Origin of the sequence: Gordonia sp. CNJ-863, from assembly GCF_001942325.1 — a bacterium.
In the GTDB taxonomy this organism is placed as follows: domain Bacteria; phylum Actinomycetota; class Actinomycetes; order Mycobacteriales; family Mycobacteriaceae; genus Gordonia; species Gordonia alkanivorans.
On record NZ_MKKG01000094.1, the window covers coordinates 1 to 115,343 of the forward strand.

Consider the following 115,343-nt stretch of genomic DNA (forward strand, 5'->3'; position numbering starts at 1 on the left):
ATCTCGGCCATCTGTCGTTCGGCGGCGACCTTTACGTCGTGGTCGACGGCGTGTGGGATCTGGTCGAGGACGTCGAGTACTGCCCGGACGTGGGAGGTGCTGACCTTGCCGTCGGCCAATGCCTCTGCCAGAGCGGGGCGTTCGGGTTCGAGTGGTTCGCCGGTCGGGCTGAGGTGGGTGGCGGTCGCGTGGCGTTGTTTGGTGCGGCGCATGGGGTCGGCCACGCGTAGGCGGTGGGTCATGAACTGGGTGATGCTGCGGTGGCCGGTCTTGTGGGGTAGGTCGCGGTCGGCGATCTCGATGATCTGTCGGTCGCCGGCGAAAGTGAGTCGGGCGATGGCCTGTTCGGTTCCGGCGGCGACGTCGATGAGTTCGGCATCGGAGCACTGCGCCAGATCGACGGCCTGGAGTTCGGCGGTGATCCGATGCAGTTCCTGCACGAGTTCGGAGGGGCGGGTCGACGGCCCGACGTCGGTCTGCGAGATTTCGGTCAAGACGGTCACCCCCGATGCCGTGTTTGAATGTATGTTCGACTGTACTCGCAATCCCATTGCCGCGCAACGACTATCGAAACCCGCACGATCGCGGGAATTGTCGGTGGCGTCTGGTAATGGGCGGCGAGATGACCACCGAGCCGGACCGTCCGGCTCGCGAGGGCTCCGGCGCATCGTGACGCCAGGCGGCGCGACTGGGCTTCCGAATCACACTGAGTCAAACTGGCGGAGGAGGGGATCTCGGCGAACCTGATCCACCTGTACCCGGCAGATCAGGAGGCGCCACTCAACTCGGGGGAGATCGACGCGGCGGCGCTGCCGGGCGTCATCCCGTCGGTCGCGTTGCAGACGTTCGAAGGCAAGGGCTTCCATCTGGTCGATTCGGTCTACCGGGATCGTCCGAACCTCGCCGGCACGAGTGTGACCGTCAGCAGCGAGGACTTCCTCACCAAGAACCCCGGGTTCGCACCTACGTGGCAGAAGCTTCACGCCGACGCCGTCAGGTACGCCAAGGCCCACTGGGAGGAGTACCTGCGGTTCGAACTCGGCAACTCGAAGGCTCCCGAGGCGGCGGTCCGTGCCGCGGCGAACCCCGACGGTTACTCCGAGGAACCGTTCCCGGCACAGGCCATCGAACTGCTCACCGGCACGAAGGCGTTCCTCGTCGAGCAGGGCAGCATCAAGGCGGACTTCGACCTCGACACCTGGTTCCAACTCCCCTCGGGGGACAAGAACCCCTGACGCGAGGCCTGGCCACAACGTTGGCGACCCGGGTACCGCCCGGGTCGCCGACGTGCGCCGTAGCGGCGTGGCGCCCGACACACCACACGCCGGTGATCACCCGCACCAGAAACCCGCTGGCCACCGACCCGTATCCTGGATGGGTAATTTCCCGCACCGACCAGGAGAGATCATGCTCGCCCGAACTGACCTGCGCGGTAGCACTCCGACGCTCGCCGAATTGCGTCGTGCGCTGCCCCGCGGGGGTACCGACGTCAATGCCGTACTCGACACGGTGACGCCGGTGGTGCATGCGGTGGCCGAGACCGGCACGCCCGCGGCCCTGGAGTTCGGTGAGAAGTTCGACGGTGTCCGCCCGACTTCGGTGCGTGTGCCTGCTCAGGTCATCGCCGACGCGCTGGCCGGTCTGGATGCACAGGTCGCCGACGCGCTGCGCGAGTCCATCACCCGTGCGCGCAAGGTCCACTCCGATCAGCGCCGGGAGACCACCCGCACCCAGGTCGTCGACGGCGGCGTCGTCAGCGAGAAGTGGATTCCGGTCCGCCGCGTGGGCCTCTATGTCCCCGGCGGCAACGCGGTCTACCCGTCGTCGGTGATCATGAACGTCGTCCCGGCCCAGGAGGCCGGCGTCGGTTCGCTGGTCGTCGCGTCGCCCCCGCAGAAGGACTTCGGCGGCTGGCCGCACCCGACCATCCTCGCGGCCTGTGCGCTCCTCGGCGTCGACGAGGTGTGGGCCGTCGGTGGCGCACAGGGCGTCGCGCTGCTCGCGTACGGCGGAACCGACACCGACGCCGCCGACGAGCCGGGCGCAGTCCTCGACCCCGTCGACCTGATCACCGGACCGGGCAACATCTACGTCACCGCCGCCAAGCGTCTGTGCCGCAGCGTGGTCGGCATCGACTCCGAGGCAGGTCCCACCGAGATCGCGATCCTCGCCGACGACTCGGCCGACGCAGGCATCATCGCCTCCGACCTCATCAGCCAGGCCGAGCACGACGTCCTCGCCGCCTCGGTGCTCGTCACCGCCAGCGCCGAACTCGCCGACGCCGTCGATGTCGCCCTCGAGCAGCAGGTCGCCGCAACCAAGCACCGCGAGCGCGTCACCACCGCGCTGTCGGGGGAGCAGTCGGGCATCGTTCTGGTCGACGACGTCGAAGCCGGCCTCGCCGTCGTGGACGCCTATGCCGCCGAACACCTCGAGATCCAGACGCGCGACGCCGCCGCGGTCGCCGACCGTGTCCACAACGCCGGCGCGATCTTCGTCGGTCCGTACGCGCCGGTCAGCCTCGGCGACTACTGTGCGGGCTCCAATCACGTTCTGCCGACCTCGGGTTCGGCGCGCTTCGCGTCGGGCCTGTCGGTGCAGACCTTCCTCAAGGGCGTCCACGTCATCGACTACGACGAGGCCGCCCTGCGTGAGGTCGCCGACAAGGTCGTCACCCTCGCCGACGCCGAGGACCTGCCCGGCCACGGCGACGCGGTGAAGCAGCGTTTCGCCGGAAGCGTGCGCCCATGACGGCATCGGACGCGACTGTGACGACGGAGGCGGGGCGCTCGGTCCCCGGATCGCAGATCAGCGTCGACGATCTGCCGCTGCGGGAGAACCTGCGCGGCAAATCCGCTTATGGCGCACCGCAACTCAAGGTGCCGGTGATCCTCAACACCAACGAGAACCCGCACCCGCCGTCACCGGCGCTGATCGACGACGTCGCCGAGTCGGCACGTGAGGCCGCCGCGGAACTGCATCGCTACCCGGATCGGGACGCGGTCGCGTTGCGCACCGACCTCGCCGCATACCTGACCCGCGCGACCGGTGTGCAGCTCGGTGTCGAAAACCTGTGGGCCGCAAACGGTTCCAACGAGATCCTGCAGCAGTTGCTGCAGGCGTTCGGTGGTCCCGGGCGCTCCGCGCTCGGCTTCGTGCCGTCGTACTCGATGCACCCGATCATCTCCGACGGCACCGACACCACCTGGCTGGTCGCGGCACGGTCGCCCGACTTCGGTCTCGACATCGACTACGCCGTCGCCGAGGTGACCAACCGCGAACCCGACGTGGTCTTCGTGACCTCGCCGAACAACCCCACCGGTGGCTCGCTCCCGCTCGCCGATCTACGACGCATCATCGAGGCCGCGCCCGGCATCGTGATCGTCGACGAGGCATATGCCGAGTTCTCCGCCGCGCCGAGCGCGACCGAGCTCATCGACGAGTTCCCGACCAAGGTCGTCGTCAGCCGCACCATGTCCAAGGCCTTCGCCTTCGCCGGCGGACGCCTCGGCTACCTGGCCGCCGCCCCGGCCGTCGTCGACGCCATCCAGCTCGTCCGCCTGCCGTACCACCTCTCGGTGCTGACGCAGGCCGCCGCGCGCGCCGCACTGCGGCACAGCGACGACACCCTCGCCGGTGTCGCGGCGATCATCGCCGAACGCGAACGCGTGGTGACGGCGCTCACCGGCTTCGGTTACCGCGTCGTCGACTCGGACTCGAACTTCGTCCTGTTCGGCGGCTTCCGGGATGCTCCGGCGTCGTGGCAGCGTTACCTCGACGCCGGTGTCCTCATCCGGGACGTCGGGATCACCGGCCACCTGCGGGTGACCATCGGACTCCCGCACGAGAACGACGCATTCCTCGACGTCAGCCGCACGCTCGCCACAACAGATCTGGAGAACTCTCAGTGAGCATCCCCGCGCCTCGCATCGCGAAGGTCGAACGGACCACCAAGGAATCCTCGATCTCGGTCGAACTCAACCTCGACGGGACCGGCATCACCGACATCTCCACGGGCATCGCGTTCTACGACCACATGCTGACGGCGTTCGGTCAGCACGGCAGCTTCGACCTCACGGTCAAGGCCGAGGGCGACATCGAGGTCGAGGGTCACCACACCATCGAGGACACCGCCATCGTGCTCGGCCAGGCGCTCGGTCAGGCACTCGGGGACAAGCGGGGCATCCGCCGCTTCGGCGACGCCTGGATCCCGATGGACGAGACCCTCGCGCAGGCCGTCGTCGACGTCTCCGGGCGTCCGTACTGCGTGCACACCGGTGAACCGGAACACCTGCTCACCGCGGTGATCGGCGGCTACCCGGGTGTGCCGTACTCCACGATCATCAACCGGCACGTCTTCGAGTCGATCGCGCTCAACGCCCGCATCGCCCTGCACGTGCGGGTGCTCTACGGCCGCGACCAGCACCACATCACCGAGGCCGAGTTCAAGGCCGTGGCGCGTGCCCTGCGCACGGCCACCGAATACGACGCCCGGGTCAGCGGCGTTCCGTCGACGAAGGGAGCCCTGTGAGCGCTACCGACGTCACGATCCTCGACTACGGTTCGGGCAACCTGCGCTCGGCGCAGCGTGCACTCGAACGCACCGGCGCCCAGGTGACGGTGACCTCCGACTTCAACACCGCGCTGCAGGCGACCGGCCTGGTCGTTCCGGGTGTGGGTGCGTTCGCCGCGTGCATGGAAGGCCTGCGCGCGGTGAAGGGCGACCGGATCATCGGCCGCCGCCTCGCCGGTGGACGCCCGGTTCTGGGCATCTGCGTCGGCATGCAGATCCTCTTCGAACGCGGCGTGGAGTTCGGGGTCGAGGCCGACGGCTGCGGTGAGTGGCCCGGCAGCGTCACCCAGCTGCCCGCGCCGGTCCTGCCGCACATGGGCTGGAACACCGTGGAGGCCCCCGAGGGATCGGTGCTGTTCGACGGCCTCGACGCCGACACCCGGTTCTACTTCGTGCACTCCTACGCCGCACAGACCTGGGAGATGGACAACGTCGGTTCGCCGCTGCACGCTCCGAAGCTGACCTGGGCCGAGCACGGTGGACGCTTCCTGGCCGCGGTCGAGAACGGACCGCTCTCGGCCACGCAGTTCCACCCGGAGAAATCCGGGGACGCCGGCGCCCAACTCCTGGAGAACTGGGTGAAGGGCCTCTCATGACCGACGGCACGCCGGCCGGCGAAGCGGACGGGAGCACGCCCGACACCCCGTCTGCGGGCAGCGGTTTCTCGATCGCCAAGCTCGCGTTCTACGCTCTCGGCGCCGGTGTGCTGGTCCTGGCGGCGTGCATACCGCTCATCCTCCTGCTGGCGAACTGGTCACCGCTCGCAGGTCTGGTCGCCGCACTGGCCGCAGTGGTCGCGATGATCGCGGCCATCGGTACCGTGGCAAACCGCATGGTCAACCGCGCGCGGGCGGAGCTGATCGCCGCCCGCGACGGACACCCGCCCGCCTGACCCGCTCGACACACAACAGCCCGACCCGAGAACAGACAGGAACACTCCACCCATGGGTAGCACCCTCGAACTCCTTCCCGCCGTCGACGTTGCCGACGGGCAGGCGGTCCGCCTCGTCCAGGGCGCGGCCGGCACCGAGACCTCCTACGGCTCGCCGCGCGATGCGGCGCTGGCGTGGCAGAACGACGGTGCGGAGTGGATCCATCTCGTCGACCTCGATGCGGCCTTCGGTCGCGGCGACAACCGTGAGCTCCTCGCCGGGGTCGTCGGCGAACTCGACGTGAAGGTCGAGCTGTCGGGCGGCATCCGCGACGACGACTCCCTCGCCGCCGCACTGGCGACCGGCTGCACCCGCGTCAACCTGGGCACCGCGGCCCTGGAGAACCCGGAATGGTGCGCCCGCGCGATCGCCGAACACGGTGACCGCATCGCCGTCGGCCTCGACGTCATCCGCGACGGCGACTCCTACCGGCTCCGCGGCCGCGGCTGGGTCACCGACGGCGGCGACCTGTGGGAGGTCCTCGAGCGTCTCAACCGCGACGGATGCTCGCGCTACGTGGTGACCGACGTGTCCAAGGACGGCACCCTCGAGGGCCCGAACCTCGAGCTGCTCGCCGAGGTCGCCGCGGCCACCGATGCCCCGATCGTCGCCTCCGGCGGTGTGTCGGCCATCGACGACCTCGTCGCGATCGCCGGCCTCGTCGACCAGGGTGTCGAGGGCGCGATCGTCGGCAAGGCCCTCTACGCCGGCCGCTTCACCCTGCCCGAGGCACTCACGGCCGTCGCCGGGGTCTGATGAGCGCGACCCAGAGCTCGCTCGACCTCCCGCGGTTGCTCGACACCGCGGGGTCGGTGCTCGACGCAGCCGTCGAGACCTTCGTCGAAGGTCTGGGTGCGCCGAGCGCCGTGCACAAGGGCGGGACGGACTTCGCCACCCAGGTCGACCTCGACCTGGAACGGCGGATCTCCGCCGAGCTCGAGGACCGGACGCAGATTCCGGTCCACGGTGAGGAATTCGGCGGCGCCGATCCGGTCGACGGCCCGGTGTGGGTGCTCGATCCGGTCGACGGGACCTTCAACTACTCGGCAGGCATGCCGCTCACCGGCATCCTGCTCGGGCTCGTCGTCGACGGCGAGGCGACCCTCGGCCTGACGTGGCTGCCGCTGCTGGACCGCAAGTACGCTGCTCACGCCGACGGTCCGCTGCTGATCAACGGCGAGGCCGCCGAGCCCCTGCCGGACACGCCGCTGGAGGAGGCCGCGGTCGCCTTCGGGCCGTTCAACGCGGCCGGGCGCGGTCGCTATGCGGGGGATCGACGCGCAGATCTGTTGCGCGCGTTGAGTTCCCGCGTCGCCCGTATCCGGATGACGGGGAGCACGGGCGTCGACATGGCGTTCACCGCCTCGGGCGTCTTCGGCGGGGCCGTCGCCTTCGGGCGGCACCCGTGGGACAACGCGGCGGGCGCCGCGCTGGTCCGGGCGGCCGGTGGGGTCGCCTCCGACATCGCGGGCGAGCGCTGGACGGTCGCCTCCCCGTCACTGGTCGCGGGCACGCCGACCGTGCACGCGGGTCTGATGGCAGTGATCGAGCAAACGGTCGGGGAGTGGTCGGAATGAGCACCCCGGCAACCGATGAGACAGGCACGAGAGCATCCCATGAAGAACGAGCACACGAAGGAGACACGACGATGACGCTGGCGACGCGGGTCATCCCGTGCCTCGACGTCGACGACGGCCGGGTCGTGAAGGGCGTCAACTTCGAGAATCTCCGCGACGCCGGGGATCCCGTCGAGCTGGCCGAGCGCTATGACCGGGAAGGCGCCGACGAGCTGACCTTCCTCGACGTCACCGCGTCGAGCTCGGGACGCTCCACGATGATCGACGTCGTCAAGCGGACCGCCGACCAGGTGTTCATCCCGCTGACCGTCGGCGGCGGCATCCGAACCGTCGAGGACGTCGACATGATGCTGCGCGCGGGCGCGGACAAGGTCAGCGTCAACACCGCCGCGATCGCACGCCCCGAGGTCCTCGGCGAGATGAGCCGACGTTTCGGCTCGCAGTGCATCGTCCTGTCGGTCGACGCGCGGACCGTGCCGGAGGGTTCGGAGCCGACGCCGTCCGGCTGGGAGGTCACCACCACGGCGGCCGCCAGGGAACCGGCATCGACGCGGTCGAGTGGGCTCGGCGCGGTCAGGACCTCGGTGTCGGTGAGATCCTGCTCAACTCGATGGACGCCGACGGCACCAAGAAGGGCTTCGACCTGCGCATGCTCAGGGCGGTGCGCGCGGCCGTACGGGTCCCGGTCATCGCCAGCGGCGGTGCAGGCAAGGTCGAGGACTTCGCGCCCGCCGTCCAGGCCGGCGCGGACGCAGTGCTGGCCGCCTCGGTCTTCCACTTCGGCGAACTCACCATCCACGAGGTGAAGGCCGCCATGGCCGACGCCGGGATCACCGTCCGATGACACAGGCAGGAGAACGCTGATGGCCCTCGATCCGGAGCTCGCCTCGCGTCTCAAACGCAACGCCGACGGACTGTTCAGTGCGGTCGCGCAGGAACGCTCCACCGGCGACGTCCTGATGGTCGCGTGGATGGACGACGCCGCTCTCGAACGGACCCTCGCCACGCGCAAGGCGACCTACTACTCGCGGTCACGCCAGGAGTACTGGGTCAAGGGCGAGACGAGCGGTCACACCCAGTACGTGCACGACGCGCGCCTCGACTGCGACGGCGACACGGTGTTGCTCGTCGTCGACCAGGTCGGCGCGGCCTGCCACACCGGGAACCACAGCTGTTTCGACACCGAGTCGCTGTCTTTCGGAGCAGACGCCCGGCCGGTCGATTCCGCACAGTAGATTTCCATCGTGATCACACCCGAAAGGCGGTGACGCTGCATGCCCCTCATCCAGATCTCGCAGACCCCCGGACTCTCCGACCGCGTCAAGCGCGAGACCATCGCGGCGGTGACCGAGGCGTACGCCAAGGCGACCGGCAAGAACCCGGATTCGGTCTGGGTCACGATCACCGAGGTGCCGCGCACTCAGTGGGGCGTCGGCGGCGAGCCCCTCGGATGAGCGGCGTGAACGCGGCGGCCGGGGCGCACACGACGTCCCTCGCGGAATTCCTCGACCTCGCCCGTGACCATCGCGTGGTGCCGGTGACACGCAAGGTGCTCGCCGATTCGGAGACACCGCTGTCGGCGTACCGCAAGCTGGCCGGCGATCGTCCCGGGACCTTCCTGCTGGAGTCGGCAGAGAACGGCCGCTCCTGGTCGCGCTGGTCCTTCATCGGGGCCGGGGCACCCTCGGCGCTGACCGTCGTCGACGGCCAGGCGCACTGGTGGGGTTCGGTGCCGGTGGGCGCTCCCGAGGGCGGCGACGCCCTCGAAGTGCTGGCCGAGTCGCTGCGCGTGCTCAAAACCGACCCGCTGCCGGGCATGCCGCCGCTGACCGGCGGCTTCGTCGGGTTCATGGCCTACGACATGGTCCGGCGCCTCGAACGTCTCCCGGAGACCACCGTCGACGACCTCGGCCTGCCGGACATGATGATGGTGCTGGCCACCGACCTCGCCGCCGTCGATCATCACGAGGGCACGATCACGCTGATCGCCAACGCGGTCAACTGGGACGGTTCCGACGAGCGCGTCGAGGAGGCCTACGCCGACGCCTGGCGCGTCTGGACCGGATGACCGAGGCGCTCGCCGCACCCGCGTCGTCGACCGTCTCGACCTTCGACCGGCCCACTCCGGACTTCACCGCACAGCGCACGCTCGAGGAGTACAGCGAGATCGTCACTAGCCTCGTCGGCGAGATCGAGGCGGGCGAGGCCTTCCAGGTCGTGCCGTCGATGCGGTTCGAGATGGACACCGAGGCCGACCCGCTCGACGTCTACCGCGTGCTCCGGGCATCGAATCCCAGCCCGTACATGTACCTGCTGCGGATGCCGGGGACCGAGGCGAACAGCGACACTGCCGCTCCCGACGCGATCGCCCGCAAACCGTTCACGATCGTCGGCAGCAGCCCGGAGGCGCTGGTCACCGTCGCCGACCGCATCGCGACCACACACCCCATCGCCGGGACGCGCTGGCGCGGCGCCACCGAAGAAGAGGATCAACTGCTCGGCAAGGGCCTTCTCGAGGACGAGAAGGAGAACGCCGAACACCTCATGCTCGTCGATCTCGGCCGCAACGATCTCGGCCGTGTATGCGTCCCCGGCACGGTGAAGGTCAGCGACTACCGGCACATCGAGCGGTACAGCCACGTCATGCACCTGGTGTCGACGGTGTCGGGAACGCTGCGCGACGACAAACACGCACTCGACGCGGTGACCGCCTGCTTCCCGGCCGGCACGCTCACCGGCGCACCCAAGGTGCGCGCGATGGAGCTCATCGACGAACACGAGAAGACACGGCGCGGCCTCTACGGCGGCATCGTCGGCTACCTCGACTTCGCCGGCAACGCCGACACCGCGATCGCCATCCGCACCGCGCTCCTCGCCCGTGGCCAGGCCTACGTGCAGGCCGGTGGCGGCGTGGTCGCCGACAGTGAGCCCGAGTACGAGTACAACGAGGCGCGCAACAAGGCAACCGCGGTGCTCAACGCCGTCGCCGCCGCGTCGACGATGAACAGGGTCGGGGAGACCCCGTCAGGAGACATCGCGTGACATCCGCGGACCAACCGGCCGAGTCGTCCCAGCCTGAGTCGTCCCAGCCCAAGCCGAAGTCCTCGCGACGGCCGCAGATGATCGCGGCGGTCCTGATGCTGGCCACCGCCGCCGCGTTCTGGGGCGCGAGCCGGCTGACGTGGGCCACCGTCTCGGCCGAGGACGGCCTCTCACCGCAGCGCGCCTTCGACGTGAAGGGATCGGACTGGAGCCCGTGGCTCACGCCGCTCGCCCTGGTCTACCTCGCCGGCATCGCCGCGGTGCTGTCGGTGCGCGGCTGGGGTCTGCGCCTCGTCGCGCTGCTCGTCGCCGCCGGTGGCGTGCTCGCCGCCTTCCCGGCGATCTCCCTGATCGCCGGTGGCGCCGACTCCGAGTACGCCGCCGACGCCGGGGACATTCCGGACCGGTACATCGTGCTCTACACCGACACCCAGTGGTTGCCCGCCGCGCTGGTCCTGCTCGGCACGGTGTGTGCGGTCGCCGCCGCGGTTGTGCTGCTTCGGGTCGCCAAGGGTGCGACGATGTCGTCCAAGTACAAGACCCCCGCGGCCCGGCGCGAGGAGCTCGAGACCGAGATCTTCGCCGACTACGAGCGGCGGAAGAGGGCGGCCGCGGCCGACTCCGCGAAAGCCGGTGACACCCCGGCCGACGCCGACGCCGACGCCGACGCCGGAACCGGCGGAAAGGACCGGCGGCCCGGCGACGACCGGGACGCCAACGAGCGCATGATGTGGGACGCGCTCGACACGGGCATCGACCCCACCGATCCGGACGAGCGCTGACCCTCCGGGCGAGCAGTGCCCCGGTCCGACGCCTCGCTGAGACGCACACGACAGGCTGAGATATGCGCAACAGTCCAGGACCGGTCCCGTTTTGTGGAGAATCGGCCAACCCGGCGACAGGTCGCCGCGACTGTCGGTCTACCCTGAGACCACACGACGAGCGGAAGGGAGCGGAGTCGCTGTGAGCATGCCCAACGTTCTCGAGTCGATCATCGAGGGAGTCAAAGCCGACGTCGCCGCACGTGAGGCGATGACCGACTTCGCTGCCGTCAAGGCCGCCTCGGCGAAGGCTCCCGCTCCCCGGGACGCCATGGTCGCACTCCGCCAGCCCGGTATCGGTGTGATCGCGGAGGTCAAGCGCGCGAGCCCGTCGAAGGGTGAGCTGGCCTCGATCGGCGACCCAGCCGAGCTTGCCAAGGCCTACGAAGACGGCGGCGCGCGCATCATCAGCGTGCTGACCGAGGAGCGACGCTTCCACGGCTCGCTCGCCGATCTCGACGCCGTTCGCGCAGCGGTCGACATCCCGGTCCTGCGCAAGGACTTCATCGTCGGTCCGTACCAGATCCACGAGGCCCGCGCCCACGGCGCCGACGTCATCCTGCTGATCGTCGCGGCCCTCGAACAGAACGTCCTCGCCTCGCTGCTCGACCGCACCGAGAGCCTCGGCATGACCGCCCTCGTGGAGGTGCACACCGAGGAAGAGGCCGACCGCGCCCTCGAGGCCGGCGCGTCGGTCGTCGGCGTGAACGCCCGCAACCTCAAGACCCTCCAGGTCGAGCGGGACACGTTCTCGCGGATCGCCCCCGGCCTGCCGACCGAGATCATCCGCATCGCGGAGTCGGGTGTTCGCGGCACTGCCGACCTGCTGGCCTATGCCGGCGCGGGCGCCGACGCCGTCCTGGTGGGTGAGGGACTCGTGACAAGTGGTGACCCCCGCGCCGCCGTGCGTGAGCTGGTCACCGCGGGTACCCACCCGTCGTGCCCGAAACCAGTTCGCTGACATACGTCTTCGGGCCGTGTTCGGTCCATGTCGTCGTCGGCCCGATCGACTGTGAGATGTAGTGACCGCCCATCCTGATTCGGCCCATCCCGACTCTTCCGCGACCGTGCTCCCGCCGGCCAGCACCGGCCTGACGACGCGTACGTCGATCGAACCCGACGAGGGTGGACACTTCGGCGTCTACGGCGGACGGCATGTGCCGGAAGCCTGATGGCGGTCATCGACGAGGTCACCACGACCTTCTTCAAGATCCGCAACGACGACGCCTTCCTGAACGAACTCGACCGTCTGCAGCGTGACTACGCCGGACGTCCGTCGCCGCTGTACGAAGCGAAGCGTCTCGCCGAGTACGCCGGGGGGGCGCGCATCTTCCTCAAGCGCGAGGATCTCAACCACACCGGCTCGCACAAGATCAACAACGTTCTCGGACAGGCGCTTCTGGCCCAGCGGATGGGCAAGAACCGCATCATCGCCGAGACCGGCGCCGGCCAGCACGGCGTGGCCACCGCCACCGCATGTGCGCTCCTGGGCCTCGAGTGCGTGATCTACATGGGTCGCGTCGACACCGACCGACAGGCGCTCAACGTCGCCCGGATGCGTCTGCTCGGCGCCGAGGTCATCGCCGTCGACAACGGTTCGGCCACGCTGAAGGATGCCATCAACGAGGCCATGCGTGACTGGGTCACCAACGCGCACAACACCTATTACTGCTTCGGCACCGCCGCCGGCCCGCACCCGTTCCCGGTGATGGTCCGTGATCTCCAGCGCGTCGTCGGTCTGGAGGCACGTGCCCAGATCCTCGACAAGGCCGGACGCCTTCCCGACGCCGTGACCGCCTGTGTGGGCGGTGGGTCCAACGCCATCGGTATCTTTCATCCGTTCATCGACGACTCCGACGTTCGTCTCGTCGGTTTCGAGGCGGCCGGTGACGGCGTCGAGACCGGCCGTCACGCAGCGACTTTCACCGGCGGGACGCCGGGTGCATTCCAGGGTGCGTACTCGTACCTGCTGCAGGACGAAGACGGGCAGACGACCGAATCCCACTCGATCTCCGCAGGTCTCGACTATCCGGGCGTGGGCCCCGAGCACGCCTACCTCAAGGACACCGGCCGGGCCGAATACCGACCGATCACCGACACCGAGGCGATGAACGCGCTCGCGCTGCTGAGCCGCCGCGAGGGGATCATTCCCGCCATCGAGTCCGCGCACGCGGTCGCCGGCGCACTCGAGCTCGGCAAGGAACTCGGCGAGGGCGCGATCATCGTCGTGAGCCTCTCCGGTCGCGGCGACAAGGACGTCGACACCGCCGCGCGCTGGTTCGGCCTCTTCGACCCGCCGCCGTCGCAGGACGAGGCAAAGGCCACCAGCGGACAGCCGGGAGAGCGGGCATGAGCGCAAACACGATCTCTTCGAAGACCGGACCCGTCTTCGCGAAGTGCCGGGAGGAGAACCGCAGCGCACTCATCGGATATCTCCCCGTGGGGTATCCGACGCTGGAGGGTTCACTGACCTCGTTCCGGACAATGGTCGACGCCGGTTGCGACATCATCGAGGTGGGCGTGCCCTACTCCGACCCGGTGATGGACGGTCCGACGATCCAGGAGGCCGCCGATCTCGCCCTCACCAACGAGGTGCGGGTGCGCGACGTGTTCACCGCGGTCGAGGCGATCAGCTCGGCCGGTGGCACCGCGGTCGTCATGAGCTACTGGAACCCGGTGCTGCAGTACGGCGTCGAGAACTTCGCGCGAGACCTCGCCGACGCGGGCGGCGCCGGGCTCATCACGCCGAACCTGATTCCCGAAGAGGGCGCCCAGTGGCACGCCGCCTCCGATCAGTATGGCCTCGACCGCATCTACCTCGTCGCGCCGTCGTCGACCAACGAGCGCATCGCGCTGACCGTCGACGCGTCCCGTGGATTCGTCTATGCGGCATCCACCATGGGCGTCACCGGAGCACGCGACGCGGTGTCGGACATGGCTCCCGAGCTGTGTGCACGCGTCCGCGAGTACTCCGACATCCCCATCGGCGTCGGACTCGGTGTCCGCAACCGTGAGCAGGCCGCCCAGATCGCGTCCTACTCCGACGGCGTCATCGTCGGCTCGGCGCTGGTGACTGCCGCCAAGGCCGGCCAGGACCGCCTGGCCTCCCTCGTCGGCGAACTCGCCGAGGGCGTGCGTTCGCGTCACGCGGCTGTCTGACCCGCTGGTCGAGTAGGGCCGAGAGGCTGCCCGAGGTCTGTATCCGGGCCACGCGGCAACCGCACCGCACGGGCACACGTGTCCGGTCGGTTAGGGTTGCATCGTGAACGCGCCGACCACGACGATGCTCGCCTACATCCCCAGTCCGCCTCAGGGTGTGTGGGATCTCGGACCGTTCCCGCTGCGCGCGTACGCCCTGTGCATCATCGCGGGGATCATCGTCGCGGTCTGGTGGGGCAATCGCCGGTGGGTCGCACGTGGGGGACAGGAAGGCGAGGTCCTCGACGTCGCGATCTGGGCCGTTCCGTTCGGTCTCCTCGGCGGGCGTCTCTATCACCTGATCACCGACTGGAAGACCTATTTCGGTGCCGACGCCCCCAAGGAGCCGCTCGACGCCCTGCGGATCTGGGACGGTGGTCTCGGAATCTGGGGCGCGGTCGCGCTCGGTGCGGTCGGTGCCTGGATCGGCGCCCGACGCCGCGGCATCCGACTGCCCGCTTTCGGCGATGCGATCGCCCCGCCGATCCTGTTGGCCCAGGCCATCGGTCGGCTCGGCAACTACTTCAACCAGGAGCTGTACGGCCGTGAGACAACACTGCCGTGGGGTCTGGAGATCTACGAGCGCGTCAACAAGGCCGGTTACGCCGACGCGGGCCTGATAGACGGCAAGTCCAACGGCGTCGTGGTCGCCGTCGTCCAGCCGACGTTCCTCTACGAACTGCTGTGGAACGTCCTGATCGTGGTCCTCCTGGTGGTCATCGACCGCAAGTTCCGCATCGGTCACGGTCGCCTGTTCGCGCTGTACATCGCCGGCTACTGCCTCGGCCGGTTCTTCATCGAGATGCTGCGCGACGACCGTGCCGCCGTCGCCAACGACATCGCCGGTATCCGCCCGAACCTCTTCACCGCGGCCCTCGTGTTCGTGTGCGCGATCGTCTACTTCGTCGTCGCACCCAAGGGTCGCGAACAGGGGCTGGAGATGTACCACCCCGAACGTGCCGCCGAACTCGAGGAACAGGGCGTCGCCGGATACGTGGACGACTGGTACGACGAGGACTTCGACGAACTCGACGCCGCCGAAGGACAGGAACCGCCGGCCGAGGTGGACACACTGGACGCGCTCGACGCCGAGGCCGACAAGGTGGAGACCACCCGTGTCGCCGCCGAACCTGCCGCAGCGGCGAAGGTCTCGGATGATGAACCCGCTGCCGAGCCGGTGGTCGACGAAACCGCGGCGGGGGAGACCGAGACCGAGGAACCCGTCACCGAGGAAGCCGAAGCAGCCACTGGCGCAGTTGAGACTGAGGCAGTGGATTCTGACGCGGGGGAGTCTGGCGCACCTGAGTCCGCAGACGCTGGGGTCGCGGAACCCGAGGTCGCTGAACCCGAGGTCGCGGAACCCGAGGCGGAGGATGACGCAACCACCGACGTAGAGGCAACAGACACCGAGGCCGTAGACGCAGCGACGGCCAATGCAGCCGAAGACGATGAGGCCGACAGCGTCGTCGAGAACGAGGACCCGGCAAGCCAGGTCGTCGAATCCGAGGACGCGGCAACCGGCGTCGCGGAATCTGAGGCACAAGCGACCGGCGTCGTCGAATCCGACCCGGAATCCTCTGCCGTCGAAACCGATGCCCCTGCAGCTGGCGACGCTGAGTCTTCGGCAGCCGACTCTGCCGACGTGCAGGCCACCGACGCCGGACAGGCCGATGCCTCGAGCAGCCTCCGCCGCCGGGTCGCCTCTCGATTCGGTCGCCGCCGCCGGCCCTGACCCTCGGCCGCCCCTGCCAGGAGGTAAACGCGAAAACCGCCTGCTGAAAACCACCCTCCAGAAGGCAACCGCTGACGATATGTAGCCGGCACGTCCACACCGGGTCGAGTCCAGGGGCGGTTCTCGGTCGCGAGGATCACAGCCTTCGAGCACACGCGTGCTCGGTGGTGTTCGGATACGATCGAACTTCATGACGCGCGATCTCCGACCGCCCGGTTCGACTCAGCCCGGTACCGATCTCGGCACGGTCACTCGCTCGCCGCGCAATACTCCTCGGGCCAGTGCTGTCCCAGTGGACACTCAGCAGCGATCCGTTCCGGATCGAGTGGAGGTAGTGATGCTGTTTTCCGCGCTCCCGGCCAAGCAGGGCCTGTACGACCCGGAGGCCGAGGTCGACTCGTGCGGCGTCGCGATGGTCACCGACATCCACGGTCGCCGATCGCATTCGATCGTCGCCGACGGGCTCCTGGCGCTGGAAAATCTCGAGCACCGCGGGGCTGCCGGAGCCGAGACCAACAGCGGTGACGGCGCAGGCATCCTGATCCAGCTGCCGGACGAATTGTTGCGTGCCACCGTCGATTTCGAACTTCCGGAGCCGGCCGCCGACGGCTCGCACACCTATGCCGCGGGTACCTGCTTCCTGCCGATGGACGAGGAACTGCGCCGGCAGGCCATCGCGCGGGTGGAGGCGCTCGCCGCCGACGAGGGCATCACGATCCTCGGCTGGCGTGACGTCCCGGTCGACCACGAGCACGCCGACATCGGTGGCACCGCCGTGGCCTGCATGCCGTACATGATGCAGCTGTTCGTCACCGTCGACCCCGAGCCGGGTGCCGAGCGCATCGGCGGCGTCGCCGTCGACCGCTTCATCTATCCGTTCCGCAAGCAGGCCGAGCGCGTCACCCCGGAGATCGAGGAGGCGGGCACCGGCCTGTACTTCCCGTCGCTGTCGAGCCGCACCATGGTCTACAAGGGCATGCTCACCACGATGCAGCTGCCGCTCTACTACGCGGACCTGCGCGACGACCGGTGCCAGAGCGCCATCGCGATCGTCCATTCGCGGTTCTCGACCAACACCTTCCCGTCGTGGCCGCTCGCGCATCCGTTCCGGTTCGTCGCCCACAACGGCGAGATCAACACGGTTCGCGGCAATCGGAACCGCATGCGCGCCCGGGAGGCGCTGCTCGACACCGACCTCATACCCGGCGACCTCAAGCGTGCCTTCCCCATCTGCACCCCCGAGGCCTCGGACTCGGCGTCGCTCGACGAGGTGCTCGAACTCCTGCATCTCGGCGGCCGGAGCGTGCCCCACGCGGTCATGATGATGGTTCCCGAGGCGTGGGAGAACGTCCCCGACATGGACCCGAAGCGGCGCGCGTTCCTGCAGTTCAACGCGTCGCTGATGGAGGCCTGGGACGGTCCGGCGTGCGTCACCTTCACCGACGGCACCGTCGTCGGCGCGGTCCTCGACCGCAACGGCCTGCGTCCCGGACGCTGGTGGCAGACCCGCGACGGCCGGATCATCCTCGCCTCGGAGGCGGGCGTTCTCGACGTCCCGGTCGACGACATCATCAGCAAGGGGCGCCTCGAGCCGGGCCGCATGTTCCTCGTCGACACCACCGCGGGCCGGATCATCCCGGACGAGGAGATCAAGGGCGAACTGATGCACGCCGAGGCGTACGACGAGTGGTTGCACGCCGGGCTCCTCGACATCGCCACGCTGCCCGAACGCCCGGTCTTCCAGCCGAACCACGACACCGTCGTACGCCGGCAGCAGTCCTTCGGATACTCCGAGGAAGACCTGCGGGTGCTGCTCACCCCGATGGCCGCCTCGGGATACGAACCACTGGGTTCGATGGGCACCGACACCCCGATCGCGGTGCTGTCGCGGCGTTCCCGCCTGCTCTACGACTACTTCGTGGAACTGTTCGCGCAGGTCACCAACCCGCCGTTGGACGCCATCCGCGAGGAGATCGTCACCTCGATGGGCCGTGTGATGGGTCCGGAGCAGAACCTGCTCGACCCCACCGCCGCGTCGTGCCGCCAGATCATGCTGCACTGGCCGGTCCTCGACAACGCCGACCTCGCCAAGCTCGTCCACATCAACGACGACGGTGATCACCCGGGCCTGTCGGCCAAGGTGCTGCGTGCGCTGTACGAGGTGGACGACGGTGGAGAAGGTCTCCGGGTCGCCCTCGAGGACCTGCGCCGGCGGGCGAGCCAGGCGATCGCCGAGGGCCACACCACCCTCGTCATCTCCGACCGTCTCACCGACAAAGACCATGCACCGATCCCGTCGCTGCTGGCCATCTCGGCCGTCCACCATCACCTGGTGCGCACCAAGGAGCGCACCCGGGTCGCGCTCGTCGTCGAATCCGGCGACGCCCGCGAGGTCCACCACATCGCGACGCTCATCGGTTTCGGTGCGGCCGCGGTCAACCCGTATCTGGCACTGGAGACGATCGAGGACCTCATCGCCGAGGGCGAGTTGACCGGTGTCACCCCGTCGAAGGCCATCCGCAACTACCTCGAGGCGCTCGGCAAGGGCGTGCTGAAGGTGATGAGCAAGATGGGCATTTCGACCATCAGCTCCTACACCGCCGCACAGGCTTTCGAGGCCGTGGGGTTGTCGTCGGAGGTGGTGCGCGAGTACTTCACCCGCACGGTGTCGCGGATCGAGGGCGTCGGTCTCGACGAACTGGCCGAGGAAGTCCGCATCAGGCATCACCGCGCGTTTCCCGAGAACCCGACCGAGCAGGTCTACCGTCGTCTCGAGGTCGGTGGCGAGTACCAGTACCGCCGGGAAGGCGAGCTGCACCTGTTCACCCCGGAGACGATCTTCCTGCTGCAGCACGCCACCAAGAGCGGGCGGTCGGAGATCTTCCAGAAGTACTCCGACGAGGTCGACCGGCTGTCCCGCAAGGGCGGCACGCTCCGCGGCCTCTTCGAGTTCGATCTCGATGCGCGCGAACCGATCCCGATCGCGGAGGTGGAACCGGTCGAGGAGATCATGAAGCGCTTCAACACCGGCGCCATGAGCTACGGCTCGATCTCCGCGGAAGCCCACGAGACCATCGCGATGGCGATGAACAAGATCGGCGGCCGGTCGAACTCGGGGGAGGGCGGCGAGGACGTCGACCGTCTCTACGACCCGGAACGACGCAGCGCGGTCAAGCAGGTCGCGTCCGGCCGTTTCGGTGTCACCAGCGACTACCTGATCAACGCCACCGATATCCAGATCAAGATGGCGCAGGGTGCGAAACCCGGTGAGGGTGGCCAGCTTCCGGCGTACAAGGTGTACCCGTGGATAGCCAAGACCCGGCATTCGACGCCCGGCGTCGCGCTGATCTCACCGCCGCCGCACCACGACATCTACTCGATCGAGGACCTCGCCCAGCTGATCCACGATCTGAAGAACGCCAACTCCCAGGCCCGTATCCACGTCAAGCTGGTCAGCGCGGTCGGCGTGGGCACGGTCGCGACCGGCGTCTCCAAGGCACATGCCGACGTCGTGCTCATCTCCGGCCACGACGGCGGTACCGGCGCCTCGCCGCTCACCTCGCTCAAGCATGCGGGCACTCCCTGGGAGATCGGCCTGGCCGACGCCCAGCAGACGCTCATGCTCAACGGTCTGCGCGACCGCATCACCGTGCAGTGCGACGGTGCGCTGCGCACCGGACGCGACGTCATCATGGCCGCCCTCCTCGGCGCCGAGGAATACGGCTTCTCCACCGCGCCGCTCATCGTGGCCGGATGCATCATGATGCGTGTGTGTCACCTCGACACCTGCCCGGTCGGCGTGGCGACCCAGAACCCGCAGCTCCGTTCCCGTTTCACCGGCCAGGTGGACCACCTGGTCAACTTCTTCCGGTTCATCGCCGAGGACGTGCGGAAGTACCTGGCGCAGCTGGGTTACCGCACCCTCGATGAGGCGATCGGTCAGTCTCAGCGACTGCACACCGATTCCGCTGTCGCACACTGGAAGTCGAAGGGTCTTGATCTGTCGCCGATCTTCCGCAAGGTCGAGGGCAAGGGGCCGAGCCGGCGGGTGCGGGAGCAGTACCACGCACTCGACCGCGCGCTCGACCAGACGCTCATCCAGCTCGCCGAAGGGGCGCTGGAGGACGCCCACCCGGTGACGCTCGAACTGCCGGTGCGCAACGTGAACCGGACCGTCGGCACGTTGCTCGGCGCCGAGGTCACCCGTCGCTTCGGCGCCGAGGGCCTGGCCGAGGACACGATCGTGGTGAAACTGGAGGGTTCGGCCGGGCAGTCGCTCGGCGCGTTCCTGCCGCCGGGCGTGACGATCCGGCTCAGCGGCGACACCAACGACTACGTCGGCAAGGGGCTGTGCGGCGGCAAGATCGTCGTCGCCCCGCATCCCGACTCGTGGTTCGTCGCCGAGGACCAGGTCATCGCAGGCAACACCATCCTCTACGGCGCGACGTCGGGCGAGGTGTACCTGCGCGGGCGCGTGGGTGAGCGCTTCTCGGTGCGGAACTCGGGTGCGACCGCGGTCGTCGAAGGAGTGGGCGACCATGCCTGCGAGTACATGACCGGCGGGCGCGTGGTGATTCTCGGACCGACCGGACGCAACCTCGCGGCAGGTATGTCGGGTGGCATCGCCTTCGTGCACGACCTCGACCGCGACAAGGTCAACATGGCGATGGTCAAACTGATGCGCCCCGACCCCGACGACCTGGCCTGGCTCAAGGACGCCATCACCAAGCACGCCGAACTCACCGGTTCGGCGATCGGTGCGTCGATCCTCGCGGACTGGCCCCGACGCTGCCTGGCGTTCACGAAGGTCATGCCGACCGATTACAAGCGTGTCCTGGACGCGGCCCGGATGGCCGAGGCCGAGGGACGCGACGTCGATTCAGCGATCATGGAGGCGGCACGTGGCTGATCCGCGCGGGTTCCTGGAGGTCCCGAAGAAAGAAGCGAAGTACCGTCCGGTCGCCGAGCGCGTCCAGGACTGGGACGACGTCTACGTGCACGCCGACGACCCGACGAAGGTTCTGGCGGAGGTCAGCACCCAGGCGCGCCGGTGTATGGACTGCGGTATCCCGTTCTGCCACTCCGGAACCGCGGGCTGCCCGCTGGGCAATCTGATCCCGGAGTGGAACGACCTGGTCCGCCGCGGCCGGTGGGATGCGGCGAGCAGCCGGTTGCACGCCACCAACAACTTCCCCGAGTTCACCGGGATGGTGTGCCCGGCGCCGTGCGAGGCCGCCTGCGTCCTGTCGATCTCCGAGCGCGAGACCGGTGGCAGCGTCACCATCAAACGCATCGAGAAGACCATCGCCTACGAGTCGTGGGCCGAAGGCGTCATCGGGCCCGAGCCGCCGGAGTCCAAGACCGGCAAGTCGGTGGGCGTGGTCGGTTCCGGTCCTGCGGGACTCGCTGCGGCGCAACAGCTCACGCGTGCGGGCCACGACGTCACCGTCTACGAGCGGGACGACCGCCTCGGCGGGCTGCTGCGTTACGGCATCCCGGAGTACAAGCTCCAGAAGTCCGACATCGATCGTCGCATCGCCCAGATGCGCGCCGAGGGAACCGAATTCGTCACCAGTTGTGACGTCGGCACCGACCTGACGGTGGAGGACCTGCGTGCCCGGCACGACGCCGTCGTCCTGGCCATCGGCGCGATGGAGGCCCGCGACAACCCGGTGCCCGGCCGCGAACTCAACGGCGTCCACCTGGCGATGGAGCACCTCGTACCCGCCAACCGGGAATGCGAGGGCGACGGCCCCTCGCCGATCACCGCGGCCGGCAAGCACGTCGTGATCATCGGCGGCGGCGACACCGGTGCGGACTGCCTGGGCACCGCCCACCGGCAGGGTGCGGCGTCGGTGGTCCAGCTCGACTACAACCCCGAACTGCCCGACGAACGCGACGACAGCCGATCACCGTGGCCCACCTGGCCACTGGTCATGCGGACCTCCAGTGCGCACGCCGAGGGCGGGGAGCGCAAGTACCAGGTGGCCGTGCAGCGTTTCCTCGGCGACGTGGAGGGCAATGTCACCACCATGGTGCTCGCCGAGGTCGAGGTGCAGCGTGACGCCGACGGCCGACGTGAGATCAGGCCGGTTGGTGACGAGTTCGAGATCCCTTGCGAACTAGCGCTTTTCGCGATCGGATTCGCCGGTGTGGAACGGGGTGAACTGCTGTCGGGTCTGGAGATCGAACCCAACAAGCGTGGGGCCATCTCATGTGGAAGTGATTGGCAGACCGACGCTCCCGGCATTTTCGTGTGTGGTGACGCCCACCGTGGCGCGTCGCTGGTGGTATGGGCGATCGCCGAGGGGCGGTCGACGGCACGGGCCGTCGATGAGTTCCTCGTCGGCGAATCCGACCTTCCGTCACCGGTTCGTCCGGCAGCGCTGCCGCTGTCGGTGCGCTGACGGGTCCGCGGTCGCCGAACGCCGCTCCGGCGACGATGACGGAGAACACGCGCGGGCTGTCCGTGTGAGGCGAAATCCGTACCGGAAAGTAGTGGGCTGTCACCAGCGACAACACCACATGACCCCTGGGTGACGACTTCGGCGGCGCGTGGAGATGCACCACCGACGGGACTAAGGTGAGGTTGTGACTCGGCGAACCAAGATTGTCTGCACCATGGGTCCGGCCACTTCCAGCGACGAGAAGCTCAAGGAACTCGTCGCCAGCGGTATGGATGTGGCCCGGATGAACTTCAGCCACGGCAAGCATGAGGACCATGCTGCCGTCTACGCGCGCGTCCGCAAGGCCTCCGATGCTGCGGAGAAGGCCGTCGGCATCCTCGCCGACCTGCAGGGACCCAAGATCCGGCTCGGCCGTTTCGACGGCTGTGACGGCGCCACCGTCTGGGAGACGGGGGAGGATGTCCGGATCACCGTCGACGATGTCGAGGGCACCCACGACCGCGTCTCGACCACCTACAAGAACCTGTCCGAGGACGCGCACCCCGGCGACCGGCTCCTGGTCGACGACGGCAAGGTCGGACTTACCGTCGCCTCGATCGACGGCAACGACGTGGTCTGCACCGTCACCGAGGGCGGTCCGGTCAGCAACAACAAGGGCCTGTCGATGCCGGGTATGAGCGTCTCGGTGCCCGCATTGTCCGAGAAGGACATCGCCGACCTCGAATTCGCACTCGACCTGGGCGTCGACCTGGTCGCGTTGTCGTTCGTGCGCAGCCCGTCCGACATCGAACTCGTCCACGAGGTCATGGACCGCGTGGGTCGCCGGGTTCCGGTCATCGCGAAGCTGGAGAAGCCGGAGGCCATCGAGAACCTCGAGGCCATCGTCCTGGCGTTCGACGCGATCATGGTCGCCCGCGGCGACCTGGGTGTCGAGCTGCCGCTCGAGGAGGTACCGCTGGTGCAGAAGCGGGCCATCCAGATGGCCCGCGAGAACGCCAAGCCGGTGATCGTCGCGACCCAGATGCTCGACTCGATGATCGAGAACTCGCGCCCCACCCGCGCCGAGGCCTCCGACGTCGCGAATGCGGTCCTCGACGGCGCGGACGCGGTCATGCTGTCCGGCGAGACGTCGGTGGGCAAGTTCCCGCTCGAGACCGTCCGCACGATGGACCGCATCTGCCGGGCCGTCGAGACCGGCCCGCGCGACGTGCCACCGCTCTCGCATGTGCCCCGCACCAAGCGCGGCGTCATCTCGTACGCGGCGCGCGACATCGGTGAGCGCCTCGAGGTCAAGGCGCTCGTGGCGTTCACCCAGTCCGGCGACACCGTCCGACGCCTCGCCCGGCTGCACTCGCGCCTGCCGCTGCTGGCCTTCACGCCGACGCAGGAGGTGCGTAGTCAGCTCGCCCTGAGCTGGGGCACGGAGACCTTCATCGTCGACCACGTCGACACCACCGATCACATGATCGACCAGGTCGACCACCAGCTGCTGCGCATCGGCCGTCTGGCCGAGGGCGACGTGGTGGTCATCGTGGCCGGCGCCCCGCCGGGCACCGTCGGCTCGACGAACATGATCCACGTCCACCGCATCGGCGAGCAGGACCACTGACGCCGGAGGCGTTGAGCAGACCACTGACGCCGGAGGCGTTGAAGGAGACCACTGACGCCGGAGGCGTTGAGCAGACCACTGACGCCGGAGGCGTTGAGCAGACCACCAGGAGTGTGAGCCCCGGTCTGTCACTAGGGTGAAGGCCATGACCGTGGAACAGGCCGGGGATCTCGGCAAGCTGCTGGCACTGCTCGACGTCGAACGTCGCGACGAGGACGTGTTCATCGGGCAGCACCCGGAGCAGGTCACCGCTCGGACCTTCGGTGGACAGCTTCTCGGGCAGGGCGTGGTGGCCGCATCCCGCAGCCTTACCCGTGGCAACCCGCCGATCCACGCTCTGCACGCCCACTTCATCCGTGGTGGCGATGTCACCAAGCCGATGGAGTACCACGTCGACCGATTCCGCGACGGCAAGTCCTTCGCCAATCGCCAGGTCACCGCCAAGCAGGACGGCGAACAGGTCTTCACGATGCTCGTGGCCTTCCAGGACAACACCGCCGGGCTCGAACACGCCGTCGAGATCCCGCAGGTGCCCTACCCGGAGGAGTTGCCGCCTCTCGGTGAGCATTTCAAGGGTTACGAGGACCGCATCGCGACCTTCGTGAACGCCTTGCATCCCGTCGACATCCGCTTCGCCAACGACCCGAGCTGGAAGGCGAAGGAGGCGGGGCGCAAGCTCACCGACAACCGGGTGTGGATGAAGGCCGACGGCGTGATGCCCGACGATCCCGTGATGCACGTCGCCGCAATGTGTTACGCCTCGGACACCACGGTTCTCGACTCGATCATCACCACGCACGGACTGTCGTGGGGCATCGACCGGCTGTTCGCCGCGACCGTCAACCACTCGATGTGGTTCCATCGCGAGTTCCGCTTCGACGACTGGCTGCTGTACGCGACGCGTTCGCCGGTGGCGACCGGTTCGCGCGGAATGGGCTCGGGACGGTTCTGGACGCGCGACGGCACGCTCGCGACCTCGGTCGTCCAGGAGGCACTGATCAAGTATTTTCCGCCGAAGAAGTGACGCACCGGAAATGACCATCGGCCAGGAGATGTGGCTGGATCCGGGCCCTCCGCTGCCGCGCCGCACGTGGCAACGCAGGACCCGGGTGCCGGTCATCGTGGGTACGACGATCGCGATGGTGCTGTTCGCGGCCGTCGCGCTCGGCGCCCTGCTGTTGGGTGTGCTGCGCACCCCGACCTTCACCGCGAAGGGCGGCGTCGTCGCCGACTGCGCGACAGAGGTTGCTGCGGCGCCCGGCGGCGGACAGATCGCCCGGGGGACACCGGTCTTCGTCTACGACGCCGCGGGCGGAGAGGTTGCGACGACCTCGCTGAGCGGGTTTCTCCGCAGCGACACGGGCTGCCAACTGACGTTCGAGGTCGACGGGGTGGAGTACACCGATGCCGGCTATGTCGTCCGCGTCGGCGAGAGCTTGTCACAACCGGTGTCGACCGCTGCCCTCCAGAAGGGTGCGGTCCTCCGGCCGTTCGGCTGAATCCTCCGGGTCTTCGCCGTTCTCCCGCCGCGACATGGGCGGCAGTTGTCCGGACAGGCGGTGAACCCCGGGTTAAACTTCGCCGGATCAATGGTGGGCCCGGACACGTTGTGTCGATTCCTTTTTCGACACCCCGCAGTCAGCCGGGCCGCGATGTCGCCGGGATTCCCGGCTGCGACATCCGAGGCGTAGGGAGTGTGCGTGGAGTACAGCATCGACTGGGGTAACGAGGTCTGGGCCAGCCTGAAGTGGCTGGCCATCGCATTCGGCATCTCCGCGGTCGCGATGCTCGTCATCGGCTTCCTGCTCGCTCGCTTCAGCCGATGGGGCCGGCCGCTGTGGCGCGTGATCGGTGGTTTCTTCACCGAGCCCGGCACCCGTCTCAAGGCCTGGGGACTGGCCGCGCTGCTCACGGTGCTCGCACTGCTCGGTGTGCGGATCACCGTGCTGTTCTCCTACTTCAGCAACGATCTGTTCACAGGTCTCCAGACCGCCGCCGAGGGACTGGGGGCCGGCGGCCCGCAGGGGGCCGAGATGCTGCAGATGGGCAAGGACGCCTTCTGGCACTCGATGGCGGTGTTCGGCATCCTCGCCACAGTCCACGTCGTGCGCACGATGATCGAGATCTACGTCGGGGCAGCCTTCGAGATCAACCTGCGCCGCTGGATGACCGGCGGCGCGGCGGCGGACTGGATGGACGGGCGTGCTTTCTATCGCAATCGTTTCGTCGACCTGAGCTCGGGCCTCATGCGCCGGAAGTGGTTCCGCCGCACGTCGGAGCCGTCGCAGAAGCCGACCGACATCCATCCCGGCGTCGACAACCCCGACCAGCGCATCCAGGCCGACATCACCAACGTCGCCTCGGTCGGGTCGTCGCTGCTCTGGGGTGGCGGTGGCTCGTCGACCAACGGTGTGCTGACCGCGGTCGCCTCGATCGCGTCGTTCTCGAAGATCCTGTGGGACCTCTCGGGCCCGGTGACGCTCCTCGGCGTCGAGATCCCGCGGATGATGATGTGGCTGGTCCTGGTGTACGTGCTCGTGACCAGCGTCGTGGCCTTCGCCATCGGCCGCCCGCTCATCCGACTCAACTTCTGGCAGGAACGTCTCACCGCGAACTTCCGCTACGCCCTCGTCCGAGTCCGCGACGGGGCCGAGAACATCGCGTTCTATCGCGGCGAACGCGTCGAGCACAACGGCCTGATGTCACGCTTCGCGGCGGTCATCAGGAACTACTGGCAGATCATCCACGTCCAGATGGCCTTCGTCGGCTGGAACTTCAGCGTCAGCCAGCTCGCGGTGGTGTTCCCGTACCTGGTTCAGATCCCACGATTCTTCGACGGGCAGATCAAACTCGGCGACATGCAGCAGACCGCATCGGCCTTCGGCGAGATGCACGACGCGTTGTCGTTCTTCCGGACCGCGTACGACGACTTCACCGGCCTGCGCGCCTCGATCATCCGTCTCGACGGGCTCGCCGATGCCGACGTGAAGTCGCGTGCCATGCCCGAGATCACGACCGTGGATCGGGACCGGGCTGTTCGTCTCGCCGATATCAGCGTCAAGACCCCGACCGGCGACGAACTGATCCGCGCGCTCAACATCTCGCTCGACCCCGGTGACGCACTCGTCGTCAAGGGCCGGTCCGGTTCGGGTAAGACCACCTTGCTTCGCGGACTCGCGGGCCTGTGGCCGTTCATCGATGGTGAGTTCTCCCGTCCACCGGACGCGCACACCTTGTTCCTGTCCCAGATGCCCTACATCCCGCTCGGTGACCTCCGTACAGCCGTCGCCTACCCGGCGCTGCCCGACGATGTCGGTGACGAGGCGATCAAACAGGCTCTGGAGCAGGTCTTCCTGCCGCACCTGACCGGCCGCCTGTACGACGAGGAGGACTGGGCCAAGGTCCTGTCGCCGGGTGAGCAGCAGCGCGTGGCGTTCGCCCGAATCCTGTTGACGAAGCCGCAGGCGGTGTTCATGGATGAGGCGACCTCGGCGGTCGACGAGGGCCTCGAGTACGCGCTGTATCAACTGGTACGCACCGAACTCCCGGACACGATCCTGGTGTCGGTCAGCCACCGCAGCACCACCGATCAGCACCACACCGAAGTGCTCGAACTGACCGGTGACGGGGCGTGGACTCTGTCGTCGATCGACTCGAGTCCTTCGCTTGACAAACGGTCTTGACCTGCAGGTTGTCGATCCGGGTCGCGTTTGCGTGAACCGATCCTTGCTGCTGCAACTACTCGCTAGTGTGATGCGCAACACAACCATCGCACTGGCGAGTAGGGGCCCAGATGACCGCAGCAGACCTGATCACCTTTCCCCATGAGACCGGCGTCGACGTGTCGACGCTCCCGGCCGCGTTCCAGCAGACCGTCACCGTCCGTCCGGACGCCGTGGCGATCCGTACCGTCGGTGGCATCCAGCAGCTCACCTGGTCGCAGTACGCGACCCGCGTGGAGGCGATCGCCGGCGGTCTCGCCGCCCTCGGCGTGGGGCGCGGGGACACGGTCGGCATCATGCTGACCAACCGGCCGGAGTTCCATCTGGTCGACACCGCGGCACTCCACCTCGGTGCGGTCCCGTTCTCGATCTACAACACCAGCGCCCCTGACCAGATCGAGTACCTGTTCGGCAACGCCGAGAACAGGATCGTGATCACCGAGCAGGTCTTCCTGCCGGTGATCACCGCCGCGAACACCGGCGTCGAACGCATTGTCGTCGTCGACGACGTGGCCGACGGCGCCATCTCACTCGACGACGTCGAACGCACGCCTCCGCCAGAGGGTTTCGACTTCGCCGCGTCGTGGCAGGCAGTCGAACCCGAGGACCTCGCGACCCTGATCTACACATCGGGCACCACTGGGCCGCCCAAGGGCGTCGAGATCACCCATCGCAACATCGTCGCGGAGATGGCGGCTCTCGCCGAGAAGCTCGACGTGGGATTCGACGACCGCTCGATCTCGTATCTGCCGGCTGCCCACATCGCCGACCGGGTGTCGTCGCATGCAGCGAACCTGATGCGCGGGATACAGATCACCACAGTGCCCGATCCGCGCGAGATCGCGACGGCTCTACCCGAAGTGCATCCGACGTTCTTCTTCGGGGTTCCGCGGGTGTGGCAGAAGATCCGCGCCGGCATCGAGGCCAAGGTCGCCGAGGAGTCCAGTCCGGTCAAGAGGGCTCTCGCCGGTTGGGCTTTCGGGGTCGGCGCATCGACCGCGCAGGCGCGTATCGACGGCAAGGGGAGCGGCCTTCTGGGCGGCGTCCAGCACGGAATCGCCGACAAGCTGGTCCTGCACAAGGTGCGTGCCGCACTCGGACTCGACGAGGTGGTCTTCGCGGGATCGGGAGCCGCGGCGATCCCGGTAGAGGTGCTGAAGTTCTTCCTGGGGCTGGGGATTCCGATCCTGGAGGTCTGGGGGATGTCGGAGACCACCGGCGTCTCGACGATGACCACCCCGGACAATCTGAAGATCGGCACCGTGGGCCCGCCGATACGAGGGATGGAGGTCAGGCTCGCCGACGACGGTGAACTGCTCGTCCGCGGCCCCGTCGTGATGCGCGGCTACCGCAACCAACCCGAGAAGACGGCCGAGACGATCGACGCCGACGGTTGGCTGTCCACCGGGGATATCGCGAAGATCGACGACGACGGCAACGTGATCATCGTCGACCGCAAGAAGGAACTCATCATCAACGAGTCCGGAAAGAACATGTCACCCACCAACATCGAGAACGCGATGAAGGCGGCGTCGTCGTTGATCGGTCAGGTCGCGGCGATCGGGGATTCGAAACCCTATGTGTCCGCACTCGTGGTCCTCGACCCGGAGGCAGTGGCGGTACGCGCCAAGAGGCTGAGCATGCCGAACGCCGACCTGGCCGAGTTGTCGACGCATCCCGAGATCGTGGAGGAGGTCTCGTCGGCGATCCGGACCGGCAACGGAAAGCTGTCCCGCGTCGAACAGGTGAAACGATTCACCATCGTCCCGGCGGCGTGGGACCCGGGCGGCGACGAGCTGACCCCGACGATGAAGTTGCGTCGCAACCCGATCGCGGCCAAGTACGCAGCCGAGATCGGCGCACTGTACGAATCGGAGCCGGGTGGGTCCGTCGTGGATCTGCGGTCATGACCGCCGACGACGACTCGGCGGGTCCCGAACTCGGTCCGGTCGACTACGTCGTCGTCGAGTGGGCGGGGACGCAGCCCACGGGTGAGGCGTTGCCCTACCTGATGGACCTGATCGACCGCGGGATCGTGCGACTCATCGACATCGTCTTCGTGTCGAAGGCGACCGACGGCACCATCGCCGAGCTCGGGATCGGAGAGCTGGGCGCCGAATTCGCGATCTTCGACGGTGCGGCGACGTCGATTCTCGACGACACCGACATCCGCGAGGCCGCCGCCGCACTGGAACCCGGTTCCAGCGCAGCGATTCTCGTGTGGGAGAACCTGTGGGCGGCGCCGTTCGCCACCGCCCTGCGCAACAACGGCGGGCGAGTGGTCGCGTCGGGCCGGATCCCGGTCGACGCGCTGCTCGAGACGCTCGACGCGATCGAGGAATGAAGGGACAGGTGTCATGCCAGGTCTGATCCGCGGGGTCGCCCGCACGGCCGTCATCTCCGGAACCGCCACGGCGGTGAGCAATCGGGTGTCCCGACGCCAGGCGAGTCGCTGGGCACAACAGGGCACCGTCACCCAGCAGGATCCGACCGCTCAGCAGTACCCGCCACCCCAGTACGCGCCGACCCCGTACCCGGAGTCGCCGCCCCCGCCACAGCCGCCCCGACCGCCGGCGCAGTCGAGCAGTACGGACACGATCACGGCTCTGAAGGAACTCGGTGCGCTGTATCAGCAGGGCATCCTCACCGAAGCCGAGTTCGCCGCGCAGAAGGCCAAGATCCTCGGGATGTGAGGGTTGGGACCGGGCACCAGGTCAGGACGGCTCGACGGTGAGCTCGTCTGCGTCGTCGAGGTTTTCGCGGGCGGCCTGGCGGGAGGTGTCCTTGAGCGCCACCCCCGACCGGCCGAGTTTGCGGGCGCCGTCGACCAGTGCGGTGGTGATCCGTGCGGCGACCTCGTAGTGCAGTCCGTCTGGCGGGTGGATGTTGGAGATGCAGTTGCGATCGGCGTCGGTGCGGCCGGGCCGGGGCAGATGGGTCAGGTAGATGCCGAGGCTGTCGGCGACCGACAGTCCCGGCCGTTCACCGATGATCACGATGAGGGTCGTCGCGCCGAGTGCCTCACCGATGTGGTCGCCGAGTGCGACGCGTGCCTGGGTGGCGATCACCGGCGGCGCGATGGTGTAGCGATCCTCGAAGGCGTCGAGGAGTGCGGCCACGAGGCCGTGAGCATGATCGACGACCGCGCGCGGCGACAAGCCGTCGGCGATGACGATGCCGATCTCGGCGCCGCACTCGGTGAGGGCGGACAGATCCTCCGGCATCCGGCCGAGATCGGGCCGGCGCAGGTACTCGCCTCGGTCGGACGCCCGGCTCGTCACGACGACCGGATCGCCGAGGTCGAGGTCGGCGAGCGACTCGGCGACGGCCTCGGCGTCGAGGGGTTCGTGAACGGCGTCCCGCGCTGCCGCGTGCGCAGCCTGGAACTCCAGCACGCGACGCGACGGCAACGAGTTCCCGGCGCGCCCCAAACCGATGCGCGCCTGAGTGGTCCGCCGCATCGCGGCCCAGACGTCGTCGCCGTCGGAGACCGGAGACCGGTCCGGGGTGCTCATCGCCCGGCCGCCAGGGGCAGGAGCGGGGAGGAGGCCGGATCGACCGGGAGGATTCGGCCGTCGGCGTCGGACATGCCGAGTCGGGCGAGCCACGCCTCGAACTCCGGCGCGGGGCGCAACCCGAGTGCCTGGCGGACGTACAGCGCGTCGTGGAACGCCAGGCTCTGGTAGCCGAGCATGACGTCGTCGGCGCCGGGCACCGCGATCACGAACGCCGCACCGGCGACACCGAGGAGCGTGAGCAGGGTGTCCATGTCGTCCTGGTCGGCCTCGGCATGGTTGGTGTAGCAGACGTCGACGCCCATCGGGAGTCCGAGGAGCTTGCCGCAGAAGTGATCTTCGAGTCCGGCGCGGATGATCTGTTTGCCGTCGTAGAGGTATTCCGGGCCGATGAACCCGACGACGGTGTTGATCAGCAACGGGTCCAGTGCGCGCGCCACCGCGTAGGCCCTCGTCTCGAGGGTCTGCTGGTCGACGGGCTTGCCCCCGGTGCCGAGGTGGGCGCCCGCCGACAATGCGGACCCCTGACCGGTCTCCAGGTACATGACGTTGTCGCCGACCGTGCCGCGTCGCAGGGACCGGCCGGCCTCGTTGGCCTCCTGCAGGATCGAGAGGTTCACCCCGAATCCCGTGTTGGCTCCTTCGGTTCCGGCGATGGACTGGAACACGAGGTCCACCGGGACGTTCTGACCGATCAGGTCGACGGTGGTGGTGACGTGGGAGAGGACGCAGGACTGCATCGGGATCTCGAACCGCTGACGGATCTCGTCGAGCATGTGCAGCAGGTCGGCGGTCGCCTGTGGTGAGTCCGACGCCGGGTTGATCCCGATCACCGCGTCGCCACAACCCATCAGCAGGCCGTCGAGCGTGGCTGCGGCGATTCCGCGCGGGTCGTCGGTCGGGTGGTTGGGCTGCAGGCGGGTGGCGATCCGGCCGGGGAGTCCGATCGTGGTGCGGAAGGCCGAGGTCACCCGGATGGCCGAGGCAACCAGGATCAGATCCTGGTTGCGCATGATCTTCGATGTCGCGGCCGCCATCTCGGGAGTGACAGCAGGGGAGATGCGGGCGATGCGTTCGGCAGCGTCGGCGCGGGTGGAGATCTCGAGCAGCCAGTCGCGGAACCCGCCGACGGTCAGGTGCGAGATCTCGTCGAAGGCCGCGCGATCGTGGGTGTCGACGATGAGCCGGGTCACCTCGTCCGACTCATACGGGACGAGGAGATCGACGAGAAATTCCGAGAGCGGGACATCGGCCAATTGCCATGCCGCAGCTGCACGTTCGGCACCCGACGTGGCGGCGCAGCCGGCCAGCTCGTCACCCGAGCGGCGGGGTGTGGCCTTCGCCATGAGTTCGACGAGGCCGTCGAACTCATAGGTCGTGCCGGAGATGGTCTGGGTGAATCTCATGGTTCCCCGAAGTCTAGGTTCGCCCGGCCCTGTGTGCATGGCGAACGAACCGCTCGGATCGGCATGGATCCGACAGTGACCCTTGACACAGCAGACGCGATGAATGTACGTTCACTCATACAAACACCACAGTTCATAAATGGACTCCCCGCGGCGCCCGAGACGCCGTTGACCACTGCAGACGCCCCGCATGGACATGCCCCGGGCGATTCCCCACACAAGGAGTGAGCAGGATGGATTACGAAGACATCGACTACACGGTCGAGGGACCCACCGCGATCATCACCATGAACCGACCGCATCGGTACAACGCCTTCCGGGCCAAGACGGTCGAGGAGATGATCAACGCCTTCCGACGTGCCTGGGCCGACAACGGAGTGCAGGCGGTCATCCTCACCGGAGCCGGCGAGAAGGCGTTCTGCACCGGCGGAGACGTGAAACAGCGTGCCGAGACCGGCGACTACGGACCGAGCGAGAGCGGCATGTTCGAGATCGGGAACCTGCACAAGACGATTCGCGACATCCCGAAGCCGGTCATCGCCGCGGTCAACGGACTCGCCATCGGCGGTGGTCACGTGCTGCACGTCCTGTGCGACCTCACCATCGCCGCAGACACCGCGCGCTTCGGTCAGTCCGGACCCAAGGTCGGCTCCTTCGACGCCGGGTTCGGCTCGGCCTTCCTCGCCCGTGTCGTGGGGGAGAAGCGGGCCCGCGAGATCTGGTATCTCTGCCGGCAGTACGACGCCGAGACCGCCGAACGGTGGGGTCTGGTCAACTGGGTCGTCCCGGCCGCGGATCTGCTCGACGAGGCGAAGAAGATCGCCGCCGAGATCGCCGAGAAGTCGCCCACCACGCTGCGTTTCCTCAAGCAGAGCTTCAACGCCGACACCGATCATCAGGCCGGGCTGTCGAATCTCGCGATGAGCGCGCTCGACCTCTTCACGCACTCCCCCGAAGGACTCGAGGGGGCCAACGCCTTCGCGGAGAAGCGCACACCGCAGTTCAACCAGTACGTCGGTGCCTGATCACCGTCCAGCGACAGCACAGAGGAAATCTCATGAGTGACAAGCACATCGCCGTCGTGACCGGAGCCGGGTCCGGCATCGGCAAGGCCATCGCGCTCGGCTTCGCGGCAGAGGGCACCACGGTGGTCGCGGCCGACCTCGACCTCGACGCCGCCAAGCGCACCGCGGAGGAGGCCGGTTCCATCATCCCGATGGCCGTCGACGTCGCCGACCGGGCGAAGGTCGACGAACTGCGGGACGCCGTGAACGCCGAGGTCGGTGTCCCCGACATTCTCGTCAACGCGGCCGGCTGGGACCGCACGGACCAGTTCCTGAACGCCACCACCGAGTTCGCCGAGAAGGTGGTGGCCATCAACTACCTCGGCCCCGTGCACATGGCCAGCGCGTTCCTGCCCGGCATGGTGGAGGCGTCGAAGGCCGACGGCTGGCAGGGTGGCCGCGTCGTCAACCTCGCCTCCGACGCCGGTCGCGTCGGATCGGCGGGCGAGACCATCTACGCCGGCGCGAAGGGCGGCGTCATCGCCCTTTCGAAGTCGCTCGCGCGGGAGATGGCCCGTTATCAGATCACCGTCAATGCGGTCTGCCCCGGACCGACCGACACCCCGCTCTTCCAAGCACAACCGGAGAAGCTGAAAGAGGCTCTGGTGAAGGCGATCCCGTTCCGGAGGCTCGCTCGCCCCGACGAGGTGGCCGCACCCGTCCTGTTCTTCGCCTCGCCCGCGGCGTCGTTCATCACCGGTCAGGTGATCAGCGTCAGCGGCGGTCTCACCATGGCCGGCTGACCGGCCACCACCCACCCCGGACCGAGAAGAGAACCGAGGGAATCGACATGACCCCCGAGACGAGTTACGTCTACGACGCGCACGCGTACCGAAGTTTCTTCGAGCACGAGTTCACCTACCTGAACGGATTCCGCCGCAACGTCGGCCGCTACGCCGGCGAGGTCGCGATGATCGACCCACTCACCGGCCGCCAGTGGACGTACGCCCAACTCGGTTCGGCGGTGGACGAACTCGCGGCCGGTCTCGCCGATCGCGGGGTGACCGACGGCGACGTGGTGGGTTACCAGTTGCTCAACGGCCCGGAGTTCGCCCAGCTCTACCTGGCGACGCAGGCAGCCGGAGCGGTCGGGTCGCCGGTGAACTTCCGGCTCGCGGCCGGGGAGACGGCTGTCATCCTCGACATCAGCCGGCCGAAGGTCTACGTCTACGACGCCTCCATCGGTGCGATGGTCGACGAGGCCGTCGCGCTCGCCGACCACACGCCGGAACTGCTCGTCGGAGTCGGCGACGGGGAACTCGTCCCCGGCTCCATCCGCTTCGACGACCTACCCGTCACCGGCGGTGCGGCGCCGACCGTCGCGCGTGGCGTCTTCGACGAGACCACCCGGCTGTACACATCAGGGACGACCGGGATGCCCAAGGCGGTGCCGATGAACTCGGCCATCGAGATCTTTTCGGCGCACGACGTGATCATGCACTTCCCTCTGTCCCCGGACGACCGGACGCTGAACATGACGCCCTGGTTCCACCGGGGCGGACTCTACTGCGCCGGGCCCAATCCGTCGTTCTACCTGGGTTCCTCGGTCGTCCCGATGCGCACGTTCGATCCGGAGCTGACGCTCGACTGGGTGGAGAAGTACCGGCTGACGTTCCTGATCGGTGCGCCGACCAACCTGGCGATGCTCGCCGGCGCACAGTCGGCGAACCCGCGCGATCTCACCAGTCTGCGCGGCATCGTCACGATGGGCGCACCGCTCGAACGTGAGGCGGCGCTGCGCTACCAAGAGGTCCTCACCCCGCGGATCTTCAACGGCTACGGCAGCACCGAGGGTTTCTGGAACACCTTCCTGCGTCCCGACGACCTGCCCGATCACGCCGGTACCGCCGGCCGCGCCTGCATCGACGACGACGTCCGCGTGGTCCGCGTCCACGACGACGGCCATCTGGCGAGCCCGGATGAGGTCGTCGCCCGCGACGGTGAAGAAGTCGGCGAGGTCATCATTCGGTCGCCCAAATGCGCGGCCGCCTACTACGACTCCCCACAGCAGGAGAGGGCGAAGTACAACGGGAGCTGGCTGCACATCGGCGACCTGGCCACCTGGGATTCGGGCGAGTTCGTCACCATCGTCGGACGCAAGGACGACATGCTCCTGTCCGGCGGCGAGAACGTCCACCCGGTCCAGGTCGAGGAGGCGCTGAACGGCCATCCGGGCGTGTCGGATTCGCTGGTGGTGGGTGTCCCCGACGAGCAGTGGGGAAGTCTCGTAGTCGCCTACATCGTACCCGCCGACGGGGATGCGCCAACGCCAGAGGATCTCGACGCGTACTGCCGCACACATCCGATGCTGTCGCGCTTCAAACGGCCACGCGCATACCGCATCGTCGAGTCCCTACCCGTGTCGGCGACCGGGAAGAAGCTGCACTACAAGGCCGCCGAATCCGCTGCACGGGAGATGACCGACGGCGCATTCGCCGCGCCGGCCACCGACCGCGTCCACGGCTGACACACCCGAACGGGAGAATCGATGTCCTCACTCACCCACGAGCTCGAACACAAGCACTTCCGTGAGACGGTCAGACGCTTTGTGGCCGAACAGATCACGCCTGCGCACGCCGACTGGGAGAACGCCGGGCAGTGGGATCGCGGCCTCTTCGTCGAGGCGGGCAAGAACGGGCTCCTCGGCTTTCCCGTACCCGAACAGTTCGGTGGTCCCGGGGTCGACGACTTCCGATACAACGCGATCCTGATCGACGAGGTGGCGCGGACCGGCGCCGCCGCCGAGGCCATCGCTTTCTCCCTGCAGAACGACGTCGTCCTGCCGTATCTCACCGAGCTGACCACCGACGAGCAGAAGGCGCGCTGGCTGCCCGGAGTGGTCGGCGGCGACACCGTGCTGGGGATCGCGATGACCGAACCCGGGGCGGGCAGCGACCTCACCGGTATCCGCACGTCCGCCGTCCGCGACGGCGACCACTACGTCGTCAACGGTGCGAAGACCTTCATCTCCAACGGTCGCAACGGCGACCTCTTCGTCGTCGCCACCCGGACGAGTTCCGAGAAGCACAAGGGGCTCACGCTTTTCGTCGTCGAGGCCGACACTCCCGGATTCGTGCGGGGTCGCAAACTCGACAAGATCGGCCTGCACGCGCAGGACACCAGCGAACTCTCCTTCGAGGACATGCGCGTCCCCGCGGCCAACCGGCTGGGCGAGGAGGGTGAGGGCTTCTATCAGCTCGTCCGCAACCTTCCGCAGGAACGGCTGTCGCTGGCCGTCGGTGCCGTCGCGGCCGCTGAGGGCACCTTCGCGCGCACCCTGGAGTACGTGCGGGAGCGCACCGCGTTCGGATCGCCGGTCTCGTCGTTCCAGAACACCCAGTTCGTCGCCGCCGAGCTCGCGACCGAACTCGACATCGCCCGCACGTTCCTCGACGACTGCATCGCCGAACACGCGGCCGGGGAGCTGACGCCCGCGCGGGCCGCGAAACTCAAATGGTGGGCCACCGAGCTGCAGGTACGCACCGCCGACCGATGCCTGCAACTGCACGGCGGCTACGGCTACATGCGCGAGTACCCGGTGTCGCGCGCGTTCGTCGACGCCCGCATCCAGACCATCTACGGCGGCACCACCGAGATCATGAAGACCATCGTCGCCAAAGACCTCGGTCTGTAGGACTTGTACAGTGAGCGAACCCTGATTCATCGCGCCGGGTCCACAGTCCGGTGGTTCGAATCGATGCTCATGAGCGGACCAGAAGGAAGTACTGCGATGGCGAAACCCGCCACGGCGAGGTCGTCGGCCGACCTGGCCGTCGAGGAGGCGGTGCGCGCGGTGCGCGTCACCACGCGCCGCCGTCATCTGCTCGACGCCGCGGTGAAGGTCATGGAGCGCACCGGCTTCCACCAGATGTCGATGCAGGCGCTCGCCGAGGAGGCGCAGGTGAGCGTCGGCCTGTTCTACAAGTACTTCGGCGGCAAGGAAGAGATCCTGCTCGCCGCGATCGTCGACATTCTCGAGGCGTTCCGCGATCAGCTCCAGCCCGCCATGGACCGTGCCGGCGACGACCCCGTCGAGCAGTTGATCGCGGGATTCCGTCAGTACGCGACCATCGTCGACGAGAACCGCGACGCCGTCGTGCTGACCTACCGGGAGAGCCGCACCCTCGACGCGGCGGGACGCGAGCGGATCAAGGAACTCGAGGTCGAGACCTCCGCCCCGATGCGTGCCGCGGTCACCGCCGGCATCGAGGCCGGGCTCATCCTCGATGTCGACGCCGACCTCGTGGTCTTCGACCTGATGATGCTGGCGCACGGATGGGCCCTCAAACATTGGCATTTCGCGCCCGGATACGACCTCGACCGGTACGTCGAGGCCCAGCTCCGCTTCGCGTTGCAGTCCCTCGTCGTCGAGGACGCCCTACCGACCTACCTCGCCCGACTGTGAGATCGCTTCCGTCCGTGCCTGTGTGGTGAGCGCTCGCGCGTAACAGCCCATCGCTCGACCCGCGGCGAGGATCGCGTCGGTGGAGCGCTGGGTGCGGGCGACGATGAACGCTCCCTCGAGTGCCGAGACCACCGCCGACATCAGTGAGCGGGCGTCCGCCACGGGGAGTCCGCGCGCCGTGAACAGCGCCGCGCCGGCGTCGATCCACGATGACATGACCTCTGCGGCGATCTCTCGGAGGTCCGGTTCGGCGTCGGCGATCTCACCTGCGACGGTCCCCACGGGGCACATGTTCAGCCAGCCGCCCTGTTCGATGGTCTCTGCTGCGGCGACGAACGCCGCCTCGATCCCGTCGGCGGGGTCGTCGTAGGGCGCCAGGAGCATGCCGACCAACTCACCGTAGGCCGTTCCGGACTGTCGGAGTGCGGCCGCCGCGATGTCGCGCTTGCCGCCCTTGAAGTGGTGGTAGATCGATCCGATGGGGGCATCGGACAACTCGACGACCTGTTTGATCCCGGTCGCGGCATACCCCTGCCGGCGCAGGAGTTCGGTCATCGCCATCACGATGCGTTCATCGGTCTTCACCCTGGCCATTCTAGAACAACTATTCTAGAATGATCATTCTAGAGGCCTGATCGGTCTCGTCCGTTCAAGGCGAGGAGCACGCGTCATGACCGAGCTCAACCAGACGACAAGCGCCGAGGAAGGCGCTCTCAAGCGCATCGAGACACCCGCCGGCACCGTCGAGTACGCGGAGGACGGAGCGGGGCCGCCGGTGGTGTTCCTGCATGGGCTGCTCATGGACCACACGGTGTGGGATGAGGTGATCCCGTTGCTGCCGAGTGGCTTTCGCTACATCCGGCCGATCCTTCCCCTCGGGTCGCACCGGGTCCCGCTCAGCGCGGATGCGGACCTGTCGATGGACGGGATGGTCGGACTGGTCGCGGACATTCTCGAGGCCCTCGACCTGCGCGACGTGACCCTCGTCCATTCCGATTGGGGCGGTTCGCTGTTCCTCACCGCTCTCGGGCGGGACGAGCGTGTCGCGAGAATGGTGATCCTCCCGTGCGAGGCCTTCGAGAACTTCCCGCCCGGATTGCCCGGCAAGATGGCCACCCTGGCGGTGCGGCTGCCCGGGGGTATCACCCTCGCGGCGCGCAAGCTACGGATCGGGTGGCTTCGGCGACTGCCGATGCTGTGGGGATGGATGATCAACAAGCCCGTCGACGACGAACGAATGCGCCGATGGACCGATCCGGTCCTGCGTGACCCTCGTATCCGGCGCGACGTCACCAAATACGCGACGACGTCCTTTGAGCCCGCCGAGCTGGTCCGGAAGACCGAGGCGCTCAAGAGTTTCGACGGCGAGGTGCTCGTGCTGTGGTCGCCCGACAACCGGGTGATGCCACCGGCGCACGGACCTCGACTCGCCGAACTCGTGCCTCGGGGCCGCTATGCCGAGATCCCCGGGGCGGCGGTGCTGTCCATGCTCGACGAACCGCAGGCCGTCGCGCGCGAGATCGGCGCGTTCCTCACCGCCGCGCCAGGCGACTAGAACGTCTCGGCCCCGGGTCAGGCGCCTTCGATCTTGAAACCGACTTTCAGGGTGACCTGGAAGTGTGCGATCTGACCGTCTTCGATGTGTCCGCGGGTCTCGGTCACCTCGAACCAGTCCAGATGGTTGACCGTCTGGGACGCGCGGGCGATGGCGTTCCGGATCGCGTCGTCGGTGCCGGTCGCGGCCGAACCGACCACTTCGATGACCCGATAAACATTGTCGGACAAGGATTCTCCCTCCATTGGCGTCGGTCCGGTCACCTCACGGGCAACCGGACCGCCTCTTGGGTGACCTCGTTTCTGTCTACCCCTAAGATGCGGGGAATGAACACCGAATCGGCAAACCGTGATCCCGGCGCGCGGTGTCCGTGTCTGTCCGGCTTTCCCTTCGGCGAATGCTGCGGACCGGTCCTCGCCGGTGAGCGCGCCGCGCCGACCGCCGAGGCGCTGATGCGGTCGCGCTTCACCGCTTTCGCCCTCGGTGATCTCAACCACCTGCGGGTCACCTGGCATCCCGACACCCGCCCGGACGACCTCGAACTCGACGACGCGATGCGCTGGTACCGCCTCGACGTCGAGTCGACGAACGGTGGATCGCCGTTCGACACCGAGGGGGAGGTCACCTTCACCGCGTACTACAAGTCCGGCTCCGAGCGGGGGTCTCTCCACGAGCGCAGCCGTTTCACCCGGTACGACGGGCGATGGGTCTACCTCGACGGGATCGTCGGCTGAAACGTGTCCGCCGGTCTCAGGCGTCCATGTAGTCCCAGAACTGAAGCCACGTGACATTGGCGAAGAGGGCGAGACAGGCGCTGTAGATCGCCAGGATCGCGATTGCGCCTGCGAGATTGCTGCGCCAACCGTCGCCGTCGACCGGATCGAGCCAGCGGCGGAACGGTTTGGCTGCCCACGGCATGAGCCACCACTGCATCAACCCGACGCTCACGACCTGACTGAGCCACAATGCGAGCCACGGCTCCGCCCCGGCGTCGTCGAGGACCGGTCCGAGGAAACGGGACAGGATCATCACCGTCGGGTACAGAACAAGCAGCACCATCATCGCCGACTTCCAGTTCGGCGTCTGACGGATGCGGCCGTGGTCGGTGCGCACCGTGGTGCCGAAGGCGGTGGTGGCCGACATCGTCTCGAAGTCGTGGGTCAGGCTCGACCGCAACACGTCGAGTGCCTCACCGCGTTCCCGCGACGATACCCAGGCCGACAGTTGCCGGTCGGTGCGGAACCTCAGTACGGACAACGCGGTGTTCGTCTCGTCGTCGACGAAGAGCGCGGTTCCCTCATAGCCGCTGAAACCGCTTGCCGCACCGGTCAGCTCGCGCTGGGCGTCGAGGAACTCCGCGGATCTGCCGGGCACGATCTCGTGTCGGAAGGCGCCGACGCCCGGTGGAGGAGCCTCCCCGTCGACGAGTTCGAGCGTCGGCGCCGACGGCAGCCAACCGAGATCGCGTCCCTTGCGCAGGATTTCCGCGCGCCGGGCGCTGTCGACCCACCGGTCACATGCCATCTCGTCGACGAAGGTCGCCGCCACCGCCGGTTCGAAATGGCCATCGGTCACCGTCGAGATGTCGGTGCCGAGGCAGCCCTCGGTGTCGGCCGCCGACGCGGCGAGCAATGCCGCCCAGTCGGCGAATCCCGCCTGCGAAGCGGGATGAAAGACGGACAGGGTGACAACCATCGCGCCGGCTACACCACCACTCGTCGGCCCTGGACGTAGACCTCGGCGACCGAGGATTCGCGAATACCCATCAGCAGCCCGAAGAGGGTCTGATCGCGGGCGAGCATGGGATCGTCGGAGCGGACCGCATTCTCCAGCGTGGCTTTCAGGCCGTCGGCCGGCTCGATGACGAGGAAGTCCGCCTCCTTGCCCTCGTCGAAGTTGCCGAAGCGACTCTCCATGTCGAGTGCGCGCGCTCCGCCGAGTGTTCCGATGAACAGCATTTCCGCCGGATGCATCGACACCCCCGCCTCGCCGGGTTCGGTGATGTGTTGCTTGAAGGCGTCGCCGAGTACGCGGGGGATGAGCCACTCGTCACCGCCCCCGAAATCGGTTCCCGCGGAGATGTTCACCCCGGACGCGACCGTGCGTTTCCACGGCATCGTCCCGGAACCGAGGAACAGCTGCGACACCGGGCAATGCGAGATCGACGTCCCGGTCTCGGCCATGCGCGCCAGTTCGGAGTCCTGGCAGTGCACGGAGTGCGCGAGGATGGTGCGCGGACCGAGCAGGCTCTTGCCGCCGACCTGTGATCCCGGCAGGAACTTCCCGTCGTAGGTGTCGAGATACGAGTCGACCTGATAGACGTTCTTGGTCGTGTCGATCTCGCCGGTTCCGGGCCGGCCGTTCTCGTTGAGATGGGTGTGCACGTAGACGCCCCGGTCGCGGTACTCGTCGTAGAGCTCGCCGAGGTTCTGCAGTGTCTGGGTGGTCACCGACAACGAGAACCTCGGGACGATCGCCACATGCAGGAGCGCGGTCCGGTAGTCGCCGGTGTCGGCGGCGTGCCACTTCTCGATCTCGTCCCTCGTCAGGCGGATCGCGTCGTCTTCAGAGGTGAGTAGCGGTTTCGCGGTGTCACCGCCGACCGTCTGGATTCCGCGCCCGGAGACGAGGCGCAGACCCGTCCTTCGGGTCTCCTCGAACAGCGCGTCCTGGGCGTGGGGAAACGCCGAACCGAATGCCATCATCGCGGTGGTGCCGGCCGCGACCCGTCGCTTGGTGAACTCGACGGCTGCGGCCTGCGCGAACTCGGGGTCGGCGAACCTCGACTCGGACGGGAAGATGCAGAGGTTCAGCCATTCCAGGAGTTGCCCGCCACCGTAGGAGTCGCCCGCGTACGTCTGCGGGAAGTGGATGTGGGTGTCGACGAAACCGGGGATCAGGTAACCGCCGGAATGCTCGTGCCGTCGAGCGGAGGCGAACTCCGCTGGTAGCCCGGACTTCTCGCCGCAGTACTTGATCATGCCGTCGGCCCCGATCGCCAGGGCGCCGTCGGGGATCTCCACGAGAGCGTCGGACGCTTCGGTGATCAAGGGGCTGCCGGCCAGATGGAAGATGTGACCGTGGTGGACATGATCGGTCATCGAAAGCTCCTCCGCTCACGAGCTGACATCACGTAATCGGGCATCACCGCACGAGAATTCCACGCTCGTCACGGTGGTGCAGAACGATATGGGCGTGGCGCGGTGGACGTCGTCGTCACAGGCTCGCAGCCAGTATGAACAGCCCTACCCGAGCGGCAGGGGCGAGATCGCGAACCGCTACCGATTCGTGTCCGTCGGGCCCTCCCACCCGACGCGCCGCGGCGTCGCGCGAAAGTCGTTCGTGTGGCTCACCGTTCAGGTGGCGGCGTGGCGGACGATCCAGTCGACGAGCGTGTTGGTCTCACGCCAGTCCTTACGGACGCGGTCGACGAGTGTCGGGGTGTGGATGACCTCGTCGAAGCCGTAGTCGCGGCCGGCGAAGAGCGACTTGTGGCGCAGGAGTTCGATGCGCGGGTGATCGGCGTCGTAGCCGCGGGGAGCGGTCTTCAGGCGGTCGCCGCCGATCTCCCATCCGGCCTTGGCGAGTTTGCGGACGATGCGCTCGAGTTCGGGTCCGTGCCGGTCGTGGTCGATGGCCTTGCGCAGCTCGGCGAGCCGTGCCGGCCCGGCCTCGTAGAAACCGGCACCGACCCGGACGCCGGGTGCGCCGATCTGGATGTAGTACCCGGTGGCCGGTGCCACCGCAACGAATGCACCCTGGTGCGTCTTGTACGGCGACTTGTCCTTGGAGAAGCGCACGTCGCGGTACGGGCGGAACAGTTTGGCGGCGCCGAACTCGTCGGCGAGTTCTTCGGTGAGCGCCGTCATCGGTTCCGCGACCGCCGTCCGATAGGTCTCTTTGTGCTGCTCCCAGAAGAACTTCGAGTTGTCGATCTCGAGGTCGTCGTAGAAGTCGAGAGCGGCTTCGGGGAATCCGTCGAAGCTCATGGCGTTCCTGTCGTCGCTGCGCCGGGCACGGTTCGGTGGCGCTGGGGCCGTTCGTCGATGTGCTCGGAGTATCCGCGCGTGGTGAACTCCTCACCGTCGATGCGCACCCGGGCCTCGTAGCCGGAGATGTGGCCCCGTCCGATCGCGAATCGTTGCGGGCAGTCGTAGGTTCCGACGACCGAGACTCCGTCGCAACCGAACTCGAAGACACGGGGGAGAAATCGCTCGCTTCCATGCGTGTTCACGGCGGGGGTGTCGTCCGTTTCGAGGATGCGGTGGTATCCCTCGTGCACCTTGTGATCGGCTGTGCCGTCGAGTGATCGGCGGATGACGTTGGTCTCGACGATGCTGCCGGCGACCCCCAGTTGGGTGAACAGGATCTGGCGCTCACCTGGCAGATCGACTACGTGATAGCTGAACCACTCCAGCGGGATCTGTCGGTGCGTGGCCCGGCGGAGCGCCACGTAGGGACTGATGGATCGCGCGTACTCGAGGTTCCCCACGCCCGAGATCTCCGTCGTCACACCGCGGTGCGTCACCTCGCCCCGGTAGCGGCCCACGTGTCCGATGTGGTGCCAGACAGGTGATTTGACGAACCAGGTGGGATTGGGTCGGCATGTCATCGTCAGCGTTGCGTCCAGGTCGCCGGCATGGATCCGGATGTCGAACTCCGGATGCGTTCCGGTGATCGAGGCCAGAGAGCCGAACTCCGCACGGTCCGGGGCGAACCGCCCCTCGCGTCGGATGGAGAGCACCTCCCGTGTGTAGGCGCTGTCCGCCCCGCTCGACGCAGAGGCGACGATGATGTCCTGCGGGTCGTCGGAGGTGGCCTCCTCGGGGAAGTCGAAGGCGCGGAGACCGGTCATACCGGCCATCACCATGAGGCTCAGATAGCGATGCGGGTCGGGCAGCGACGGCAACATGAGGCCGTAGTGGCTCCACCCGAAGCGGCCGGACAACTCGGTGTGCGGGAGGAGGTCGAGGGACGCGTCGAAGGGCTTCTGCGACGCGCGGTGTGCGGCGTCGGTGAAGTGCCGGGCCACGGCAAGGGCGGGGCGTAGGGCCGCCGGCGGCCGTGAGCGGTAGACGTGCCGAGCGTCGTCGGTCATCGCCCGGTGCCCCGCTCGAGGTCGACGCGTCCGAACCCGACGACGCCGCCGTCGGACCCCCAGTGCAGTTCGTGTACCCGAATCTTCCGCATCTCGTTGCCCCCGACCGTCGTGGCCTCGTCGCCGTCGACCCAGACCACGATATTGGTGTGCTGGCCCAGCGCCGACGACCGGTCGTAGAGCACGACGTCGCCCACGCGGGGCGTGTAGTCGCCGACCGGCTCGAAACGACCGGAGTCCTCGAAGTACTCCTGCAGGGTGAACACCCCTGGTATCCGCCAGTGCCCCGAGTGGGGGTTGGCGAACGGTGTTCCGGCCTCTCGCATGATCCAGCTGACGAAGTTCGCGCACCACGGCTCGTCGACGCCTTCGGAGTAGAAGGTGCCCGGACGCTGCGCGGCGTGCTCGGCGCGGAGCAACTCGACGATCCGGTTCTGCGTCGGCGTCAGTTGTCCGGCGTCGACCTGGGGAAACTCCGCCGTGTCCCACGGCAGCCACCGCTCGGGGACGGTGCGCCAGGCGATCACGCCGACGCCCAGAACGAGGACCAGGACAACCGCTGCGGCGACGACGAACGGCCGGCGTCGTCGACGGGGCGGACGTTCTTCGAGGTCCCCGTATTTCACGAGGTCGCTGGCCGAGTCGGGTCTCATCTCGACGAGTGTAAGGACCCCCCACATGGTGCGGTGCCGCGCCGAGCGTCGGCTGTTGGCAGAATGGCGGACTGGCGGGGGCTGCGAACCACGACCGTGAGAAGAACGGGGCGGAAGACGACATGACTGACGAACCGGGGCACGAGCCGATCCTGCGTGCCGGGGACACCTGTCGGGAGATCGCCACCGCCGACCGCGTCGCCTGCATCGTCGATGCGGCGGACTACTTCCTGCACGCCAAGTCGGCGCTGCTACAGGCTCGACGCCGAGTCATCCTGATCGGCTGGGATGTCGACACCCGCATCAGCCTGGACCCACGGTCACCGGAGGGAGAGGTCCCAGACCGTCTCGGCGAGTTCCTCAAATGGCTCGGCGCCAACCGGCCGGGCCTCGAGATCTACGTGCTGCGCTGGAGCACGGGTGCCTTCACCGGGCTGCTGCGCGGTGTGGCGCCGCCGTTCGTCCAGGACCTGCTGACCGGGCGTCGACTGCATTTCCGGATCGATGCCGCCCATCCGGTGTCGGCCGCACATCACCAGAAGATCGCCGTCATCGACGACCAGTTCGCGTTCTGCGGTGGCATCGACATGACAGTCGACCGCTGGGATACTTCGGAACATCTCTCGCACAACGACTTCCGTCGCGACCCTGACGGCGAACCGCATGGTCCGTGGCATGACGTGACGGTTGCGCTCGACGGGGATGCGGCACGTGCCGTCGCGGGTGTCGCCGTCGACCGTTGGGAAGCGGCGACCGGTGAACGTCTGGCGCCACTCGTCGACACCGACGGTCCCGACATCTGGCCCGAGGATCTCGGGGTCACGTTCACCGACTGCGAGGTCGGGGTCGCCCGCACCATCCCGCACTACAACGATCGTGACGAGGTCGACGAGATCCGCCGGCTCTACAAGGCGGCCTTCGCGGCTGCGCGGCGCACGATCTACATCGAGAGCCAGTACCTGGCGGCCCGCGAGATCGCAGACGCACTGGCCGAACGACTCGCCGAACCCGACGGCCCGGAGATCGTCGTGGTCCTTCCACGGCACGCCGACAGCCCGGTCGAACGGCTGGCCATGGACGGCGCACGGCACAAACTGCTCCGGCTGCTGTGGCGTGCCGACGTCCACGACCGGTTCCGCGCCTACTACCCGGTGACCTCGGAGGGTGACGAGATCTACGTGCACGCCAAGGTGCTCGTCGTCGACGACATCCTGCTGCGCGTCGGATCGTCCAATCTCAACAACCGGTCGCTGGGCTTCGACAGTGAATGCGACGTGGCGATCGAGGCGAGCCGCGACGACCCCGACCAAGCGGGACGACGCGACACCATCACCTCGATGCGGACGCGGCTGCTGTCGGAGCACCTCGGCGTCGATGCCGAGGAGTTCGACGACGCAGTGCGCGAGAAGGATTCGCTGATCGGCGCGATCGAGTCCCTGGCCACACCGGGCCGCACGCTCGAACTCTTCGACCGTGAGGTGATCGAGGACGAGGCGTCGATCATCGCCGAGAACGAACTCGTGGACCCGGAAGAGGCCGGGACGCCGGTGCTCGAGAGGCTGTACCGCGGGGTCATCCGGTACGGGTCGAGAATCCGGCCGCGACGTCAGGGCTCGGTGGTCGAGTAGCCGAGGACCTCGGCTCGCCGGATCTCGTCGTGACCGTGGTGAGCGGACTGATCGCCCGGATCAGTTGCGCGCCTCCCTCGGCCACCGTTCCGTGGTTGACGATCACGACGTCACCGGCACGATGCGGTGCCGGATCGGGACGCCGAAGACGTGCCGCCACGTCGTCGGTGGATTCGCGTCCGCGCGCCTGCAGTCGCCGCCGGCGCACCGCATCGCTCACCTCGACGCGCACGACCACGAGACGTTCGTACCGCTGGGCCAACTCGTCGAGCACGGACCGGGAGACGTTCACGACGACCGGCCGTCCGCTCGTCACCATGTCGTCGATTCCGACGGGGATCCCGTACCGCAGGCCGTGCGCGCCCCAGTGGACGGCGAACTCGCCACGGGCACAGGCGGAGTCGAATTCGATCTCGGTGACCGGCAGGTGATCCTCGCCCGGACCGGCCGGGCGGGTGATCACCCGACGCGGAAAGTGCGCCTCGGAATGCTCGGCGGCATAAGCCATCAGTGAATCCTTGCCGGCCCCGCTGGCGCCCACCACGGCGACGAACGCGCCCGGTCCGAGCGGTGTACTCACGTGACGCGGGTGCCCGCGCGGTACACACCTCGGACCACCGGGACATCCACACCACCTGGATGACGGTGCGTCGGAGACGAATACGACCGCACCCGCACGAGGTCGGCGCGCTTGCCGATCGCGATCTCGCCACGATCGTCGAAGCCGACCGCCCGGGCGGGGTTACCGCTGATCAGTTTGGCGCCCGCGACGAGATCGAGTGAGCCCTCGCCGGCGAGCTGGAAGACGGCCTGGAGCGGACTCGCCGGCACATAGTCCGACGACAGGATGTGCAGCAACCCGCGTTCGAGGAGATCGGCCGCCGCGACATTGCCGGACTGGCTGCCACCGCGCGCGATGTTGGGTGCACCCATCACGACCTGCAACCCGCGTCGGGTGGCACTCTCGGCCGCGGCGATCGTGGTGGGGAACTCGGAGATGTGCACTCCCAGGCCGAGTGACTCGTCGACGTGCTCTTCGGTGGCGTCGTCGTGGGCGGCAAGCGTGATTCCGCGCTCGATGGCGAGGGCCGCGATCGTCTTGCGGTTCAGGTCGGAGTACCGCTGCGACTGATCGATCCGTTCGGAGATGTAGCGGTCCAGGTCCTCCGGCGACATCTGGTGTTTGCCCCCGTAGTACTTCTTGAACTGTTCGACATCGGCGAACTGTCGCTCACCGGGCGCATGGTCCATGAGCGAGGCGAGGCGCACATGCGGGTCGTCGGCGAACTCGTTGAACGCGTCGACGCAGTCCGCGGTGGACACCTCGCAACGGAGGTGAATCGCATGGTCGGCGCGCAGCAGGCCGGCATCGACCGCCTGGGTCACCGCATCGGCGAGGCGGTGCGCGGCGGCCGCTGTGGTGTCCTCGGACTCCGATTCCGACCCGATGCGGACCGCGTCGAGGACCGTGGTGGCCCCGGCTGCGGCCATCTGGGCGTCGTGGGCCAGGACGGCGGGCAGCGGGTCCCAGAAGACTCCCGGCCGCGGGGTGAAGTGGTATTCGAGGTGGTCGGTGTGCACCTCGACCACACCCGGCATCAGGTAGTCGCCCTCGAGGTCGGCTCCGCGCGGGGCCGGCGAGGTCTGCAGGCCGATGTCGGCGATCAGGCCGTCCCGGATGAGGACACTGCCGTGCAGGATCTGGTCCTCGAGGACGATTCGGGCGTTGGAGAGCACCGTGTCGTTGCTCATCGGGTGATTCCTTCCATGGTGCTCGTGCCGGGTGAGCGAGGTGGGAGCGGGGCGCAGACTTTCATCGGGTGAACCGAGTGGAGGAGGAACGGTGCGTCGGGTGTCGCCTGGGTGAACACCGTCAACGCGTCGAGCGGGATGTCCTGGCCGAGAACGTCGCCGAACCATGACTCCAGCACGTCGGAGACCACGGACTGCCGGGCGTCGGGGATCCGGTCGGTGAGGGTGAGATGAAACCGGAACTCGTCGAGAACGTATGGGTAGCCCCAGTAGTCGAGCAGGTCCCGCTGACGTTCGGTGAGGGCGTCCGGATTCCGGCGTGCGCGGTCGTGGTCGGTCAGCGGCGCGCGGAACGCGTCGAGTTCGGTGACGACGGCATCGGCCACCGAACGCAGCGGCGTGTCATCGGCACCGGGCACCAACGCGAAGAACGAGCCGAGCCGGCCCAGCCGCAGACGCGGGACCGATGCGGCCGGTGTGCGAGCCGCGAGATGGTCCACAGCCCTGACCAGTTCGTCCAGCGACCGCCCGGGGGCGAGATGGAAGGGCGGCTTCAGCGTTCCGTGGAATCCATAGGAACGGGCGGCGACGGTGATCGCGTCCACTTCGTCGCGGGTCCATCCCGCAGGTGTCCGACGGGGTACGTCGCGACCGTCGACCGCCCGACCCAACCACTCCTCGGCATGTCCTCGAAGCCGGGTCGCATGCGCGCCCGCCGGCGATGAGGTCGGCCCGAATCCCGGTGCGGCGTACACGGCCGCCCGCCACACGGTCATGCCACGGCTCCGTTGTGTTCCTGTGTTGTGGGCCGCGGGGTGAACGACGCGACGTCGATCAGTCGGTCGGCCACCGCGGTTCGCACATACGAGTCATGGAAGATGCCGAGCATTCCGGTTCCGCGCGAGCACTTCTCGCGGATGAGATCGATCACGACGTCGCGGTTGTGCGCATCCAGCGAGGCGGTCGGCTCGTCGAGCAGGAGCAGCGGCAGGTCGGGCAGGAACCCGCGAGCGATGTTGACCCGTTGCTGCTCACCACCGGAGAACGTGGCCGGTGGCAGTCCCCAGAGTCGTTCGGGGATGCTGAGTCGGGTCAGCAGGTCGGCGGCCCGCTCCTCGGCGACGTCGGCGTCGGCACCGCGTTCGAGCAGTGGCTCGGCGACGACCTGCAGGGCCGGGACCCGCGGGACACAGCGCAGGAACTGACTCACATAACCGACCTGGTTGCGTCGCGCCGCCAGTATCCGACGGGGGTCGGTGGCCGCGAGGTCGACGGTTCCGTCATTGCCGCTCAGCAAGATCCGGCCACGGTCGACACCGTAGTTGCCGTACACCATCTTCAGGATGGAGCTCTTGCCCGCCCCCGAAGTGCCGTCGAGGACGACACATTCGCCGCGGTGGACCCGGAACCCGAGGCCGGACAGGACCGGTAGCTCGACGCCGTCCTGCAGGTGCATCACGAAGGTCTTGTCGACGCCCACCACATCGAGAAGAGGCGAGTCGGTGCTGTGTTCGGTGGAGGTGGTCACGGTCATCCTTGCAGGATCGATGAGACGAGGAGTTGGGTGTAGGCGGCTTGCGGATCGTCGAGAACGCGGTCGGTGAGACCGGATTCGACGACGCGCCCGCCCTTCATGACGACCGTGCGGTGCGACAGCAATCGCGCCACCGCCAGGTCGTGCGTGACGATCACGACGGCCAGCCCGAGGTCGGCGACCAGTCTGCGCACCAGATCGAGCAGTCGGGCCTGCACGGAGACGTCGAGCCCGCTGGTCGGTTCGTCCATGAAGACCAGGCGCGGTGCAACGACCAGGTTCCGGGCGATCTGGAGGCGCTGACGCATACCGCCGGAGAAGTTCACCGGCGCATCGTCGATGCGGTCGACCGGGATCTCCACGCGCTCGAGCCATTCCGCCGCGGTCTGTCGGATCTGTCCGTAGTGGCGATTCCCGGTGGCCATGAGCGGTTCGCCGATGTTGCCACCCGCGCTGACATGCATACGCAGGCCGTCCGCGGGATTCTGGTGGACGAAACCCCATTCGGTGCGCCACAGGTGACGCACCGCGCTCTCGCTGAGCGAGGCCAGGTCGACCACCTGCCCGTCGGCGAGCCGATAGTGGATCTCGCCCTCGGACAGGGACAGTCGCTGCGACAGCGTGCCGAGGAGCGTCGACTTGCCGGATCCCGACTCGCCGACCACGGCGAGGACCTCGCCGGGCCACAGGTCGAAATCGACGTCGCGGCAACCGTACCGGTGGCCGTACCGATGGCCGGCGCCGCGGACGCTCAACAGGGGTGCTTCGTCGGTCATGCTCCGACCTCCTCGTCGGTTCGGATGGCGTTGCGTTCGCAGTGATCGGTGTCCGAGCACACGAACATCGCGGTGCCGGAGTCGTCGGTGATGACCTCGTCGAGGTACACGCCGACGGAACCGCAGATGGCGCAGGGGCGATCGAAGCGCTGCGGTTCGAACGGGTGGTCGTCGAAGCCGAGGCTCTCCACCCGGGTGAACGGCGGGATCGCGTAGATGCGCTTCTCCCGGCCGGCGCCGAAGAGCTGCAAGGCCGGGTTCATGTGCATCTTCGGATTGTCGAAGCTCGGAATGGGCGATGGCGCCATCAGATAGCGTCCGTTGACCATCACCGGGTAGTCGTACGTGGTGGCGATGTGCCCCAGGGATGCGATGTCCTCGTACAGTTTCACGTACATCAGCCCGTAGTCCTCGAGCGCATGCAGTCGGCTGGTCTCGGTCTCGCGGGGCTCGAGGAATCGCAACGGCTCGGGGATCGGCACCTGGTAGACGATGATCTGTCCCGCGGTCAGCGGCGTCTCGGGAATCCGGTGGCGGGTCTGGATCACCGTGGCCTCTTCGGTCACCGTCGTGGTGGCCACGCCGGACACCTCGGCGAAGAAAGCTCGGATGGACACCGCGTTGGTGGTGTCGTCGGCGCCCTGATCGATCACCTTCAGCACGTCGTCACCGCCGAGGACCGCCGCGGTGACCTGAACGCCGCCGGTACCCCAGCCGCGGGGCATGGGCACCTCACGCGAGGCGAACGGAACCTGAAATCCGGGTATGGCAACGGCTTTGAGCAGCGACCGGCGGATCATCCGCTTGGTCTGCTCGTCGAGATAGCCGATGTTGTAAGCGATCGGGTTGTGACCGGGGTTGTTGTGATCGGCGTTGTGGTGCTCGGTGAGGTTGTGGTCGAGGGAATTGTGGGCGATGGGGGTGACGGTCATGATGCCTCCGTGTCGGGTTCGGCGGTGCCGAACCCGGTGGTGGGTGCGCTACTGGGGGTGCTGGTGGGATCGTCGGCGACACCGGCCGCGCGACGGCGGAAGTCCGCGTGGAGCTGCCGGACAAGTACGAGTTCGGCCTGGAAGTCGACGTAGTGGGGCAGTTTCAGGTGTTCGACGAACCCGGTCGCGGCCACATTGTCGGCGTGGCTGATGACGAACTCCTCGTCCTGGGCGGGGGCGACGACCCGTTCGGCGAACTCGTCGGTCCGCAGCGCGCGATCGACGAGGGACATCGACATGGCTTTGCGTTCGCCTCGTCCGAATGTCAGTCCATAACCGCGGGTGAATTGTGCCGGTGTGTCGGAGTTCCCGGTGAACTGGTTGATCATCTGGCATTCGGTGACCTCGATGCGACCCATCGGAATCGCGAATCCGAGTTCCGGGGCGACGTATTCGACCTCCACCTCGCCGACGCGGATCTCACCGGCGAACGGGTGAGTTCGCCCGTAGCCGCGCTGTGTGGAGTAGCCCAGGGACAGGAGGAAACCCTCGTCACCGCGCGCCAGGGCCTGGAGGCGGCCGGCGCGGGACATCGGGAACGTGGTGGGGTCGCGAGTGATGTCCGTCGGCTCGGGGTCCGCGGGATTCGGTTCGGCCGGTTCGATGAGGTCGCCGCCGGCGAGAAGATCGGTGACCCGCGGCATGTGCACGTCCCCGGCGAGGTCCGCCGGCTCCGGGCCGTCGGTGTCGCGTTCGGTGAACAGGCGGTGGGTGTAGTCGAAGGTCGCTCCGAGTTGCTGCCCGCCGGGCAGGTCCTTGTAGGTCGCCGACACCCGGCGCTGCGGGGGCAGCGCGCCCGTGTCGACCGGCTCGGAGTATCCGAAACGCGGCAGCGTCGTGCGGTACGACCGGACCAGGGTGATGGCCTCGAGAACGTCGCCCTGAGCCTGGGCGATCGCCCGCCCGGCGAGCTCGGGATCGTAGAGCGATCCCTCGCTCATCACCCGCGCCACCAGGACGCCGAGCTGCCCGGCGATCTGGGTGGCGGTGACGACCGGTGACCCGGTGTCACCGCGACCTTCCTTGGCGAGCAGGGCATGGGCGTTGGCGATGGCGCGTTCGCCGCCCTTCACGGCTACGTACATCAGATCTCCTGGGGATCGAGGCGAGTGGTGCGAGGGAGCCCGACGAGGTGGTCGTCGGCGACGAGCACGAGGTCGACGCCCCGCGGGAACACTGCGGTGTTGCGATGCCACATCTGGGCGAAGTCGCGCCAGGCGCCGGGTAACTCGACGGCCTGCGTGGTCTCGATCCCGGGGCCGCGGCCGACGAATCGGGCTGTCCGATCCTCGACGGGTGAGGCGAGGAGCACGGTTGCCGACTGATGGGGTGCTTCGTCGGTCCCGACGGCCAGGGTGTCCAGGGGCGGCAGTGATGCGACGTCGGCGGCGATGACGAAGTGGGCCGATGTGGGGTCGTCGACCACGCGGACGCCGGTGTGGAACGTGAGCCAGGCGCGGACGGCCGGCGTCGCCGACAGCTCGGGTGCGAGCCACGCGGTGCAGTCGACATCAAGGAGGGTCAATGCGACTGCGCCCAGTCCGGGTCCGAGTGGTTGTGGTGCCGCGGGTGCGCCGGCGACGGCGCAGCGTCGACCGGGATTGGAAAGAGCCTCGAGAACGGCCCGGAACGTTGCCTGCGCTGCACGCGTCGGATCGTCGAAACCCGGTGCGGGAACTAGGGTGTCGTTTGTTTCGGTAGGGACGGTGGTGGTCATTCGTGCTCCCTGGAGACGTTGAAGAAGTCCACGAGTGTGCTGCGGGCTTCGGCGCGGCGTGCGGTGTCGAGGTCGTCGGCTGCCTTCCGCATCGGTTCGACGACCTCGGCGAGTACGCGCGCTCGCTCGGTGTCGTCGCACAGGAGGGCGTCGAAACATGCTGCGGCGTGGGCATGGTCGCGATTCGTCCCCAGGATGTAGGCCGAGCCCACCGCATCGGCGGACAGCGGTGCACCGTGGAGGCGTACCGTCGCGCGGGTGACGGTGGCCTCACCGACGTTGAATCGGTCGCCGACCGAGTCGATCCGGGCGCGGAGCATCACCAGTCCGGTCTCCGGGCTGCGGATCTCCTGGACGGCGGGCTTGGGTTCCCACTGGTGCCATGCGCCTCGACGGCCTCGGCGGGTGAGGATGCGAGCGTGCGCATCCAGTTCTGTCGCGCGGTGACGGCTGGGTCTGCGGCGTCCGCGGCGTTGCGATCTGTCGTCGCAGTCATCGGTCCTCCGGGGTGTGTGAAAGCGGTGGGAATGCGGGTCTGATCTCAGATCTCAAGTTGTCTAGGTAAGTAGACAACTTGATCGTGAACGGTCCGGGTCACCAATTCGGTGACGACGAATGACCAGGTGGTCGCGGGATGGTGAACAATTCGTGAACGGGCAAGCGCCGCTGCGAACGCGGTACATTCGGCATCATCATGGTCATGCACAGCAGGTCTCCCAGTGGGTTCTCGACGTGGCGTTTCATCGCAGATGAACTTCGCGGCGAGATCGTCGACGGTGGTCTGGCGCCGGGCACTCGTCTCCCGTCGGAGTCGCAACTCGCCCGACGATTCGGCGTCAATCGCAACACCGTGCGTCAGGCTGTCGCGGCGCTGGCGGCGGACGACCTGGTCGTCGCGCGGCGAGGCAGCGGAACCTTCGTCGCCGACCACGAGGTGCTCGTGCACCGCATCGGTGTGCGCACCAGGCTCAGTGACAGCCTCGGTGAGCGTGCCAAGAGTGCGACCGCACGCCTGCTCGGGTCCGAGATCGTGCCCGCCCCCGAGTCGGTGGCGAAGCGGTTGCATCTCGGGGACCGCCACGCGCTGCGCATGGAGATCGTGCGCGGCGTGGATGGTCGGCCGATCTCGTTGAGTACCAATTGGTTCGATGCCGAACGGGTTCCGGGACTGGCCGAGGGTTTCGTGGTCGAACAATCCCTCACCCGGGCACTGCGCGAGCAGGGGATCGACGACTACGTCCGTGGCTCGACGATGATCGCGGCCCGTCATGCAACCGCGAGTGAGCTCACCGATCTCGAATTACTCGAGGGTGCAGTGGTTCTGGCGGTCGAGGGCTTCGACGTCCTACCGGATGGCACCCCTCTGCAACTGGCCGTCACCCGGTTCCCGGCCGATCGGGTGGAGCTCGACGTCGATCCCGGGCGGTGAGTCGGGCGTCCCGAGATCTGCCCGATCACCGGAACACTCGTCGTAGCCAGGCGGCCACGCCCTCGACAGTGAGGACGGTGACGACCATCATCACCACCAGGGTGGTCACCTGCCCGTGCATGGTCGACAACGTCGACGCATTCATCAGGTAGAAACCGATGCCGCTGCCGCCGACGATGCCGAGGATGGTCGCGGCTCGGATGTTCGAGTCGACGAGGTACATCGTGTTGCCGATCAGCGACGGCAACGCCTGTGGCCACGTGGCCGCCAGGTAACGCTGTCCGCGTGCGGCGCCGGTGGCCGTCAGGGCGCGTTCCGGTCCGGGCGGGACCTCCTCGAACGAGTCGGCGATGAGCTTGCCGAGAAGCCCGATCCCGCCGACGGCGAGAGCGATCACGCCGGCCTGGTTGCCGAGCCCGGTGATCATGATCAGGAGGATCGCGAGGACGAGTTCGGGGATACCGCGAAACACCACGAGGAGCACGCGGAACGAGTTGCGGACAGGCGGATTGGGCACCACGTTGCGTGCGGCGAGCGAACCGATCACCAGCGAGACGGCCAACGAGAGCAGTGCGGCGGCGAAGGCGACCTGAACCGTCACGAGTAGTGCCTCGAAGAAGTCGCCCATCGTGTACGGCCCGGTGCTCGGCGGCCAGAAGCTCTGGATCGACGGCCACATGTACGACCAGTTGACGTCGGCGAAGTCGACGTCGGCCAGCCAGTAGCTGGAGATCACGAGGGCAACGGCTCCGACGGCCCACGCCGTGTTGCGGATGCGGCGGGCGGTCCACGGCTGTCGGGTCATCGAGTCCACGGTGACGGCGATGGGCTGCTGGTTGCCGGTCCGTCCGCCGCGCGGACGGCCACGAGTGACGAACCGAACTGCGCGATCTCCAAACCAACGCCCGCGCGGCTCGACGCCGAGCAGGTTCCGGCGGATGGTCGACGAGATGATCTCCACCACCAAGCACAGGACGAAGATGACTCCGGCGATACCGATTCCGCGACCGTATCCCTGCGGGAACTGCTCGAACGCCACCTTCATCGCGTATCCGAGGCCGCCTACACCCGCGTAGCCGAGGATCGCCGAGCCGCGCAGGTTGATGTCGAAGCGGTGCAGGACGGTGGCGATCCAGGACGGCAGCACCTGGGGGACCACGCCGGACCAGAACTCCTGTGCGCGACTGCCACCCGCGGCCCGGATGGCCAGACGAGGGCCGTCGTCGATCTGTTCGATGGCGTCGGCGAACAGCTTGGAGATCATGCCGATCGAATGGATGCCTATCGCGATGATGCCGGGCAGGGGGCTCCCGAGGACGAATGCGAGCGAGAACGCGAGGGCGAGCACGACATCGGGAAGCGAACGGGTGATGACGCCGATCGCCCGGCCGACCCAGCGCAAGGTGGCGGACGGGGTGGTGTTCGATGCGGACACCCAGGCCACCGGAACCGAGATGGCAGCTGCCACAACGGTGCCGAGGATGACGATGCCGAGGGTGAGACCGATCAGATACATCAGCTCGCCGAACGGGGGCAAGCTGATCGGGTCCATGTTCGAGAACACCTTCTGGGCGTTGTCGAGGCTCGAGACGATGTTGGCCCAGGAGAAGTCGAGTGTGGTCAGCGAATAGACTCCGAACGCGAGCAGGCCGAGAACGACGACGGTGCCGGCGGTCCGCCCCGGTCGGCGTGGTGGTTTCGGCGCCGCCTGTTCCGGTGGGAACGGCGCGGCCTCGAGGGTGGTCACCACATTCCGCTCCGGGCCAGCAGATCGTGCTCACCGGTTTCGGCGGCGACCTGCCGGTAGATCGCCATCGCGCCCTCGCGGGAGAGTTCGGCGGTCGGGGTGTCCAGGACGACCTCACCGGCACGCAGTCCGACCACCCGATCGCCCCAGTCGAGAGCGAGCTCGACCTGGTGAAGACTGCAGACGACGGTCAGGCCGCGGTCCGCGGCGATCTCGCGAATGAGCGCCATGACCTGTGCGCTGGACTCGGGGTCGAGGCTCGCGACCGGTTCGTCGGCCAGCAGAATCTCGGGATCCTGCATGAGGGCGCGGGCAATGGCGACCCGCTGCTGCTGGCCGCCGGAGAGCTGGTCGGCACGTTCATAAGCCTTGTGCAGCAGCCCGACTCGGTCGAGGTGGCCCAGTGCGGTCACGCGCAGCGACTTGGGGTACGCCCACAGTCCGAGACGCGGACCACGAAGCCGGGACAGTGCCCCGGTGAGCACATTCTCCAGAACGGTGAGCGGGCCGACCAGTTCGAACTGCTGGAATATCATGCCGATCCGTCCGCGCAATGCGCGAAGTTCCTTCGGAGAGCTCCCGGTGAGGGTGCGGCCGAGTACCGAGATGCTCCCCGCGGTGGGGGTCTCGAGGCCGTCGAGGTGCCGCAGCAGGGTCGACTTCCCGGACCCCGAGAGGCCGAGCAACACGACGATCTCGCCCTGTGCGACAGAGAGATCGACGTTGTGCAAGGCCCGGTTCGTGCCGAAGTCCTTGCAGACCTCGGTCACCTCGATCAGCGGTGCGAAGGCAGTCGTGACCGCGCTGGGTGAGATCGCCGTGTTGGTCATGGTTGTGGTCCTCTGTGGAGTCGGGGGTCGGGAGCCAGGATCAGGAGGCGCAGTTCGCGGCCGCGATGTTCTGGCAGAGGTCGCTGATCGGTGCGAAGTACGACGGATCAACCGCGAGTACGCCGAAGTAGCTGGAGGTGAAGCCATCCGTCAGGGGCACCCCGGACTTCTTGATGTTCTCCACCGAAGCGCCACGTAGCGCATCGGTGACCTTGGTCTTCGCCTCGGCGGGAAGCGCCGACGAGACGGTGAACGGGCCGCCCGGCACGTACTCCCGGTTGATGACCTTGACCTGGCCCTTCTCGACCGCCTCGGCGGCCACCGTGTCCTCGGCGAACCCCAGGTCGCACTGCTTGGATGCCACCGCCTGGGCCGACTTGTCATGGCTGCCCGCGAAGATCGGGGTGAAGTCGTCGAACTTCGGTCGGCCGCTGGCGTCGACGCCCGTCGACGTCACATCGAGACCAGCAGCGGACAGCGCCTTGAGGCCGAACAGGAAGCCGGAGGTCGAGTTGGGGTCGATGAAGCAGACCGATTTGCCCCTGGCCTCGGAGAGCGAGGTGATGGTCGAATCGGCGGGGACGATGGCCTCGGAGAAGTATCCTGCATCCTCGGCGTCCGGAGAGGTCAGGCTCGCGGCCACCGGTTCGATCTCGGCCCCCTTGGCGGTGGCCATCACGTACTGCAGACCGCCCATCGTGCCGATGTCGGCCTTCCCGGCGGTCAGTGCGGCGATCAGTGCGGTGTAGTCGCTGGTGGGGTAGTACTCGACCTCGTATCCGGTGGTCTTCGCGAGGTATTCCTGCAGCGGCTTCCAGTTCGCGTCGGACCCGGCCTTGTCGGGAACCGCGGCGAAGACGAGGGTTTCGGGGGATTTGGCCCAGCCGCTGGATTCCGCACCGGCTGAGGAGCAACCGGACAGTGCGGCGGCGGACAATGCTCCGGCGACGGCGACAGACAGCAGGGTCTTGATGCTGGGGGCGCGCATGATGATGCCTTTCGAGGCGTGGGGGTGGGCTACGGCCATGGGAGGGGGCTGCAGCCGTGGGGACGGGCTACGGGCGTGCCCGGGGACCGGTCGTATCGATCAGGTATCGCCGACTCCGGGCACGGTCATCAGGGTTCGTTCGTTGGGTGAACAGATGTCGGCGCCGGCCTGTCTTCTGGATGAAGGCGGTCGGAACATGTCTAGTTTTATAGACAGGTTGTGTGGTGTGGCCCGGCGTGCACAGCACAGCCGAGCGTTCGGTGCCCCTTACGGGGGCAGGCGCGGTCAGCGTCGGGAGCGTGCCGCCTCGATGGCGGGAGAGATGATCTCGGCGAGATCTGCCGCGACGTCGCGGTCACCTTCGGGAGGCATCGCGACGTAGCTCAGTGCCATTCGGGTGATCGCGCGGGCGACGCGCTCGACGTCGGGGTCCGGCATCGACAGCCACGTCGACTCGCGGAATGCCTGCGCCAGTCGGTCGCTCGCGGTGGCGATGATCGGCGCCACGTCGGTCGTGATGAGCTTCATCAGATCGGGTTTGGCCTCGCCGGACAGCAGCGACGCGATCAGGGGATCGGTGGCCACGCCGGCGAAATACTCCGTGAACGCGGTTCGCAGCGCGCCGGTGACATCGTCGACGTGGTCGGCGAGCGAATCGGCGACATGACCCGCGAAACGGTTCGCCAACCGGACCGCATATCCCTGGGCCAGTCCGTATCTCGACCCGAACTCGTTGTACACGGTCTGCCGGCTGACACCGGTGGCGGCGGCGACATCCGACATGCGCACCGCCGACCAGTCCCGCTCCGTCAGCAGGTCGTGCAGCCCGTCGAGCAACGAGTCGCGAAGCGGCGACTTGCCGTCCTGCGTGTAATTGCGCGTCATCATCCTGCCGCGCCGACCGGCTCCAGCGCGTTCTCGATCATGTCCACCAGTTTGCCGCGCTCGGTGGCGGTCAGCCAATGCCCGGCCGCCATCGGCTCGCCGGTCCGCGGATGGCGCTGTGACCGCCGCGCCAGACGCTACCGAGACAATGTACGTTGTCTATACAAAAGGTTCGGTTTGTAAAGTAACCTTCTGCAAAGAAGATCCCTCGCGCGTTTCTGTCGGGGGAGGGCGCGAGGGATCTTCTTTGGGGAACTCCGGGGCGGCGGGGGAAAGGGCCGCGTCCGGAATCGAGGGGAGCTACCCCTCTGTCATGGGGTGTTGATCCAGTCCAGGATCGACTGTGCGGTGGCGGGATCGCCGTTGCTGATGCCGATTGCCGCACCGATGGCAGCGCCGACTCCGGCGCCCCAGATGCAACCGACGATGACCAGGCAGCCGATGATCAGGCCGGCGAGCGCGCCGATCGCAGTGGCCACGTTCCCGCCGTGGTTCCAACCGTTGTTGATGTGCCAGATCATCTGCTGATAAGCGCGATCCCTCTTCGCCGACGCGGGACGGACGCCCGCAGCGATCGCCGCGCGCGCCTCCGGCGTGAGGATCGGTGTGAAGGTCGCCTGAGTGCGATCGGTGCTGACCTGCGTGCGCAGCGGCACCACCGCCCTGTCGAGGGGAAGGGTCAGGGCGACGCGCTCGAGGATTCGTCCGCTCGGGTCGACGACCCGTAGCTCGTTGCCGGTGGACACGAAGGTGGCGTTGCGCAGGGTGGACGTGATGGAGGTGCCGTCCGCGGATCCGATCGTCAGGTGCGACGGCGCCGCGGGGGCGGGCGCTCCGTGGGCGGTGCCGAGTGAGATCGTCAGCGTGGCGATGGCGAACGCGGTGATGCTGAGTAGGCGGAAACGCTTCATCGGTCGCTCTCCACTTCGTCTGCGTGAGGTCGGCGCCGTCGCCGCGGTGGCCACACTCGGCCGCCGTGCGACGTCCGAACGCTTTGCCGGGTTCGAGCGGTGTGATTGTCGCACCGTCGCGAGTGCGCATGTGTCGTGTCCGATTTCATTGGTATGAACGGATGACGCCAGTCTTGGGCCATGTCGGTGCGGAAGATGCGCGGAGGAACGGTCTGTGGACTCGTCCCCGCGGTCGCCCGAGATCGGTCGACATGCGGTTCGGATGGCCGATGAGCCGTAGCATGGACAAGTGGGTTTCGCCGTCCCGCCCGAGGCGTACGGACGCTTCATGGGCCGTTACGCCGATCCGCTCGCCGAGGTCTTCACGACCTTCGCGGGGGTCGGTGCTGACGCGGATGTCCTCGATGTCGGGTGTGGACCCGGCGCGCTCACCGCTCACGTGCTGACTCTGGGTGCTGCCGTCACCGCGATCGATCCATCCCCACCCTTCGTCGACGCAGTCCGCGAACGATTCCCGGACGTCGACGTGCGCCGCGGTACGGCCGAGGAATTGGCTTATGACACAGGCGAATTCACCCATGCGCTCGCGCAACTGGTTGTCCACTTCATGAGGGACCCGGTTCGTGGACTCACGCAGATGGCGCGTGTGACCCGTCTGGGCGGGACCGTCGCGGCCTGTGTGTGGGACGGACCGACCGGAGCGCTCGCTCCGTTCTGGGATGCGGTACACGTCCTCGACCCCGAGGCACAGGATGAGGCGCTGCTCTCCGGCGCGCACCGCGGTCATCTCACGGAGCTCTTCGCCACGGCCGGACTGCGGAACGTCGTCGAGGACCCTCTCACCGTCGACGTCGTGCATCCGCGTTTCGAGGAATGGTGGGAGCCCTACACTTTCGGCATCGGTCCCGCGGGCGAGTATGTGAAAACGCTCGACGCCACCGCCCGGAGTGAGCTCGAGACGGTGGCGCGAAAGCGTCTGGGCGACGGGCGGTTCATCGTCTCCGCCACTGCCTGGGCCGCGCGCGGGACGGTGTGAGCGCCGGGCGGGTCAGTCGTCGGTCTGCGGACGCATACCCGCCAACAGAATGGACACCAGGCGCGGCACGAGGTTCGGTGTCGCCGCCTGGACGGCGTCGGGCTGTGGGCGCGTGATCAGGCCGATCCCGACGATCAGCTCGAGTGCGTCGAGGTCGTCGCGGACCAGTCCGGCGTTCTTGGCCGAGCCGAGCAGTTCTTCGACGCGGGCCAGGGTCTGGGCCTGCGTGGTTCGGACCGCCGCGGTCACGTACTCGGCCAACGCTGCCGACAGGGCGCCGAGATCCAATCCGACGAGCCGATTCACGAACGTCATCCACGCCGCGTCGGGTGCGGTGGTGATGTCGGCGAGCCCGTCGTCCGCGGCACGCCCGATGTCGTCCAGGATCGCGAGCGCCACCTCGTCTGCGAGCGCATGGCGTGACTCGAAGTTCCGGTACAGCGTGGCGATACCCACCCCCGCACCCTCGGCAACGGTCTCGAGGGCGACACCGCCGCCCTGTGCCGCGAACAGTCGACGGGCCTCCTTGACGATCGCCTGACGACGCCGCGCTGCATCCGCTCGCATGTGTCCACGTCCTTCCGACCCGGTGACCCGTCCATCACATCCGACTTGACACGGCCAGTCTAAGCGGAGGAATATCATCCACTATAAACCGGAGGATAAGAATCCGGTTTGACTGGAAGGACGCGCGATGACACCCGCGACGATGGGAACCCCGGCGGTCGAGGTCAAGGAGGCTTCGGGGAAGAAGATGCCGCCGCCCGTGGTGATGCTGGCGGGCCTGACCGCCGGCTTGGGCGCCATCCTCATCCTGCTGCTGATGGTGTTCATCCTGCCGTCGCTCAAGAGTGGGGCACACGATCTGAGGGTCGGCGTGGTCGGTGCCCCGGCCGCGGCCGGCCTACTCGAGCAGAGCCTGGCCACCGCGGCTCCCGACGCCTACGAGCCCCAGCGCTACGACTCAGAGGCCGCGCTGCGGGACGCGATCGAGAACCGCGAGGTCGTCGGCGGATTCGTGGTCGACGAGGCCGGTGTCCACGCCCTGGTAGCCAGCGCGGGCTCGGCGTCGATCAGCGGAAACCTCACCGGTACCGCGCAGGCGCTCGGGCAAGCGACGGGGGAGAAGGTGACGGTCGAGGACGTCGTCCCGCTGCCGGAGGGTGACCCGACCGGCATCGGCATCGGCGGTCTCGCGTTCCCGCTCGTGTTCGGCGGCATCGTCCCGGTCGTCGCGTTCCGGAAGATCTTCCCGCGCAGCAGCGGCTGGTACCTGACCGGTCTGGTCACCTTCTCGGCCGTCGGTGGCTTCGTGGTCGCAAGCATGCTCACCTTCGGGTTCGGCAGCATCGAGACAGGACTGTGGTCCACGACGTTCTGGGCCGTCGCCGGTTCGATCGCGCTCGGGATCGCCGCCCTGGCCATCCCGCTCGCGGGCCTGCAGAATGCGTTCGGTGCCAAGGGTTTCACCATCGGCGCGATGGTCATGATGTTCCTCGGCAACCCGCTGGCCGGTATCGCCGGTTCGGCTGCATGGCTGCCGTCCGGGTTGGGTACCGTCGGCCAGATCCTGCCGCCGGGTGCGGCCGGAACCCTGGTCCGCTCGGCCGCCTACTTCGGCGGAGCCGGCGGTCTCACCGCCGGTCTGACCCTTGTCACCTGGATCGTCGTCGGTCTGGTGCTGTTCGTCACGGGAATGCGACGTGCCGCCGTGTCGACACCCGAGGCCGTCGAGCTCGCCAGCTGAGCTCGATATCGCGAATCCGGGCGTCGAGTACCGGGCGCCGGCTGATCGAGGGAGACGACGCATGTCGGGCCATGTCGACCCCGCCTCGATCGACGAGTAGACGGTGACGCCGTGCGGATCCGTATGACGTTGTGCCCGGTTTCCGGGCACAACGTCATACGCATGTCACCCGCGCGGGTACGCCGCGGCGAGGAGTATCGAGGCGAGGGTGGCTTCGGCGTCGGAGGCGTCACGTAGGTCGATGACCTGGCGCATCTGGAGGCGCGGGGTATCGCCGGACGCCGGTTGGGGTCCGTGGATCTCGGCGCGCACGTGTTGTAGATGTTCGGCGAATCGGCGGGGGATGTCGGGTCGCCGGTTGATGCGTTCGGGGTTGGGTGGTGCGCCGGGTTGGGTATTGAGCCGCCAGGCGCAGCGGCCTTCGTCGGGTCCTTCGCGGACCATGCGGGTGGTGTATTGGCCGGGTTGGTCGCCGACCATGCGGTTGTGTTTCGGGCATGCCGGGGCGAGGTCGGTGATGTCGGTGAGTCCGCCGAGGCCCCAATCGAGTTGGGCGTGATGCATTTCCACGTGCGCGGCAGACACACCGCAGTCGGGATTGGAGCAGGTGTCACCATCAGGCCGGGCGAAGGACGCCAATCGCTGTTCGCGGGTGGCGAGGCGTTTGCCGCGTCCGAAGTAGAGGGGGATGGCGGTGGCGTCTTTGAACACCGCCAGCCAGGGTTGGGCGTCGGCGGCGAGGTTGATGAGGTCGGGGATGGGGATCTGGGTGGCGGTGGCGGTGACGGCGTAGCCGGCTTCGCGGACGAGGTCGTTGAGGTCGGCTTTGATGATCAGCTGCATCGGCAGTCCGCGGTGACTCTTGCCGAGCATGCCGTCCTCGAACACGGCCTTCAGGAGTGCGTTGAAGGCGTCGTGGTTGAGTTGGGCGGGGCTGCGGTCGTTGCGTTGAGCGGCGGCCGCCACAGCGTCGGGATCGGCATCCTCGCTGGACCCTGTCGGTGATTCCGGATCATTCGGATTGTTCATCCCGGGTTTGGCCCACACGGCCAGGAACATGGAGACCCGTGCGAGTAGTTCGGGTGTCAAAATGCCCGACATCTTGGCGGTGCCGTCGGCGCGTTGCCGGTTGAGGTACACGTTGCGGCGTCGTTGGCGGTCGGTGTCGTCGGTCAATGTCCCGTCGGGGTCGAGGTAGCCCAGCAGGCGAGCACCGGCCTCGGTGATCTGGTCGGGGGTGAGGTGGACGGCTTGTTCGGCGATGGTGCGTTCGGCGGCGACCTTGATGTCGTGGTCGACGGCGTGGGGGATCTGGTCGAGCACATCGATCACCGCATGCACATGCGCTGATCCCACCCGGCCGGCGGCGAACGCCGTGGCGAGGGTGGGGTGGACGGGTTCGAGGGGTGCGCCGGTGGTGGCGTCGGGGTAGGTGGCGGTGGCGCGGGTTTGTTTGAGGCGTTTGCCGGGGTAGGCCATGCGCAACCGGTGTTTCATGTAGTCGATGACGCTGCGGTAGCCGGCTTTACGGGGTAGGTCGCGCTGGTCGGCTTCGACGATCTGCTGGTTACCGGTGTAGGTGAGTCGGGCGATGGCCTGTTCGATACGGACACCGGCGTCGTCGACCTCGGTATCGGTGAGGCGGGTGAAACCCGTGGTCTGTAGCTGGTCGATGATCGCGTCGAGTTCGTCGAGCAACGCGGGCACCGCGGTCGGCGGCGACTCATCGGTGATATCGGTCGATGCGCTGTCGGTCATGGCGGTCACCCCCTCGAAGATCGCAGTTCGAATATATGTTCGACAATACACGTAATTCTATTGCTGCGCAGAGGCAATCGATCCTCTTCAGGAATGCGGGAACTGTCGGAGTCATGGTGTAGAGCGGCTTCCGTCCGACGATCGGATCTCGGGGTACCAAGGGTCTCGATAGCTGTGTCAGGGAAATCCGCGCACGCCACAGTCAATTCCGCGGATACTGCTCCAATGCTGCTGTCTCAGCGAATTCGCGCTCGTTCGAGCCGCATCGGTGCTGTCTGTGTCGCGATGCTGGTGTTCACGGGCCTGCTCGTCGCAACTCCGGGTACCGCCGAGGCGACCCCGAACTGGCGATACACGATGGTGGCGTTCTCCAACACCAGTGCCCGTCACATGGACGTGTACCAGTCCGCGGATGCGAGCCGGTTTCGGCCGCTCCGGTTTGGTGCGTACCGACCGCCGTCGGGTGTGGTGCGCGATCCGAGCATCTTTCACGGTGCAGACGGCTGGTACTACGTCACCTATACGACCGGTCAGAACACCATCGGGTTCGCGCGGAGCCGCGATCGCGTGAACTGGGCGTTCATGCACAACTATCCGGTGCCGCTGTGCTGCGCTTTCCTACCCGGCACGGGCGATGGCAAGGGAGTGTTCGGCTCCTCGTCCGGGCCGCTGTCGTTCGGGTCGGCCGGTTCGAGTGACGGACCGTCTCTGTCGCCCTTCACCACCAAGGCGTGGGCTCCGGAGTTCTTCGTCGAGGGTGGTCGCGTCAACATCATCCTGTCGATGTCGACGGGCGGAGGGTTCGTGCCCTACGTCATGACGGCGCTCGAACCCGGCCTGCGACTGTGGAGTCCGCCGGTGCCGATCCTCGGCCTCGGTGCGGACCACATCGACACGACCGTGGTGAAGGCGGGCTCCACGTACCACGCGTTCACGAAGAACGAGCGGAAGAAGGTCATCGAACACGCGGTCGCGACATCGCTGACCGGTCCCTACCGGTTCGTCCCGATGCGGAGTTTCGGTCGCTTCGTCGAAGGCATGGCGCTGGTCAAACTCCCGAACGGCAACTGGCGCATGTATGTCGACGCGTACAAGCAGCGTCGGTACTTCTACTCCGACAGCAGCGACGGGCTGTCGTCGTGGAGCTCGGCGAAAGAACTGCCCGGGCTCTCCGGATCGGTCCGCCACTTCGGGGTGATCCGGGAGCCCGCCTAGGTCGACCCGAGCAGATTGACCGCATTGGCGACGACGAGGCTCAGCACGACGATCGACAGGATCGACTGCGCGGCCATCGCGAGCTTCATCCACCGGGCGAGTGGCATCACGTCGGTGGGGCTGAATGCCGTCGCGTTGGTGAGAGCGAGGTACAAGTAGTCGAAGAACACGGGTCGCCACCCTGCTGGTGCGAGAGTCGGTTCGATCTGTTGAGGAAAGGCGAGATCCGGACGCCGTCGCGGGTGCAGATGCCTGTTGACGGGGCCGCCGCCGTCGAGCTCCCAGTACAGGAACCCGAAGGCCAGAACGGTCTGCAGCCACACGAGCGCACCGGAGAGAAGAAGCTCGTTGGCCACCGTCGTGTCCGGATTGCCGTGCAGCAGATCCCACACCAACCGGCCGGCCGCCCAAGCTGCCCCCGCGGCGATCACGACGACCAACGCTATCGACAGTGCCCGCACCCGGCGTCCCGGTCGGTCGATGCGGCCCGGGTCGACGATGACCAAGGCCAGCAGGACCGCGCCCTCGATGGCGGGCAGGAGCCAGCTGGTACCCGCTGCATAGCGAGAGGGCAGCAGGAACGGTATGAGCATCGACAGGAGCACGAATGCCGAGGCTGTCCAGCGTTGTTCGGCGCGCGGACGCTCGCCCGACGGAGCGTTCTCGTCATCGCTCATCGTTCGTATCTTCCTCGCGATGTGCTGCCACCGGTGGGCGGCAGGAGTCCCTCACGAAAGCGGCCCCGCGACACGTTCGACGAAAACCGTTGACGATCCATACTCTGGCGGTACTGTGTGGAACATCACATAGTGGCCGGAGGGATCGCCATGATAAACGCCGAAATCAATGCACTCCATCACAGTATCCAGGCGCTGCGCCATCAGCTGGTGACGTTGAAGGCTCGCTACGGTGACGCCGACAGTGTCCGCCGGATGGTCAACGATCTCGACCGTCTCGACATCGATCTGCACGACTTCGAGCAGAATCCGCCGAAGGTGAAGCCGCAGCGGAAGCCAGGCCAGGACCGGGTCTACGTGCCGGACAGCAAGTCCGACGAGTCGGCGTGGCTCGGTGCCCAGGACGAAGGGCTCGGGTTCCACTCGCGTGAGCGGACGAAGTGAGCGCGCCCGCGGCTGAGCGGGAATCACTCGGGGTCTTCTCCCCGAGACGGGCGCGCCTGACGGCGCGCACCCTCCGGACGGACCGATGGTGGCTGTCGCCGTTGCTGACGGTCATTGGTCTCTCGGCGTTCGTCATCTATGCGACCGTGCGATCGTTCGTCCGGAGTGCCTACTACGTCGCGGATTATCACTACCTCACGCCGTTCTACTCGCCGTGTCTGAGCGAGTCGTGCGTGCCCGGATCGAGTCATTTCGGTACGCCGTTCCCGGAACTCCCGATGTGGATTCCGCTGGCGTTCCTCACTTTGCCGTTTCTCCTCGGGTTCCGGTTGACCTGCTACTACTACCGCAAGGCCTACTATCGGTCGATCTGGTTGTCCCCGCCGGCATGCGCCGTCGCCGAACCCCACACCAAGTACACGGGGGAGACGCGGCTGCCGCTGATCATCCAGAACTCGCACCGGTACTTCTTCTATGCGGCCGTGGTCATCTCGGTGATCAACAGTTACGACGTCATCGTCTCGTTCCACGCCAAGGACGGCGGATTCGGTCTGGGGCTGGGCAATGTGATCCTCGTGGTCAACGTGGTTCTGCTCTGGGTCTATACGGTGTCCTGCCATTCGTGTCGGCACGTGACCGGCGGCCGGCTCAAGCATTTCTCGAATCATCCGGTGCGGTACTGGATCTGGACCCAGGTCTCCAAGTTGAACACCCGGCACATGCAGTTCGCCTGGATCACGCTCGGCACACTCGTGCTCACCGACTTCTACATCATGCTGGTGGCCAGCAACACCATCTCTGATCTGAGGTTCGTGGGTTGATCGATCGAGGTCGCAACGACTGTTGTGCAACCGTTTTCAACGTTGGGAGTCGCGCTAGATGACCGAACCGGAACGCTACCAGTACGACGTCGTTGTGATCGGTGCGGGTGGTGCCGGCCTGCGAGCGGTCATCGAAGCTCGTGAGAAGGGCTATTCGGTCGCAGTCGTGTGCAAGTCGCTGTTCGGCAAGGCACACACCGTGATGGCCGAAGGTGGCTGCGCGGCGTCGATGGGTAACGCGAACGCGAAGGACAACTGGGCGACGCACTTCCAGGACACGATGCGTGGCGGGAAGTTCCTGAACAACTGGCGCATGGCCGAACTGCATGCCAAGGAAGCGCCCGACCGGGTGTGGGAACTGGAAACCTATGGGGCGCTGTTCGACCGGACCGCTGACGGCCGGATCGCACAGCGCAACTTCGGCGGCCACACCTACCCGCGCCTGGCTCACGTCGGAGACCGGACCGGACTGGAACTCATCCGAACCATGCAGCAGAAGATCGTCTCGCTGCAGCAGGAGGACTTCGCGGCCACCGGTGACTACGAGTCCCGCATCAAGGTCTTTGCCGAGTGCACCATCACCGAGCTGCTGAAGGACGGCGACGCCATCGCCGGTGCGTTCGGGTACTGGCGCGAGTCCGGCCGGTTCATCGTGTTCGAGGCACCTGCGGTGGTGGTCGCTACTGGCGGTATCGGCAAGTCGTTCAAGGTGACGTCGAACTCCTGGGAGTACACCGGCGACGGGCACGCGCTCGCCCTGCGCGCAGGCGCGAGCCTGATCAACATGGAGTTCGTCCAGTTCCACCCGACGGGGATGGTGTGGCCGCCCAGCGTGAAGGGCATCCTCGTGACCGAAGGCGTCCGCGGTGACGGCGGCGTCCTCAAGAACACCGACGGCAAACGGTTCATGTTCGACTACATCCCGCCGGTGTTCAAGGGTCAGTACGCGGAGACGGAGAAGGAAGCCGACGAGTGGCTCGCGGACAACGACTCCGCCCGCCGCACACCGGATCTCCTCCCGCGCGACGAGGTCGCCCGCGCGATCAACGAGGAGGTCAAGGCCGGTCGCGGCACCGAGCACGGTGGCGTCTATCTCGACATCGCGTCCCGCATGCCGGCGGAGGAGATCATCCGGCGGCTTCCATCGATGCATCACCAGTTCAAAGAGCTTGCCGACGTGGACATCACGAAGGAGCCAATGGAGGTCGGCCCGACCTGCCACTACGTGATGGGTGGGATCGAGGTCGATCCCGACACCGCGGCGTCGCGCGTGCCTGGACTGTTCGCCGCCGGCGAGTGTTCCGGCGGTATGCACGGGTCGAACCGACTGGGCGGCAACTCGCTGTCCGATCTGCTCGTGTTCGGTCGACGAGCAGGGCTCGGCGCGGCGTCGTATGTCGAGTCGCTGGGCAACCGGCCCGAGATCGCGCAGGACGACATCGACCGGGCGGCCGAATACGCGCTGTCTCCGTTCGATCCGCCCGCCGACGGCAAGCCGGAGAACCCGTACACGCTGCACATGGACCTGCAGCAGGCGATGAACGACCTCGTCGGCATCATCCGCAAAGAAGCGGAGATGCAGGAGGCGCTCCGCGTGCTCTCCGACCTCCGGAACCGGCTCGGCAGCATGCAGGTCGAGGGACATCGGCAGTTCAATCCGGGGTGGCATCTCGCGATCGATCTCCGGAACATGCTCCTGGTCAGCGAATGTGTCGCCAAGGCGGCACTGATGCGCACCGAGAGTCGCGGCGGACACACCCGCGACGATCACCCGTCGATGGATTCGGCCTGGCGCAACACCCTGCTGGTCTGCACGGCAGAAACGAGCACCGACTCACCGGTCCCGGAGGTCGAGGTCGTCGAGGAAGAACAGGAACCGATGCGGCCGGACCTGCTGGAGCTCTTCGAGTTCGAAGAGATCGAAAAGTACTACACCGCAGCCGAAATCGCTGGTCATCCCGGCGCCGGGGGCGAGCGAGCCGAGGGACAGTCGGAGGACTGACATGGGTTACGACGCGAAGTTCCGAGTGTGGCGAGGCGACATCGAAGGCGGTGGTCTCGAGGATTACACGGTGCAGGCCAACGACGGCGAGGTGGTGCTCGACATCATCCACCGCCTCCAGGCGACCCAAGCTCCCGACCTGGCCGTGCGCTGGAACTGCAAGGCGGGCAAATGTGGGTCGTGTTCCGCTGAGGTGAACGGCCGTCCCAAGCTGTTGTGCATGACCCGGATGTCGACGTTCACCGAGGACGAGGTCATCACGGTGACCCCGATGCGCACGTTCCCGGTCATCCGTGACCTCGTCACCGATGTCTCGTTCAACTACACGAAGGCCCGCGAGATCCAGTCGTTCACGCCGCCGCCCGGGCTTGGGCCGGGGGAGTACCGGATGAAGCAGGTCGACGTGCAACGGTCGCAGGAGTTCCGCAAGTGCATCGAGTGCTTCCTGTGCCAGAACACCTGCCACGTCGTCCGCGACCACGAGGAGAACAAAGAAGCCTTCGCCGGCCCCCGCTACCTGATGCGAATCGCCGAGCTCGACATGCACCCGCTCGACGTCGCCGAACGTCGCGACACCGCGCAGAACGAGCACGGTCTCGGGTTCTGCAACATCACCAAGTGCTGCTCCGACGTCTGCCCGGAACACATCAAGATCACGGACAACGCCCTCATCCCGATGAAGGAGCGCGTCGTCGACCGCAAATACGACCCGCTGGTATGGCTGGGTAACAAGCTCTTCCGACGCTAGCGCCACTTCTCGCGCTCACCCGGCGACCCCGGGCGTCACGTCCCCGGCACTGATCGGGTGACACCGCCGACGGCTCTCGACGAGCCCGTCGCAGTCGTCGTGCCCCTGGTGTGACCTGGTCGATGATTCGGCAACGGGCGAAACGGATACACGAGCGGTGCAGGGGTACCGACCAGGGGCCCATCAGGAGGGGAGTCGGTACTTCGATGACAGGGACCCATCGCGTCGTCAGACGTACTCCGGAGCTCGTATGAGGACGAGTGACGAGGAGCTGGTCGACGGTCGGACCCGGCACTACGGCGAGTTCTACGGCGTCGTCGAGGCTCCGCGGAACGATGACCGGAAGATACTCGTCGTCTGGGGAAACTGCCAGGCCGAGGCCTTGCGGATTGTCCTGTCCAGCTCTCCCGACCTCCCGTTCCGTACCGTTCGCGTCCCGCCGGTCCACGAACTCGAGTCCGCCGACATGGCGCGGGTCGAGGACCTCATGAGCAGAGCAGCGATCATCGTCTCCCAACCGGTGCGTACCGGGTACCGGGGATTTCAGATCGGAACCTCGGACCTGGCCGACCTGGCGCCATCGGCGTCCGTCATCGTCTGGCCGGTCATCCGCTACGGCGGATTGTTTCCGTTCCAGGTCATCGCCCGACACCCAGCGCAGCCGTCCGCAGTACCCGCGGCGGTTCCGTACCACGATCTGCGAACGGTCCTCGCCGTGGTGGCCGGTCGCGACCGCTTCGACGAATGGGACGTCGACGTCGCCGCCGAACGCATCCGGGAAGCAGCGCAATGGAGTGTGGATCAGCTCGCCGTCCGCGAGCGGCGGCACTGTGACGTCGGGATCTCCGACACCCTGCTCGACCTCGGGGCCGATGCCGCCCACACGATCAACCACCCTGGAAATCGAGTGCTGCTTGCCCTCGGCGGCCGGATCCTCGACTCGCTCGGGGCGTCGGCGCCGGTCCCACCCTCACGCGACCTGCTCGGCAACATCCGAGCCCCCTTGGAGCGACGGGTGATCGACGCGCTGGGGATCGACGCGTGCCCGCGGACGTCGTGGGACGTCGACGGTGTGGCACTGACCGAGGACGACGTTCGCCGTCGCCAGATGCACTGGTACGCAGACCATCCCGAGTTCATCGGAGCAGTGTTGGACCGTTACACCGACCTCATCGAGATCCTGGGCCTGTCGTGACGGGGCCGATCGGACATCTCCTGGTCGGACCCCGCTCACACGGTGTGGTCCGATATGCGCAGTCGGTCTTCGATGCGGTACGCGCCGAGAGTGCGGATCATCGTTTGGCGCACGTGCTCACGCTCGGCGCCGGTGTCGTATCTGGACTGGACGAGTGTGCGCTCGTGCACGTGCACGTGACCGATCGCCTGTTCGGACGTACGCCACCGCAAGCCCGAGACAGCGTGCTCGCCCTGTTCGCGGCACTGGACCGGCCGGTCTCGGTGACCCTGCATGACCTGCCCCAGCCCTCGGACGGACCGGCGATGCAGGCACGTGCCGATTTCTATCGCGCGGTGGCGCGGACCGCAACAGGAGTGATCGTGTCGAGTCACCACGAGGCGTCGCTCTTCGCCGAGTACGTCGACGCGACGATCGGCGTCGAGGTCATACCGCTGATGTTCAACACCGTCCGCGTCGACAAGCCCTCGGAATCAGCGGAATTGACCGTTGGCGTCCTCGGTTACCTGTACCCCGGGAAGGGGCACCTGGAGACACTGCAGGCAATGTCCGGCCTCGATCCGTCCATCGGTTTCGTCGCGCTACGCACCCCGTCACCCGGCCACGAGGACCTGGCCGATGAACTGGCCAAGGTCGCCGCGGAGATGGGACGGCGGTGCACGGTCACGGGGTTCCTGACCGACGACGAACTGATCCGGGCGTCGGCCGAGGTCACGGTTCCGGCCGCCTATCACCGGCACATGTCGGCCTCCGGGTCGATCAACTCCTGGATCTCCGCCGGGCGCCGACCGCTGGTCCCGAGCACCGCCTACACCGATGAACTCGCCGCTCGTTCCCCGGGCGTCCTGACGATGCACGCCAACAACGATGCTGCTCTGCGGACCGCTCTCGAGAGCGCGTTCGCGAATCCCGCGAGCACCTGGATCGATCCGGCGGTGACGCCGTCGCCCACCGCCGCCGACGTCGGCCGGGCTCACGAGCGACTGTTCCGGCGGTGGAGTGCATGACCGTCATCAGGCTCGGCGACGGCCGAACCGTGGTGGCCGACAATCGCTGGGACCTGGTCGGCGTGGCTTCGACGACGCCGCTGGTGAGTGTCGTGATCCCGTACTACAACCAACCCCACCAACTCGCGTTGGTCCTCGAGGCGTTGACGGCCCAGACCCACCCGCCGGATCGTCTCGAAGTGGTCGTCGCCGACGATGGCTCGACGCACTCGCCGGACGTGAGAGCGTGGACATCGCGACTCGACATCACCGTGGTGACGCAGGAGGACAACGGCTTCCGAGCGGCAGCCGCCCGCAATCTGGGTGTCGCGGCGTCGAGCGGTACGGTCCTGTGTTTCCTCGACGCGGACACGGTGCCGACACCCGACTACATCCGGCAGTCGATCAGATTGCCCGCCGCGGCGCCCGACGCACTCGTGGTCGGGCGGCGTAAGCACGCCGACCTGAGCCGGGTCGCCCCGGACTCGGTGGTGGGGTGGTTGTCCGAACAACGGCCGCTCGAATCCTCGCACGACTGCGAACCCGGATGGCTGGTCGATGCGTACGACCGCACGTCCAACCTCCTGAACCCGGGCTGGGACGGTTACAAGTATCTGATCAGTGCGGTGATGACCTGCAGCCGTCAATTGTTCGACGACGTCGGAGGCTTCGACCCGTCGTTCGTCCACTACGGCGGTGAGGACTGGGAATTCGCGAACCGGGCCTTCATGATGGGCGCGCTGTTCGCCCACGAACCCGACGCCCTCGCCTGGCACGATGGTCCCGACTGGGCCGAACGTTCGGTGCAAGAACGGATCTCGGAGAAGAACACCGAAGCCCTCGCGCTCGCCCCGCTCATCACCGATCCGGCGGCCCGGACCGCCGGCCTGCTGTACTCGATCCCGGACATCGTCGTGCTCGTGTCGACGGCGGGGCACACCGCGGCATCGCTGATGCGTACTGCCGCCGGCGCGTTGCGAGGGATGGATGCTGCTGTCTGGCTCGTCGGCGCACATGCCGACACTCTGCTGACCCGACTGAGTGTGGACGATTCACGAATCCGCGTCGGTGATCCGGACGCATCGACGCTGTCGCGGTGCCGGTTCGTCGTCGAGATCGCCGGGATCGTGGTCTTCTCCGTTGATTCGCTCGCGCTGCTCACGGCTCAGGTCGGTCCGGGGGAATGCGGCCAGGTGACGGTGGACTTCGCCGGATCACCGGCCTCGGTAACGGTCACGGCGTCGCGCGCACGGCACCGGGTCCGACGTTGGGCGGCGAACATCGATGTGGGCGCCGATGAGCTTCTCGACCGGTTGTTCGGGGTCCGAGGAGTGCATCACAGCGAGGTCGGGATCATCATCGGCGACGACGAGCCGGCGTTGTCCTGGTGAGTGTCGAGTCGGCGCCGGCGCGTGCGCACCGCCGCCGGGCGTCGGTCGCGCGGCCGGAGCTGCGCCGGTGCCCCCGGTGAGACTCGAACTCACACTGGACGGGTTTTGAATCCGTTGCCTCTGCCAATTGGGCTACGGGGGCCAGTGCGCGGGTTGCCCCGTGCAGGAGCCAACTCTAGATGATCGGCCGACCGGCCCGGCAACCGGTACTCTTCTGTTCGACTATGGCGTGGAGGAGGGGATGGTGACAGTGACCGACAGTGCGACCACGACAACTGGTGAGACGACGAAGACGCATCGTGTGCTGGTGGCCGAGGACGACTCGCTGATCCGTATGGATCTGATCGAGATGCTCCGCGAAGAGGGCTATGACGTCGTGGGGGAGGCTCCCAACGGTCAGGTCGCCGTCGAGCTCACGGAGTCCCTGAAACCCGACCTGGTCATCATGGACATCAAGATGCCCATCCGCGACGGCATCGACGCGGCGACGGAGATCGCGGAGAAGCGGCTGGCGCCGGTCGTCATGCTCACCGCGTTCAGCCAGCGGGACTTCATCGAGAAGGCGCGCGACGCCGGCGCGATGGCCTACCTGGTCAAACCGTTCACCAAGGCCGATCTGGTGCCGGCCATCGAGGTGGCCGTCAGTCGCTATCACGAGCTCAAACTGCTGGAGCGCGAGGTCGCGACGATGAACGAGCGGCTCGAGACCCGCAAGCTCGTCGAACGCGCCAAAGGTCTGCTCATGCAGAAACAGGGCCTTTCCGAGCCCGAGGCGTTCAAGTGGATTCAGCGTGCCGCGATGGACCGTCGGACAACGATGAAAGCCGTGGCCCAGGTCGTCGTGGAGACCCTCGGGACGAACTGACGAAGGACAGGTCGATTTGACGCAATGCGTCTGCGCGCAAGTCAGTTTCACTGTCTTTACGCAGGGGCAACAAGATCGCGCTAGCTTTTCCCCAGCGAGGCGCGGTTGGATGCGTCGATCTCGATGCACCGCTCTCGTGTGACAACTCCAATCGCAAGGAGAGCATTGATGTCCTTTCGTTCTTTGACGAGCGGGGCAGTGGTCATGACTGCGGCGGCAGCGCTCGTCGTCGCCGGCTGCAGCAGCTCTGACTCTGGTTCCGACGAAGGCTCCGGAGCTCGGCCAGCGCGGCCGTAGAGTCCACTCCCGCACCCCCCGGCATGGGCCTCGCGCAGAAGCTGGCCTGTAACCCGCCGAAGGCCACGCCGGGCCCCGAGAGCACCGCTCCGCTGAAGATCGGCACGCTGCTCCCCGAGACCGGCTCCCTCGCCTTCCTGGGGCCGCCCATGGTGGCCGGTGTCAACCTGGCCATCAAGGACATCAACGCCGCCGGCGGTGTGCTCGACAAGCCCGTCGAGCTGGTCACCGGTGACTCCGGCGACACCACCACCGACACCGCCAACGCCACCGTCGACCGCGAGCTCAGCGCCGGCACCCAGGTGATCATCGGTGCGGCGTCGTCGTCGGTGTCGCTGAAGGTCATCGACAAGATCGCCAACGCGGGCGCCGTCATGTTCTCGCCGGCCAACACCTCCGACGAGTTCACCTGCTACCAGGACAAGGGACAGTACTTCCGTACCGCTCCCGCCGATGTCCTGCAGGCCCAGGCACTCTCGCAGACGATGGCCGAGGACGGCGTTCAGCGTGTGTCCATCCTCGCCCTCAACGACCCGTACGGAACGGGCCTGGCCGACAACACCGTTCGCGACCTCGAGGCCGCCGGTGTGCCCGCCGACCAGATCCAGAAGATCATTTACGACCCGAATGCCCAGTCGTTCAACGCCGAGGTCGACCAGGTGAAGAACTTCAACCCGGACGGCGTTGCGCTCATCGGGTTCGAGGAGAGCGCCAAGATCCTCACCCGTATGCACGAGGTGGGCATCGGACCGAGCGACGGCAAGCTCGTCTACGGCGTCGACGGCAACATGGGTAACGCACTCGGCGAGTCGGTCGGTTCCGGCCTGCTCAAGGGTATGAAGGGCACGACTCCGCTCACCCAGACCAGCGGTGAGTTCCAGTCCGCGCTCAAGGATCTCGATCCGAAGCTGATCGATTTCAACTACTCGGGCGAGAGTTACGACGCCGCGGTGCTGAGTGCGCTCGCCGCGACCGCAGCCAAGTCGACCGACGGCCGCACGATCGCCGCCAACATCATCGGCGTCACCAACGGCGACGAGAACTGCGACTCGTACCAGGCGTGCCTGGATGCGCTGAAGAGCGGCAAGACGATCGCCTACGTCGGCAAGACCGGGAACCTGGCGTTCAACGCCGCCGGTGAGCCCAGCGTCGGCTCCTACGGCGTCCTCGAGTTCGACGGGGACAACAAGCTGCTGACCCCGACCCGCAAGTACGTGTCGGTGGCCGCGCAGTAGTCACACAAGACCAGAGACCCTCGGCTCACGAGCCGAGGGTCTCTGTGTGTCCGCGCACGAAATCCGTTGCCGCTCACCGTCCCCGCGTGAGCGGCAACGGATCCCGTGAGCGAAGCCTACGTCTTCTTCTCCGAGCTGCCCGCCAGCGTGCCCAGGTAGAGCTCGATGATCTTGGGATCCTTGGCGAGGTTGCTGCCGGTGTCGGTGTAGGCGTTGCGACCCTGGTCGAGAACGTAACCGCGGTCGCAGATCTGGAGGCAGCGGCGGGCGTTCTGCTCGACCATGATGATCGAGACGCCGGTTGCGTTGATCGCCTTGCAGCGGATGAACACCTCGTCCTGGAACATGGGGGACAGGCCTGCCGACGGCTCGTCGAGCAGCAAGACCGCCGGGTCCATCATCAGGGCCCGGCCCATCGCGACCATCTGCCGTTCGCCGCCGGACAGCGCGCCCGCCTTGATCTTCCGACGCTCCGACAGGAGCGGGAACAGCTCGGAGACGAACTCGAACCGCTTGGCGAACGTCTTCGGCCGCAGGTAGACGCCCATCTCGAGGTTCTCCTCGATCGTCAGCGCGGGGAACACATTCTGTGTCTGCGGGACGTATCCGACACCCTTGTCGACGAGGACGTGTGCCTTGGCCGAGGTGATGTCGTCGCCGCGCAGGGTGACCGAACCCTTACGGACCGGGATCAGCCCGAACAGGGTCTTGAGCAGCGTCGACTTGCCGGCGCCGTTCGGACCGATGATGCCCACGATCTCCCCGTCGTTCAGGAAGAAGTTGCACTCCTCGAGGATGTTGATCCCCGGCAGATAGCCGGCGGTGATGTCGTCGGCGCGCAGCAACGCATTCGTCGCGAGCTTGCGGTGCTCGTCGGGGGTGGCCGCGCGCTGTGCCGGTGTCAGCGACCCGCCGTCCGATCCCAGGCTCATCGCTCGGTCTCCTTCTTGTCCGTGTCGACGCCGGCCGAATCGGCGGGCGGCAACTCGACCGGCTCGGAGAGGTCGCCGCCTTCTTCGAGGGTGGCCTCGATGGCTGCCTCGACCTGCTCGGCGAGCACCGCGGTCGCACCGACGGGCTGACCCTGGTCGTCGAACTCCAGTGCCTGGTCGTGGTGACCGCCGAGATAGGCGTCGACGACGGCCTCGTTGTCGACCAGGCGATCCGGCAGGGATTCGGCGATGATCTGGCCCTGGGCCATCACCACCACCCAGTCACTGATGTCGCGGATGACGTCCATGTCGTGTTCGACGAAGACCACCGTCACGCCCTCGTCGCGCAGCGACTTGATGTGTTCGAGCAAGCTCTGCGTGAGGGCCGGGTTCACACCGGCCATCGGCTCGTCGAGCATCACGATCTCGGGATCGGTCATCAGCGCGCGTGCCATTTCCAGCAACTTGCGCTGCCCACCCGAGAGCGAGCCCGCGAAGTCGTTCGCCTTGGCGTCGAGCTTGAACCGCCGCAGCAGTTCGTGTGCGCGCTCGGTGATCTCGGCTTCCTGTTTGCGCCAGGTCCACGGGGCGAGGGCGGCGAGGAAGTGTTCGCCGCGCTGGCCGGTGGCACCGAGCTTGACGTTGTCGAGCACCGACATCTTCGACAGCGCCTTGGTCAGCTGGAAGGTGCGCACCATGCCGCGGCGTGCGACCTGGTGCGGGACCATCCGGCCGAGGGATTCGCCGTTGAGCGACCACGTACCCGAATCCGGTTTGTCGAAACCGGTGATCAGGTTGAAGAACGTGGTCTTGCCGGCACCGTTGGGTCCGATGAGGCCGGTGATCGCGCCGCGTTGCACCTCGAGGTGGTCGACCTGGACCGCCTTGATGCCGCCGAAGGTGCGGGAGATGTTGTCCACCACGATGATCGGGTCAGGCTTTGCCGATCCCGGTTCGGGTGACACCTCCGCGAACAGTCGCGAGCGCTCGGGCGCCGACAGGGTCGTCAGATCGCGGCGCGTCGCCCGCGTACCGGCGATGTCGGGACCGGTCTCGTCGACGACGATCCCGGTGTCGCCCACCGGCGTCGAGGGCTCGTCGTCGTGTGCCGAATGGCGTCCGTCATCAGGCATCGAGCTGCACCTCCCTCTTGTTGCCGAGGAGTCCCTGTGGTCGGAACACCATCATCAGGATGATCGCCAGACCCAGCAGCACGTAGCGGATCGCGCCGACCTGCTGCGCCGAGAGGTCCAGCATCGGGTTGTCGCCGGACGTGGCCTGGCGCAACAGCGCGTCGGGGATGGCCAGCAGGAACCAGAACAGCATCGCGCCGAGGACCGGTCCGAACACCGTCGCCGCACCGCCGAGAATGAGTGCGCCGTAGGCGAAGAAGGTCTGGGCGGTGGAGTAGAAGTCCGGGTTGATCGACTGCGTCGCGAGTGCGTTGAACACGCCTGCGAGGCCGCCGATACAGCCACCGAGGATGAGTGCCTGCATCTTGAAGGAATAGGCGTTCTTGCCGAGCGATCGGGCGGCGTCCTCGTCCTCGCGCACCGCCTTCAGCACGCGACCCCAGGGGGAGTGGACGAGCAGGTAGACCATGAGGCACAGGAGCAGGACGACGGACCAGCCCACCACCATCGACCACAGGTCGCCGCCGAGGAACTTGACCCCGAAGAACGAGTACTGCTTGCCGTTGTCGAACGGGCTGATCGAGAAAAAACCGCTCGCGTAGCCGTAGATCCCGTTGGTGGAGTGGGTGAAATCGTCCGACGACGTCGACCGGAACACCAGTCGGAGGATCTCCGACGCGGCGATGGTGACGATCGCCAGATAGTCCGCTCGCAGACGAAGTGTCGGGATGCCGAGGACCACCGCGAGCATGCCGGCTGCGGCGATACCCACGATGGCGCCGAGCCAGAGCGGCTGGTCGTAGTTGACGGCCATGATGCCCACGCCGTATCCGCCGAGGAGGGCGAAGGCGATCTGGCCGAAGTTGAGCAGCCCGGCATAGCCGAAGTGCAGGTTGAGGCCGATGGCCAGTAGGGCGTAGAAGATCGCCGACGGGCCGATGAGCTGTGCGAACGCAATCTGTAGCGCTGAGATGATGTCCATGGGTCAGCCGATCCTCGCTCGCGATCCGAGAATGCCCTGGGGCCGGATGGTCAGGATGATGATCAGGATCAACAGGCCGCCGATGTACTTCAGGTCGGGGCTGAGGATGTAGGTCGACAGCTGGACGAGCAATCCGACGATGAGGCAGCCGAGGAGGGCGCCGTAGGCGGTGCCGAGTCCGCCGAGCGTGATGCCCGCGAACATCAGCAGCAGGAGCTTGAATCCCATCTCCCATTGCACCCGGCCGCCGAGTTCGGAGAGCGCGAACATCACGCCGCCGAGTGTCGCCAGGCCGCCGGCGAGCGCCCACACGAACAGGATGACGCGGTCGACGTCGATCCCTGACGACTCGGCGAGGTCCCTGTTGTCGGCGACGGCACGCATGGCCTTGCCGATCCTGGTCCGCTGCAACAACAGAGCGACGCCGAGGAGCACCACGACACAGATGACGATGCAGGCCAGATTCACCGGCGTGATCGCGAACGGACCCGAGCCGATCTGCGTCTGTGCCTGGTAGTCGTTGAACGGTTCGGCCCGGTCGGAGAAGAAGATCAGGATCAGATACCGAATCACCAGGGCGAGGCCGATCGACACGACGAGCATGGCGATCAGCCCGGTTCGTCGCCGTCTCAGCGGTCTCCAGAGACCGAGCTCGTTCAGGATGCCGATGCCGACGCCGACGATGACCGCGAGGATCGTCGCCGGTATCAGCTGTAGCCCGACCTTCACGTTGAACACCCACGCGACCACCGCTCCCAGGGTCACCAGCTCGCCGTGCGAGAAGTTGGTGAGGCCGGTCGTCCCGAAGATCAGGCTGAGGCCGACGCCGGTGATGGCGATGATGAGACCGAAACGGATGCCGTCGATGGCCAGACGGGTGAGTTCGGCGACCGCCGAGACCTCCGTACCGGTCCGCACCTCACCGAACGAGAAGATGACCGGCCGCGCCGTTCCGCCACTGACATCGACCGGTAGCTCGGGCTTCTGGACCTCCACATCGTCTGGGAGAGAGTCGGTGTCGACGACGACGGTGTACCTCCCGGGCGGCACCATGATCGACCAGGCTCCGGTCGCCGACGACGTGGCCGTCCCGACGACGGTGCCTGACGCGTCCTTCGCCTCGAGTTTCACCCCCTCGACCTTCTCGGCGCCGTTCCGCAGGACACCGAACACCCGCACCTCGTCGGGGGCGGCGTCGGCGGACGGGGTCCCGAAGAGCCCGCACAGCATCGACGCCGCGACGAACAGCAGGACGGCCAGCGCGGTGCGCCGCGTCGACGCCGATGGGCGCCGACGGGATGGCGGGCGGCAGGACGGTGATCGGGTCTGGCGGGCGGGCCGACACTCGGGGCGATGCGCGTGAGTCCGTTCGGTGTGGTCGTCGGGCACGAGTGCGGCCTGCCGGTCAGGCTCTGTCATCGAGGGTGGTACCTCCCTTGCGGACCTGTACGCCAGTGACATCCATCGGCCATGACCTGGCCGATCACTGCGCGGCCGGTCACCCTGCGGGACATTAGCCGCAGCTTCGTCGCCACGTGACGACAACGACGTTTCCCGGAAGTTACATCTGCGGCGACGCAGGGTGGGCTCGATCGATGCGATGTGGTGCTGGCGTACCCATCAGGGCCGTACCCTGGTCGGATGCTGCCGGTGACCATCACACAGACCAGAGACGTCGAACTCGCGAGTGCGCTGCTCGCGCAGGCGTTCGCCGACGACCCGGTGACGCTGTGGATGGACCCGGACACCGCTCGTCACCGCGCGGTGTTCCGGACTCTGCTCGTCCACATCCACGGGAAGGGATCGACGATCGATCTCGCGATGCGCGACGGGCAGCCGGTCGGCGCGGCCGCCTGGGATCCGCCCGGGCACAAGATCTCGACGAGGGCACAGCTGGTGTCGTCCTGGGAGTTCCTTCGGACTCTCGGGCCCCGGATCGGCCGCGGGATCAAGCTGGAGGCCGAGTTCGCCAAGCATCGTCCGAAAGAGCCGCATTGGTATCTGGGACAGATCGGCGCCCCGGTCAAGGGGGCCGGCGTCGGCACGGCGCTGTTGCAGCACCGGCTCGAGCAGATCGACGGACCGGCCTACCTCGAGAGCTCGAACGCTCTCAATGTCCCGCTGTACGAGCGGTTCGGTTTCCAGGTCACCGCGGAATTCGAACTTCCGCTCGACGGCCCCAGGGTCTGGGCCATGTACCGGCCGATGTGACCCCTGACCGTCCACCCGTCCGACCGCCCCGGGCGGGGCGGGTCCGGGTGTCGGGACGGATCACTAGACTCAGCGACTGTGAGTCCAGCGCAGAGTTCCCCGGCAGCTACCCGTACCGGCAGCAAGGGCAAGACCAAGCAACCGGTCCTCATGCTCCTCGACGGGCATTCCCTGGCATATCGGGCGTTCTTCGCGCTCCCGGCCGAGAACTTCAAGACGGCCACCGGACAGACCACCAACGCGGTCTACGGCTTCACCTCGATGCTGATCAATCTGCTGCGCGACGAGGAACCCACCCACATCGCCGCCGCCTTCGACGTCTCGCGGAAGACGTTCCGCTCGGAGATGTTCCCGGAGTACAAGGCGCAGCGCTCCAAGTCGCCCGACGAGTTCAACGGGCAGGTCGACCTCACCAAGGAGGTCCTCGACGCGCTGGGTGTCACGGTCATGGCGATCGAGGGCTTCGAGGCCGACGACATCATCGCGACCCTCGCGACCCAGGCGCGCGAACAGGACTTCAAGGTCCTGATCGTCACCGGCGACCGCGACTCGCTGCAGCTGGTCGACCCGTCGACCACCGTGCTCTACCCGCGCAAGGGTGTCTCCGACCTCACCCGCTTCACCCCCGAAGAGGTTGAGAAGAAGTACGGTCTGACCCCCGCCCAGTACCCCGACTACGCCGCCCTGCGCGGCGACCCCAGCGACAATCTCCCAGGCATTCCGGGTGTGGGGGAGAAGACCGCGTCGAAGTGGATTCGCGAGTACGGATCGCTGGCCTCGCTCGTCGATCACGTCGACGAGGTGAAGGGCAAGGTCGGCGATGCGCTGCGCGCCAATCTCGCCTCGGTGCAGACCAACCGTCAGCTCACCGAACTCATCCGCGACATGCAGCTGCCCGCGGGCCCCGAAGATCTCGCGATGGTCGGCTGGGATCGCGACCGCATCCACCAGCTCTTCGACGACCTCGAGTTCCGCGTCCTGCGCGACCGCCTGTTCTCCACCCTCAGCTCGGTCGAGCCCGAGGCCGAGGCGGGCTTCGATCTCGACGGCTCGGTCCTCGGCGCCGGCGAGGTCGCGGGATGGCTCACCGAACACGCCCGTACGGGCCGGACCGGTCTCGCGGTGACCGCGCCGCACGTCGTCGTGGGCTCCGACCCGACCGGACTGGCGATCGCGGCCGCCGACGGTTCGTCGGCGTATGTCGACGTGACCACCCTGACGCCGGAAGACGATGCGGCCCTGGCCAACTGGCTCGCCGACCCGCAGGCGCTCAAGGCTGTGCACGAGGCCAAGTGGGCGGTACACGCGCTGCGTTCGCGCGGGTGGAAGCTCGACGGCGTCACCAGCGACACCTCGCTGGCCGCGTACCTCGTCCGCCCCGGGCAGCGGACCTTCAATCTCGACGACCTCGCCCTGCGGTACCTGCGCCGTGAGCTACGCGCCGACACCGGGGCGGGCGACGGCCAGATGTCGCTGCTCGACGACGACACCGAGGGCAAGGTCGCCGAACAGCACATGCTCGAGGCGCGTGCAGTGCAGGAGCTCGCCGACACCCTCGACACCGAACTCGACCGCATCGACTCCAAGCCGCTGCTGACCGAGATGGAGTTGCCGCTGTCGTTCGTCCTCGCCGACCTCGAGGCCGCCGGCATAGCTGTCGACGTCGATCACTTCAATGCGCTGGCACTGATGTTCAACGACCGGATCCGAGCGGCCGCCGAGTCGGCCTACGAGGTCATCGGTGAACAGATCAACCTCGGTTCGCCGAAGCAGCTGCAGACCGTGCTCTTCGACAAGCTCGACATGCCGAAGACCAAGAAGACCAAGACCGGCTACACCACCGACGCAGACGCGCTGCAGTCGTTGTACGAGAAGACCGAACATCCTTTCCTCGCACACCTTCTCGAGCATCGCGACGCCACGCGGTTGAAGGTCACCGTCGACGGTCTGCTGAAGTCGGTGGCCGACGACGGGCGCATCCACACGACGTTCAACCAGACCATCGCCGCGACCGGCCGCCTGTCGTCGACCGAACCGAACCTGCAGAACATCCCGGTCCGCACCGAGGCCGGCCGCGAGATCCGTCGCGGCTTCATCGTGGGCACGGATCAGGATTCGGGCGTGAACTACGACTGCCTGATGACCGCCGACTACAGCCAGATCGAGATGCGGATCATGGCCCATCTGTCGGAGGACGAAGGGCTGATCGAGGCCTTCAACACCGGGGAGGACCTGCACAACTTCGTCGGATCGCGCGCCTTCGGGGTGCCGATCGACGAGGTGACCACCGAGATGCGCCACCGCGTGAAGGCGATGTCGTACGGACTCGCCTACGGCCTCAGTGCCTTCGGGCTCGCGGCCCAGCTGAAGATCAGCCGTGAGGAGGCCAAGGACCAGATGGAGGCGTACTTCGCGCGGTTCGGCGGTGTGCGGGACTACCTGCACGACGTGGTCGCCGAAGCCCGGCGCAACGAGTACACGGCGACCCTGTTCGGCCGCCGGCGTTACCTGCCCGACCTGAACAGCGACAACTGGCAACGACGCCAGTCCGCGGAGCGGATGGCGCTCAACGCACCCATCCAGGGCACCGCCGCCGACATCATCAAGGTCGCGATGATCAACGTGCACAAGCGTTTCCTCGCCGAGAAGCTGACGTCGCGGGTGCTGCTGCAGGTCCACGACGAACTCGTGGTCGAGGTGGCCGCCGGCGAGCGCGACGCGGTCGAAGCCGCGGTGCGCGAGGAGATGGGCAACGCCATCACGCTGTCGGTCCCGCTCGAGGTGTCGGTCGGGTTCGGTCGGTCCTGGGACGACGCGGCCCACTGATGGTCTCCTCGCCCAGGCGGGTCGGCGTTCTCACCGGCGACGGCATCGGTCTGGAGGTCGTGCCCGCCGCCATCACGGTCGCCGACGCGGCTGCGGCGGCGGAGGACTTGCGGATCGACTGGGACGAACTCCCGTTCGGCGCCGCCGCCATCGCGTCCCACGGCGAACCGGTGCCGGACGCGACATTGTCGGCGCTCGACGATCTGGGACTCTGGATCGTCGGACCGCACGATTCCGCGTCGTATCCGCCCGAGCACAGCAGCCGCACCCCGGGCGCGGTTTTGCGCACCCGGTACGGGCTGTTCGCCAATCTCCGTCCCGCCAAGGCCTTTTCGGGGGTACCCGCCACCGCACCCGACATCGATGTGCTGATCGTCCGCGAGAACTCCGAGGGCCTGTACGCCGACCGCAACATGGCGGTCGGGAGCGGTGAGTTCATGCCGACTCCCGACGTCGCGCTGGCAGTGGGGCTCGTGACCCGCGCGGCCAGTGAGCGCATCGCGCGGGTCGCCTTCGAAGCCGCCCGCGACCGCGCGGTCTCGGGACGCCCGGCCCGGGTGACCATCGTGCACAAGGCGAACGTGCTGCGCCTGACGACCGGCCTGTTCCGCGACGCATGCCGGGAGGTCGGCGAGGAGTTCCCCGACGTGGAGGTCACCGAACAGCACGTCGACGCCATGGCGGCGCTGCTCGTCCGACGCCCCGCCGACTTCGACGTCGTCGTCACCGAAAACCTCTTCGGCGACATCCTGTCGGACCTCGCCGGGGAACTCGCCGGCTCGCTCGGCATCGCGGGTTCGGTGAACTGCTCGGCGACCCAGGTGATGGCGCAGGCAACTCATGGAGCAGCTCCCGACATCGCCGGGCGGGGCGTCGCGAACCCGGTCGCGATGATCGCGTCGGTGTCGATGGGGTTCCGGCGGTACGGGCTGATGACCGACGATCCGGCGCTCGTCGCGGCGGCCGACCGGATGGATTCCGCCGTCGCCGACACCCTCGCGGTCTCCATCGCGACCGCTGACCTGGGTGGGACGTCATCGACCAGCGAGTTCGCCGACGAGGTGGCGCGGCGAACCGTGGCTGCATGACGCGCGCGAAGACGTGCGTGAACATCCGGTAGCCAGCCGGCGAGGCGGGCGCAAACTACAGTGAGTTGGTCTGATCAGGTGATCTGTTCGTCATCGAAGGGATGTGTTGTGGAACGGGCCTCGACGCGGGTTGACCGACGCCGTGTCCGGTCGCGCGTGGCCCGGCTGCTCGGCGTGTTCCTTGCGCTCGCGGTCGTGCTCACCGGATGCGTGAACAACGAGGAACGGGAACGCGCCAACCAGGTGACCCCGATCAACGTGGACGTGGAGAAGGTCCCGGAGATCGCGGCACTCGTCCCGCCCGAGATCGCACGAACCGGACGCCTGGTGGTCGGAGTCAACGTGCCCTACCAGCCCAACGAGTTCAAGGGGCCGGACGGCAAGATCATCGGCTACGACGTCGACCTCATGAATGCGGTCGGCAAGGTCCTCGGCCTGACTCCGGTGTACAAGGAATCGCAGTTCGACACCATCATCCCGTCGGTGCAGGCCGGGACGTACAACGTCGGGATGTCGTCGTTCACCGACACCCTCGAACGCGAGAAGCAGGTCGACTTCGTGACCTATTACAGCGCCGGCGTGCAATGGGCGCAGGCCGCCGACTCCGACGAGGACATCGACCCGTCGAACGCCTGCGGTAAGCGGGTCGCGGTACAGACCACCACCTACGAGGACACCGACGAGATCCCGGCCAAGAGCGCGGAATGCGTCGCGAGGGGTCTCCCACCGATCGACAAGGTGAAGTTCGACAGCCAGGACGAGGCGGTCAACGCCCTGATCCTCGGCCGGGTCGAGGCGATGTCGGCCGACTCGCCGGTCACCGCGTACGCCATCAAACGCACCAACGGAAAGCTGAAGGCCGCCGGCGAATTGTTCGACTCGGCGCCGTACGGATGGGCGGTGCGCAAGGGCTCACCGCTGGGACCCGCGATGCAGAAGGCGGTCCAGTACCTGATGGACAACGGGCAGTACGAAGAGATCGCGGCCAACTGGGGCCTGCAGGAGGGCATGATCGATGTCTCCGTCATCAACGGGGCGGTGAGTTGAGATGACCTCACCGCAGACCGACACCACCACCACGGCCGGCGAGCCCGAACCGATCAAGGCAGTACCGCTCCGCAGACCGGGCCAGTGGATCGCCGCGGTCATCATCCTCGTGCTGGCGGGGCTCTTCGTCTACGGAGCCGCCACCAACAAGGCCTACGCGTGGGGCACCTACGCCGATTACCTGTTCGACCAGCGCGTGCTGTCCGGCGTCGGATACACCCTGGCGCTGACGGTGCTGGCGATGACCATCGCGATCGTCCTCGGCGTCGCGCTCGCCATCATGCGGCTCTCACCGAACCCGGTGTTGCGCGGCACCGCCTGGGTGTACCTGTGGATCTTCCGCGGGACGCCGGTCTACGTGCAGCTCGTTTTCTGGGGACTGTTCCCGGCGATCTACAAGCAGATCGACGTCGGCATTCCGTTCGTCCACCAGTTCGCGTCCTTCGACATCCAAACCCTCAATGCCGCATTCCTGTTCGCGGTCATCGGCCTCGGGCTCAACGAGGCCGCCTACATGGCCGAGATCGTGCGCGCAGGCGTGTCGTCGGTCGGTGAGGGTCAGTCCGAGGCGTCGATCGCTCTGGGCATGTCGTGGTCGCAGACCATGCGTCGCACCGTGCTGCCGCAGGCGATGCGGGTGATCATCCCGCCCACCGGCAACGAGCTGATCTCCATGCTCAAGACGACGAGTCTGGTGGCGGCGGTGCCGCTGACCCTCGATCTCTACGGTCGCGTGCGCGACATCTCGGGCGTCAACTTCGAACCGATCCCGCTGCTGCTCGTCGCCTCGACCTGGTACCTCGCCGTCACCAGCATCCTGATGGTCGGCCAGTACTACGTGGAGCGTCATTACTCGCGGGGCGCCACCAGGGCGTTGACCGCACGCCAGCTCAAGGCGATGGCCGACGGACAGACCGCCGCGGCCGACGACATCCCGGACGGACCGGGAGCCGGCCGCACGACCGGGGGAGAGAACGCATGAGTTCCGCCGAGACGCCGATGGTCCTCGCCGACCGGGTGTGCAAGAGCTTCGGATCGGTCCCGGTCCTCAAAGGGATCTCGCTCGAGGTCGCGCGAGGCGAGGTGACCTGCCTCATCGGCCCGTCCGGTTCGGGTAAGTCGACGTTCCTCCGGTGCGTCAACCACCTCGACGTGGTCAACGCCGGCCGCCTCTACGTCGACGGCGACCTCATCGGCTACCGCGAACGCAACGGCAAGCTCTACGAGATGAGTGCCAAAGACGCTGCGACGCAACGCCGTGACATCGGCATGGTGTTCCAGCACTTCAATCTGTTCCCGCACCGCACCGCTCTCGAGAACGTGATCGAGGCGCCCATCCAGGTGAAGAAGCAGCAGCGGGCCGCCGCCGTCGAACGTGCCGAGTACCTGCTCGAGCGGGTCGGCCTGTCCGACCGGGCCGATGCCTACCCGGCGCAGCTGTCCGGCGGTCAGCAGCAGCGCGTCGCCATCGCGCGCGCCCTCGCGATGGATCCGAAGCTCATGCTGTTCGACGAGCCGACGTCGGCACTCGATCCCGAACTCGTCGGCGACGTCCTCAAGGTGATGCGCGAACTCGCCGCATCCGGCATGACCATGATGGTCGTGACCCACGAGATGGGCTTCGCGCGCGAGGTCGCCGACCAGTTGGTCTTCATGGACGGTGGCGTCGTCGTGGAGAAGGGCGACCCACGCGAACTCCTCGCCAACCCGCAGGAGAAGCGGACACGGGAGTTCCTGTCGAAGTTGCTCTGAGAGCCGGGCGTACCCGCGGCTACTCGGGCTTGTGGCTGCAGAAGATCGCGGTGCCGGGGAAGTAGCGTCCGCGGAAAGGGCTCCACTGGCCCCACTCACGGTCGTGGTCGTCGGGCCACTCGGGTTCGATGATGTCGTCGAGGATGAACCCGGCGGCACGTAGCTCGCGGACCCGGTCGCCGATGGTGCGGTGGTGCTCGACGTAGGTGATCTGCCCGCTCGGGTCGGTCTCGGTGTACGGCGTTCGGTTGAAGTAGGGGATTCGTACGGTCAGGCCCTCGGGTCCCGGATCATCGAGGAACATCCAGCGCATCGGATGGTTGACCGCGAAAACCCAACGGCCGCCAGGCTTCAGGACACGAGAAACCTCGGCCATGACACCGGCGGAGTCCGCGACGAAGGGGATCGCGCCGAACGCCGAGCACACGGTGTCGAAGGACTCGTCGGCGAAGGGCAGGGTCTCCGCGGTCGCCTGGATCAGCGGCACGCGCACCTCGTCGGCCTCCATGGCGTCGAGACCGATCCCGAGCATGCGCCGGGACAGGTCGACACCGACGGCATGTGCACCGTGAGCAGCGAGCCAGCGGGCGCAGGGTGCTGAGCCGCAACCGATCTCGAGGATCGTGCGATCCTCGATCTCTCCGAGGAGTCCGGCCTCGGATTCGCGGACGCCCTCTGGGCACCAGACGAAGTCGCCGCCTCCGGTGTACGTGCCGAGGAAGGCGCCATGTTCGTCGTGGTAGTTCTCCGCGTCGTGGTCCCACCACCAGCGACTTGCTCGGTCACTCGTCGCGGAGTCCACGTCGCCCAGGACGCGTGGAGGCCGCACAGAGGGCTCCTGCTCGGTGGTCTCCGAGTTCTCGCGGTCGTCGTCCTTCGTGGGCATCTTGTGATGATATTGCCCGGGGTCGGCCGACTCTTCAGCCGGTGCGGAGCTCGTAGAACCGGAAGAAGGCGAAGTCCTCGATCGGCAGCACCTCGACGCTCCGGAAGCCGGCTTGCTCGGCGTAGGACCGCAGGGTGGCGGGTCGCATCACCGTGCCGGTGGCGACCGAGGGCGGCGAACTCATCGAGTCGGGCAGACACACGAACAGTGAGAACCCGTACATGAGTTTGTCGAGTTCGTCTGCCGGGCCGGAGAATTCGTCGGATACCGCTTCGTCCATGACGATCATCGGCGCCCCGGGTGCGAGGGCCTGCCGCGTCGCGGCGAGAACCTCGACGGGCCGGGGCATGTCGTGGAGGCATTCGAAGGCGAAGGCGGCGTCGAACGGTCCGTGTGCCACGGCCTCTTCTCCGCCGGCGAGATGGAACTGCACCCGGTCGCCGAGACCCTCGGCCTCGGCGTTGTCCCGCGCCATCTGCACCGATGCGGCGTCGACGTCGAGACCGACGAATGTCGCCTCCGGGTAGGCGTGGGCGAGGGCGATCGTCGAATGCCCGGCGCCGAAGCCGATGTCGGCGATCTTTGCGCCCGGTCGGGACAGTCGCTGATGGATATGGTCTATGGCGGCGAGAGCGGGTGCGAGATCGGCGTCGAACCACGGCTTGTTGAGTGCGGCCTGGCATTCGCGCGCGTCGGCCCCGAGCTGGTCCCAGCTGACGCCGCCGCCGGTGCGGTAGGCGTCGAGTAGTTCGGACAGCCGGCCGAACGAGGCGGCGAACATCCGGGGGAGCGCACCCAGATAAGAACGACTGGAGGTGTCGGTGAGGACCTCGGCGACGCCGGGTGAGATACCGAATGTCGTTGAATTGCTGGACAGATCGGCGTCGAGAATGCCGAACGCCGCCTGCATCTCGAGCCATTCCCGGGCGTACCGTGCATCGGTGGCCGTGCGGGAAGCCAGGTCGTCGGCGGTCAGCGGACCGTGATCGACGAGGCACCGGTACCAGCCCAGTCGCTCCCCGAGGTAAACGCTCATGGTCTCCGCGGTGGCCAGGGTGGAGTCGAGGAATCGTTCGGCGAACTCGTCGGCGCTCGGTGACGAGGAGGCGACGGTCGGGTTGTCCGTGCCGTGACCGGGTGGTGTGGTGCTGTCGGGTGTGATCGTCATGGTGGAACGATCTCAGCGTTGGTTCTCGGGCCGGTCACGGAGCGGTTTCGACTCGGGTTACATCCCTGCAGTTCAGCAGGCCCGACCGGCCACGACGTGCTCGGTGCCGGCGTCGGGATTCCAGCGTCGCAGCGCGGTGAAGGTGCAGATCCGGTCGGGTTCACCCAGTGGTTCGAGCGTGGCGAGTGCCTCGCCGACCTGCTGGTACGTGAAGCGGCGTCCCAGGGTGACGTGCGGGGTCCATCCGCCCGGGTCGACGTGTGCGAAGGTGCTCGGGTTCTCGGCGCCGTCCGCAGCGTCGTCGGGGTGCACTGTGTGACCGCGAACCGTACGTGCCACCTGGGCGTGGAGCGACAGCAACTCGGTGCTGGGGACGACGAGCAGTGCAAGGGTGTGGCGGGAGCCGTGACCGAACACGACGGGCGCCCCGATGATGCAATTCATCGGTAGGCGTTGGCCGGCGGGACCGAGGGCGGCGTCGGCGGCGGACGCGATGTGGCGCGCCGCCAACAGGGTGACGTGCGGACGATTGGTGGCTGATCGCACGCGCTGGGAGCTGGGGAGGCCGACGTCGGCGAGCGCTGACCAGCGGCGCCGCACCCAGGCGTCGGTGTCCTCGTCGGGTAACAACTCGATGGAATGTGCCACGGATGTAGTCAACCAGAGCACGCGTGCAGCACCTGCTGGTTCGGCCCACGATCGCCGACAGTCTCCAGCCGATCATCAACCTGGCCCGCTGGCTCGAATCCGCCGGCGACCGGGACGACGCCGTCGAATCGCTGCGGTCGTGGATCGAAGCGCGCCGCGGCACCCGCGTCACAGCGCGATCGAGTCGTGTTTCGTGCGCGTACCTCGGGGTATCGAGGGTGATCCGTTCGGACGAATAACACGTGTTATGCGGTGCCGGCAGGAAGACAAAACTCATCCGGATTCTTTCTGGCCGATTCGGTAATGGTTGCCGCGCAACCTATTTCGTGTCGATTATGCCGTTCCGGGTTTGTTTCGGAGACGCCGGTCAACGAATCGGAAAATCGTCGCGAATGTGACGTACCCCGGTCCGATTGGCGGGTCCGAAGGTTCTGTGCCACATTGATTTCGGAAGCGCACCGGGGGGACCTTTCATTTGGGGGGAAGTGTTCTGGCGTGACCACGATCTGTGTTTGTCGGCTGTTGAGACAGAGCGGCCGGACAATCTATTTTCCGTGCCTTGATTCGCCGATGGCGTCGAGTTGACTGCGGTGTTCCGGATCGTTTCTGGTCGAACATGAAAAGGCTTCGCCATGGGGGAAAAGAATCACCAGTTCAAGGAGAGGCCGGTAGAGCAGCTGCCGTCTCGGGAATCTGGGACCATCTGCCGCCGGTCAATCCGCGGCCGAGGGTGTCGGTGGTCGTGCCGGCGATGAACGAGGCGCGAAACCTGCCTCACGTCGCGGCGCGAATGCCACCAGACGTCGACGAGATCGTCTTCGTCGACGGCAGTTCAGTTGACGACACGGTTGCGGTCGGGCGCCGATTGTGGCCTGACGCCGTGCATCTCACCCAATCCCGGAAGGGAAAGGGAAATGCGCTGGCCTGTGGTTTCGAGGCGTGCACCGGCGACATCATCGTGATGATCGATGCCGACGGCAGCACGGACCCGCAGGAGATCACCCGCTACGTCGGCGCGTTGGTCGCCGGTGCGGACTTCGCCAAAGGATCGCGCTTCGTCGCCGGCGGCGGCAGTGCGGACATCACGCGTATACGCCGAGTCGGGAACCGGGGGTTGAACAGTGTGGTGAACACGCTGTTCTCCTGCGAGTTCACCGACCTCTGTTACGGATACAACGCCTTCTGGCGGACTTGTCTCGAGGTCATGCAGCTACCGCCCACGCGGGCGGCCACGCCCCAGTGGGGGGATGGGTTCGAGATCGAGACCCTCATCAATGTCCGTGTGGCAGTGAGTGGTCTGGAGATCACGGAAGTGCACAGCTTCGAGGCCAACCGTATCCACGGCGAGAGCAACCTCAACGCGGTGAGCGACGGGCTGCGCGTTCTGCGCACGATCGGTCAGGAGTTCACGCATCAGCGACGGGCGTCGAGGCGTCGACTGGCGGCTGTGCACGACGGATTGTCGGTGGTGCGCAGCGAGTTCGAGGACCGTGGTGACCCTGGCTGGGCGGCTTCCGGCCATGTCGGCTGAGCTCGACGCCGCAGTTCGGTCGGCCTCACGGTACGGGGCACGTCGAGTCGAGCGGGACGCGATCTACCTTGCCGGTGCGACAGTCGCCAATGCTGTTCTCGGAATGGGCTTCTGGACATTCGCCGCCCGGTTCGTGGAGCCGTCCCAGCTCGGGGTGATGACTGCTGTGCTCTCCGTCATCACAGCCGTGGGCTCGGTGATCTCGGCCGGGGTGGGTGACGCCTACACGGCGGTTCTGCCGGCCGTCGGGGACGACCGGCGCACGGTGTACCGGCGAGGCCAGCGATTGTCGGCCGGTCTGTCGTTCACCGCCGGAGGCGTCGCAGGCCTGGTGACGGTCTGCGTACTCCCTGAGGCCCGATTCCAGTTCGCGGTGGCACTGCTCGTCGCGGTCGGCGTGTTCGGCTGGACCGCATTGGGTTTGCAGAGCTCGACGCTGATCGCGATCGGGCGGGCGTCGTGGACCCCGGTAGCGAACGTGGCGGTCGGGATCGGCAAGATCGTGTTGCTGCCGGTCGCCGTGTTCACCGTCGCGTGGCAGAGCATCCCGCTGGCGGTCGTCGTCGCGGCGGTGGGTGTGGCTGTGGTCCTGCGACCCATGATCCGGCGGATCGTCGAGACCGGTGAGGGGTTGCCCGCACAGGGCGCGCTGTCCGGTGACCAGGCGATGGTTGAGTTTCATCGGGTGGTCACGAGGACCACCGCGCTGTCCGGACTCAATCTGGGGGTCCTGTCCCTCACTCCGTTCCTCGTCACACTGTTCGCGGGACCGGCCGAAGGCGCGCGTTTCGCACTCGTCTTCGCCATCGTCAGCACGCTCGACTTCATCGGGGCGTCGATGGCGGTGTCCCTGGTGGTACACGCCTCGGGTGAGCCCGAGTCGGCAGCCTCGATGGCGAAGAAGATCCTCCTCCGGTCGGGAGTGGTGACCGGCGTCGGCACGATCGGTCTGGTCGTGGTCGTACCCGGAGCGCTCCATCTCCTGAACCCGGCATATGGAGTGACGGAAACGCTTGTCGTCGTGCTCATCCTGTGTGCCGGATCGATCCTGCGCCTGCCCTACCTGGTTTGGGCGGCACTTCAGCAGGCGCGACGCAGGCTTCGCGCACCGTTGACCTTCTCCGGAGCCACGGCGATCCTGCTGTTCGCACTCATGCCCGGTCTCTGCGGATCGCTCGGCGCCGCCGGCGGTGCATGGGCGATCCTCCTCCACCAGGCAGCACTCACCTTCCTCGCCGGCGCGCTGACGCTCGTCACGCGCAGGAGGCGGACGTCAATCGAACAAGGCGAGGAGCTCGTTCCTCGTCGTCACGGGGAGTGATCGGATGATCGACAAAGGGTATGTGGACCGGCGTCCCGGACTCGAGCCGGTCCGGCGAATCCAGGACAGCGGAAAACTCTGGGGCGGTGCGATCTGGATCGGTCAGGTTGATCTGCATGAGCTCGATGAGCGACCGGGCATCGACGAACAGGGTGGTCACGACCCGGAGCGAGAGAGCAACGAGACCGACTCGCCGCGAATCGAATTGATCGGCGGCGACGATTTCCGCGAGTCCAGGTTCCTGGTGTGGTCGGAGGATAGGCCACTCGGATTGGTGCGACTCCCGGTGCAGAACGGCACGATCGACGGCGTCGCTCTTCGTGAGCAGGCACGCGGTCTACCCGAACCGCCGGTGTTGCCCGAGCGCAGGACCCGGCCCGGGGTGTCTGTGGTCATCTGCACCCGAGACCGTCCGGACCATCTCGCCCGACTCCTCGACAGCCTCGTCACCCTCGACTACCCGGACTTCGAGGTGCTCGTGGTGGACAACAATCCGGTGAGCGGGCTGACACCACCGGTCGTGGCGGCGGCCTGTCCGTCGATCCCTGTTCGGGTGGTGGACGCTGCCGGGCCGGGTCTCTCCATCGCGCGCAATGTCGGTCTCCGGTCTGCGAGATTCGAGCTCGTCGCGTTCACCGACGACGACGTCGTCCTCGATCCGAACTGGTTGTCGCGGATCGTCATCGGTTTCGAACGAGACGAGTCGGTGGCGTGCGTGTGCGGCATGGTCCCCTCGGTCGAGGTGATGACGCCGGCGCAGGCGTATTTCGACCGTCGTGTGGGGTGGGCGGAACGCTGGGAGCCAGCGCTGTACGGCGTGGCGCGGCCGGTGGCGGCCGATGACCTCTTTCCGTTGCGGGTGTCCGAGTTCGGGACGGGTGCGAACTTCGCCGTACGCAGAGACGTCGTCGTCGGACTCGGCGGTTTCGATGAGGCAGTGGGTGCCGGCTCGGCAGCAGGGGGCGGCGAGGACATCGACATCTTTGTCAGGCTCCTCCTGGCCGGCGGGTCCATCGCACGCGAACCCGCGGCGATCGTATGGCACAGCCACCGCGCGAGTGTCGCCGAGCTCGAGAAGCAGATGCACGACTACGGGGTCGGACTCGGTGCAGTGATCTTCAAACTGCTCGTCGACCCCTGCACAACGGTGCTGGTCACGAAGCGGCTGGTCGCCGGTATCCGTCACCTGCGCGCGACCACCCAGGTCGATCCAGGTCCGGCTGTCGTCGCGGAGCCAGAGCTGGCGGGTCTGCGTCGCCGGGAGCTCGTCGGGGTGGCGCGCGGACCGTGGCGACTCATCAGGGGTCGCCTCGCGGGGCGCGCGGGTGCACCGCTCCGGGCCACATCGAGGGGTCTGGCGGGTCTGCTCGATTTCCGTCGTGGCCAGATGTGGGGTGAGCCCGGGAACACCATTCTCGAGGGCCGACTCGCTGCCGTGTCCATGTGGCTCGGGCTCGTCGGGTTGCTCGGCGCGACGATGCTGCCCGGTGTACTGCAAGTGGTCGCGGTGATCGCGTTCGTCCTTCTGGGACCGGGAAGCCTGGTGATGTCGTTCGGCAGCATGCCGACTCACGCGCGGTTGTCGCTGGTTCCGGCGGTCGGGCTCGCGGTGTCCATCGTCGCCGTGACCGGACTGCTCATGGCCGGTTTCTGGAGTCCGGCCGTTGTCCTGGCGATCATCGGGATCGCCACCACCGCCGGAGGTCTCGGTCGCGGTGCCCATCTCGCATCCAGGGTGGCGCACGTATGACCTTGGTTCACGATGAGACGACGACGTCGGTGGAACCCCCGCATCCGCCCGCGGGGTGCGAGCCGGTCGCCCCCGCGAGATCGAAGCGGTGGCATCCGGTCGTGTCGTGGATGGTCGTGTCTCCGTGGGCGGTGCTGGCGTGCTGTCTCGTCTGCTTCGTTCTCGGCGTGCGCTCGATCGCGGGATCGTCGTTCAACGAGTACGGACTACTGGCCGGCGCGTCCCCGCTGTATCCGGCGTCGATCGTCCTGGCGGCAGTCGCCTTCGGTATCGCACTGCGCCAGGGGAATACCACCGCCACGGTCGGAGCGATCGTCGCGATGATCGTCTGCCAGCGGTTACCACGGGCGATCTCGACGGACGCGCCGATCTACTCCTGGACCTACAAACACCTCGGGGTCGTCGATCATATTCAGCAGAGCGGGTCGCTCGCCCATGGTGTGGATGTCTACAACGGGTGGCCGGCGCTCTTCGCGGTGACCGCATGGGTCGCCGACCTCACCGGCCTGAGCCCGATCGACATCGCGCACTGGTTCACGCCCGTCTATCACCTCTTTCTCGCGGGCATCGTGTACGCGGGGGCACGTGCGTGGCGACTCACCCGCGACGAAGGGCTCGCGGCCACGTTCTTGGTGGTGACACTGAATTGGGTCGAGCAGGACTACTTCGCGCCGCAGGCGATCGGGATGCTGCTGGCCGTCGCGATGCTCGTCCCGATCGGGCTCTCCCGCGACCGCGCGGTGGGGACGGCGCCGATCATGATCCTGTTCGGAGCGCTCGCGATCACTCACCAGCTCACCCCGTACTGGGTGCTGGGCGCGGCATGCCTGCTCGTGCTGGGGCGCATGCTCAAGCCGTGGTGGATCGCCCTGGTGATGGGCGCGATACTCGGTGGCGTACTCCTCTACAACGGCGACGTCCTGTCTGGTTACACCCTGTTCTCAGGGGACGTCGCGAACAATGCGGCCACTCGCGGTGGGGGGCACCACGGTATGGCCGGCCAGGTCTTCTCGAGCGCGGTCATGCGCGTGGTGACGATTGCCACCTGGGCCTCCACCGTGGCCGTCCTGATCTTGAGATGGCGACGTGGGCAACCAGTCCGGGCACTGGCTGTCATCGCGCTGAGTCCGATCCTGATCCTCGGCGGACAGAGTTACGGCGGTGAGGCAGTCTTCCGGGTCTTCCTCTATTCGCTGCCTGGTTGTGCGTTCGTCCTCGCCCCAGGGTTGCTCGCCGGTGTGCGTGCCGGTCGCATCCGGTTCGCCGGGACCTTCGCCGCACTCGGTGTCGCGACCGCTCTGGCGGCGCAGGCGGGGTCGGCGAACTGGTACACGAACCTGATCGGCCGGGACCAGGTCAGCTCAGCCGGAGAAGTGCTCGCGGGCAGTGTGTTTCCGGCCTACGTGACACCGCTCGTTCCCGGGTGGCCGGAACGACCCACGGGTGACTACGTACGTTTCGCCGAGTTCACCCACGCATTCGACAACGCATTGATGTTCCAGCCAGGTCTCGCGGGCAGGGCCTTCGATTCCGAATCCGACTACCGGGAGTTCATGGCGGTCATCACCGGGCGGAACAGACCGACGTTCGTCGTCCTGTCGGAACCGATGCGAGGGTTCGGCGCCTTCTTCGGATTGTTTCCCGCAGAGGCGATCGACAACCTGAACCGCCGGATGACGAGCGATCCCCGCTGGGAAGTCGTCGACGAGAAACCCGGTACGTGGGTCTTCCTGTACCGGAATGACACGAGATGAGGTGCCGTGATGTCTGAACCCCTTGCGCTGCAACGACGAGACCGACCCTGGGTGGGATCGGTACTCAGCCTCCTGCTCGGACCGGTGGACCTGCCACCGCTCGATGCCGTGCGTGCAGCACTGCGACGGGTGGCGACGGAGAACCCTCATGCCCGGCTCGGCTGGCGTCTGGACCGCGCGACCCTGCGCTGGATTCCCGGGGAGCCGACGGATGACATGGTCACCGAGGGGGAACCCTGGCCTATCGGGACCGACATCGGCGCAGTGGTCGACTCTTTGGTGGCACATGCAGATCCGGACCTGCCCATCCAGTTCGTCAGATTCCCGAGACACCTGGGCATGATCGTGCGGCACGCGCTCAGCGACGGCCGGAGCAACGGCGCCATCATCGAAGCTGTGGCCGCCGCCGCGTCCGCGGGCGAGTACGCGCCGGTGGCGTCCCACCCGTCCGGACGGGCGCCGATGCTGTCCGCCGCGTGGGCGACCTTCGGGCGGGGCCCTCAGCGTCTGCGAGCGGCGTTCGCCGACCGGCCGAAGCGGCCTGCACCGCCGGAGCCGGGCCTACCGGTGACGTGGTCGCCCTCGCGCAGGACGCTGTACGGAAGCCTCGACGGCGCTGTCCGCGACGAGACGGTCGCCCGGGTCAAGAAGTCGGCGGGCAAGGTCAGCAACTTCGCCGTCGTCGCCATCGCACTCATCCGGGCTCTGCAGGAGGCAGGCGTCAACGTGTCGCCGATCTCGAACGTCGTCGTGGACCTGCGAACCTACCTCGACGGGGAGTGGATCAACGGCAATTTCTTGGGAGCGCTGCCGATCCGGATCGATGAGGAGACCACCATCGCCGAGGTGTCCCGGCAGATCCGCTCCGGGATGCGAACGGCACGACCCCTCGCGGGGGCTCTACTGTCCTCCGCGCGCACAGGCGGACGACGGCGCCGTCCGGTGACGCCGACGGTCACCGACCCGGCGGCACCTGTCTCCGTCGCCTTCTCGGACGTCGGAATGCGCACGAACATCCCGTTCTCGCCCGGCGGGGAACATCTGTACGCGAGCAGTTCGGAACCGGACGGCCCGCACGGGCTGACGATCGTCGCGCTGCACACCCGCGAGGCCAGCCTCGTGTCGGCCTCGTTCCACGACAACGTCATCGACCCAGCACGTGTCGTTGCCGCCCTGAAAGCGTTCGCCCAGGACTTCGGCCGGCTCGTCGACGGGGACGGTTCGTCGTGATCAGGGTGCTCGCGGTCTCGCCGTCGAAGGATGCGATGGGGGCCGAGCAGAGTCTGCTGAACATCGCGCCGCTCCTGGCGACGGCCGAGGTGGATGTGACGTTGGCCGCCCCCGCGGGCGGTACATTCGAAAAGCGTTGGCGTGGGTTGGGATTGGCGTTCCGCGCTCTGGAGATCCCGGAGCGGCGAGGACTGCGTTCACCCGACGGGCGACGCATGCGTGGATCTGTCGAACTGATCTCGCTGGTATGGCGCACCGTGCGGTCCATCTCCCGCCTCATGCGCGTCGTGCGGGAGACGCGGGCGCAGGTGATCCACTCCAACCTGCTCATGACGCATCTCGACTGCGCAGTCACCGGTCGGCTGACGCGGACCGGAACCGTTCTCGAACTCCACGAGATAGTGGCTCCCGGCATCGGCCGGTGGGCGCTGGGGTTCGCAGTCCGTCTGTCCGACAGCACGATCGCCATCAGTGGCGCGTCGCGCGATCAGGTCCCGTCCTGGGTGCGTGACAAAGTGATCGTCATCCCGCAGTGCGTCGATGTCGGACGGTTCGAGACCGCCGCGCCCAGTGGGGAGTGGCGTGCCCGGCTGGCGGATTCCCCGGAATGCCCGATAGTTGCCGCGGTCGGTCGCGTCGACCCGGAGAAAGGTCTGCACGTGCTGGTCGACGCGGTGGCCAGGGTGCGGGAGAACGGTGTGCCGGCCCAACTCGCGGTTGTCGGGTCACCCGGGGTGGACGACGGCGGCTACCTGACCGAACTCGTGCGGGTCGGCACTCGGTTGCTCGGCGACGCACTGCGCATCGTGCCGCATGTCGACGACGTCGCCGGGGTCCTGGGGGCCGTCGACGTCCTCGCCTGCCCGTCCTTCGAGGAACCTTTCGGGATGATCCTGCTCGAGGCGCAGGTGTGTCAGGTTCCGGTCGTCGCCTGTAGATCCGGTGGTCCCGGCGAGTTCATCGTCGACGAGGAGACCGGCCTGCTCGTGGAACCCGGCGACGCCGACGGCCTGGCGCGCGCAGTGCAGAGGCTGCTCGGGGATGCGGGGCTTCGCGCGCGGATCGCCGAGGCCGGCGCGGAACGGGTCCGCGACGAGTTCGTCGCGCCGGTGCGTGCGGCCCGGGTGGCGTCCCACTATCACCGGCTCGCGGCGGTGTGACGGATGCGTGGTCTGCTGATGATTCTCGTGGCGATCGTGACGGCGGCTCTCTCCGTGTCGGTCGCGGGATGCTCGTCGACCGAGGGCGGTCTGATCCGGCTCCGGGCGGTGATCGACGGGCAGAACACGTTGACGATCTCGGATGGCGGTGTGACCACGCGAGGCGTCGTGGTCTTCTTCCACGGTCTGGACCGTGACGAGACGATCCTCGACGTGGACGAGGCCCATCGCGCTCTCGTCCGTGACCTCTGTGCAGCCGGCTACGTGGTCGTGGCCGGCCGAGCCGGGGGAAATGCGTACGGAAACCCCGCATCCCAGCGCCACTATGCGGCGATCGCCGAAGCGACGGCCGAGCGGCATCGGGTGTCCGACGTGTTCTTCCTGGCCGAGTCGATGGGCACGATCGCAGCGGTCAACGTGATGGCAAAGCACTCAGACCTCCGGCCGCGCGGGCTGGCCGCGATCGGGCCCGCCCTGACTTTCGCGCAGGCGACAGGCGGTTACCAGCAAGGCCTCGCAGCGGCGAACCCCGACCTCCCCGGGACGGACCCGATGCGACTGCCCGTCGATTCGCTGGCGGGTGCGAACATCCGCTTCTACGTCAGTCCGCAGGACACTCTCGTGTCGACAGCGGCCAATGCGGCGGCGTTCCGCGCCCGGTTCGGGCAGGTCGCGACCATCTCGATGGTCGAATGCTCGGGCGCGCATCTGGATTCGTCGTGTATCAGGGGAGAGGACGTGGTGTCGTGGTTCAACCACATCGCGCCGTGGTGACCGGGACATCGGGACCGTCGGCGATTCCGCTCGCCGAGAACAGGTCCGGAGAGCCGCGGTTGTCGGTGGTGATCTGCTGCTACACCGAGCGGCGTCGGCAACAGGTGGAGGCTGCGATCGTGGCCACCACAGCGCAACTAGGTGACGCCGACGAGTTGATCATCGTCGTCGACCACAACCCCGACTTGTCAGCCGACCTCGCCGCGGGCCACCCTGGGCTGATCGTGGTCGCCAACAAGGGAATCCGGGGATTGTCGGAAGCCCGCAACACCGGTACCGACACCGCATCCGGCGACGTCGTGGTCTTCATCGACGACGACGCCCGCCCGGCCCCCGGAGCCCTGAAGGCGGTCCGGGCACGGATGGCGGAAGCCCATGTGGCGGCGATCGGCGGTGCGGTCGAGGCGAGATGGGAAACGGCTGCGCCGGAGTGGTTCCCCGACGAGTTCGGGTGGGTCGTCGGCTGCGACTACCTCGGCCTGCCCCACCACGGCGCGGCCATCCGGAACCCGATCGGTGCAGCGATGGCAGTGCGCCGCGACGCGCTGCTCGACATCGGTGGTTTCTCCCCGGCGCTGGGACGCCGCGGCACCCTGCCGGCCGGGTGCGAGGAGACCCTGATGGGAATCGCTCTGCGGGAACGGAATCCGAACGACCGCATCGTTCGCGACACGACCTTCCGAGTGACGCATCTCGTCCCCGACGACCGCGGGACCTTCCGCTATTTCACCTCGCGCTGCTATCACGAAGGTCGATCCAAAGCCGTCCTGGCCTCGTTGACCGGCGCGGACGCCGCCCTCGCGAGCGAACGTCGCTACACCACCCGCGTGCTTCCGGCCGGGGTCTGGCGCCACCGTCGCTCGCCCCGCAGATGTGCAGCGCTGGTGGCCGGGTTCCTGTGGACCTGCGCCGGCTATGCCCGCGGACTCGCCGAGAGAAGGAGCATCCGATGAGACCAGTCGTCCACTTGTGCGTCGTCGCAGTGCTCGCCGCGTCGGGATGCTCCATCGGATTCGGCCATGCCGACCCCGGACCACGCGTCATCTACGCCGACGGCTTCGACGGCCCGCCTCGCGCAGTGCAGAGCCCCTGGCGGGCCGTCACCGGCGGAGGTGGCTGGGGCAACGACGAAGTCCAGGTGTACACCGACTCCGTGGAAAACGCCCGGATCGACGGGCACGGGCACCTGGCCGTCATAGCCCGACGCAACGACCGGGGGTTCACCTCGGCGCGATTGTCGACCAAGGGTGAACTGTCGATCCGCCACGGCCGGATCTCGGCCCGCATCGCCGTGCCCGCCGGTGCCGGACTGCACCCCGCGTTCTGGATGCTGGGCGATGACATCGACCGGGTCGGCTGGCCGGCTTCCGGCGAGATCGACATCATCGAAACGCTCAACGAGGCGTCCGAGTACCACACCGGCGTCCACGTACCCGGCGGACCGCCGAGCGGACGTCAGAGCGTGTCGGCCACCGGCATCCCGCCGGCACCACTTGCGGGGACCTTTCGTATCTACTGGGTGAACAAGTTGCCCGGTCTCATCCAAACCGGAATCGACGACCGGACGCTGCTCACCGTCACCCCGGCGGACCTCGAGCCCGGCTCGCGCTGGGTCCTCGACAAACCTTTGCATCTGTTGCTCAACATCGCCGTCGGCGGCACCTGGCCGGGACCTGCCGGCCCCACCACGCCGCCGGAGTCCACGATGCTCGTCGACTGGGTCCGAGTCGTCGCACCCTGACACACAGGACAACCGCCCACCTTCGGGGCTCCTTCGGTAACCTCACCTGGGTGGACGACGACAACTGCCGGTGCGGTCACGACCGGTCGGCACACCAGCATCACCGGGCGGGCACCGACTGTGCGCTGTGCCCGGACGGGACATGTCCACGTTTCCGGCGGAGGTCACGGCTGCGTGCTCTCCTCGACTCGGTCACCGGGGAGCGGCGTACGCGCTCCTGATCGTGCCGGCCGGTGTCATCCGGAGGGGCAATGCAGGGGGCTCTCGGAGGGGCCGTTTCAAGGGCATTTGCCCAGCACAATGCCGCTGGAGTAGGCTTTGAGAACGCGCGTGCGCTCGATGACGCGCGACAGGCGCACGCCCCGGTCGAAATGCTTCTGATCAGGGGTTTTGTGCCGCGCAATACGTCAAGAACTGTACCTACTACACACCTGTCCGGAGCAACTCAACATATGTCGTCCCCCACGATCACCTCGCCGCAAGTAGCCATCAATGACATTGGCACTGCCGAGGACTTTCTCGCCGCCATCGACTCCACGATCAAGTACTTCAACGATGGCGACATCGTGGAAGGCACCATCGTCAAGGTCGATCGGGACGAGGTTCTGCTCGACATCGGTTACAAGACCGAAGGCGTCATTCCCTCTCGCGAACTGTCGATCAAGCACGATGTTGACCCCAACGAGGTCGTCAACGTCGGTGACGAGGTCGAGGCCCTGGTCCTCACCAAGGAGGACAAAGAAGGCCGTCTGATCCTCTCCAAGAAGCGTGCGCAGTACGAGCGGGCTTGGGGCACCATCGAGGAGCTCAAGGAGAAGGACGAGGCCGTCAAGGGCACCGTCATCGAGGTCGTCAAGGGCGGCCTGATCCTGGACATCGGCCTGCGCGGCTTCCTCCCGGCATCGCTCGTGGAGATGCGTCGCGTCCGCGACCTCCAGCCGTACATCGGCAAGGAGATCGAGGCCAAGATCATCGAGCTCGACAAGAACCGCAACAACGTGGTCCTGTCGCGTCGTGCGTGGCTCGAGCAGACCCAGTCCGAGGTCCGCAGCGAGTTCCTGCACCAGCTGCAGAAGGGCCAGGTCCGCAAGGGCGTCGTGTCCTCGATCGTCAACTTCGGTGCGTTCGTCGATCTCGGCGGCGTCGACGGTCTGGTCCACGTCTCCGAGCTGTCCTGGAAGCACATCGATCACCCGTCCGAGGTCGTCGCAGTGGGCGACGAGGTCACCGTCGAGGTCCTCGACGTCGATCTGGACCGCGAGCGTGTTTCGCTGTCGCTCAAGGCCACTCAGGAAGACCCGTGGCGTCAGTTCGCCCGTACCCATGCGATCGGTCAGATCGTCCCGGGCAAGGTCACCAAGCTGGTGCCGTTCGGTGCGTTCGTCCGCGTCGACGAGGGCATCGAGGGTCTGGTCCACATCTCCGAGCTGGCCGAGCGCCACGTCGAGGTGCCGGATCAGGTTGTCGCCGTCAACGACGATGCGATGGTCAAGGTCATCGACATCGACCTCGAGCGTCGTCGTATCTCGCTGAGCCTCAAGCAGGCCAACGAGGACTACACCGAGGAGTTCGACCCCTCGAAGTACGGCATGGCCGACAGCTACGACGAGCAGGGCAACTACATCTTCCCCGAGGGCTTCGACGCCGAGACCAACGAATGGCTCGAAGGCTACGAGAAGCAGCGTGAGGCATGGGAGGCCCGGTACGCCGAGGCCGAGCGTCGCCACAAGATGCACACCGCCCAGATGGAGAAGTTCGCCGCCGCCGCAGCCGAGGCTGCCAACGCCCCGACCGACTACTCGTCGGCTTCGGAGAGCCGTGGTGGCTCGGCGAACACCAGTGGTGCTTCGTCCACCGGTGGTTCGCTGGCGAGCGACGAGCAGCTCGCCGCTCTGCGCGAGAAGCTCTCGGGCAACGCCTGATAGCTCTGCTCCCGCAGTAGATCTGCACTGAGCACACGAAAAGCCCTCCCGGGACTTCCCGGGAGGGTTTTTCGTGTCCCTGCCACACCAGCCGAGACCCGGTGGGTACGGTATTGATCTCGTACGCTGTACGGAAAGGGTGCAACGTGTCGACCGCTGACGATGCCCGAACCCTCGTTCGGCTGCTCTGGCGTGGACGTGGGGAGCCGCAGACACCCAGACGCGGTCCGCGACAACGGGTCACCGTCGACGAGATCGTCGGCAAGGCGGTCACCCTCGCCGACGAGCGTGGACTGACCGCGGTGTCGATGCGGGCACTCGCCGCCGAGCTCGGCGTCGGTCCGATGACTCTCTACACCTACGTGCCCACCCGAGACGTCCTGGTCGCGCTCATGGTGGACCATGTCGCCGGCGACCCGGTGCCGGGGCCGGGATCGACGGTCCGGGAATCCCTCGCGCAGGTCGCACGTCATCTGCGCGCCGAGTACCTGGCACATCCCTGGTTGATCGACGCCAATCCGTGGCGACAGGTTCTCGGTCCGCGTCGTCTCGCCCGCTACGAACGGCAGCTCGAATTGCTCGAGCCGCTGGACATCTCGGACCTCGACCGTGACCACATCCTCGGTCTCCTGTCCGCCTTCGTGACCGGCAACGCCCGGGAGGCCCTGGCTGCCGACGCCGCGGTGACCAACAGCGGCATGACCGACGTCGAGTGGTGGGAGGTCGTCGCACCCGAGCTCGACGCGGTGATCCCCAAAGGCGGGTTCCCTCTCGCGGATCGAGTGGGAACCGTTGCAGGCGAACATCATCAGGCGCCAGGGGCTCCTGACGAGGTGTTCGATTTCGGCCTGGCGCGACTGCTCGACGGGTTGGCGCCGTTCATCGGGGACGGCTGAACTCGCCCGCCGAGGTCGGACAACCATGCATTGTTGACAATCATTTTCATTAGACGGTTGACTGTCCGAGTGCTATCACCACGGACAACTCTGACCCGTTCCCTCGCGCTGCTCGCTGCCTCCTCCATCGCGCTCGTCGCATGCGGCGACCCCGAGCAGGCGACCCCGTCCGCCGAATCGTCGCGCGGACCCGCGGAACAGCAAAGCGCGACACCACGACTCGCACTCAGCTACGACGGCGGAATCCTCGTGCTCGACGCGAAGACGCTCGATCAGGTCGCCGACCTTCCCCTCGACGGATTCGTCCGGCTGAACAGCGCGGGCAACGGGCGGCACGTCTTCGTCTCCGAGGCCGACGGGTTCCGGGTCCTCGACGCCGGGACCTGGACGAAGGCGCACGGCGACCACGGACATCACTACACGACCGAGCCCTCGCTCACCGAGATGCGTTTCGGTGGAGCGGAACCCGGACATGTCGTGGTCCACGACTCACGAATCAGCCTGTTCAGCGACGGCACCGGACAGGTCGACATCGTCGAACCCGCCGAACTGCTCCGCGGCAACCCGGTGGCCACCACGTTCACGGTCCCGCAACCCCATCACGGTGTGGCGGTGTTCCGCGGCGACGGTTCGGTTGTCGTCACACGCGGCGACGAGAATTCGCGGAGCGGCGTTGCGATCCTGGACAAGCAGCGGAACGAGATCGCCCGCAACGACGAATGTCCCGGCGTCCACGGCGAGGCCGCCGCGGCCGACGGCCGCCTGACCTTCGGCTGTGAGAACGGCATCCTCATCGTCGACGGCAACGACATCCGCAAGGTGGCCAGCCCGGATCCTTACGGCCGCATCGGCAACCAGGCCGGTGATCACGGGTCCCCGGTCGTGCTGGGGGATTACAAGAGTGACGAGGACGCCGACCTCGAACGGCCGACGCGCTTCTCGCTCACCGACACCCGTACCGGCGATCTCCGCCTGGTCGATCTCGGGACCTCCTACAGCTTCCGGTCGCTCGAACGTGGCCCCGGCGGCTCTGCGGTGATCCTCGGGACCGACGGCGCGCTGCACGTCTTCGATGCACGATCCGGCAACCGCACCGCCCGGATCCCGGCGATCGGGGAGTGGACCGAACCCGACGAATGGCAGTCGCCGATGCCGAATGTCGTGGTGCAGGATCGCATCGCGTACGTCAGTGAACCGGTGTCGAAGAAGATCGTCGCGATCGATCTGGAGTCGGGGGAGAAGGTCGCCGAGTCCACCCTGCCGCGCGAGACCGTCGAACTCGTCGCGGTCACCGGCTGAAGCGACGCGACACACGGGGCGCCGGTGTGTACCGGACAGGAGCCTGTTTGCCAGACTGGTGGCGTGATCAGGCTTGGACTGACCGGTGGCATCGGCGCCGGCAAATCGACCGTGGCAAAGACCTTCGTCGATCGAGGTGCATACATCATCGACGCCGACAAGATCGCCCGCGAGGTGGTCGAACCCGGCTCGGCTGGCCTCGCCGCGCTCGTCGAGGCCTTCGGCTCGGACATCCTCGCCGCCGACGGCAGCCTCGACCGTCCGGCGCTCGCGGCCAAGGCCTTCGTCGACGAGGAGTCACGGAAGACGCTCAACGGGATCACCCACCCGTTGATCGGCGCGCGCACCCAGGACCTGCTCGCGGCGGCGCCCGACGACGCCGTCGTCGTCCAAGACATCCCGCTGCTGGTGGAGAACCACACCGCGCCGTTCTTCCACCTCGTGGTGATCGTGTTCGCCGACGCCGACGTCCGACTGCATCGCCTCACGACGATGCGCGGGGTCGACGAAGCAGACGCGCGTGCTCGAATCGCGGCGCAGGCCACTGACGAGCAGCGCCGTGCGGTCGCCGACGTCTGGCTCGACAACTCCGGGTCGGCCGATGACCTCGCCGCTGCCGCCGCGCGGGTCTGGGACGATCGGCTCGTACCGTTCGAGGCCAACGTCCGGGCGCGTCGGGTCGCCGATCCGGTCCCCGAACTCGTTGCCGCCGAACCGAATCCGAACGGTCCCGCGACACGTCTGGTCAACCGGCTGTGGGCGATCGCGGGTGAGCGGGCGGCCGCCGTCGAGATCACCGATCCGGCAAACGTCGAGCTGCGGATCGCCGCCCGCGACGAGGGCGCGTCCGCAGAACTCGTCGACCTCCTCGCCGACGGTGGGTTCGCGCCCGTCGGCCCCGGCGTTCACGGTTCCTGCGATCCTGGGCGACCTGCGACCGTGCGGATCGAGATCGCATGAGGGGCTCGACAAACTGACTACGAATGTTGCCTGAATTGGCCACATCGTGTGCTCCGCGCTGTTAGCTTTGCGACGACGCACCGATCCCGGTGCGGATCACCGAGTCGGCAAAGCGCTGTGAGGAGCACATATGTGGGGTCCTGGTAGTTCGAAACACGTGCGTCCGGTCGTCGGCGGCATCGCCGTCGGGGCGGCGCTCACGGCCGCTGCGGTGAGTGCCGCCCCGGCGAACGCGGCACTGCAGGGGATCGCCGTCGACACGCTGCCCGGTTACGGCTCCTCGGCGAACGGCTCGTCGAACTACGGACTCTACGGTGCGGGATGCGCCTACAAGTTGTCCGTGATCGTCGGCGATCCGAAGTCGGCGAAGTCGACACTCGAGGTCACGTCCACCCGGGCGGGTCGCACCGTGACGATCCACACCGCCAAGCCCACCACTGCCGAGGTCACGCCGACCTGGCGACCATCCGCCCCCGGACGCTACGTGCTCACCGCGAAACTCGACGGGGTGGTCAAGACGCGGACTGTCAACGTGGGCACGGGAGTGCAACTGCCGCAGTTCATCCGGAACGGCGCGTGCTTCGTGCTGCCCACCTATTGAGTCCGTCGTCCGACGTCGGGCCGGCACACCGGCGCGCGGTCGTACCGGGTCACCACCCGTGATCGGGGCGGTGGTCTCGGAAGAACACCACGCCGCCGGCCGCGTCGTCGAGCCAGGCCTGTACGTCGTTTCCGTGCGCGGCGGCCCCGACGAGCGCGCGGGTCGCGATCTCGACGGCCTGCACGCACTGGTCGCTGTCGAGGAGTCCGCACCGGTGCGCTTCGAAGACCTCGTCGACGTCGATGAGTTCCAGCGGTGATCCCGGAACGTCGACGAGGTCGAGATACCAGTCCTCGGCGTACCACCGGCCGCGCTCGTCGGGGCCGGAGAACCGCCCGATGTCGAGGTAGAGGCGCTGATTCGCCCGAAAGCCGCCCTGGTAGTGGAAGATGTTGGCGCGCAACCCCAATGAGGGGAGAAGCCATGATTCGAGATGGTCGAACCTCGGGTGGCCGGGCGCGGAGCGCGACATGTAGAGGCCGTAGTCGGTGACGCGGTATTCCTCGACCTCCCGGACGAATCCCTTGTTGTCGGTGTTCGTCATGGCGGGCACATCGAAGACCTCCCGCTTGGGCGGGTGCATCGAGTGGGATGCGGCCGACGCGGTCGTCACGGGACCGCTGTTGCTCGTCATCCCCCGAATGTAGTTCGGCCGGCACCCGATCTCAGAGTGAACATCGGAGATGTTCCCGATGTGCGGGACGACGGCCGCGCATGGTCGGGATTCAGGCTGTCGGCGGCCGAACCGAGGTCACACGTGCCCGGCAGGTCGCACGTGACGGCGCCGGTACCGGGTGCGAGGGTGGTCCGGCTCGCCCCGTTCGCGCTGGTCGAGGACGCCGTGTCGGGCGCGGTGACCGGTCAGCCCATACCGGTGGTTCGTTCGTCGTGCTGCTCCGGGCGCGCGTCGTGCGGCGGGCCGCAGACCGCGCGGGAACACTCGTGTCGTAGTGCGCGTTTACCCTGGCACTATGGCTTTTGCAGCAGAACGCCCGGTGCTCGCGCACTCCGAGTTCCGTCCGATCGGCGAGATCGAGCGCACCGAAGCCCGCTTGGAGGTGGTCAGCGAGTACGAGCCCGCCGGTGACCAGCCCGCCGCGATCAAGGATCTGACCGCACGGCTCCAGGCGGGGGAGAAGGACATCGTGCTCCTCGGTGCCACCGGTACCGGTAAGTCGGCGACGACTGCCTGGCTCATCGAGCAGGTGCAGCGCCCGACGCTGGTGATGGCACCCAACAAGACGCTCGCCGCGCAGCTGGCGAACGAACTCCGCGAGATGCTGCCCAACAACGCCGTCGAGTACTTCGTCTCGTATTACGACTACTACCAACCCGAGGCGTACATCGCGCAGACCGACACCTACATCGAGAAGGACTCGTCGATCAACGACGACGTCGAACGACTCCGCCATTCGGCGACCTCGAGTTTGCTCTCCCGTCGCGACGTCGTGGTGGTGGCGTCGGTGTCCTGCATCTACGGCCTCGGTACGCCGCAGTCGTACCTCGATCGCTCGGTCGAGCTCGAGGTGGGGCAGGAGATCGATCGCGACGCCCTGCTGAGGCTGCTCGTCGACGTGCAGTACACCCGCAACGACACAGCATTCACCCGCGGGTCCTTCCGCGTCCGCGGTGACACCGTCGAGATCATCCCGTCCTACGAGGAACTCGCGGTGCGCATCGAGTTCTTCGGCGACGAGGTCGAATCGCTCTACTACCTGCATCCGCTCACCGGCGACGTGGTCCGTCAGGTCTCCTCGCTGCGCATCTTCCCCGCCACCCACTACGTGGCGGGGCCGGAGCGGATGGAGCGGGCGATGGCGTCGATCGAGAAGGAACTCGAGGAACGCCTCGCCGAACTCGAGGGCAAGGGCAAGCTGCTCGAGGCGCAGCGCCTGCGGATGCGGACCACCTACGACCTCGAGATGATGCGCCAGGTCGGCTTCTGCTCGGGGATCGAGAACTACTCGCGCCACATCGACGGCCGTTCGGCCGGGAGTGCACCGGCGACGCTGATCGACTACTTCCCGGAGGACTTCCTCCTGGTCATCGACGAGTCGCACGTGACCGTGCCGCAGATCGGCGGCATGTACGAGGGCGACATGTCCCGCAAGCGTAATCTCGTCGAATACGGCTTCCGGCTTCCGTCGGCAGTGGACAACCGCCCGCTGACCTGGGACGAGTTCGTCGACCGCATCGGTCAGACCGTGTATCTCTCGGCGACGCCCGGACCCTACGAGCTCGGTCAGTCGAACGGCGAGTTCGTCGAGCAGGTGATCCGCCCGACCGGCCTGGTCGACCCGCAGGTCGTGGTCAAGCCGACCAAGGGGCAGATCGACGACCTGGTCCACGAGATCCGGCAGCGCACCGAACGCGACGAACGCGTCCTCGTCACGACGCTCACCAAGAAGATGGCCGAGGATCTCACCGACTATCTGCTGGAACTGGGCATCCGGGTGCGGTACCTGCACTCCGAGGTCGACACCCTGCGTCGTGTCGAGTTGCTGCGTCAGCTCCGGTCGGGTGACTACGACGTCCTCGTCGGCATCAACCTCCTCCGCGAGGGTCTCGACCTCCCTGAGGTATCGCTGGTCGCGATCCTCGACGCGGACAAGGAAGGGTTCCTGCGCAGCACCACGTCGCTGATCCAGACGATCGGCCGTGCGGCCCGCAACGTGTCGGGTGAGGTGCACATGTACGCCGACAAGATCACCGACTCGATGCGCAACGCGATCGACGAGACGGAGCGTCGCCGCGAGAAGCAGATCGCCTACAACAAGGAGCGCGGCATCGACCCGAAGCCGTTGCGCAAGAAGATCGCCGACATCCTCGACCAGGTGTACCGCGAGGCCGAGGACGAGGCCGTCGCGGTGGGCGGTTCGGGACGCAACTCCAGCCGCGGCCGCAGGGCGCAGGGCGAGGTGTCGAAGGCGGGCAGTGCGGGCGTGATCGAGAAGCGCGACGTCTCGGCGATGCCGCGCGCCGAGCTGGCCGATCTGGTGTCGCAGCTGACCGAACAGATGATGAGCGCGGCCCGGGACCTGCAGTTCGAGCTGGCGGGCCGCCTGCGCGACGAGATCGCCGACCTGAAGAAGGAGCTCCGCGGAATGGACGCGGCGGGCATCAAATAGGGCTGTGACCTGCAATCCCGCCGAAGACACAACAGCGCGACCATGTGCCGATCACCACGATCGGCGGACAGACACGCCGCGGCAAACTAATGTCCCGGTGAAAGAACCCTGCAATATGGGGGATGTAGGTGACGCCTCGCTGATGGGCAGCGAGGCGAATTCATGTCGGAGGTTGGGATGAGCGCATACGAGACCATCGTCGTCGGGACCGACGGCTCGGAGTCGTCGATGAAGGCGGTGGAACGTGCGGGGGCACTCGCGGGTGAAGGCGCGCAGTTGGTGATCGCGTGCGCATACTTCCCCAACGAGCGTGGTGCGGGGGACGCCGCCGACATCCTCAAAGACGAGGCGTACCAGGTCACCGGTTCGACGCCGACCGAGGAAATCCTGCGGACCGCGAAGGAACGCGCGTCCAAGGCCGGGGCCGCCACCGTTGTCCAGCGCCCCGTCAAGGGTGCGCCGGTCGACGCGCTGCTCCAGCTCGTGAGCGACGTCAAGGCCGACCTGCTCGTCGTCGGTAACCGCGGCCTGAACTCGATCGCCGGGCGCCTGCTCGGATCGGTTCCGGCCGACGTGGCACGCAAGTCGGCGTGCGACGTGTTGATCGTGCACACCACGGGCTAGTCACCCGACGGCGAAAACCGACGAGAGTCCCCGCCTCAGCGGGCGTCCGGAAATCCTCCGGCGCGCCCGAGGAGAGCGGGGACGCTCTTCTCCAAGGACCTGCCCAACCATTCCGCGGCGTCGATCAGCCCGTACATGTCGACACCCGTCGTGACGTTCGACCGGTCGAGCGCATAGAGGAGATCCTCCGACGCGATATTGCCTGTCGCGGCCGGGGCGAACGGGCACCCGCCGAAGCCGCCGATGGACGCGTCCAGAGCGTTGGCGCCGGAGTCCAGGGCGGTCAGCGCATTGGCGTAGCCGGTGTTGCGCGTGTTGTGGAAGTGCCAGCGCTGAGGGATGCCCGGTGCGTGCGCGGCGGCGAGGTCGGCGAGTGTGCGCACCTGGGCCGGGACACCGACGCCGATGGTGTCGGCGAGGGCGATCTCGTCCGGTGCCGCTCCCTCGGTCAGGCGCGCGATGATCTCGCCGACCCGTTCGGGAGCGACCTCCCCGGAGAACGGGCAGCCGAACGAGACCGCGATGGTCACCGTCGTCCGGAGACCGGCCCCGCGAGCATCGCGCACGACGTCGATCGCCGCGGCGACGCCTTCGTCGACGCTGCAGCCCTGGTTCCGCCGGCTGAACTCCTCGGTCGCGACGACCACGACGTTGACCTCGTCGACGGCGGCGGTGAGTGCGCGGTCGAGACCCCGGCGATTGAGGACCAGGCCGATGTAGGAGACGCCGTCGGCGCGCGGAACCTGTGCCATGACCTCCTCGGCACCGGCCATCTGTGGGACACGCTTCGGGTTGACGAAGCTGACCGCCTCGATGCGTCGGACGCCGGCGTCGACACTGCGCGAGATCAACTCGACCTTGTCGTCGATCGACAGGAGGATCTGCTCGTTCTGAAGCCCGTCGCGGGGGCCGACCTCGACCAGTTGCACGCTCGTCATGTCCCCAATCTTGCCCCGCCGCGGACCGCTCGCGTGCAACGAATCCTTCCTTCGGGCAGATGACGGTCGAACAACCGAATCCAAACCGCAACCCGGCGCTTCCGGGGTGACGCAAGTTGAGAGTGTGGCCGTCAGGGACTTGTGAGGTCCCATCTGTCACTTGAGTTCTCCGCAAGATGTGATCCGCCTCTCAGGCGCGAGATGCGCTGTATCACTTTCGATCTCAAAAGAGATGTAAAGCGTATGATTCGTGGCTGTTCGACGAACGCCTCGGGGGGACGGGTCAGCGGCGTCGTCGGACGACCAAATCGCCGACGACTGGTTCGGACGAGGCATGGATGACACATCACCCTCAGTGAGGGGAACCCACAAGTTGGGTACGGGGAGGGGCGCCGGGGAGGGCGCAGCAGAACGAGGGGGGTCGACCTGCTGGATCTCACTGCGGCTCAACGTGCCATGTGGTTCGCCGAGAACCTCGACGACGACCACTCGATCACCATCGCGCATTACCTGGACATCCTCGACGACGGTCGTCCGTTCGACCGGGAGCTGTTCCGTCGTGGCGTCATCGAGGGTGCGCGGGAACTCCAGACCGCCTACACCCGGATCGCCGAGGTCGACGGCACACCGATGCAGTACATCGACGAGTCGCTGCCGTTCGACGTGGTCGAGCTGGACCTCCGGGACCGGCCCGATCCCCTCGCGGCGGCCGACGACTGGATGCGCGCGGATCATGAGCGTCCGGTCGACCTGCTGAACGACCAGGTCGGCTTCGCGGCGTTCATCCGGGTGGCGGACAACCGTACCTACTGGTACATGCGCGGTCATCACATCGCCTTCGACGGTTACGGCGCGCTCGTCTGCCTGCACGAAGCGGTGGCGCGCTACAACGCAGCGGTCGCGGCCGAGACCCGCGTCCCACCTCGGCGCGCGACACTCGCCGAGGTGATCGCCGACGATGCCGCCTATCGCGAGAGCACGCGCCACGAGAAGGATCACGCGTTCTGGGCGCAACGCGCCGCCGGACTGCCCGAACGGGTGTCGCTGGCCACACATCCGGCCACTACCGGCATCAGCAACGAGACGGTGGTCGCGGCAGGGATGCTCGACGCCGACCTCGACAGCCGTCTGCGGTGTCGCGCCCGAGAGCTCGACGCCTCCGTCGCCGCGGTCCTCACCGCGGCCTTCGCCGCCTTCCTCGCCCGGATGTCGGGCGCCGACGACATCGTGCTGAGCCTGCCGGTCACAGCCCGCACGACCGCCCGGATCAAACAGTCGATGGGCATGGTCTCCAACATGCTCCCGCTGCGCGTCGACGGGGTGGGCGCGGTGACCTGTGCGGAGGTCGTCGCCGCGGTCACCTCCGAGATCACCGCGGTTCTCCGGCACCAGCGGTACCGCTCCGAGGACATTCGCGCCGCAGCCGGTTTCGGTGACGCGACCGGCACATCCTTCGGTCCGCTCGTGAACCTACTGCTCTTCGACAAGCCGATCGAGATCGACGGGGCGCACGTCAGCTATCACATGCTGTCCGCGGGCATGGTCGAGGACCTGGTGATGAACGTCTTCGCCGCGGGTCCCGAGGCGCCGCTGGAGGTGGGCCTCCATGCCAACCCGGCCCTGTACGACCCCGACGAACTGGGCACCCACCGGGCGCGGCTGCTCCACGTGCTCGAGCAGTTCGTCGACGCCCCGGATCGTCCGGTGGCGGCGCTGGACCTGCTCATCCCCGGTGAGCCGGCGGCGGTCGAGCTGCTCGGTGACGGCGGCCCGGCGGTCGATGTCGCCGCGGAGCACATCCTGGCCCCCTTCGCACGACAGGTCGTCGCAACGCCGGATTCGACCGCGCTCGTCTTCGGGGACTCGCGCCTGACCTACCGCGAGATGTCGCTGGCGGTGGGCGAATTCGCGCGCGTGTTCGCGGACGAGGGAGTCGTCGCGGGGGACCGGGTGATCGTCGCTCTCGACCGCTCCCCCGAACAGGTGTGCTCGATCTATGCGGCCGTCGGCCTCGGGGCGGTGTACGTGCCCGTCGATCCGGCGGAGCCGGAGGAACGACGCCGCGCGATCGCCGCGATCGTCCGCCCTGCTGTCACCGTCGACGCGGCGTTCCTCGCCGCCCGTGG

At 67.2% G+C, this 115,343-nt stretch carries 101 protein-coding genes, 1 tRNA gene and 5 pseudogenes (1 of these 107 running past the window's edge); 70 read left to right on the forward strand and 37 right to left on the reverse strand.

Translation table 11 applies throughout. The annotated features are described in order from the left end of the window. A partial coding sequence (locus tag BJF87_RS24645; protein WP_139319594.1) for a DUF222 domain-containing protein occupies positions 1-503 on the reverse strand: 503 nt, incomplete at its 3' end. A 333-nt stretch (positions 504-836) separates the two neighbouring features. Between BJF87_RS24645 and BJF87_RS24650 the strand changes: the two genes are divergently transcribed. From BJF87_RS24650 to BJF87_RS24775, 26 genes and pseudogenes are all read left to right on the forward strand, one after another. Then, on the forward strand, positions 837-1,235 hold the full coding sequence (locus BJF87_RS24650) for a hypothetical protein (RefSeq protein WP_006359150.1): 399 nt from the start codon (positions 837-839) through the stop codon (positions 1,233-1,235). 172 nt (positions 1,236-1,407) lie between these two features. Continuing rightward, positions 1,408-2,751, forward strand: a complete 1,344-nt coding sequence (gene hisD, locus BJF87_RS24655) for a histidinol dehydrogenase (RefSeq protein ID WP_040004186.1) — start codon at positions 1,408-1,410, stop codon at positions 2,749-2,751. Continuing rightward, a complete protein-coding gene (locus BJF87_RS24660) occupies positions 2,748-3,911 on the forward strand; it encodes a histidinol-phosphate transaminase (RefSeq protein WP_035755311.1) in 1,164 nt (387 codons plus the stop codon). Before hisD ends, BJF87_RS24660 begins: the two co-directional genes overlap by 4 nt. After that, positions 3,908-4,531 (forward strand): imidazoleglycerol-phosphate dehydratase HisB, encoded by a 624-nt coding sequence (gene hisB, locus BJF87_RS24665; protein ID WP_005196188.1) that lies wholly within the window; start codon positions 3,908-3,910, stop codon positions 4,529-4,531. Before BJF87_RS24660 ends, hisB begins: the two co-directional genes overlap by 4 nt. After that, entirely contained in the window at positions 4,528-5,169 is a 642-nt protein-coding gene (gene hisH, locus BJF87_RS24670) for an imidazole glycerol phosphate synthase subunit HisH (protein WP_006359153.1), read from the forward strand. The genes hisB and hisH overlap by 4 nt, the downstream gene beginning before the upstream one ends. Beyond that, positions 5,166-5,465 carry a hypothetical protein gene (locus tag BJF87_RS24675; protein WP_006359154.1) on the forward strand — a complete coding sequence of 100 codons (300 nt, stop codon included), beginning with the start codon at positions 5,166-5,168 and terminating at the stop codon, positions 5,463-5,465. The genes hisH and BJF87_RS24675 overlap by 4 nt, the downstream gene beginning before the upstream one ends. Before the next feature lie 52 nt (positions 5,466-5,517). Next, positions 5,518-6,261, forward strand: coding sequence for a bifunctional 1-(5-phosphoribosyl)-5-((5-phosphoribosylamino)methylideneamino)imidazole-4-carboxamide isomerase/phosphoribosylanthranilate isomerase PriA (priA, locus tag BJF87_RS24680; RefSeq protein ID WP_006359155.1), 744 nt, complete (start codon positions 5,518-5,520; stop codon positions 6,259-6,261). Beyond that, positions 6,261-7,082: an inositol monophosphatase family protein gene (locus BJF87_RS24685; RefSeq protein WP_006359156.1), complete on the forward strand. Its 822-nt coding sequence runs from the start codon at positions 6,261-6,263 to the stop codon at positions 7,080-7,082. Before priA ends, BJF87_RS24685 begins: the two co-directional genes overlap by 1 nt. Positions 7,083-7,153: 71 nt before the next feature. Next, a pseudogene (gene hisF / locus BJF87_RS24690) lies at positions 7,154-7,926 on the forward strand (imidazole glycerol phosphate synthase subunit HisF). Positions 7,927-7,945: 19 nt separating this feature from the next. Then, positions 7,946-8,317, forward strand: coding sequence for a phosphoribosyl-AMP cyclohydrolase (hisI, locus tag BJF87_RS24695; protein WP_006359158.1), 372 nt, complete (start codon positions 7,946-7,948; stop codon positions 8,315-8,317). A 39-nt stretch (positions 8,318-8,356) separates the two neighbouring features. Then, positions 8,357-8,536 (forward strand): tautomerase family protein, encoded by a 180-nt coding sequence (locus BJF87_RS24700; RefSeq protein WP_005196179.1) that lies wholly within the window; start codon positions 8,357-8,359, stop codon positions 8,534-8,536. Beyond that, positions 8,533-10,124, forward strand: a pseudogene (locus BJF87_RS24705) (anthranilate synthase component I). Before BJF87_RS24700 ends, BJF87_RS24705 begins: the two are co-directional and overlap by 4 nt. After that, positions 10,121-10,906, forward strand: coding sequence for a Trp biosynthesis-associated membrane protein (locus BJF87_RS24710; protein ID WP_006359160.1), 786 nt, complete (start codon positions 10,121-10,123; stop codon positions 10,904-10,906). Before BJF87_RS24705 ends, BJF87_RS24710 begins: the two are co-directional and overlap by 4 nt. 181 nt (positions 10,907-11,087) lie before the next feature. Next, positions 11,088-11,906 (forward strand): indole-3-glycerol phosphate synthase TrpC, encoded by an 819-nt coding sequence (gene trpC, locus BJF87_RS24715; RefSeq protein WP_035755315.1) that lies wholly within the window; start codon positions 11,088-11,090, stop codon positions 11,904-11,906. A 61-nt stretch (positions 11,907-11,967) separates the two neighbouring features. Further along, positions 11,968-13,298, forward strand: a pseudogene (gene trpB, locus BJF87_RS24720) (tryptophan synthase subunit beta). After that, complete coding sequence (gene trpA, locus BJF87_RS24725; RefSeq protein ID WP_042376160.1) at positions 13,295-14,104, forward strand: tryptophan synthase subunit alpha; 810 nt, start codon at positions 13,295-13,297, stop codon at positions 14,102-14,104. The pseudogene trpB and the gene trpA overlap by 4 nt, the downstream one beginning before the upstream one ends. A 103-nt stretch (positions 14,105-14,207) precedes the next feature. Beyond that, the gene (gene lgt, locus BJF87_RS24730) at positions 14,208-15,875 is read left to right on the forward strand and encodes a prolipoprotein diacylglyceryl transferase (RefSeq protein ID WP_035755320.1); all 1,668 of its coding nucleotides are present in this window, start codon (positions 14,208-14,210) and stop codon (positions 15,873-15,875) included. Between the two features lie 337 nt (positions 15,876-16,212). After that, entirely contained in the window at positions 16,213-20,784 is a 4,572-nt protein-coding gene (gene gltB, locus BJF87_RS24735) for a glutamate synthase large subunit (protein WP_006360578.1), read from the forward strand. Further along, positions 20,777-22,282 carry a glutamate synthase subunit beta gene (locus tag BJF87_RS24740; protein WP_006360579.1) on the forward strand — a complete coding sequence of 502 codons (1,506 nt, stop codon included), beginning with the start codon at positions 20,777-20,779 and terminating at the stop codon, positions 22,280-22,282. Before gltB ends, BJF87_RS24740 begins: the two co-directional genes overlap by 8 nt. Before the next feature lie 184 nt (positions 22,283-22,466). Continuing rightward, on the forward strand, positions 22,467-23,891 hold the full coding sequence (gene pyk / locus BJF87_RS24745) for a pyruvate kinase (RefSeq protein WP_035755322.1): 1,425 nt from the start codon (positions 22,467-22,469) through the stop codon (positions 23,889-23,891). A gap of 145 nt (positions 23,892-24,036) precedes the next feature. Next, a complete protein-coding gene (locus BJF87_RS24750; protein WP_035755324.1) occupies positions 24,037-24,915 on the forward strand; it encodes an acyl-CoA thioesterase II in 879 nt (292 codons plus the stop codon). 10 nt (positions 24,916-24,925) lie between these two features. Beyond that, a complete protein-coding gene (locus tag BJF87_RS24755) occupies positions 24,926-25,390 on the forward strand; it encodes a hypothetical protein (RefSeq protein ID WP_035755326.1) in 465 nt (154 codons plus the stop codon). Positions 25,391-25,591: 201 nt separating this feature from the next. Further along, positions 25,592-27,574, forward strand: coding sequence for an ABC transporter ATP-binding protein/permease (locus BJF87_RS24760; protein WP_035755328.1), 1,983 nt, complete (start codon positions 25,592-25,594; stop codon positions 27,572-27,574). Positions 27,575-27,684: 110 nt separating this feature from the next. Continuing rightward, positions 27,685-29,523: a long-chain fatty acid--CoA ligase gene (locus BJF87_RS24765; protein WP_006360584.1), complete on the forward strand. Its 1,839-nt coding sequence runs from the start codon at positions 27,685-27,687 to the stop codon at positions 29,521-29,523. Continuing rightward, positions 29,520-29,957: a DUF6325 family protein gene (locus tag BJF87_RS24770; RefSeq protein WP_006360585.1), complete on the forward strand. Its 438-nt coding sequence runs from the start codon at positions 29,520-29,522 to the stop codon at positions 29,955-29,957. Before BJF87_RS24765 ends, BJF87_RS24770 begins: the two co-directional genes overlap by 4 nt. Positions 29,958-29,970: 13 nt before the next feature. Further along, positions 29,971-30,306: an SHOCT domain-containing protein gene (locus BJF87_RS24775; RefSeq protein WP_006360586.1), complete on the forward strand. Its 336-nt coding sequence runs from the start codon at positions 29,971-29,973 to the stop codon at positions 30,304-30,306. 21 nt (positions 30,307-30,327) lie between these two features. On the opposite strand, the gene eutC is transcribed toward BJF87_RS24775, so the two are convergent. Next, entirely contained in the window at positions 30,328-31,128 is an 801-nt protein-coding gene (gene eutC / locus BJF87_RS24780; protein ID WP_006360587.1) for an ethanolamine ammonia-lyase subunit EutC, read from the reverse strand. Beyond that, entirely contained in the window at positions 31,125-32,534 is a 1,410-nt protein-coding gene (locus BJF87_RS24785; RefSeq protein ID WP_042376157.1) for an ethanolamine ammonia-lyase subunit EutB, read from the reverse strand. The genes eutC and BJF87_RS24785 overlap by 4 nt, the downstream gene beginning before the upstream one ends. A 233-nt stretch (positions 32,535-32,767) precedes the next feature. Between BJF87_RS24785 and BJF87_RS24790 the strand changes: the two genes are divergently transcribed. The 5 genes from BJF87_RS24790 (at position 32,768) to BJF87_RS24810 (ending at position 38,003) form a co-directional block, all read left to right on the forward strand. Further along, positions 32,768-33,559 carry an enoyl-CoA hydratase-related protein gene (locus BJF87_RS24790; RefSeq protein ID WP_005196147.1) on the forward strand — a complete coding sequence of 264 codons (792 nt, stop codon included), beginning with the start codon at positions 32,768-32,770 and terminating at the stop codon, positions 33,557-33,559. Positions 33,560-33,591: 32 nt separating this feature from the next. Then, positions 33,592-34,341, forward strand: coding sequence for an SDR family NAD(P)-dependent oxidoreductase (locus BJF87_RS24795; RefSeq protein WP_006360589.1), 750 nt, complete (start codon positions 33,592-33,594; stop codon positions 34,339-34,341). A 47-nt stretch (positions 34,342-34,388) separates the two neighbouring features. Beyond that, positions 34,389-36,065 carry a class I adenylate-forming enzyme family protein gene (locus BJF87_RS24800; RefSeq protein ID WP_006360590.1) on the forward strand — a complete coding sequence of 559 codons (1,677 nt, stop codon included), beginning with the start codon at positions 34,389-34,391 and terminating at the stop codon, positions 36,063-36,065. A 21-nt stretch (positions 36,066-36,086) separates the two neighbouring features. After that, positions 36,087-37,232 (forward strand): acyl-CoA dehydrogenase family protein, encoded by a 1,146-nt coding sequence (locus BJF87_RS24805; RefSeq protein WP_006360591.1) that lies wholly within the window; start codon positions 36,087-36,089, stop codon positions 37,230-37,232. A 96-nt stretch (positions 37,233-37,328) separates the two neighbouring features. Next, entirely contained in the window at positions 37,329-38,003 is a 675-nt protein-coding gene (locus tag BJF87_RS24810) for a TetR/AcrR family transcriptional regulator (protein WP_006360592.1), read from the forward strand. On the opposite strand, the gene BJF87_RS24815 is transcribed toward BJF87_RS24810, so the two are convergent. After that, positions 37,977-38,597 carry a TetR/AcrR family transcriptional regulator gene (locus BJF87_RS24815; protein ID WP_006360593.1) on the reverse strand — a complete coding sequence of 207 codons (621 nt, stop codon included), beginning with the start codon at positions 38,595-38,597 and terminating at the stop codon, positions 37,977-37,979. The two genes, BJF87_RS24810 and BJF87_RS24815, sit on opposite strands and share 27 nt — an antisense overlap. 76 nt (positions 38,598-38,673) lie before the next feature. Here BJF87_RS24815 and BJF87_RS24820 point away from each other — a divergent pair, with 76 nt between their 5' ends. After that, positions 38,674-39,558 (forward strand): alpha/beta fold hydrolase, encoded by an 885-nt coding sequence (locus BJF87_RS24820; protein WP_042376155.1) that lies wholly within the window; start codon positions 38,674-38,676, stop codon positions 39,556-39,558. 17 nt (positions 39,559-39,575) lie between these two features. Here BJF87_RS24820 and BJF87_RS24825 read toward each other — a convergent pair whose 3' ends face one another. Further along, complete coding sequence (locus tag BJF87_RS24825) at positions 39,576-39,788, reverse strand: dodecin (RefSeq protein WP_006360595.1); 213 nt, start codon at positions 39,786-39,788, stop codon at positions 39,576-39,578. A gap of 96 nt (positions 39,789-39,884) precedes the next feature. Here BJF87_RS24825 and BJF87_RS24830 point away from each other — a divergent pair, with 96 nt between their 5' ends. Further along, entirely contained in the window at positions 39,885-40,292 is a 408-nt protein-coding gene (locus BJF87_RS24830) for a YchJ family protein (protein WP_006360596.1), read from the forward strand. A 16-nt stretch (positions 40,293-40,308) separates the two neighbouring features. On the opposite strand, the gene BJF87_RS24835 is transcribed toward BJF87_RS24830, so the two are convergent. The 5 genes from BJF87_RS24835 to BJF87_RS24855 form a co-directional block, all read right to left on the reverse strand. Beyond that, positions 40,309-41,253 carry an antibiotic biosynthesis monooxygenase gene (locus BJF87_RS24835; protein ID WP_139319595.1) on the reverse strand — a complete coding sequence of 315 codons (945 nt, stop codon included), beginning with the start codon at positions 41,251-41,253 and terminating at the stop codon, positions 40,309-40,311. Positions 41,254-41,261: 8 nt separating this feature from the next. Next, positions 41,262-42,659 (reverse strand): amidohydrolase family protein, encoded by a 1,398-nt coding sequence (locus BJF87_RS24840; protein WP_006360598.1) that lies wholly within the window; start codon positions 42,657-42,659, stop codon positions 41,262-41,264. Positions 42,660-42,914: 255 nt separating this feature from the next. Beyond that, on the reverse strand, positions 42,915-43,547 hold the full coding sequence (locus BJF87_RS24845; RefSeq protein ID WP_006360599.1) for a DUF2461 domain-containing protein: 633 nt from the start codon (positions 43,545-43,547) through the stop codon (positions 42,915-42,917). Then, a complete protein-coding gene (locus tag BJF87_RS24850; protein WP_042376153.1) occupies positions 43,544-44,656 on the reverse strand; it encodes a DUF6670 family protein in 1,113 nt (370 codons plus the stop codon). Before BJF87_RS24850 ends, BJF87_RS24845 begins: the two co-directional genes overlap by 4 nt. Next, complete coding sequence (locus BJF87_RS24855; protein ID WP_006360601.1) at positions 44,653-45,309, reverse strand: CHAP domain-containing protein; 657 nt, start codon at positions 45,307-45,309, stop codon at positions 44,653-44,655. The genes BJF87_RS24850 and BJF87_RS24855 overlap by 4 nt, the downstream gene beginning before the upstream one ends. Positions 45,310-45,431: 122 nt before the next feature. Between BJF87_RS24855 and BJF87_RS24860 the strand changes: the two genes are divergently transcribed. Then, a complete protein-coding gene (locus tag BJF87_RS24860) occupies positions 45,432-46,937 on the forward strand; it encodes a phospholipase D-like domain-containing protein (RefSeq protein WP_042376151.1) in 1,506 nt (501 codons plus the stop codon). Here the strand turns inward: BJF87_RS24860 and phnN are convergent. The 9 genes from phnN to phnG are packed head-to-tail and all read right to left on the reverse strand — an operon-like array spanning position 46,882 to position 54,253. After that, the gene (phnN, locus tag BJF87_RS24865) at positions 46,882-47,517 is read right to left on the reverse strand and encodes a phosphonate metabolism protein/1,5-bisphosphokinase (PRPP-forming) PhnN (RefSeq protein ID WP_081790111.1); all 636 of its coding nucleotides are present in this window, start codon (positions 47,515-47,517) and stop codon (positions 46,882-46,884) included. The two genes, BJF87_RS24860 and phnN, sit on opposite strands and share 56 nt — an antisense overlap. After that, positions 47,514-48,689, reverse strand: coding sequence for an alpha-D-ribose 1-methylphosphonate 5-triphosphate diphosphatase (locus BJF87_RS24870; protein ID WP_042376149.1), 1,176 nt, complete (start codon positions 48,687-48,689; stop codon positions 47,514-47,516). The genes phnN and BJF87_RS24870 overlap by 4 nt, the downstream gene beginning before the upstream one ends. After that, positions 48,686-49,465: a DUF1045 domain-containing protein gene (locus BJF87_RS24875; RefSeq protein ID WP_042376145.1), complete on the reverse strand. Its 780-nt coding sequence runs from the start codon at positions 49,463-49,465 to the stop codon at positions 48,686-48,688. The genes BJF87_RS24870 and BJF87_RS24875 overlap by 4 nt, the downstream gene beginning before the upstream one ends. After that, complete coding sequence (phnL, locus tag BJF87_RS24880; RefSeq protein WP_042376143.1) at positions 49,462-50,223, reverse strand: phosphonate C-P lyase system protein PhnL; 762 nt, start codon at positions 50,221-50,223, stop codon at positions 49,462-49,464. Before phnL ends, BJF87_RS24875 begins: the two co-directional genes overlap by 4 nt. Then, positions 50,220-50,999 carry a phosphonate C-P lyase system protein PhnK gene (gene phnK, locus BJF87_RS24885; RefSeq protein ID WP_042376141.1) on the reverse strand — a complete coding sequence of 260 codons (780 nt, stop codon included), beginning with the start codon at positions 50,997-50,999 and terminating at the stop codon, positions 50,220-50,222. The genes phnL and phnK overlap by 4 nt, the downstream gene beginning before the upstream one ends. Next, complete coding sequence (locus BJF87_RS24890; protein WP_262339136.1) at positions 50,996-51,931, reverse strand: alpha-D-ribose 1-methylphosphonate 5-phosphate C-P-lyase PhnJ; 936 nt, start codon at positions 51,929-51,931, stop codon at positions 50,996-50,998. Before BJF87_RS24890 ends, phnK begins: the two co-directional genes overlap by 4 nt. Then, on the reverse strand, positions 51,928-53,076 hold the full coding sequence (locus BJF87_RS24895; protein ID WP_081790110.1) for a carbon-phosphorus lyase complex subunit PhnI: 1,149 nt from the start codon (positions 53,074-53,076) through the stop codon (positions 51,928-51,930). The genes BJF87_RS24890 and BJF87_RS24895 overlap by 4 nt, the downstream gene beginning before the upstream one ends. Beyond that, on the reverse strand, positions 53,076-53,708 hold the full coding sequence (phnH, locus tag BJF87_RS24900; RefSeq protein ID WP_035755347.1) for a phosphonate C-P lyase system protein PhnH: 633 nt from the start codon (positions 53,706-53,708) through the stop codon (positions 53,076-53,078). The genes BJF87_RS24895 and phnH overlap by 1 nt, the downstream gene beginning before the upstream one ends. Beyond that, complete coding sequence (gene phnG / locus BJF87_RS27155; RefSeq protein WP_222844794.1) at positions 53,705-54,253, reverse strand: phosphonate C-P lyase system protein PhnG; 549 nt, start codon at positions 54,251-54,253, stop codon at positions 53,705-53,707. Before phnG ends, phnH begins: the two co-directional genes overlap by 4 nt. 155 nt (positions 54,254-54,408) lie before the next feature. On the opposite strand from phnG, the gene phnF reads away from it, so the two are divergent. Next, positions 54,409-55,137 (forward strand): phosphonate metabolism transcriptional regulator PhnF, encoded by a 729-nt coding sequence (phnF, locus tag BJF87_RS24910; protein WP_231498862.1) that lies wholly within the window; start codon positions 54,409-54,411, stop codon positions 55,135-55,137. Between the two features lie 25 nt (positions 55,138-55,162). Here phnF and BJF87_RS24915 read toward each other — a convergent pair whose 3' ends face one another. The 5 genes from BJF87_RS24915 to BJF87_RS24935 all read right to left on the reverse strand — a co-directional run bounded on the left by BJF87_RS24915 (position 55,163) and on the right by BJF87_RS24935 (position 60,498). Then, entirely contained in the window at positions 55,163-56,887 is a 1,725-nt protein-coding gene (locus BJF87_RS24915; RefSeq protein WP_042376137.1) for an ABC transporter permease, read from the reverse strand. Continuing rightward, on the reverse strand, positions 56,881-57,714 hold the full coding sequence (gene phnC, locus BJF87_RS24920) for a phosphonate ABC transporter ATP-binding protein (protein WP_042376135.1): 834 nt from the start codon (positions 57,712-57,714) through the stop codon (positions 56,881-56,883). Before phnC ends, BJF87_RS24915 begins: the two co-directional genes overlap by 7 nt. A gap of 40 nt (positions 57,715-57,754) precedes the next feature. Further along, positions 57,755-58,702 carry a phosphate/phosphite/phosphonate ABC transporter substrate-binding protein gene (locus tag BJF87_RS24925; protein WP_035755355.1) on the reverse strand — a complete coding sequence of 316 codons (948 nt, stop codon included), beginning with the start codon at positions 58,700-58,702 and terminating at the stop codon, positions 57,755-57,757. A 285-nt stretch (positions 58,703-58,987) separates the two neighbouring features. Further along, complete coding sequence (locus tag BJF87_RS24930) at positions 58,988-59,590, reverse strand: TetR family transcriptional regulator (protein WP_075864078.1); 603 nt, start codon at positions 59,588-59,590, stop codon at positions 58,988-58,990. A gap of 308 nt (positions 59,591-59,898) precedes the next feature. Continuing rightward, positions 59,899-60,498, reverse strand: a complete 600-nt coding sequence (locus BJF87_RS24935) for a hypothetical protein (RefSeq protein WP_042376129.1) — start codon at positions 60,496-60,498, stop codon at positions 59,899-59,901. A gap of 289 nt (positions 60,499-60,787) precedes the next feature. Here BJF87_RS24935 and BJF87_RS24940 point away from each other — a divergent pair, with 289 nt between their 5' ends. Next, complete coding sequence (locus BJF87_RS24940; RefSeq protein ID WP_075864079.1) at positions 60,788-61,534, forward strand: class I SAM-dependent methyltransferase; 747 nt, start codon at positions 60,788-60,790, stop codon at positions 61,532-61,534. Positions 61,535-61,546: 12 nt separating this feature from the next. On the opposite strand, the gene BJF87_RS24945 is transcribed toward BJF87_RS24940, so the two are convergent. Beyond that, positions 61,547-62,101, reverse strand: a complete 555-nt coding sequence (locus BJF87_RS24945; protein WP_042376125.1) for a TetR/AcrR family transcriptional regulator — start codon at positions 62,099-62,101, stop codon at positions 61,547-61,549. A 127-nt stretch (positions 62,102-62,228) separates the two neighbouring features. Between BJF87_RS24945 and BJF87_RS24950 the strand changes: the two genes are divergently transcribed. Continuing rightward, positions 62,229-63,281: a hypothetical protein gene (locus BJF87_RS24950; protein WP_075864080.1), complete on the forward strand. Its 1,053-nt coding sequence runs from the start codon at positions 62,229-62,231 to the stop codon at positions 63,279-63,281. Positions 63,282-63,446: 165 nt separating this feature from the next. On the opposite strand, the gene BJF87_RS24955 is transcribed toward BJF87_RS24950, so the two are convergent. Then, complete coding sequence (locus BJF87_RS24955; RefSeq protein ID WP_035755407.1) at positions 63,447-65,039, reverse strand: DUF222 domain-containing protein; 1,593 nt, start codon at positions 65,037-65,039, stop codon at positions 63,447-63,449. 225 nt (positions 65,040-65,264) lie between these two features. Here BJF87_RS24955 and BJF87_RS24960 point away from each other — a divergent pair, with 225 nt between their 5' ends. Then, positions 65,265-66,254: an arabinofuranosidase gene (locus BJF87_RS24960; RefSeq protein ID WP_035755369.1), complete on the forward strand. Its 990-nt coding sequence runs from the start codon at positions 65,265-65,267 to the stop codon at positions 66,252-66,254. On the opposite strand, the gene BJF87_RS24965 is transcribed toward BJF87_RS24960, so the two are convergent. Continuing rightward, positions 66,251-66,931 carry a DUF1345 domain-containing protein gene (locus BJF87_RS24965; protein ID WP_035755371.1) on the reverse strand — a complete coding sequence of 227 codons (681 nt, stop codon included), beginning with the start codon at positions 66,929-66,931 and terminating at the stop codon, positions 66,251-66,253. The two genes, BJF87_RS24960 and BJF87_RS24965, sit on opposite strands and share 4 nt — an antisense overlap. Before the next feature lie 150 nt (positions 66,932-67,081). On the opposite strand from BJF87_RS24965, the gene BJF87_RS24970 reads away from it, so the two are divergent. The 7 genes from BJF87_RS24970 (at position 67,082) to BJF87_RS25000 (ending at position 74,518) form a co-directional block, all read left to right on the forward strand. Further along, positions 67,082-67,375, forward strand: a complete 294-nt coding sequence (locus BJF87_RS24970) for a hypothetical protein (protein ID WP_035755408.1) — start codon at positions 67,082-67,084, stop codon at positions 67,373-67,375. Further along, the gene (locus tag BJF87_RS24975; RefSeq protein ID WP_042376122.1) at positions 67,372-68,196 is read left to right on the forward strand and encodes a hypothetical protein; all 825 of its coding nucleotides are present in this window, start codon (positions 67,372-67,374) and stop codon (positions 68,194-68,196) included. Before BJF87_RS24970 ends, BJF87_RS24975 begins: the two co-directional genes overlap by 4 nt. Positions 68,197-68,254: 58 nt before the next feature. After that, entirely contained in the window at positions 68,255-70,198 is a 1,944-nt protein-coding gene (locus BJF87_RS24980; protein ID WP_006360006.1) for a fumarate reductase/succinate dehydrogenase flavoprotein subunit, read from the forward strand. Between the two features lies 1 nt (position 70,199). Then, positions 70,200-70,946, forward strand: a complete 747-nt coding sequence (locus tag BJF87_RS24985; protein ID WP_006360005.1) for a succinate dehydrogenase/fumarate reductase iron-sulfur subunit — start codon at positions 70,200-70,202, stop codon at positions 70,944-70,946. Between the two features lie 250 nt (positions 70,947-71,196). Then, the gene (locus BJF87_RS24990; RefSeq protein ID WP_042376117.1) at positions 71,197-72,141 is read left to right on the forward strand and encodes a WcbI family polysaccharide biosynthesis putative acetyltransferase; all 945 of its coding nucleotides are present in this window, start codon (positions 71,197-71,199) and stop codon (positions 72,139-72,141) included. Next, positions 72,138-73,148 (forward strand): hypothetical protein, encoded by a 1,011-nt coding sequence (locus tag BJF87_RS24995; RefSeq protein WP_006360002.1) that lies wholly within the window; start codon positions 72,138-72,140, stop codon positions 73,146-73,148. Before BJF87_RS24990 ends, BJF87_RS24995 begins: the two co-directional genes overlap by 4 nt. After that, positions 73,145-74,518 (forward strand): glycosyltransferase, encoded by a 1,374-nt coding sequence (locus BJF87_RS25000; RefSeq protein ID WP_006360001.1) that lies wholly within the window; start codon positions 73,145-73,147, stop codon positions 74,516-74,518. The genes BJF87_RS24995 and BJF87_RS25000 overlap by 4 nt, the downstream gene beginning before the upstream one ends. A 68-nt stretch (positions 74,519-74,586) precedes the next feature. On the opposite strand, the gene BJF87_RS25005 is transcribed toward BJF87_RS25000, so the two are convergent. After that, a tRNA-Leu gene (locus BJF87_RS25005) sits at positions 74,587-74,660 on the reverse strand. Between the two features lie 99 nt (positions 74,661-74,759). On the opposite strand from BJF87_RS25005, the gene BJF87_RS25010 reads away from it, so the two are divergent. Together BJF87_RS25010 and BJF87_RS25015 are read left to right on the forward strand one after the other, a co-directional pair. Further along, positions 74,760-75,383, forward strand: coding sequence for an ANTAR domain-containing response regulator (locus tag BJF87_RS25010; protein WP_006360000.1), 624 nt, complete (start codon positions 74,760-74,762; stop codon positions 75,381-75,383). Between the two features lie 168 nt (positions 75,384-75,551). After that, positions 75,552-76,915, forward strand: a pseudogene (locus BJF87_RS25015) (ABC transporter substrate-binding protein). Positions 76,916-77,031: 116 nt separating this feature from the next. On the opposite strand, the gene BJF87_RS25020 reads toward BJF87_RS25015, so the two are convergent. From BJF87_RS25020 to BJF87_RS25035, 4 genes are read right to left on the reverse strand one after another with little or no spacing between them, the layout of a single operon-like run. Next, positions 77,032-77,847, reverse strand: coding sequence for an ABC transporter ATP-binding protein (locus tag BJF87_RS25020; protein WP_006359997.1), 816 nt, complete (start codon positions 77,845-77,847; stop codon positions 77,032-77,034). After that, positions 77,844-78,980: an ABC transporter ATP-binding protein gene (locus BJF87_RS25025; RefSeq protein ID WP_075864081.1), complete on the reverse strand. Its 1,137-nt coding sequence runs from the start codon at positions 78,978-78,980 to the stop codon at positions 77,844-77,846. The genes BJF87_RS25020 and BJF87_RS25025 overlap by 4 nt, the downstream gene beginning before the upstream one ends. Beyond that, a complete protein-coding gene (locus BJF87_RS25030; RefSeq protein WP_005201095.1) occupies positions 78,973-79,962 on the reverse strand; it encodes a branched-chain amino acid ABC transporter permease in 990 nt (329 codons plus the stop codon). The genes BJF87_RS25025 and BJF87_RS25030 overlap by 8 nt, the downstream gene beginning before the upstream one ends. Before the next feature lie 3 nt (positions 79,963-79,965). Further along, a complete protein-coding gene (locus BJF87_RS25035; protein ID WP_075864082.1) occupies positions 79,966-81,381 on the reverse strand; it encodes an ABC transporter permease subunit in 1,416 nt (471 codons plus the stop codon). Between the two features lie 222 nt (positions 81,382-81,603). On the opposite strand from BJF87_RS25035, the gene BJF87_RS25040 reads away from it, so the two are divergent. From BJF87_RS25040 to BJF87_RS25065, 6 genes are all read left to right on the forward strand, one after another. After that, positions 81,604-82,173, forward strand: coding sequence for a GNAT family N-acetyltransferase (locus BJF87_RS25040; RefSeq protein WP_006359994.1), 570 nt, complete (start codon positions 81,604-81,606; stop codon positions 82,171-82,173). A gap of 78 nt (positions 82,174-82,251) precedes the next feature. After that, a complete protein-coding gene (gene polA / locus BJF87_RS25045) occupies positions 82,252-84,999 on the forward strand; it encodes a DNA polymerase I (RefSeq protein ID WP_042376111.1) in 2,748 nt (915 codons plus the stop codon). Next, complete coding sequence (locus BJF87_RS25050; protein WP_006359992.1) at positions 84,999-86,087, forward strand: isocitrate/isopropylmalate dehydrogenase family protein; 1,089 nt, start codon at positions 84,999-85,001, stop codon at positions 86,085-86,087. Before polA ends, BJF87_RS25050 begins: the two co-directional genes overlap by 1 nt. Before the next feature lie 108 nt (positions 86,088-86,195). After that, positions 86,196-87,134, forward strand: a complete 939-nt coding sequence (locus tag BJF87_RS25055; RefSeq protein ID WP_035755388.1) for an ABC transporter substrate-binding protein — start codon at positions 86,196-86,198, stop codon at positions 87,132-87,134. 1 nt (position 87,135) lies between these two features. Beyond that, positions 87,136-88,116: an amino acid ABC transporter permease gene (locus tag BJF87_RS25060; protein ID WP_035755389.1), complete on the forward strand. Its 981-nt coding sequence runs from the start codon at positions 87,136-87,138 to the stop codon at positions 88,114-88,116. Continuing rightward, positions 88,113-88,886 (forward strand): amino acid ABC transporter ATP-binding protein, encoded by a 774-nt coding sequence (locus tag BJF87_RS25065; protein ID WP_006359824.1) that lies wholly within the window; start codon positions 88,113-88,115, stop codon positions 88,884-88,886. Before BJF87_RS25060 ends, BJF87_RS25065 begins: the two co-directional genes overlap by 4 nt. A gap of 19 nt (positions 88,887-88,905) precedes the next feature. Here BJF87_RS25065 and BJF87_RS25070 read toward each other — a convergent pair whose 3' ends face one another. The 3 genes from BJF87_RS25070 to BJF87_RS25080 all read right to left on the reverse strand — a co-directional run bounded on the left by BJF87_RS25070 (position 88,906) and on the right by BJF87_RS25080 (position 91,588). Further along, the gene (locus BJF87_RS25070; protein WP_035755391.1) at positions 88,906-89,772 is read right to left on the reverse strand and encodes a class I SAM-dependent methyltransferase; all 867 of its coding nucleotides are present in this window, start codon (positions 89,770-89,772) and stop codon (positions 88,906-88,908) included. Positions 89,773-89,806: 34 nt separating this feature from the next. Next, entirely contained in the window at positions 89,807-90,940 is a 1,134-nt protein-coding gene (locus BJF87_RS25075) for a trans-aconitate 2-methyltransferase (RefSeq protein WP_042376106.1), read from the reverse strand. Positions 90,941-91,012: 72 nt separating this feature from the next. Beyond that, complete coding sequence (locus BJF87_RS25080; RefSeq protein WP_042376104.1) at positions 91,013-91,588, reverse strand: 2'-5' RNA ligase family protein; 576 nt, start codon at positions 91,586-91,588, stop codon at positions 91,013-91,015. A 751-nt stretch (positions 91,589-92,339) separates the two neighbouring features. Between BJF87_RS25080 and BJF87_RS25090 the strand changes: the two genes are divergently transcribed. The 14 genes from BJF87_RS25090 to BJF87_RS25155 all read left to right on the forward strand — a co-directional run bounded on the left by BJF87_RS25090 (position 92,340) and on the right by BJF87_RS25155 (position 108,527). Beyond that, positions 92,340-93,119, forward strand: a complete 780-nt coding sequence (locus tag BJF87_RS25090; protein ID WP_035752505.1) for a glycosyltransferase family 2 protein — start codon at positions 92,340-92,342, stop codon at positions 93,117-93,119. Beyond that, positions 93,082-94,440 carry a lipopolysaccharide biosynthesis protein gene (locus BJF87_RS25095; RefSeq protein WP_139319596.1) on the forward strand — a complete coding sequence of 453 codons (1,359 nt, stop codon included), beginning with the start codon at positions 93,082-93,084 and terminating at the stop codon, positions 94,438-94,440. The genes BJF87_RS25090 and BJF87_RS25095 overlap by 38 nt, the downstream gene beginning before the upstream one ends. A 4-nt stretch (positions 94,441-94,444) precedes the next feature. Next, positions 94,445-96,190 (forward strand): glycosyltransferase family 2 protein, encoded by a 1,746-nt coding sequence (locus tag BJF87_RS25100; RefSeq protein ID WP_075864085.1) that lies wholly within the window; start codon positions 94,445-94,447, stop codon positions 96,188-96,190. Next, the gene (locus tag BJF87_RS25105) at positions 96,187-97,944 is read left to right on the forward strand and encodes a hypothetical protein (RefSeq protein ID WP_051405870.1); all 1,758 of its coding nucleotides are present in this window, start codon (positions 96,187-96,189) and stop codon (positions 97,942-97,944) included. The genes BJF87_RS25100 and BJF87_RS25105 overlap by 4 nt, the downstream gene beginning before the upstream one ends. 9 nt (positions 97,945-97,953) lie before the next feature. Beyond that, on the forward strand, positions 97,954-99,174 hold the full coding sequence (locus BJF87_RS25110) for a hypothetical protein (RefSeq protein ID WP_075864087.1): 1,221 nt from the start codon (positions 97,954-97,956) through the stop codon (positions 99,172-99,174). Further along, complete coding sequence (locus BJF87_RS25115) at positions 99,171-100,334, forward strand: glycosyltransferase family 4 protein (RefSeq protein WP_075864088.1); 1,164 nt, start codon at positions 99,171-99,173, stop codon at positions 100,332-100,334. Before BJF87_RS25110 ends, BJF87_RS25115 begins: the two co-directional genes overlap by 4 nt. A 3-nt stretch (positions 100,335-100,337) precedes the next feature. After that, positions 100,338-101,108, forward strand: a complete 771-nt coding sequence (locus tag BJF87_RS25120; RefSeq protein WP_035752165.1) for an alpha/beta hydrolase — start codon at positions 100,338-100,340, stop codon at positions 101,106-101,108. Then, entirely contained in the window at positions 101,081-102,061 is a 981-nt protein-coding gene (locus tag BJF87_RS25125; protein ID WP_230461927.1) for a glycosyltransferase family 2 protein, read from the forward strand. Before BJF87_RS25120 ends, BJF87_RS25125 begins: the two co-directional genes overlap by 28 nt. Then, the gene (locus BJF87_RS25130; protein WP_035752167.1) at positions 102,058-102,849 is read left to right on the forward strand and encodes a glycoside hydrolase family 16 protein; all 792 of its coding nucleotides are present in this window, start codon (positions 102,058-102,060) and stop codon (positions 102,847-102,849) included. Before BJF87_RS25125 ends, BJF87_RS25130 begins: the two co-directional genes overlap by 4 nt. Positions 102,850-103,301: 452 nt before the next feature. Then, positions 103,302-104,771, forward strand: a complete 1,470-nt coding sequence (rpsA, locus tag BJF87_RS25135) for a 30S ribosomal protein S1 (protein ID WP_035752169.1) — start codon at positions 103,302-103,304, stop codon at positions 104,769-104,771. Between the two features lie 146 nt (positions 104,772-104,917). Next, positions 104,918-105,667 carry a TetR/AcrR family transcriptional regulator gene (locus BJF87_RS25140; RefSeq protein WP_035752171.1) on the forward strand — a complete coding sequence of 250 codons (750 nt, stop codon included), beginning with the start codon at positions 104,918-104,920 and terminating at the stop codon, positions 105,665-105,667. 69 nt (positions 105,668-105,736) lie between these two features. Next, a complete protein-coding gene (gene aztD / locus BJF87_RS25145) occupies positions 105,737-106,966 on the forward strand; it encodes a zinc metallochaperone AztD (RefSeq protein WP_035752174.1) in 1,230 nt (409 codons plus the stop codon). Positions 106,967-107,029: 63 nt separating this feature from the next. Beyond that, positions 107,030-107,926, forward strand: a complete 897-nt coding sequence (coaE, locus tag BJF87_RS25150) for a dephospho-CoA kinase (RefSeq protein ID WP_035752176.1) — start codon at positions 107,030-107,032, stop codon at positions 107,924-107,926. A gap of 130 nt (positions 107,927-108,056) precedes the next feature. Next, on the forward strand, positions 108,057-108,527 hold the full coding sequence (locus BJF87_RS25155) for a hypothetical protein (protein WP_075864090.1): 471 nt from the start codon (positions 108,057-108,059) through the stop codon (positions 108,525-108,527). 49 nt (positions 108,528-108,576) lie between these two features. On the opposite strand, the gene BJF87_RS25160 is transcribed toward BJF87_RS25155, so the two are convergent. Continuing rightward, positions 108,577-109,161: a DUF402 domain-containing protein gene (locus tag BJF87_RS25160; protein ID WP_075864091.1), complete on the reverse strand. Its 585-nt coding sequence runs from the start codon at positions 109,159-109,161 to the stop codon at positions 108,577-108,579. Positions 109,162-109,498: 337 nt separating this feature from the next. On the opposite strand from BJF87_RS25160, the gene uvrB reads away from it, so the two are divergent. Both uvrB and BJF87_RS25175 read left to right on the forward strand, forming a co-directional pair. After that, positions 109,499-111,655, forward strand: a complete 2,157-nt coding sequence (gene uvrB, locus BJF87_RS25170; RefSeq protein WP_075864092.1) for an excinuclease ABC subunit UvrB — start codon at positions 109,499-109,501, stop codon at positions 111,653-111,655. 177 nt (positions 111,656-111,832) lie between these two features. Next, a complete protein-coding gene (locus BJF87_RS25175; protein WP_042376087.1) occupies positions 111,833-112,279 on the forward strand; it encodes a universal stress protein in 447 nt (148 codons plus the stop codon). 35 nt (positions 112,280-112,314) lie between these two features. Here BJF87_RS25175 and BJF87_RS25180 read toward each other — a convergent pair whose 3' ends face one another. Further along, positions 112,315-113,217, reverse strand: a complete 903-nt coding sequence (locus tag BJF87_RS25180) for a hydroxymethylglutaryl-CoA lyase (RefSeq protein ID WP_075864093.1) — start codon at positions 113,215-113,217, stop codon at positions 112,315-112,317. Between the two features lie 456 nt (positions 113,218-113,673). On the opposite strand from BJF87_RS25180, the pseudogene BJF87_RS25185 reads away from it, so the two are divergent. After that, positions 113,674-115,343, forward strand: a pseudogene (locus BJF87_RS25185) (amino acid adenylation domain-containing protein) (it continues 6,381 nt past the right edge of the window).

Coding starts and splice junctions, on each gene's coding strand:
- hisD (WP_040004186.1), top strand. CDS start 1,408: ATGCTCGCCCGAACTGACCTGCGCGGTAGCACTCCGACGCTCGCCGAA.
- BJF87_RS24660 (WP_035755311.1), top strand. CDS start 2,748: ATGACGGCATCGGACGCGACTGTGACGACGGAGGCGGGGCGCTCGGTC.
- BJF87_RS24675 (WP_006359154.1), top strand. CDS start 5,166: ATGACCGACGGCACGCCGGCCGGCGAAGCGGACGGGAGCACGCCCGAC.
- priA (WP_006359155.1), top strand. CDS start 5,518: ATGGGTAGCACCCTCGAACTCCTTCCCGCCGTCGACGTTGCCGACGGG.
- BJF87_RS24685 (WP_006359156.1), top strand. CDS start 6,261: ATGAGCGCGACCCAGAGCTCGCTCGACCTCCCGCGGTTGCTCGACACC.
- hisI (WP_006359158.1), top strand. CDS start 7,946: ATGGCCCTCGATCCGGAGCTCGCCTCGCGTCTCAAACGCAACGCCGAC.
- BJF87_RS24700 (WP_005196179.1), top strand. CDS start 8,357: ATGCCCCTCATCCAGATCTCGCAGACCCCCGGACTCTCCGACCGCGTC.
- trpA (WP_042376160.1), top strand. CDS start 13,295: ATGAGCGCAAACACGATCTCTTCGAAGACCGGACCCGTCTTCGCGAAG.
- gltB (WP_006360578.1), top strand. CDS start 16,213: ATGCTGTTTTCCGCGCTCCCGGCCAAGCAGGGCCTGTACGACCCGGAG.
- BJF87_RS24750 (WP_035755324.1), top strand. CDS start 24,037: ATGACCGTGGAACAGGCCGGGGATCTCGGCAAGCTGCTGGCACTGCTC.
- BJF87_RS24755 (WP_035755326.1), top strand. CDS start 24,926: ATGACCATCGGCCAGGAGATGTGGCTGGATCCGGGCCCTCCGCTGCCG.
- BJF87_RS24765 (WP_006360584.1), top strand. CDS start 27,685: ATGACCGCAGCAGACCTGATCACCTTTCCCCATGAGACCGGCGTCGAC.
- BJF87_RS24770 (WP_006360585.1), top strand. CDS start 29,520: ATGACCGCCGACGACGACTCGGCGGGTCCCGAACTCGGTCCGGTCGAC.
- BJF87_RS24775 (WP_006360586.1), top strand. CDS start 29,971: ATGCCAGGTCTGATCCGCGGGGTCGCCCGCACGGCCGTCATCTCCGGA.
- eutC (WP_006360587.1), bottom strand. CDS start 31,128: ATGAGCACCCCGGACCGGTCTCCGGTCTCCGACGGCGACGACGTCTGG.
- BJF87_RS24785 (WP_042376157.1), bottom strand. CDS start 32,534: ATGAGATTCACCCAGACCATCTCCGGCACGACCTATGAGTTCGACGGC.
- BJF87_RS24790 (WP_005196147.1), top strand. CDS start 32,768: ATGGATTACGAAGACATCGACTACACGGTCGAGGGACCCACCGCGATC.
- BJF87_RS24795 (WP_006360589.1), top strand. CDS start 33,592: ATGAGTGACAAGCACATCGCCGTCGTGACCGGAGCCGGGTCCGGCATC.
- BJF87_RS24800 (WP_006360590.1), top strand. CDS start 34,389: ATGACCCCCGAGACGAGTTACGTCTACGACGCGCACGCGTACCGAAGT.
- BJF87_RS24805 (WP_006360591.1), top strand. CDS start 36,087: ATGTCCTCACTCACCCACGAGCTCGAACACAAGCACTTCCGTGAGACG.
- BJF87_RS24810 (WP_006360592.1), top strand. CDS start 37,329: ATGGCGAAACCCGCCACGGCGAGGTCGTCGGCCGACCTGGCCGTCGAG.
- BJF87_RS24815 (WP_006360593.1), bottom strand. CDS start 38,597: ATGGCCAGGGTGAAGACCGATGAACGCATCGTGATGGCGATGACCGAA.
- BJF87_RS24820 (WP_042376155.1), top strand. CDS start 38,674: ATGACCGAGCTCAACCAGACGACAAGCGCCGAGGAAGGCGCTCTCAAG.
- BJF87_RS24830 (WP_006360596.1), top strand. CDS start 39,885: ATGAACACCGAATCGGCAAACCGTGATCCCGGCGCGCGGTGTCCGTGT.
- BJF87_RS24835 (WP_139319595.1), bottom strand. CDS start 41,253: ATGGTTGTCACCCTGTCCGTCTTTCATCCCGCTTCGCAGGCGGGATTC.
- BJF87_RS24840 (WP_006360598.1), bottom strand. CDS start 42,659: ATGACCGATCATGTCCACCACGGTCACATCTTCCATCTGGCCGGCAGC.
- BJF87_RS24845 (WP_006360599.1), bottom strand. CDS start 43,547: ATGAGCTTCGACGGATTCCCCGAAGCCGCTCTCGACTTCTACGACGAC.
- BJF87_RS24850 (WP_042376153.1), bottom strand. CDS start 44,656: ATGACCGACGACGCTCGGCACGTCTACCGCTCACGGCCGCCGGCGGCC.
- BJF87_RS24855 (WP_006360601.1), bottom strand. CDS start 45,309: ATGAGACCCGACTCGGCCAGCGACCTCGTGAAATACGGGGACCTCGAA.
- BJF87_RS24860 (WP_042376151.1), top strand. CDS start 45,432: ATGACTGACGAACCGGGGCACGAGCCGATCCTGCGTGCCGGGGACACC.
- BJF87_RS24870 (WP_042376149.1), bottom strand. CDS start 48,689: ATGAGCAACGACACGGTGCTCTCCAACGCCCGAATCGTCCTCGAGGAC.
- BJF87_RS24875 (WP_042376145.1), bottom strand. CDS start 49,465: ATGACCGTGTGGCGGGCGGCCGTGTACGCCGCACCGGGATTCGGGCCG.
- phnL (WP_042376143.1), bottom strand. CDS start 50,223: ATGACCGTGACCACCTCCACCGAACACAGCACCGACTCGCCTCTTCTC.
- phnK (WP_042376141.1), bottom strand. CDS start 50,999: ATGACCGACGAAGCACCCCTGTTGAGCGTCCGCGGCGCCGGCCATCGG.
- BJF87_RS24890 (WP_262339136.1), bottom strand. CDS start 51,931: ATGACCGTCACCCCCATCGCCCACAATTCCCTCGACCACAACCTCACC.
- BJF87_RS24895 (WP_081790110.1), bottom strand. CDS start 53,076: ATGTACGTAGCCGTGAAGGGCGGCGAACGCGCCATCGCCAACGCCCAT.
- phnH (WP_035755347.1), bottom strand. CDS start 53,708: ATGACCACCACCGTCCCTACCGAAACAAACGACACCCTAGTTCCCGCA.
- phnF (WP_231498862.1), top strand. CDS start 54,409: ATGCACAGCAGGTCTCCCAGTGGGTTCTCGACGTGGCGTTTCATCGCA.
- phnC (WP_042376135.1), bottom strand. CDS start 57,714: ATGACCAACACGGCGATCTCACCCAGCGCGGTCACGACTGCCTTCGCA.
- BJF87_RS24925 (WP_035755355.1), bottom strand. CDS start 58,702: ATGCGCGCCCCCAGCATCAAGACCCTGCTGTCTGTCGCCGTCGCCGGA.
- BJF87_RS24930 (WP_075864078.1), bottom strand. CDS start 59,590: ATGATGACGCGCAATTACACGCAGGACGGCAAGTCGCCGCTTCGCGAC.
- BJF87_RS24935 (WP_042376129.1), bottom strand. CDS start 60,498: ATGAAGCGTTTCCGCCTACTCAGCATCACCGCGTTCGCCATCGCCACG.
- BJF87_RS24945 (WP_042376125.1), bottom strand. CDS start 62,101: ATGCGAGCGGATGCAGCGCGGCGTCGTCAGGCGATCGTCAAGGAGGCC.
- BJF87_RS24950 (WP_075864080.1), top strand. CDS start 62,229: ATGACACCCGCGACGATGGGAACCCCGGCGGTCGAGGTCAAGGAGGCT.
- BJF87_RS24955 (WP_035755407.1), bottom strand. CDS start 65,039: ATGACCGACAGCGCATCGACCGATATCACCGATGAGTCGCCGCCGACC.
- BJF87_RS24960 (WP_035755369.1), top strand. CDS start 65,265: ATGCTGCTGTCTCAGCGAATTCGCGCTCGTTCGAGCCGCATCGGTGCT.
- BJF87_RS24965 (WP_035755371.1), bottom strand. CDS start 66,931: ATGAGCGATGACGAGAACGCTCCGTCGGGCGAGCGTCCGCGCGCCGAA.
- BJF87_RS24970 (WP_035755408.1), top strand. CDS start 67,082: ATGATAAACGCCGAAATCAATGCACTCCATCACAGTATCCAGGCGCTG.
- BJF87_RS24980 (WP_006360006.1), top strand. CDS start 68,255: ATGACCGAACCGGAACGCTACCAGTACGACGTCGTTGTGATCGGTGCG.
- BJF87_RS24985 (WP_006360005.1), top strand. CDS start 70,200: ATGGGTTACGACGCGAAGTTCCGAGTGTGGCGAGGCGACATCGAAGGC.
- BJF87_RS24990 (WP_042376117.1), top strand. CDS start 71,197: ATGAGGACGAGTGACGAGGAGCTGGTCGACGGTCGGACCCGGCACTAC.
- BJF87_RS25000 (WP_006360001.1), top strand. CDS start 73,145: ATGACCGTCATCAGGCTCGGCGACGGCCGAACCGTGGTGGCCGACAAT.
- BJF87_RS25010 (WP_006360000.1), top strand. CDS start 74,760: ATGGTGACAGTGACCGACAGTGCGACCACGACAACTGGTGAGACGACG.
- BJF87_RS25020 (WP_006359997.1), bottom strand. CDS start 77,847: ATGAGCCTGGGATCGGACGGCGGGTCGCTGACACCGGCACAGCGCGCG.
- BJF87_RS25025 (WP_075864081.1), bottom strand. CDS start 78,980: ATGCCTGATGACGGACGCCATTCGGCACACGACGACGAGCCCTCGACG.
- BJF87_RS25030 (WP_005201095.1), bottom strand. CDS start 79,962: ATGGACATCATCTCAGCGCTACAGATTGCGTTCGCACAGCTCATCGGC.
- BJF87_RS25035 (WP_075864082.1), bottom strand. CDS start 81,381: ATGACAGAGCCTGACCGGCAGGCCGCACTCGTGCCCGACGACCACACC.
- BJF87_RS25040 (WP_006359994.1), top strand. CDS start 81,604: ATGCTGCCGGTGACCATCACACAGACCAGAGACGTCGAACTCGCGAGT.
- BJF87_RS25050 (WP_006359992.1), top strand. CDS start 84,999: ATGGTCTCCTCGCCCAGGCGGGTCGGCGTTCTCACCGGCGACGGCATC.
- BJF87_RS25060 (WP_035755389.1), top strand. CDS start 87,136: ATGACCTCACCGCAGACCGACACCACCACCACGGCCGGCGAGCCCGAA.
- BJF87_RS25065 (WP_006359824.1), top strand. CDS start 88,113: ATGAGTTCCGCCGAGACGCCGATGGTCCTCGCCGACCGGGTGTGCAAG.
- BJF87_RS25070 (WP_035755391.1), bottom strand. CDS start 89,772: ATGCCCACGAAGGACGACGACCGCGAGAACTCGGAGACCACCGAGCAG.
- BJF87_RS25075 (WP_042376106.1), bottom strand. CDS start 90,940: ATGACGATCACACCCGACAGCACCACACCACCCGGTCACGGCACGGAC.
- BJF87_RS25090 (WP_035752505.1), top strand. CDS start 92,340: ATGAACGAGGCGCGAAACCTGCCTCACGTCGCGGCGCGAATGCCACCA.
- BJF87_RS25100 (WP_075864085.1), top strand. CDS start 94,445: ATGATCGACAAAGGGTATGTGGACCGGCGTCCCGGACTCGAGCCGGTC.
- BJF87_RS25105 (WP_051405870.1), top strand. CDS start 96,187: ATGACCTTGGTTCACGATGAGACGACGACGTCGGTGGAACCCCCGCAT.
- BJF87_RS25110 (WP_075864087.1), top strand. CDS start 97,954: ATGTCTGAACCCCTTGCGCTGCAACGACGAGACCGACCCTGGGTGGGA.
- BJF87_RS25120 (WP_035752165.1), top strand. CDS start 100,338: ATGCGTGGTCTGCTGATGATTCTCGTGGCGATCGTGACGGCGGCTCTC.
- BJF87_RS25130 (WP_035752167.1), top strand. CDS start 102,058: ATGAGACCAGTCGTCCACTTGTGCGTCGTCGCAGTGCTCGCCGCGTCG.
- rpsA (WP_035752169.1), top strand. CDS start 103,302: ATGTCGTCCCCCACGATCACCTCGCCGCAAGTAGCCATCAATGACATT.
- BJF87_RS25155 (WP_075864090.1), top strand. CDS start 108,057: ATGTGGGGTCCTGGTAGTTCGAAACACGTGCGTCCGGTCGTCGGCGGC.
- BJF87_RS25160 (WP_075864091.1), bottom strand. CDS start 109,161: ATGACGAGCAACAGCGGTCCCGTGACGACCGCGTCGGCCGCATCCCAC.
- uvrB (WP_075864092.1), top strand. CDS start 109,499: ATGGCTTTTGCAGCAGAACGCCCGGTGCTCGCGCACTCCGAGTTCCGT.
- BJF87_RS25175 (WP_042376087.1), top strand. CDS start 111,833: ATGAGCGCATACGAGACCATCGTCGTCGGGACCGACGGCTCGGAGTCG.
- BJF87_RS25180 (WP_075864093.1), bottom strand. CDS start 113,217: ATGACGAGCGTGCAACTGGTCGAGGTCGGCCCCCGCGACGGGCTTCAG.